This is a genomic window from Streptomyces odontomachicola, assembly GCF_039605595.1.
GTDB lineage: Bacteria > Actinomycetota > Actinomycetes > Streptomycetales > Streptomycetaceae > Streptomyces.
The window spans coordinates 108919-220490 of record NZ_JBCFOK010000014.1 but is presented as its reverse complement, the minus strand read 5'-3'; the positions used below and the strand labels follow the sequence as shown (position 1 = coordinate 220490).

Sequence of the window (111572 nt, the reverse complement as noted above, 5' to 3'; positions counted from 1 at the left end):
CGCAGTACATAGAGCATCCCGTGCCGGATCCCGCCGCGCCCAGCACCGCCGCCACCCGCCAGTGGGTGCTGGAGAATCTGCACCTCCCGCTGACCCTGACCGCCATGTCGGAGCACGCGCGGATGAGCCTGCGCACCTTCGCCCGCCGCTTCCAGGAGGAGGTCGGCGTGAGCCCGGGCCGCTGGCTGATACAGCAACGGCTCGTGCTGGCACGGCACCTGCTGGAGACCAGCGACCTGTCGGTCGACGAGGTGGCGGCCCGCTCCGGCTTCGCCACGGCCACGTCACTGCGCCAGCACTTGCAGGCTGCGCTGGGGACGTCGCCGCTGCGCTACCGGAGGACGTTCCGTGCGGAAGCGGGGGTGGAGGCGGGGGCGGAGGTGTGAGGGGTCCTCAGTCCTGCGCGTTCCCGGCGCCTCCGCCCAGGTCGCGGCGCATGCCCGCGATGAGGTCGGCGATGCCCATCTGGTGGAGCTGCTCGCCGGCGCCCTCGGCGCGGTAACCGGCCAGCAGGACGCTCGCCGCGCGCTCCGGCTGCTGCCAGCGCGCGTCGGTGGGCATCCGCGCGGCGGCCTCGGCCAGCGGCAGCCCGGCGGCGGCCGAGTCGGCGGCGTAGGAGTGGAGCTTCTCCAGGTAGGCCAGCAGGTCGGCGACCTCGGTGCGGCCGACGACCGGGCCGTGGCCCGGCACGAAGGTGTGCGCGCCGGTGTCCAGCAGCGTGCGCAGCGCCTGCAGCCAGCCGGTGAGCGGGTGCCCCCAACTGATCGGGTGGTCCTCGAAGAAGAGCACATCGCCGCCGAACACCACGCCCGCGTCCGGCACATGCAGCACCGTGTCGCCCGCGGTGTGCGCGGGGCCGACCTGGATCAGCTCGGTGTCGCGGCCGCCGACGGCCAGTTCGGTGCGCCCGGTGTAGGTCGTGTCGGGGCGCCGCGGCCCCTCGTCCGGCAGGCCCGTGGTGTCCACCCAGCCCATGTGCTCGCGGAAGTAGGCGGCACCGGAGCCGGCCGCCGAGCCCTCCTGCTCGGCCGCCTCGCCCGCGCCCATGACCGCGCGCAGACCCGCCGGGGTCACCTCGTGCGACAGCTCCTCGGCCGTCGCGGCCGAGGCCACGATGCGGGTGTCCTCACCGAGCGCCCAGGAGCCCCAGGTGTGGTCCGCGTTGCCGTGGCTGTAGACGGCAGCCTCCAGCCGCGGGGTGTGCGCGTGCGCCGCCTCCACCAGTTCCCGGCCCTGGGCCAGGGTCATCCGCGTGTCGAACAGCAGACCCGCGCCCCCGTCCCCGGCGACCAGCCCCGCGTTGCTCCAGCCCCAGCCCCCGCGGCCGGCCAGGTAGGCCCATACGCCCGGTGCGATCTGCCGTTCCTGCACGTGTCTTCCCCTGTTTTCGCTGTTGAGCCGAGTGGTCCGAAGCGCCACCGTACGAGGCCGAGGAGGCGCCCCGCGCGCCGGGGTCGGGGGAACCGCGCGCGTGTTCCTGCACGTCGCCCCCTGTGACCACAGTGATCGACGGCGTGTGCGGCATGCCGGAACGGGAGCACGGCGCGGCATGACGTACGAGGCGGAGACGGGCGACGGCGGCGCGGGCGGCCACGGGAGAGGTGGCCACGGGAGAGGTGGCCACGGCGGAGACCACGGGGGAGAGGGCGGCACGGCCCGCGGCGGCCGTGGGGACGGCGGCGCCGGGGCCCGACAGCGCGGCGTGTTGCGCACCTTCCGCACCGCCCTGGCCACCCTCGCCCGCAACCGCCGTCCGCTGTGCGGGCAGACCCTGCGCATCACCGGGCTCGGCGCGCTGGGCGGAGTGCTGCTGACCGGGGCGGCGTTCGCCATCGCCTGGCCGTACTTCACCGAGATGTGGGACGGCGCGCTGGAGGCTCAGGCCTACGACGGGGACTCGTACTACCCCGAGACCCAGGGCGCGCTGAACGTCATGGCGGCCACGCTGCCCTTCCTCCTCCTGCTCGGCGCGCTGTGCTGCGCCGCGCTCCAGACCGTCCACTCGCGCGCCCTCGACGGCGCGTCGCCGCTGGGCGGACGCGCGTTCTGGCGCCGCGAGCGGGCCCGGGTGGGGTCCGCGTTCGGGGTGTACGTGCTGCGCGGCATCCTCGTCTGGGCCGTGGTGGCGGCCGGCATCCTGACGCAGGAGATCCTCACCACCACCAAGTACCAGGCGCCCACGATCATCCCGCCCCACACGCTCGGCTCCACCGTCGTGAAGTTCGGGGCACCGCTGCTGGCCATGTGCGTGGCGCTGCTCCTGCGCCTCGGCTTCTCGCTCGCCCCGGCAGCGGCGGTGGCCGACGGCCTCAACCCCCTTGCGGCGCTGGGCCGTTCGTGGTCGCTGGTGTGGCGCGGCGGGGCGTGGCCGCGCACGGCCGCCGTCACGCTGCCGGCCGGCCTGCTGGTCGTGGGGGTGTACGTGGCGGTGCAGTACGCCGCAGGCCCGCTGCACAACGTGGTGGCCTCCGCGTTCCTCGCGCACATCACGGAGATCCAGTACGTCGCGTACGCCGCGGCCGTCCTCACCCCCGTCGCCGTGGCCACCCTGGCCTCCGGCGCCCTGACGCTGCCTTTCGCGCACACCGTGCTCGCCGCGCGATACGCGGCGCTCAGCGGCCGAGAGGTAGAAGGCCGCCGCGCCACCTGAGGCTCGCGGCCTCGCCGCCCCGCCCCCACTCCGTACGCCAACCCCCGGACGGGAGCCGGAAGATCACCTAGCCTGAGCCGGGACCGGGGTCGGGACCGGGACCGGGACCAGGGCTGGGTGTCCGGCGGACTCGTGGAGAGTGGAGAGGTGAGATGGGCAGCGAGGGCTGGTTCTTCGAGGACTACGAGGACGGGACGGCGTACGAGTACGAGGAGACCGTGACGCTCGGCGAGGCCGACATCATCGGCTTCGCCGAGCGGTTCGACCCGCAGTACTTCCACACCGACCCGGAGGCCGCGGAGGAGGGGCCGTTCGGCGGGCTGAGCGCGAGCGGCTGGCACACCGCGGGGCTGATGATGCGGCTGCTCGCCCGCAACTTCCTCTCCTCCGCATCCAGCCTCGGCAGCCCCGGCGTGGACGAACTGCGCTGGCACCGCCCCGTGCGCGCGGGCGACGTGCTCCACCTGCGCGTGACCGTCACGGACAAGCGCCTCTCCCGCTCCGACCCCACCCGCGGCATCATGCGCAGCAACGTCGAACTCCTCGGTCAGGACAACGCGCCGGTCCTGACCATGACCGCGATCAACTTCCTGCGCACGCGCCCGTGAGCGTCAGCCCGGCAGGAGCTCCGGCGGGTGCTCGCGCAGGAGCTGGGCGAGGACGTCGAACTCGTTGAACAGGGTCCAGTCCTCGGTGATCAGCCCCTGCGACACGTAGAGCTGGGACATCCCCCACAGGTGCACGCGCCGCCCGGTGGGCCTGCCGTACAGGGCGTGGCCGTGGTGCGTGCCCACCGCGCTCCAGCGCACCGAGACGCGGTAGCCGTCGGCCTCGTTGCCCATCCAGTAGACCTCGTCGACCTGGTGGCCGAGGTCGGGGAAGGTCGCCAGCAGGGCCCGCGCCATGCCCCGTACGTCGGCGCGGCCGTAGCCGGTGCGGTTGGTGGCGCCGTACCAGCGGACGTTGCGGGCGTAGGCGCGGTCGATCGCGCTGAGGTCGCGGCGGTTGTAGGTGTCGTGGAAGAGGGCGCGCACCATGTGCTCCACCGCGGGCCGCGAGCCGTCGGGCGCGGGGTAGGGAAGCGGCTTGCGGCCTCCCGAGAGCCGGTCGACGTCGCCGAGCTGACGGTCGCTCAGCGGGCTGGGGCCGCCCGCGTTGCCGTAGGCGCGGGCCGCCTCGCGTACGTCGATGCCGAGCTGTTCGAGCTTCGCCGCGGTGTTGTAGAGGACCCACTCCTCGGTGATCTCGTTCTCGATCACCTCGCAGTTGGCCATCACCCAGGTGCGCAGCGGCTTCCCGGTCGCCGGGCCCCACTGCCAGTCGCCGGTGTGGGTGCCGATGTTCTGGGCGCGGTGCGAGGTGACGAAGCCGTCCCGGTCGTCGCCGGCCCAGATGACCTCGTCCGCGTAGTGCCGGCAGTCGGGGAAGGCGTGGATGTTGGCGAGCGTGCCGGTGACCAGCGGCTCCACGCCGACCTTGAGGCCGCTGTCGTCGTGCAGGCGGCAGCCGGGCGCGTAGGTGTCGTAGACGTAGCCGACGTCCTGGTCCTCCCAGATGCGGTGGGTGATCCGCACGATGTAGTCGACGATGTCGCTGTACTCGTCCTCGAACCCGCGCATGGAGTGCCGCCGCTGCCCCACGGGGTAGCCCGGCGCGTCGGCGCCGTTGCCCGGCCGCAGGGAGATGCTGTAGTCGGGCGGCATGTGGCGCCGGGCTGCACGGTCCGTACGGTCGGCGGCCATGGGCACGGCGGCGGAGGAGGTGCCCGAACCGGCCGGTACGGCATCGGAGTTCGCCGCCGGCTGCGGCACGGCGGGTATGGAGGAGGGGGCGGCGCCGTTCTCGCCCGGCTCGGCGGGCTCGTTGCGGTCAGTGCCGATGCGGGGGCTCATACGGTCTTCCCTTCGTGCAGCGCTTCGCGGCGCAGGGTGGCGGTCGCGCCGTGCGCGGCCATGCCCTCGTAGGCGGAGATGCTCTCGACGGCCGGGGCCAGTTGCCCGGTGCCCTCGCGGGTCACCCGCTGGTAGGTCAGCGGCTTGAGGAAGCGGGAGACGGAGAGGCCCGCGCTGTGCCGGGCGCCGCCGGCGGTGGGCAGGACGTGGTTGGTGCCCGCCATGCCCTTGTCGGAGTAGGCGACGGTCGACCAGGGGCCGAGGAAGACCGAACCGTAGTTGTGCAGGCCGTCGAGGTACGCGTCGTCGTCCCCGGTCTGGATCTCCAGGTGCTCCGGCGCCAGGTCGTCCATCAGCTCGATGGCGGTCTCCCGGTCGGCGGCCCAGGTCACCGACCCGTAGTCGCGCCAGGCAGGGCCCGCGATGTCCCGGGTGGCGAGGGTCTCCAACTGCCGCTCCACCTCGGCGATCACGGCCTCGCCGAGCTCGGCCGAGGTGGTGACCAGGGCAGCGGGCGACTCGGTGCCGTGCTCGGCCTGCCCCAGCAGGTCGGCGGCGACCAGCCGCGGGTCGGCCGCCTCGTCCGCGAGCACCGCCACCTCCGAGGGCCCGGCGGGCAGGTCGATGGCCACCCTTCCGTAGAGCTGCCGCTTCGCCTCGGCCACGTACGCGTTCCCGGCGCCGACCAGCATGTCCACCGGGCGCTCGCCCAGCAGCCCGAAGGCCATGGCCGCGAGCGCCTGGACGCCGCCGAGCACATAGGCCCGGTCGGCGCCGGAGAGGTGGGCGGCGTAGAGCACCGCGGGGTCGGCCCGTCCCTCACGGCCCGGCGGGGTGCAGGCGAGGACGGTGGGGACGCCGGCCGCCTTGGCGACGCCGACCGTCATGAAGGCGCCGGCGAGCAGCGGGAACCGTCCGGCGGGGAGGTAGGCGCCGACCCGCTGGACCGGCACGTACCGCTGGCCCGCCACCAGCCCCGGCGCCAACTCGGCCTCGAAGTCGACCAGATGGGCGCGCTGGCGCCCGGCGAAGTCGGCGGTCCTGGCCTGCCCGAGCTCCAGCGCCGTGCGCACGTCGTGGGGCAGGTCGTCACCGCTGCGGGCGAGGGCGGCGGAACCGATCTCGACGGTGTCGTGCTGCCAGCCGTCCAGGTCCTTCGCATAGCGCAGCACGGCGTCCATGCCGTCGCGTTCGATCGTGGAGAGCATCTCGGAGACGCGGGTGGCGACGGCCGGGTCGCTCTGCGCCGCGGGGGAGACGGGCGGTTCCTTGAGGAAGCGGTACGAGCCGTCGAGCTCCGCGAGACGGGAGGGGGTGAATCGCATGCCGGTCACGCTAGAAGCGCCCCCAGTACAGGACAACCCTGACCTATCCCGCACGGTTCATAGGGTGACCCTTGAGCTCGGGGCGTACGCCACGGCATGCGGACGGCCACTACGTACGGGCGGCCGCCGCGTACGCACGGGCCGCCACCGCGTACGCAAGTGACGTGCTGCGGCGCGGAGTTGAGCCCGGGCCCGGGGAACAGGGGCTCGGGAAACGGGGCGGAAGGTGTCAGGCGGACGGCGGGGCGTGGGTGCCGCGCTCCGCGAGCCGCGGCACGGAGACCACGCGGCGCCCGCCCCGCTTGCCCACGCTCACCGCGGGCGCGCCCGGGGCCTCCTCCGGCTGCTCCCCGCCCTCGATGCGCCCGACGAGCAGCCGCGCCGCTCCCGCCGCCATCTCCGTGAGGTCGTGCGAGACGGTGGTCAGGCGGAACGCCTCCCAGGAGGCCATCGGGATGTCGTCGAAACCGATGACGGTCAGGTCCTCGGGGACCCGCACCCCGGCGCCGAGCGCGGCGTTCAGCGCGCCGATGGCGATGGCGTCGCTGCCGCAGAAGAGCGCCGTGGGGCGGGGGCGCGCGGCCAGCACCTCGGGCAGCAGGCCGTGCCCCGTGGCGAATTCGAAGGGGCCGTGCCGCACCGCCTCCGCGCGCAGCGCCAGCCCGTGGTCGGCGAGCGCGAACCGGAAGCCCGTCTCGCGCTCCCGGCCCGTCGTGGTGTCCTCGGGACCGAAGATCGCGCCGATGTGCCGGTGCCCCAGGCCCGCGACCAGCTCGGCGGCCAGTTTTCCGCCGAGCGCGTTGTCGACGACGGCCGCGTCGCCCCCGCCGTCGCCGCTGTCGCGGTTGAGGAAGACGTACGGGAGGCCGCGCCGGGTGAGTTCGGCGGGCAGCATGGAGTCGATGGTGCTGGTCATCAGCACCACGCCGTCGAGCGAGCCGTCCAGCAGGCGCTCGGTGGCGACCTTCGCGTCGGAGCGCTCGGTGAACAGCGTCATCTGGTAGCCGCGCCGGTCGAGTTCGTCGTGGAGCGGGCCGACGAGGTGCGGGTAGAACGGGTTGGCCAGATCCGTGACGACGGTCCCGATCCGGCGGGTGCGCCGGGTCACCAGGGAGCGCCCCGCCTCGCTGGGCACGTAGCCCAGCGCCTGCACGGCCCGGTCCACCCGCTCCCGGGTGGCGGCTGAGACCCGCGGATCGCCGCGCAGCGCACGCGAGACGGTGGGCTGCGAGACGCCGGCGAGCCGGGCGACGTCGCGGCTGGTGATGCTCATCGGTTCAGGCTTCTGTTCCTTGTCGGCGGGTCTTCCCCGGCTGCGGGTTCTTCCCTGCCGGACGGGAGGCCCCTGTCCACGGCCCCGCCGCTCCGGCCGGCGTGCGCACTTGCCGGCAGTGCGCACCTTGCTGGGGCGCCCTGCTGGGAGTGCGCACCCTGTTGGCATACGCATCTTACGGCGGCCGGCCCGCGCTCCTCATCGTGCGCTCCACCACGGAGGGTTGACACCGCGCGCACCGCCGTAGCTAGTGTGCATACGTATGCAAACAGCGTTGCGAAGGAGGGCCGCTGTGCCTTCGGACCTCGCCGACGGCGTGCGCGTGGACGCCGCGGAACTGGAGCGGCGCACCGTGCGCCGCAGTGACTTCGTCTCCTGCAACCAGGCGTTCATCGACTGCCGTACGCCCGGTTCCGACCGCAAGGAGAACTACTCGATGATCGGGCCCGGCGTCTCGCAGAGCGCCGACCAGGTCGTCAACCTCCAACTGCCGCACGGCTTCAACGTGGGCGCAGCCGCCATGCCGCACGGCGTGGTCAACAATCTGCACCTGCACTTCACCGCCGAGGTCTTCCTCTGCTTCGGGGGCGAGTACCTGCTGCGCTGGGGAGCCGACGGCCAGGAAGGTGAACTGGCGCTGCGCGAGGGCGACATCGCCTCCATCCCGCCGTGGGTCTTCCGCGGGTTCACCAACACAGGACCCGACGACGGCTGGCTCTACACGGTGCTCGGCATGGACGAGACCGGCGGCATCATCTGGGGCCCCTCGGTCCTCAAGGAGGCGGAGGGCCACGGCCTGCACCTCACCGCTGACGGGCGGCTGGTGGACACCGTGGCCGGCGACCCGATGCCGGACGAGGCCGAACTGGTCCAGCCCATGCCGCAGCACCACATCGACGCGCTGCGCTCCTACACCCCCGAGCAGATGCGCCGCCGGGTCGCCGCGTGGGACGACCTGGCCTGGTCCGACCGCGCCCTGCTCGACCACGGGCTGCCGGGCGGCGGCGCCGAGTTGGCGCTGGTCATCGGCTACGGCATGACCGAGGACCTGCACCAGGAGCCGGTGGTCCACAACCCGCACGGGCACACCGTCGCGTGGCTGCGCGCGGCGCCGGGCCGGGGCGTGCTGCGCCACCGCACAGCGAACAACCAGGTGCTGATGGCCAAGGACGGGGAGTGGGAGGTCACGCTCAACGACGAGGACCCGGTGTCGGTGCGGCTGGGCCACCGCGACCTGCTGTCCGTACCGCCCGGCGCCTGGCGCACGCTGCGCAACGTCTCCGGCGAGCAGGCCACCCTGGTGGTCGTGAACAGCGGCGACGGCCGGGTACGCCAGGAGTGGGCTCCGGAGGTCGTACGGGCGGCGGCGGACGCCGGTACCGGGCTCGACCACAACGGCTACCTCGCCCCGTACGACCTCATCCCGCACCGCTCATGACGGGCCGCCGGACCGCGCCGCCCCACCGCGCGCCAGGGGAAGTGCCGGGGGAGCTGTCCTCGGAAGTGCCGGGAGAGCTCCCCGAGGAACCGCCCGGGGAGCTGCCCGTGGTGCTGGTGCCCGGGATGCTGTGCGACGGGTGGCTGTGGGACGGCGTCCGGGGCGCGTTCACGGCCCGCACCGTGGAGGTGATCCCGGACGCGCCCACCCTCGGCGGCATGGCCGAGCAGGTGCTGGACGCCGTGGACGGGCCGTTCGTGCTGGTGGGGCTGAGCCTCGGCGCGATCGTCGGCTTCGAGGTGTGCCGCAGGGCTCCCGAGCGGGCCGTCGCGCTGGCCGCCCTGTCCACCAACGCGGGCGCGCCGCGCGCGGAACAGCTCGCCGGGTGGCGGGAGTTGGACCGAACGACGGCGGAGGGCGGCTTCGCGCACGCCGTGGAGACGGTGCTGCCCGGCATGTTCCGCACCCCGGATCCGGGGCCTGAACGGGCGGAGGGCTTCCGGGAGATGGCCCGGCGCATCGGGCCCGACCGGTTCAGGGCGCAGCTCGCCGCGCAGGCCACCCGCGCCGATGCGCTGCCCGCGCTGGCCGCGTACCACGGTCCCGTGCTGGTGCTGTGCGGCGGGCGGGACGCGCTGTGCCCGCCTGCCTTCCACACCGCCATCGCGCGGGCCGCGCCGCACGCGCGGCTGCGACGGCTGCCCGGCGCGGGCCACCTGCTGCCGGTGGAGGAGCCGGAGGCGACGGCCTCGGTGCTGCGCGGCTGGCTGGAGTCGGCCGCAACGGGCGTGCCCCTCAGCTCGCCGGCAAAGACCGCAGACGGGGCCGCGGAGGGTACGGCGTCGCGGGCGGACGGCGAGGTCCGCGCCGCCGCCGAGTACGCGGGCGCGCCGCTCGCGGGGAACGAGAGGTCGGAGGAGACGGCATGACGGACGCGAACGCCCCAGGTGAGGGGCGGCTGCGCGGGCGTACGGCCCTGGTGACGGGCGGGGGCAGCGGCCTGGGGGCCGCGCTGGTGCGGGCGCTGGCCGACACCGGGGCGCGGGTGATCGCGGTGGGCCGCAACCAGGAGCACCTGGAGCACACCGCCGCTTCCCGGGAAGGCGCCGTGCGGATTGCGCGGTGCGATGTCGCGGACCCCGCCTCGGTGGAAGCGCTCACCCAAGAGCTCTCCGGGGAACGCGTGGACATCCTGGTCAACAACGCGGGTGTGCCGGGGCCCGTCGCCCCGCTCACCGACATCGGCCCCGAGGAGTGGGACGAGGTGTTCGCCGTGAACGTGCGCGGCGTCTATCTGACGTGCCGCGCCTTCCTGCCGGCGATGACCGCGCGCGGCGACGGGGACGTCCTCAACATCGCCTCGGTGTCCGGGAAACGGCCGCTGGCCCGCCGCACCCCGTACTGCGCCTCCAAGGCCGCGCTGCTCGGGCTCACCTCCTCGCTGGCCGCCGAGGCGGGGCCGATGGGCGTGCGGGTCAACTCGCTCTCGCCCGGCCCGGTCGACTCCGAGCGGATGCGGCGCAACTTCCGCATGGAGGCCGAACGCACCGGCGTGGACTACGCGGAGGCCGAGCGCGCCTTCGTCTCCCGGGCCCTGCTGGAGCGCATGGTCACCGAGGAGGAGGTCGCGGACGCGGCCGTACGCATGATCGGCATGAGCGGGCTGTGCGCGGCCGACCTGGACCTCTCGGCTGGGATGGTGGCCAAGTGAGCGGCGCGGAGCGGCCGGGACGCCGCCCCTCCCTCAAGGCGCGGGCCGCCGCGGGTGAACGGCTCACCGGCGTGCTGGTGCGCATGCCCGCGGAGGAACTGACCGAGATGGCCTGCGTCGCCGGCGCCGACTACGTCCTGCTGGACTGCGAGCACGGCCCGGCCGACGTGCTGGAGCTGCGGCGGCACATCGCGGCGGCCGAAGCGCACGGGGTCCCGCTGCTGGTACGCGTGGGCGAGGGCGACCCGCGGCTGGTGCTGCGGGCCCTCGACCACGGGGCGGCCGGCGTGGTCGTGCCGCACGTGGACGACGCGGCGCAGGCCGCGGCCGCGGTCCGCGCCGCGCACTACCCGCCGCGCGGGGACCGGGGGTTCGCCACCTACGGGAGGGCCGGCGGGTACGGCACCGTGCCGGCCGCCGAGCATCTGGCGGCGGCCGAGGACACCCTGGTCATCGTCATGGCGGAGTCGGTACGGGGATGCGAGCAGGCCGCAGGGGTGCTGGCCGTGGACGGCGTCGACGGCGTCCTGGTCGGCCCCGCCGACCTGGCGGTCTCCCTCGGTACGGAGCCTGGCGCCCGTGAGGTGCGCGAGGCCGCGGCGCGGGTGCACGAGGCGGCGCGGGCCGCCGGGCGGTTCCGGATGGACATCGTGGGCAGCCGGGAGGCGGCCGACGCCGCGTTCGCCGACGGCGCGCGGTTCGTCGTGCACAACCTGACGGCGCATCTGATGCGCCTGCTCACCGGGCTGACCGCGCCACCGCCCGGGGACGCCTGAGCGGGCGCCCGGCCACGCGCCGACGCCCCCGTGATGACAGAGCTCCCGTGACGGCAGGACTCCCGTGAAGACAGGGCCGACCGGCACCCCTCGCCGGTCGGCCCTCTCGCGCGGGCTTCCCTATGCTCCGGCCGCACCCTCGTACGGCCCCCCGCCCTCCCCGTACAGATGCGGGCGCCGGTCGGCGAACAGGTCGTTGTGCGCGGAGACCCGCTTGTCGCGCCCCTCCGTGAGGTCCGCTTCGGCCCACACGCCCGCGCTCGTTCCCCGTACACCGTCGCCGTCGCCGTCCCCGGTGCCGTGCTCGGCGAGCACCCAGCCGTCGGCGCCAACGATCGCGGTGCCCTCGGTCCACTCCTGCCCGCGCTCCGTGCCGCGGCGGTCGCAGCAGGCGATGGCCAGACGGTTGACCCGGGCTGCGGCCTGCGCGATCAGCACCTCGGGCGGGCGCTCGCGCGAAGGGCGCGGCACCAGCGGCCAGTTGACGGGTACGGCGAGGAGGTCGGCCCCGTCCAGCGCCGCGGCACGGGTGTACTCGGGGAACTCCAGGTCGTAGCAGATCAGCACACCGATGCGGCCGAACGGCGTGGACACCACAGGGGGCGGCGCGTCGCCGGGGGTGAAGAACAGCTTCTCCCGGTCCCACAGGTGGGCCTTGCGGTGAACGGCGCGTACCCCCTCGGCCGTGAGCAGGGCCGCGCTGTTGTGGAGCCGCCCGTCGGCGCCGAGTTCGGGGAAGCCGGCCACGGCCATCGTGTCCCCGGTGAGGGCCGCGGCCCACGCGCGCAGCTCGGGCCCGTCGGCGGAGACGGCCGCCTCCCTCACCTCCTCGACCGTGTGGAACACATAGCCGGAGGAGGCGAGTTCGGGCAGCACGACGATGTCGGCCCCCTCGGCGCAGGCACCGGCCAGGGCCCGCATCACCGCCCGCCGGTTGGCTTCCGGCGCGCCCGGCCGGGGCGCGAGGGGCAGGCAGGCGATACGGGCCATGCGGATTACCTTCCTGTGCGTGCTCACAAGCCGTACGGGTCGAAGCTCACCGCCGTACGGACAACTCCCCGGCGCCCGGCGGCGTACCGTCGCTGTCTCCCACTCCGGCCTGGGCGCCGTCGGTCGTCCCGGTGTGCTCCGGTGTCTGCTGTCCCTCCGGCCCGCGGTCCTCGCCGTCTTCCCCGGTGAGGCTGTCGCGCGCCGTGTCGCGGAAGCCGAGCAGGACGGCGAAGAAGGAGATGACGGCCAGCGCGCCGAGGTAGGCGCAGACCGCGTAGAGCGTGCCGCTCCAGCCGACCAGGGCGGTGGCGACCATGGGTGCGGTGCCGGAGAAGAGGGAGAAGGGCACGTTGAAGCCCAGCGCCGTGGCGGTGACCCGCACCCGGGTGGGCACCATCTCGGGCAGGCTGGCCGTCGCGGGGACGGCGATGCAGAACTCCGGTATCAGGTAGATCAGTTGGGCGGTCACGGCGGACCCGAAGCTGCCGTGGTGTGCCACCCAGAAGGCCAGCGGCACCACCGTCACACAGGCGACGCAGCCCGCCAGCAGCATCGGTTTGCGGCCGATCCGGTCCGAGAGCCAGCCCGCCAGCACGAGCATCGGGAGGAAGGCGGCGAGCGAGACGAGGTTGCTGGCGAAGGCCGCTGAGTGGCCCAGGCCGCCCTCCTTGGACAGCCACTGGGGAAGGTAGGTGACCCAGGTGTAGGAGAGCACCGCGTTGGTCATCGCGTAGCCGGTGAAGGTCAGCAGCGGGCGCCAGTGCGCGCGCAGCGTCTCCAGTACGGGGGATTCGCGGGGCTTGGACTCGTTGCGCTGCGCCTCCAGGAAGGCCGGGGTCTCGCCGACCCTGCGGCGCAGCAGCAGGCCGCCGAGCGAGAGCGGCAGCGCGAGGAGGAAGGGCACACGCCAGCCCCAGGAGGCCATCTGCCCGTCGCTGAGCAGCGCGGAGATGAGCGAGGAGAGCCCGGCGCCGACGAGCAGCCCGCCGAAGACGCCGAGCGAGGCGTACCCCATGTACAGGCCGCGGCTGCGGCGGGGCGCGTACTCGATGATGAAGGTCAGCGCGCCGCCGTACTCGCCGCCGTGCACCGCGCCCTGGAGGATCCGGATGAACAGCAGCAGCGCGGGCGCCAGTACGCCCACCTGTGCATACGTGGGCAGCACGCCGATGCACGCGGTCAGCACGCCCATCAGCACGATGGTGAGCATCAGCAGGGTGCGGCGGCCGACCCGGTCGCCCATCCTGCCGAACACGACCCCGCCCAGCGGCTGGACGAGGAAGCCGACGGCGAAGGTGCCGTAGGTGCTGAGCAGCGCGACGGTGGGATTCCCGCCAGGGAAGAAGGACGCCGCCATCACCGGTGCCAGATAGCCGTAGAGGCCGACGTCTATCTGCTCGATGAAGTTGCCGATGCATCCGGCGAATACGGCGCGGGGCATGCCGACTCTGCTGGGCGGAGCCTCGGTGCGGCCCGCCGCTGTCGACGCTGTGGCCATCGTTGTGCCCCCTTCGGGGTGTGGTCGGACCGGCCGCCTCCGCCGTGGCAGGGCAGGGGGAAGCGGCCTCGTATCGACGTGGGGGTGACCACCGCGGGCCCGGCCGGGGGCCGGGCCCGGGAGGGTGTGGACGGCGCGCGGCCCGCGGGGCTCCGGCACCGTGATCATCAGTGTGCATGCGTATGCATGAGGCGGTCACGCTAACGGCGGGCCCCCACCGCGTCAAGATCCGGCCAACGCGGCGTGAGGCGGGGGATGTGAGTGCCCGTCAGCGAGCGCTGTGGGCTGCGCGCTCGCCGCCCGCAGTGGGCTCGGGTCGGGGCCGCCTCAGCCGTCGGCGCGTGACCCCTCCTTGTCGAGGCCGCTCAGCATCTCCTCGGCGAGCAGGGCGAATTCGCGGGTCGCGGGGGTGAGCGGGCGGTCCCGGCGCTGCACCAGCGCGATGGTGTCGTAGAGCGGTTCGGCGAACGGGACGCCGTACAGCCCCTCGGGGAAGTTGTCGCTCTCGACCACGGCGCGCGGCGCGATGGTCTCGCCGACGCCGTGCGCCGCCAGCTTGAGCGCCGACTCCACGTGCTCCAGCTCGATCAGCGGGGTGAGCTGGAGCCCGGCGAGCTGGGCGCGGTCGGCGAGCTGGCGCCGGGTGGGGTCGCGCCAGCCGTAGTGCGCGTCGTAGAGCACCAGGGAGGACGCGGCGAACTGGCCGATGGTCACCGGCTCCCTGGCGCGCTCGGGGTCGCCGCTGATGAAGAGCACCTCGTCGCGCAGCAGCGGGATGGCGGTGAGGTTGTCGTCGTCGACCGGCAATACCACCAGCCCGGCCTCCAGTTCGCCGGAGGCGACGGCCGCCGCGGTCTCGGCGGAGTTCTGCCCCACGAGCCGCACCCGCACGGCCGGGTGGCGTGCGTGGAAGCGCCGTACGAGGTCGGAGAGCAGGTAGTAGTCGGCGTTGCGCAGCACCCCGAAGGTGGCGGTGCCGCCGCCCAGCGCACTGAGCGAGCGCACCGCGCGGCTGCCGTGCTCGACGGCCGCCAGCGCCTGCTCGGCGTGCGGCAGCAGCTCCCGTCCCGGGTCGGTCAGCACCAGGCGGCGGCCGCCGCGCGAGAACAGCCCGGCGCCCAGTTCCTCCTCCAGGCGGCGCACGAGCTCGGACACCGAGGGCTGCGCCATCTGCAGCCGCTCGGCCGCGGCGGTGAAGGAGCCGAGCTCCTGGGCGAGGACGAACGCGCGGAGCTGGTTGAGAGTAGGCATAGGTTCATCCTGTGATGCGCACTGGATACGTCAAGGTTGTCCTTGACCGGGGGCGCTTCTAGTGTCCGTGCCATGCACACGAGCACGACGGACCACCCCTCCGCCGCACCGCCACAGGAGCACGGCTCCGGCACGGGCGGCGCCGGTGTCACGGGCGGTGCGGCGGAGCCCCAGCTCGCGCAGGGGCTCAAGCGCCGCCACGTGACGATGATTTCGATCGGCGGCGTGGTCGGTGCCGGGCTGTTCGTCGGGTCCTCCACCGCCATCGCCACGGCGGGTCCCGCGGTGCTCGTCTCCTTCGCCGTCGCCGCGCTGCTCGTGGTGCTGGTGATGCGCATGCTCGGCGAGATGGCCACCGCGCACCCGGACACCGGGTCCTTCTCCACGTACGCCGACCGCGCGCTGGGGCACTGGGCCGGCTTCGCCGTGGGCTGGCTGTACTGGTGGTTCTACGTCCTGGTCATCCCCATCGAGGCGACGGCGGCGGCGCGGATCCTGGCCGGCTGGTGCGGCGGACCGGCCTGGCTCTGGGCCCTCGCGGTCACCCTCGCCCTCACCTGCACCAACCTGCTGAGCGTGGGGAACTACGGGGAGTTCGAGTACTGGTTCGCGCTGATCAAGGTCGTCGCCATCTGCGGCTTCATCGCCCTGGGCGCGCTGGCGGTGCTCGGCGTGCTGCCCGGGGACGGCCCCAGCGGCGTCGCGCATCTGACCTCCGAGGGCGGCTTCGCGCCGAACGGCTGGCTGGCGGTCGTCGCGGCGCTGCTCACCGCGATGTTCAGCTTCCAGGGCAGCGAGGTCGTCACCATCGCGGCGGCCGAGTCGGCCACGCCGAAGGAGGGGGTGCGCAAGGCCGTCAACGCGGTGGTGTGGCGCCTGGGTCTGTTCTACCTCGGCTCCACCTTCGTCGTCGTGTGCCTCGTGCCGTGGAACGCGCCCGGACTCCAGGTGGGCAGCTACCAGTTCACCCTGGAGACCCTGCACGTGCCGGGCGCCGGGACCCTCATGGACATCGTGGTGCTGGTGGCCGTCGCGAGCTGCCTCAACTCCGCGCTCTACACGGCCTCCCGGATGGCCTTCTCCCTCTCCCGCCGCCGCGACGCCCCCGCCTCCTGGTCGCGGGTGACGGCGCGGGGCGTGCCGCGGCGTGCGGTCCTCGCCTCCACCGCGGTGGGGTTCCTGGCGGTGGCGGGCAACTACTTCCTGCCGGAGCGCCTGTTCGGCTACCTCATGGCCTCCAGCGGCGCGATCGCCCTGATGATGTACCTGACCATCGCGGTCACCCAGCTCGCCATGCGCCGCAGGACCGACGCGGCGGGCGAGACGCCGGAGGTGCGGATGTGGCTCCACCCCGGCCTCACCCTCGCCACCATCGCCGTGATCGTGGCGGTGCTGGTGCTGATGGCCGTCACCCCGGGACACCGCCTGGAGCTGTGGCTGTCCCTGGGCCTGGCCGCCGTGCTGGTCGCGCTCGGCTTCGGGGTGCAGCGGCGGCGCCTTCGCGCGTGAGGGGCCGCGCGGGGCGGCGAGTTGAGAGACCGGGCGAAGGCGCCGCGTGAAGGAAGCCCGCGAAGGAAGCGCGCGAAGAGCTGCGCGAAGGCGCCGCGGGCACGTCGCGGCTTCAGGCCGCCGGCCGCTCCCGGCTCCGCCGCCGCCCCTTCGGCAGGGGTACGGGGTCGGCTCCGGGAACCACCGTGTTCGCCACGGTGCCCAGGCCCTCGGCGGTCAGGGTCACGGTGTCGCCCGGCTTGAGCGGCGGCGGGGTCTGCGTGCCGCTCGTGCCCCAGAGTTCGGCGAGGCAGCCGCCGTTGCCGCAGGTGCCGGAGCCCAGGACGTCGCCGGGCAGCACACGGGTGCCGCGCGAGGCGTAGGCGGTCAGCTCCTCGAAGGTCCAGCTCATGTTGGAGAGCAGGTCGGTGCCGACGACCTCGCCGTTCACCTCGGCGGTGAGGGCGAGGCGCAGGAAGCCCTCGGCGTCGCGGTGCGGCTCCAGCTCGTCGGCGGTGACCAGATAGGGGCCGAGGGTGGTCGCGGTGTCCTTGCCCTTGCAGGGCCCGAGGCCCACCCGCATCTCGGCCGACTGGAGATCGCGGGCCGACCAGTCGTTGAAGAGGGTGTAGCCGAGGATGTGCTCGCGCGCCTGCTCGGGGGAGAGGTCGGCCCCCTCGGCGCCGATGACCGCGCCCACCTCCAGCTCGAAGTCCAGCACCGCCGAGCCGGGCGGCACCGGTACGTCGTCGTGCGGGCCGAACACCGCGTGCGGGTTGCTGAAGTAGAAGGTGGGTGCCTCGTACCACTGCTCGGGCACTCCGCCGGTGCCCTCCACGGTGCGGCGTACCCCCTCGACGTGTTCCTCGAAGGAGACGAAGTCCCGGATCGAGGCGGGCCGGAGCGGAGGCAGCAGCCGCACCTCGGAGACGTGCGGTCCCGCCGCCGCGTCGAGCGCGGCGGCACCGGCGTCGAGCACGGCCGACAAGCCGCCTCCTGAGGCATCCCCCGAGGCACCCCCTGACGCGAGGAGTTCGGTGAGCGAGGCGGCGCCGGGGACGGGGTGCAGGACGTCGTCGTCCCCGAGCACGGCGAACCGGTGCTGCTGCTGGTGTACGTAGGCGGCGAAGCGCAAGGCGGCTCCTGACGAGGTGGGGGAAACGGGGCTCAGACCGGCGGGGCGATGAAGCAGCCGCGGTCGGGGTCGTTGAAGGACTCCTTGGCGATCAACTCGTTCATCGGGTTGGCGGTTCCCCACTGGTCGGTGACCTCGGGCCGCGAGAAGTCGTAGACGTGCGGGTGCCAGGTGTCCTCGTCCAGTTCCTCCAGCTCGGTGCTGTACTCGATGGTGTTGCCGTGCGGGTCGAGGAAGTAGCTGAAGGTGTTGTCCCCGGCCATGTGCCGCCCGGGCCCCCAGATCTGGCGGTGACCGGCCCGCAGCACGCGCCCGGCCCCGCGCATGTACTCGTCCAGCCCGCGCATCTCGAACGACACGTGGTGCAGCGCCGTGTGCGGCCCCTGGGCGATCGCTATCGAATGGTGCTGACTGCTGATGCGCAGGAAGTGCATGACCTCGCCCATGTGCGGGGAGCTGAGCGTGTCCGACAGCCGGAAGCCGAGGTGGCGTTCGTACCAGCGCCGTGTGCGGTTCAGGTCGGGGGAGTTGAGGACCACGTGCGAGAGCTTGACCGGAATCGCCTCGCGCTCCTCGATCCTGCGGTGCTGCCGCGCCCCGACCTCGGCGGAGACCTCCACGGTCCGCCCGTCCACGTCGAAGAAGCGGAACCCGTAGCCGCCGCCCGGGGTGTCCAGCGGGCCGGGCCGTGAGATCAACTGCACGCCGCCGGCCAGCAGTCGTTCGGCGAGGGTGTCCACGTCCGCGGGGCGCGCCGCGCCGAAGGAGACGAGGTCGAGCCGCTTCTCCTCGGCCTGCCGCAGCCGTACGACGTACTGCTCGGGCGATCCCTCGGCGGCCAGGAAGGACAGCCCTGAATCCTCGGCGACCGTGGTCAGGCCCCAGACGCCGGAGTAGAAGTCGAGCTGCTTGGCGTAGTCGGGCACGGCGAGGTCGACGTGCCGGAGGTGGGTGAGCAGGCGAGCGCTCATGGTGGATTCCTCCTCGGGAGGGGGTGGGTCAGGGGATGAGTCCGAGCAGGGCGGCCGCGGTGCCGCCGCGTACGGAACGGAAGTCGGCGTCGGGCAGGTGGGCCGCCCGGAGCGCGCCGAGCGGGTCCTCCGTGCCCATGTCGAAGGGGAAGTCGGAGCCGAGCAGCACCCGGTCGGCGCCCGCCGCCCGCACCAGGGCGCGCAGCACCTGCGGGTCGTGCATGAGCGAGTCGAAGTAGAGCCGCCGCAGATAACTGCTGGGCGGATGCGCGCAGTCGGCCCGCGCGTCCTCGCGGGCGGCCCAGGCGTGGTCGGAGCGGCCGATGTGGGTGGGCAGGTACCCGCCGCCGTGCGCGGCGAGGAGGCGCAGTCCCGGGTGCCGGTCCAGGACGCCGGAGAAGATCAGATGGGAGAGCGCGACGGCGTTCTCGGCCGGCTGCCCGACGGTGTTGGACAGATACCAGCGGTCCAGCCGCTCATCCAGCGTGCAGCCGAAGGGATGCAGGAAGACGAGGGCACCGGTCTCCTCGGCACGGGACCACAGGGGTTCGTAGGCGGGGTCGGACAGTTCCCAGCCCGGCGCGTGGCTGGAGATCTCGACGCCCGCGAGCCCCACCCCGAGCGCGTGGTCGAGGGCCCGTACGGCGAGCTCGGGGTGCTGGAGCGGCGCGAGACCGAGCCCCTTAAGCCGGCCAGGCTCGGCCGAACAGTGCGCCGCCGTCCCCTCGTTGGCCATCTCGTACAGCCGCCGCGCCGTCTCCTCGCCGGTCCAGTAGTGGTAGTGCGAGGGCGACGGGCTGACGAGCTGCACGTCGACCCGCTGCGCGTCCATCGCGGCGAGCCGTACGCCGGGATCGGTCAGCCGGGGCAGGCGCTCGCGCACCATGGGACCGCTGACGGCGAGCGAGGCCGGCCCGTTGCGGCGCGCGTCCAGCGCCCGCGCCTCGGCGTGCCCCGGCAGACCGGCGACCACCTCCTCGATCTCGGGCAGGAGTACGTGGGCGTGCACGTCGACGGTCGGCGCACCCGTGCCCCATGCGGCGCCCGCGCTCACGGCGCCTCCCGCAGCATCGCCATCGTGCGCCCCATCAGCCCCGGCACGTCCGCGTCCCGTACGCCGTCGAGCTGCCACTGCCCGATCTGTACGGAGGCGTCCACGACCGCGCGCACGCGCGGGACGCGGCGCGCGTGGTACTCCCGCAGCAGCTCCTCGTCCCAGGCGCGCCCGCTGGTGAGCAGCTCGGCGAGGACGAGGGAGTCCTCCAGGGACATCGCCGCGCCCTGGGCCAGCGTGGGCGGGCAGCAGTGCGCCGCGTCCCCGGCCAGCACCACGCGGCCGCGGTGCCAGGAACCCTCCACCAGCATCCGGTCGAACCACGCGTAGTTGACCTGCGCGGGGTCGGTGATGTGGGCGGTGATCTCCGGCCAGTTGCCGCCGTACCCGGAGGTCAGGCGGCGCATCTCGGCGGCGTACGACTCCGGCGGTATGGACCCGCGGTCGCGGCTGTCCTCGACGACGTACGCGTACAGGCTGTCCTCGCCCGTGGGGCAGTAGCCCGCGATGTAGGCGGGGCCGCCGTACGCGAGGTCGGTGCGGGTCACGGAAGCGGGGCGCGGGGCCGCGGCGCGCCAGATGGCCATGCCGGTCGGCTCGGGGCGGTCGGCGATGCCGATCGCGGCGCGGGTGGCCGAGCCCACCCCGTCGGCGGCGACGACCAGGTCGTACCGTCCCTCGGTGCCGTCCGTGAAGCGGACCATGACCCCCTCGCCGTCCTGTTCCAGGGACTCGGCGCGGGTGCCCAGGCGCACGCGGGTGCCGCTCGCGCGCACCGCCTCGGACAGGACGCGCTGGAGCCGCGGGCGGCCCATGCCCAGGGTGGCGGGCAGGTCCTCGCCGCCGGTGCGCAGGTCGCGGCCCTCGTGCAGCACGCTGCCGTCGGGGGCGGTGATGCGTACGCCGTCGAAGGGGTAGCCGTGCGCGGCGAGCCGTTCCCACACGCCGAGTTCGCGCAGTACGCGCAGGGCGTTGCCCTGGAGCGTGATGCCGGAGCCCGCGGTGGCGTTGCCGTCCTCCTTGGCCTCGATGAGGTCGACGGCGATCCCGGCGCGCCGCAGCAGGACGGCCGCCGCGCTGCCCGCAGCGCCACCGCCGACGACGAGGACGGTGCGGGACGCGGAATCCGTACGGGGACTGGTCATGGGTGATTCCCTTGCTGTGCTGGTCACTTGACGGCGACGGGGTTGACCGGGGAGCCGACGGCGCCGGTGACCGGCAGCGGCGCGGCGGTGAGCCAGAAGGCGTACGCGCCGTCGGCCGCGCAGTCCTCCGCCAGCGCCTCCGGGTCCCACATCTCGCCCAGGAGCAGGCCGAGGTGGGGGATGGCGATCTGGTGCAGCGGCTGGAAGGCGTGCGCGAACTCGTTGGGCCGCACCTCGAACCCCCAGGTGTCCGTGGCGATCGCGGCGATCTCGCTCCCGTGCAGCCAGCCCGCGGTGGTGAAGGACAGGCCGGGCGCCGGACCGCCCGCGTAGGAGCCCCAGCCCTCCCGGCGCACCCGGGCGAGCTGCCCGGTGCGGACCAGGACCAGGTCACCGCGTCCGACGGCCACGCCCTGCGCGGCGGCGGTCGCGCTCAAGTGCGCCTCAGTGATGGCGAATCCGTCGGGCAGTTCCCCGTTGTCGCCGATCGCCCTCCCCACGTCCAGGAGTACGCCGCGGCCCGCCACGTACGGGGCCATGTGCTCGATGCCGGTGACCAGGTCGCCGTCGGAGGTCACGGTGTGCTCGGCCGCGCGGCCGTTCCACGCCTTGCCGTGGTCGAAGATGTGCCCGAGCCCGTCCCACTGCGTGGAGCACTGGAGCGGCATCGCGATCACGTCGTCGGCGCCGCCGAGCCCGTGGGGGAAGCCCTGGAGGCCGAGCGCCGCGTCGGTGCCGGTGTCGAGCATGGTGTGCACCGGGTTGGTGCGGCGGCGCCAGCCCCTCTGCGGCCCGTCCCTGTCGAAGCGCTGCGCCAGCGAGAAGCTGACGCCCCGCCGGATGAGGGCCGCGCCCTCGCGGCGCTTCGCCGCGTCCAGGAAGTTGAGGGTGCCCAGCACGTCGTCCTCGCCCCAGCGGCCCCAGTTGGAGTACGCGGCGGCCGCGCGGGCGATGGCGCCCTCGGGGTCGTCGGGGTCGAGCGCGTGCGACGCTTCCGGAGTGCCTGCCGCCGTCACCGGACCTCCTCCGCGACACAGCGCGTGCGCTGCGCGCCGAGCCCGGTGATCGACGCGTCCATCACGTCGCCGTTCCGCAGCAGCCGCCCCCAGTGCATGCCGTTGCCCGCCGGGCTGCCGGTCAACACGAGGTCGCCCGGCAGCAGTTGTGCGCTCTGCGAGGCATAGGACACCACCCGCGCCACGTCGAAGATCATGTCCTCGGTGCTCTCGTCCTGCATGACCTCGCCGTTCAGCCGCAGCTCGATGCGCAGGTCCGAGGGGTCTGGAACGGACTCGGCCGGCACGATCCACGGGCCCAGCGGCGTGAACCCCGGCGCGTTCTTGGAGCGCAGCCAGTCGCTCCCGATCTGCGGCATGTCCCGCCGGAAGACGCTCGCCCGGTCCGTCAGGTCGTTGGCGAGGGTGTACCCGGCGACGTACGAGAGCGCCTCCTCCGGCGCCACCCGGTGAGCGGGGCGCGCGATCACCGCGGCCAACTCCAGCTCCCAGTCCGGCTGCTGTGCCCACGCGGGCAGCACCACGTCCTCGTACGGGCCGGTCAGCGCGCTCGGCAGCCCGGTGAAGACGTACGGCAGCTCCTCGGCGGCCCGCCGGTCCATCATCGCCGCGGCCTCCGCGCGCGCCTCCTCCTCGGTGAGCCCGTCGGAGCCGTCGCGGTGCGCGAGGTGCAGGTCGATGACGTGGCGGCGGTAGTTGGCGCCGGACTGGAAGATCTGCCGGGGCTCGACGGGCGCGTGCACGCGGAGCCCGTCCACCGGCCGCCGGGCCGCTCCCTCCGCGGGGGCCTCGCCGGCGGCCAGCGCCCGCAGCCGCGGCAGCGCATCCGCCCAGCGTTCCAGCAGCCGACGGACCGTCAACTCCCGTTCCCCGAATGGCTCGCGCAGGTCCAGCGCCTGCCCGTCGGAGGTGACGAGGGCCGGGTACGGGTCCGAGCCCGGTATGGAGACGGTGCCCAGCGCGAAGGGCCCGGCGAAGGGGGTGAAGGCGGACGGTGGCACGGGAGCGGCCTCCTGGTCGGGGGAGCGGCGGCGGTGCCCCCACTCTCGCCCCGGCGCCCCTGATCAGGGAAATAGATTCCTTGGATCTCCGGTATCCACACCCCGGATACCGTCGCCTATGCTCGTTCCCATGAATCCGCTCGGTCCCACCAACCTCGCCAGCCTCGACCTCAACCTCGTCGTCGCCCTGCGCGCCCTGCTGGAGGAGCGCAACGTGACCCGCGCCGGGCAGCGGATCGGGCTCAGCCAGCCCGCGACGAGCGCGGCGCTGGCCCGGCTGCGCCGGCACTTCGACGACGACCTGCTGGCCAGGGTCGGCGGCCGTTACGAGCTGACCGCGCTGGGACGGGTGCTGCTGGACCGCACCTCGACGGCCTGCGACGTGCTGGAGCGGCTGTTCAGCAGCCAGCCGGGCTTCGATCCGGCCACCGAGGAACGGGAGTTCACGCTGCTCGCCTCGGATTACGCCGTCGCCGTCTTCGGCGCCGCGCTGGCCCGCACGGCGCACGCGGAGGCCCCGGGCGTACGGTTCCGCTTCACCCGCACGACCGCCGCCCTCAGCGAGGATCCCGCCACCCACCTGAGCAGCGCCGACGGGCTGCTCATGCCGCACGGGATCATCAACGACCTCCCGGCGACCGACCTCTATCAGGACGAGTGGGTCTTCCTGGCGGCCGACGACCACCCGGACATCGGCGACGAGCTCACCCGCGACGACCTGGCCCGGCTGCCGTGGGTGACCTATCAGCGCACCTACGACGCCCCCGCCGTACGGCAGTTGGGCATGCTGGGCGTCGAACCGCGCGTGGAGGTGTCGGCCGACAGCTTCCAGGTGCTGCCCTTCCTGGTCGCGGGCACCCGCAGGATCGCCCTGGTCCAGCGCCGCCTGGCACGCCTGCTGGAGGGCACGGCCCCCGTACGCGTGCTGGAACCGCCGTACGAGGCCGTCCCGCTCCAGGAGGCGCTGTGGTGGCACCCGGCGCACACCCACGACGCGGCGCACATCTGGCTGCGCGAGACGGCGGTACGGGTCGCCGGGAAACTCCCGGACGGGCAGGGGGAGTAGGGGCGCGCACGGGGCGGAGAGTCCTCGGCCGTACCGCTCTCAGCGGAACCTCACCGCGCTGACCATCACGGCCACGGTCAGCATCACCACGGTCGCCCCCACCAGGACGGAACGCGCCCAGACCACCCAGGAGGGCTCAGGCCCTTCGTACGACTCGTCTTCGTCCATGCCCTCGTCAACGAGCCCCGGGGGAACGGGTGTTGGGCGCGGAGCATTTTGCAACCTGATTGTCATCGTCGTGTGCGCCGAGCGGCCCGCACGGGACGCCGGGGCCGACCGACCGGTAGCGTCGCCCCGACACCGTGGGAAGGGAGTGCTCGATGGCCGAGGACAAGCACCGGGGCGAGCCGTCGGACAAGCCCTGGACGCCGCCGCCCGAGCCGCCGAGCCCCGACGGCCGGCCGCCGGGCGACGCGGGCGGCGGACGGTGAGCAGCCCGCCTCCCAGTCCGTCTCCGAGTCCGCACCCGGGGATTCCCGCGGAGTGGGCCGCGGCCTTCGGCGCGGTGCCGCGCTCCGCCTTCCTGCCCGATGAGATGTGGCCGTGGGACATGGCGACCGGCACCAGCGTGCGCGCGGACCGGCGCAGCGACCCCGAGGGCTGGGCGCGGTTCGCGCGCAGTGACGCGCCGATAGTGACCCAGTGGGACGACGGCGCGCACCGGGGGCCCGGGCCCGGCTCCGTGCCGACCTCGTCCTCCTCCATGCCGAGCGTGGTCGCCGGGATGCTGGGCGAACTCGCGCTCGCGCCCGGCATGCGCGTACTGGAACTCGGCACCGGAACGGGCTGGTCCACCGCCCTCCTCGCCCACCGCCTCGGCGAGGACGCCGTCGTCAGCGTCGAGATCGACGAGGCGGTCGCGGAGACCGCGCGGCACAACCTGCGCCGCGCCGGACTGCACCCCACGCTGCTGGTCGGCGACGGCACGCGGGGACACCCCGCGGGAGCCCCGTACGACCGGATCATCGCGACCGCGGGGCTGCGCCGCATCCCGCCCGCGCTGCTCGGCCAACTCAGGCCGGGCGGGCTGCTGTTGGCGCCGTGGGGCACCGACTACGCCAACCAGGACGCGCTGCTGCGGCTCACCGCCGACGGCGAAGGGGGCGGGTGCGGGAGGTTCCTGCGCCCGCTGGAGTTCATGAAGGCGCGCGCCCAGCGCAGTCCGCTGCCGCGTACCGAGGACTACGTGCCGGAGGACTGGAGCCTGGCGGGCCCGCCCCTCGGCACCGCGCTCGCTCCCGGTGACCTCGGCGACACGGCGTTCAGCCCGGCGCGCTGGGCGCTCGGCCTGGCCGTGCCGCGCGCGGTGCACCGGCTCGGGCGGCAGCGCACGGGGGTGTGCGCGGGCTGGTGGTATTCGCTGAGCGACCGCTCCTGGGCCGCGGCCTCCTGGGAGGAGGGGCGCGAGGCGCGGGTCTGGCAGGGCGGCGAGCGGCGGCTGTGGGACGCGGTCGAGGACGCCTGGCGCTGGTGGGACGCCAACGGCCGCCCCGGGCATGAGCGGTACGGCCTCACCGTGACCCCCGATGGCGAGCACCGCCCCTGGCTGGACTCGCCCGCCCACCGGGTGCCGACGGCGCCGGTCGGCCCGCCGCTGGGTACGCAGTAGGGCCGGGGCGACGGGGTCCCCGGCCCTCACACCAGCCAGATCTGGCGTACGACCATCAGCGCCGCGATCACCGCGATGATCGCCAACTCGCGCCACAGGAGCCGGTGGTCGGCCTTGACGTCGTGCTCGGTGCCGTCCACGCAGCGCTGCTCCAGGGCTTCGAGGGCCTCGGCGTGCTCGGGGTCCGTGCGGTGCTCTCGGCCCGTGCCGTGCTCGCGGTGCGCGCCGTCCATCACCGCACCTCCCGCTCTCCGTCGCCGTCCGCCGCGGTGACCTTCCCCGCCTTCCCCGTCTTCTCCGTCTTGTCCCAGCGCATCTCCGCGCCGCGCAGCTCCAGGAAGAAGGCGGCGACCGAACAGGCGGCGAGCAGCGACCCGTACCCGGTCAGGTGCACCAGTACGGGGGCCAGCCAGCGCAGGCGGCGCCGGCCCGCGACGACCTTGGCGAGCCACGCGAGCGGCAGGCAGAGCAGCAGCCAGATGTAGAAGAAGACCACGAGCGGGTGCGCCGACTCGGGGCCGAGGCCCAGGCCCCAGCGCGCGAGCAGCGGTTCGAAGACGCGGGGCACCGCGGCGATCACCATGATCAGTACGGCGACGATCCCGGGGAAGACCAGCGCCTCGCGCCAGCAGCGGCGCGCGGTCTCCGGGTCGATGGCGAGGCTGACCAGCACGATGAACAGGTAGCTCACCAGGTTGATGACCCAGAGCAGATGGAAGGCCGACCACGCGCGCTCGTAGTGGCCCACGAAGTAGAGGAACAGCAGCGAGAGCGAGCACAGCACCATCAGCAGCGGTGTGAGCAGCAGCGAGAACCAGGCGACCCCGAACGTCCACGACCCCAGCCTGTGGTGCCGCCCCGCGAGGCGGCCGCGGAACCACAGGCTGCGGTAGCGGTGCGTGATCTGGAGGTTGCCGCGGGCCCAGCGCAGCCGCTGCTTCCACAGCCCGGCGATGCCGCCCGGCTCCTCGGCGCGCACCGTGGCCGCGCCGTCGAAGATCACCCGGCGGCCGCCGAGCTGGGTCTCGAAGGTGGTGACGGTGTCCTCGGCGAGGGTGGTCGTGTCGATCTGTCCGCCGAGGGCCAGGAGGTTCTCGCGGGAGTGCAGTTGGGCGCCGCCCGCGAGGCAGGCGACCACGCCGAGGACGTTCTGGGTGCGGCGCGCGGCGGCCTGAGCCGCGATGTACTCGAAGGCGATGTAGCGGTTCAGGTAGGTGCCCTCGCGCCCGCTGCCCTCCTTGATGTACGCGGTCACCGCGCCCACCTCGGGCCGCGCCAGGTGCCGGGTCATCCGCCACAGCGCGTCGCGGTCGTAGATCACGTCGGCGTCCATGATGAGCACGGCCTCGGCCCAGTCGTCGGCCAGCACCTCGCGCAGCCCGTGGTTGAGGGTGTGCGCCTTGCCCTGGCCGCCGTTCTCCCGGCGCAGGTGCAGCACCCTGCCCGGATGCCGCTCCTGGAGGCGGGCCATGACCTGCGGTGTCTCGTCCGTGCTGGCGTCGTCCACGACCACCACGCGCAGCCGGTCGGGCGGATACTCCAGCGCGACGAGCCGCTCGACGGAGGCGGCCAGCACGGCGGCCTCGTTCCACGCCGGAATGAGGATGGCGGTGCGCGGCAGATACGGCCAGGCCCGTCCGCGCGGCGCGTTCTCCGGCAGCGCCTTCTCGTACAGCTTCCGGAAGCGGTGGAAGCCGACGAGCAGGAACTGCAGCAGCGCGGAGAGCAGCGGCGTCGCGCCGAGGAAGACGATCACGAACGCGACGATGTCCAGGATCGTTTCGAGCTCGCTCACGACGCCTGGCTCCCGGCCCCGGGGCCCGGCAGAGCGTCCAGCACCTCGGCCGCGTGACTCCAGCGCCCGACCGCCTCGGCGGCGTGCGCGTCGCTGCCCGCCACCAGCCGTACGCCGGCCCTGTGCAGGGCGAGCGCGGTGGCCGGGCCGGGGCAGCGCCACTTCTCGTTGAGCTCGACCGGGGTCCCGGAGGCGCGGCAGGCGTCGGCGAGCCGGGCGAGCAGCACGGGGTCCACGGCGCTCTCCTCAAGCCCGCACTTGGGCAGCACGCTGAACAGGTGCGCCACGTGTGCGCCCAGCCCCGGCGGCACGGCGGCCACGGCCCGGCAGGTCGCCTCGACCAGCATGGCGAGCGCGTCGTGGGCCGACAGGCGCCCGTCGGTGAGGAGTTCGCGCACCGTGTCGGGGTGCGCCGGGCCCGCGGGCAGCGGGAAGCGGTGGTCGGCGAGGGCGATGTGGCGCACCCCGGTCAGGTCGGGCGGCAGGTCGATGCGGCCCGAGGTGTCCATGATCTTGGCCTCCACGCCGTACACCAGCCGCACCGGCGTACCGGCGGCCGCCGCGTCCAGCGCCCGCACGTAGCGCGGCAGATAGTCGCTGTCCGCGCGGACGTGGTCGGTGACGAAGAGGGTGTGCAGCCCGGCCGATTCGGCGGCGGCCACCACCCGTTCCAGGCTGTCGCGCCCGTCGGTGAAGTCGGTGTGCGTGTGGTGGTCGGTGCGCAGCACGTCTCCGGCGCGGTCCGCGAGGGGCCCTCCGGGCGAGGTCGTCACGCCCGCTCACCCACCTCGCCGAGGCCGCCGGCCGGCAGCAGGACGTCCTCCCAGTGCCGTACGACGTCCAGTTCGCGGTGCGGGAGCGCGTCGGGAACGGGCAGGCCCAGCACGTCGGCCAGCGCCCAGGCCGGCATGTGCACCCCGGCCGCGATCGTCATGGACAGGCCGCCGGGCGGCCGCGGGTTGATCTCCAGCAGGGCCGGTGTGCCGGTGCGGTCCTCGCGTACCTGCACGTTGGCGATGCCGCGCACGCCCAGTGTGCGCACCACCCCGGCGGCCAGCTTGGAGAGCCCAGGGCCGTCCAGCACCCGCCCGGCCACCGCGATCCCGGAGTCGGTCTTCTCGCGGGAGCGGGGTACGGCGGCGACCACGTGGCCGTCGGCGCGGGCCAGCACGTCCACGGAGTACTCGGCGCCCGGCAGCTCCTCCTGGAGCAGATAGGAACCGTCCTGCGGCAGGGGCACCAGATCCTCGGGCCCGCGCGCGAGCACGATGCCGCGCGAACCGCTGCCCTGGCGCGGCTTGGCCACCACCGGGTACTCGCCCGTGAAGCCGGGGCCCGCCTCGTACAGAACGGTGTGCGGCACCCGCACGGCGCCCTCGCAGGCGCGCGCGAGGCGCCACTTGTCGAGGCAGTTCTCCAGCGCCTCGGCGGGGGAGAGCAGCAGCCGGACGCCGGCCTCCTCGAAGGCGGCCGACTCCCGCGCGAGCGGCACCATTTCGACGTCCACGGTGGGTACGGCCACGTCGATCTGGAGCCAGGTGCACAGGTCGAGCAGCGCCCCGGTGAAGTCGGGGTCGTCGCCGCGCGGGAGCAGCCACCTGTGCTCGCGGTCGACGAGGTAGAGGCCCACCGCGTTGGGGTCGATGTCGGCGGCGAACAGCTCGCAGCTCTCGCCCAGCCCGCGCAGGAAGCACACGGCCGCCGGCCCTCCCGCGCCGGTGACCAGCACCCTCGGCGGCCTGCCCAGGGCCTGCGCCAGATCGGGGAGCGGCAGGGAGTCGGGGGCGGGCGCGCGCTCAGGCATGGGCGTGGGGTGCGGGTCCGCTGGGTGTGGTGTCACGCAGGAGCTCCAGGGGTTCGGCGTACTCGTCGCTGGTGAAGCGGCTCCAGTAGCGGGCCGTCGAGCGCAGCAGGTCCTCGTCCAGATAGCGGCGGGTGGAGGACTGGGTGCCGTGCGCGCGGATCGCGGCCAGCTTGGCGTCCAGGTCGCCCCGGCTCAGCGAGATGAAGCGGGTGGGGTTGTAGTCCACCGTGGCGGAGGGCGACTGATAGCAGGCCACTCGCTGGATGCCGCGCGCCGCGACGAGCGTGGCGCGGTGCACGGCGCGGTGGTCCTGGTGGGTGTCGTGCCCGGAGTGCACCAGCACGACGTGCGGGTCGGTGGCGCGCACCGTCTCCTCGATGACCCGCACGGTGCTCACGCTGTCGTCGATCCGCCCGTCCGGCAGATCCCTGATGACCAGCTCGGCGCCGAGCACCGTCGCGGCCCGCCGCGCCTCGTGTGCGCGCTGCTCGGGATCGCCGCCGCCCGCGCCGTGCGAGAGCGTCAGCACGGTGATCTCCCAGCCCTCGCGCCAGCGCCGGTGGATGGTGCCGCCCGCGCCGATCTCCACATCGTCCGGGTGCGCCCCCACGACCAGCATCCGGGTCGGGCGCTCGGACGCCGCCACGGGGGAGGGGAGGCGGGTGTCGTACGCCCTGTGCAGCGTCCGCACCAGCTCGTCCGCCGGTGCCTCGCGCAGCACCAGGTCCGCCGCGTGGCCGCGCAGGGCCGACATGGCGCGCTCCATGGAGATGTCCTCGGAGGCGAGGACGACGGGGATGTGCGGGTGCTGCTGCGACCACTTCTCCAGCAGCTCCTCGCGGTCGGCGCCGTGCAGGTCGATCCCGTCGTCCCACAGCACCAGATCCCACTCCCGGCTCCTGCCGGGCCTGCTGCGCACCGCGGCGCGGAAGCTCTCCAGGTCGCAGACCTCTCCGACCTCGGCCGCGCCCTTCTCGCGCAGGAGCACCGCACGCTGGCGGGCGTACCCCGGGTCGCGGTCGGCGAGGAGGATGCGCATCCCCGCGAGCGGTCCCGTACGAGGCTCCGGATCCGGCGGGTGACCTGCGGGAACGGCGGAGAGGGCGGCGCCGGCGAGGTCGCCGGGAGGGGTGCTGAGGGCCGGTCCGACCGACGGGGTGAGCGGGGAGCGGTGCGGTTCGGATATCACGTGTCGATGGTACATAAGTTAACTATCGGGGTGAAATTCAGCTATGGAGCTTTTCGGGTATTCCGGACATGCGTGGTCGCCCCTCCCGGGGTCCACGCCGACCCTCGACGGGCGCATCGCCTTCTGGAACGCCGCCGCCACCCGCCTCTACGGCCACGGCGCCGACGAGGCCGGCCTGCTGCGGCGCATCGGACGCGGCGAGCGGATCGAGCACTACGAGCCCCGGCGCCTCACCCGCGACGGCCGGCTCCTCGATGTGGACGTCACCCTGTGGCCGATCCGGCCGCGGGAGCGGTCACGGTGTGCTCGGCCGGGCACCTTCCCGTGCAGAGCGTCGCGCCGGACGCGGGGGCCGGCGCGCTGCCGGTGCCCACCGGGGTGCCGCTGGGCGTGGGCGGAGTGCCGCACCAGCAGGTCCGCCTTCCCCGACGCGCCGCTGGACGTCGCCGGGAGCGAGCCGGCCGGCGAGCCCGCCTCCGTACCGGCCGGGCGGCGCCTGGTGCGCGGGGCCCTGCGGCGCTGGGGCCTGGAGGCCCTGGCGGACACCGCCTTGCTGGTGACCTCCGAATTACTGGCCAACGCGGTACGCCACGCCACGGGACCGGTCGGCCTGCGCGTGTGGCACAGCCGCAGCCTCGGCACGTGAGACGTCGGCCTCTTCTCGTACGCGTCGCGCAGGAGCTCAGCAGTCGCCACCGCAAGACGCTCGACCGGAAGACACCAGCCGAGCGCCTGCGTGGTGTGCTCACCACCTGGGCGGTCTATGCCGAGGAGTCCTCAGCAACCCATCGTGGAGAGCCCGTTCTTCGTGGAAGCGGTGCTGACCTTCGCCGGCGGCGGGCACTCCTTCCACTGGTCGACCTCGAGGTACCAGCTGCCGTTGTCCTGCTGGACGCAGTGGTACTTGACGATGTCACTCGCCGACTTGCCCGCCGACTGGCAGGACGAGAAGCTCCCGTACGTGCGGGGCGGGTCAGAGGCCTGGGCCGACTGGGCAGCGAAGCCGGAGAAGGCCAGGAGGCCGACGGCGGCGACTGCTGCGCGCTGGAATCTGCGCATGTTTCCCTCTTTTCGCGCATGGGTGTGGTCGTGTGCGCGCCCGGACGGCATGCGGGCCCGTTCGTCACGGGGCGCGGGTGGAGCGGCGGGCTTCGCGATCGGCCGGGTGGTCGTGTCCGGCCGCGGCGGAGCGCCGCGTCGCAGTCCAAGATCTTTTCGGACACCTGAACCACACCACGCGGGCGAAGAACGCATCAAGCACTCAAGATCCTTCGTTACGGGGCTATAACAAGCAGGGACGAGCAGGCCGGAGTCCTGCTGGCAGCCGGGGCAGGCGGGCGGGCAGAGTGGTCCGCATGACCACACCCGCAGAGTCGCTGCGCTCCCTGGCCCGTACCCGCGCCTCGCTCGACGGCGAGGACGTCACGTACTGGTGGACAGGCGACGTCTACTCCTGGGCCCCCGACGAGCCCTACCAGCGCGTCTTCGGCTTCGAAGGGATCAATGTCGCCCGGCTCGTCGAGGACGCCGACGCAGGCCCCGACGCGTACCAACTGCTCACCCGCGAGGCCGCGTTCTTCCTCGATCCCGTCAGCCGGGAGATCCTGGAGACCTGGCAGGACCTGCCGGTGGTGCACATCTGGAACGACCCGGCGAACCAGCGGTGGCGCCCCTTCCCCGTCCCCACGACCGACCTCGGCGGACAGGTCTGCTTCAGTCTGGAGATCCCGCTCTCCTACCCCTCGCCGCTGCCGGTGGCGGACTACCCCGTGCACTCGGCCGGCGACACGTACAAGGCCCTGGAGTGCTTCCAGTTCTTCGCCGACCGCGCCGACCTGGCCGGTACGGCGCCGAGCGTGCCGGCCACCATGTCCTGGACGCGGATGTCCCCGTGGCTCCCGTGGATGGCGCGCGGGCAGCGCCCCGGCGGCCTCACCTTCCACTGCAGGGGCCGCAAGCTCGGCGCGTACGAGGAGGTGCCCGAGCGCACCCGCGACTACATCGCCGCGCACCACCCGGAGTTCGCGCACGCCCCGGAGAAGTGGAGCGAGCCGAACGAGACGAGCTGGACCTACTTCCGCAAGCTCAACCCGCCGAAGTGACCGGTGGGCCCCGGCCCCCGGCGCCTTGTACATGACGACTGTTGTGCAAAAGTGGGCGCGTCCCTAGCGTCTCCTCCCATGGAGACGCGATCCGCCGGATACACGGCAGTGGAATACGGGGACGTCAGCGTGCTCGTCGGGGCCCACAAGGGCGCCTATCCGTACGGGAATTCGCTGCTCGTGCGCGGCGCGGACGCATCGCTGGTCGTCGACCCCTCGCTGTCGCTCGTCGACGCCGCGCCGCCCGCGGACGCGGTGCTCGTCAGCCACGCGCACGAGGACCACATCGCCGGTCTCGGCAGCTACGAGGTGCCCGTCCACGTGCACAAGGCCGACCTGGAGGCGCTGCGTTCACGCGAGGCGCTGGTCGCCGGGTTCGGGCTGCCGACGGCGGAGGCCGAGGCATTCGACGCCATGATGCGGGACCAATTCCACGTACACGGGCGCCCGGACGCCGAGGGCTTCGAGGACGGCGCCGTCTTCGACCTCGGCGGGCGTACCGTGACCGTCGTGCACCTCCCCGGCCACACGAGCGGCCACTGCGGTTTCCTGATCGAACCCGAGGGATTCCTGTTCGTGGCGGACATCGATCTGACCTCGTTCGGGCCGTACTACGGCGATGTGGGCAGCAGCCTCGCGGACTTCGAGGCGTCGATGCGCCGGTGCCGGGAGATCGACGCGCGCTGGTACGGAACGTCCCACCAGAAAGGCGTGATCGAGGGCGCCGCAGAGTTCGGGCGCCGGCTCGACGCCTTCGCCGGCGTGGTGGAGAAGCGCGACGCGGAACTCCTGACCTTCCTGCGCGAGCCCCGGACGCTCGCCGAGATCGCCGAACACCGGCTGGTCTACCGGCCGCACGTCGAGGGCGCCCACGTGGAGCCGGTCGAACGCAGGACGGCGGCCCAGCACCTGGAGCGGCTGCTGAGCGCCGGGCAGGTCGCGGAGGTGGAGGAGGGGCGTTACCGGGCGCAGTAGTCGCCCCGGTCAACTCCCGTGCGCAGAAGCCCCGTTGAGGCTCGCGAGGTGACGTACGCGATCCTGCGCAAGCGCCCGCAGCGGTGCCGCGCACGACGCTACGCTCGTGGCGGTTGACCGTACGAGCGTCGCGAGCGCCCCGCGTTCACGCCGCCGGGGCCGCGGCCGGCAAGGAGGGGCCTGTGTCGGGTGCCGGGGCCGGAGGGCTGCACCTCACCCAGTTCGGCAGGTGGTGGCGGGTGACGAGGCCCTGGCCGCCGGCGCTGCGTCCGTATCTGCACAGTTACGCCGGCTACTGGGAGACGGGGCGGCCGATGCCGTACCAGGCGCGGCTCGTTCCCACGGGCCGGGCCGTGCTGGTGCTCAACCTCAGGGAACCCTTCGCGCAGGTACGCCGTACGCGCGAGGAGGGAAGCGGCGGCGGCGTGGTCGGCTCGCTGATCGCCGGGCTGGAGGACGGGCCGCGGACGGTGGCGCACCCCGGCGGGCAGGAGGCGATCCGCCTGGAGCTGACGCCCGTCGGCGCGTACCGGCTCTTCGCCGTGCCCATGCGGGAGTTGACCAACCGTGTGGTCGACCTCGCCGACGTACTGGGCCCCGGAACCCGCGTACTGCTGGAGCGCATGGAGGCCACCGACGACTGGGCCACCCGCTTCGACCTGCTGGACGCCGCCCTGCTCGCCCGCCTCGAACGGGGGCCCGAGCCGGCGCCCGAGGTACGCCACGCGTGGCGGCTGCTCACCGGCGCGGCGGGCGCAATGCCGATCGCACGCATCGCCTCCGAGGTCGGCTGGAGCCAGGGGTATCTGGTGCGGCGCTTCACCCAGCAGGTCGGCCTCGCGCCCAAGTCCGCCGCACGGGTGCTGCGCTTCCACCGCGCGGTGGGGCTGCTCGCGCTCCAGGGCGCGGAGCCCAGCGCGGTGTCGGCCGCCTGCGGGTTCTACGACCAGGCGCATCTCAACCGCGAGTTCCGCGCACTGGCCGAGACCACGCCGGGACAGGTGGCGGACGCGCGCTGGATGGAGGGGGCGCTGGCGCGCTGAGGGGGCGTGGTGTGTGTGGGCGAGACTTCGGGTCCCTCGGGCGCCGGTCCGGCAGGTCAAATTCGTCCAAGACGGCTGTGCCGACCCGTCGTTAGGGTCTCCGACAGTGATCCTTCCGGAGGCCACTTCTCGTGGTACGGGGGCCGGGACCGTGATCACAGACGGGGGATGGGCCCGGGCGCCGGCACACAGGACGGCGCCCGGGACCCGGACCTCCTGTCACCGGGGGCGTGGTGCCCCCCCCCGTCCCGCTAGCGGAGGGCGGTCGCGTTGGCGGGTGATCCCACTCCGCCTGTCAGGGCGAGCGGCTTCACGGTGAGGAGGCTGTCCCAGCGGCCGGTGGCGCGGCAGTCGGCGGCGAGTGCGGTGAGGTTCCACAACTCGCCCAGCGGCAGGCCGAGTTTGGCGAGCAGCTCCTGGTGCATCATGCCGCCGTCCTCGGGGGCGCTGTCGGCGAAGTCGCCGCCATCGCGTACGGGGAGCACCTCGACCGCGAAGGTGTCGCCGGCCATGAGGGCGATGCGGTGGTCCCAGCACCACGCGGCGAAGTCGCGGCTCTGGGTGAAGCCCGTCGCCCGGCGCTGCGCGCGGGCCTCGGCGCGTTCGCCGGGAGTGGTGTTCACGTACCAGTGGGCCCACCCGGTGTGGACCATCACCAGGTCGCCGGGCTCGACGCGGCATCCCTGCGCGTCGAGGGCGTCGTCCAGGAGGCCGGTGGTGAGGGCGGGGCCTTCGGCGTGGGCCAGCGGGGTGCCCCGGTCGCGGAGCAGTCCCTCGATGTCGATGAGCACTCCGCGGCCCGCCAGGGGCCGTTCGGCCCAGAGCTGCACTCCCAGGCGGGGGCCGCGCGGGCGGATCTCCTCGTCGGGTACGCCGTTGTAGAAGCCGTGTCCGGAGGCGCGGCGGTGGCGCAGGCCGTCGATCTGGCTGGTGGCCTGGAGGTGGAAGTTGTCCAGGTGGTCGTCGCGCGCCTGGTCGTGCGCGGCCGTGATGTGGTGCCGGGGGATGTCGCGGGCCTTGGCCATGGGCGGGTCGAAGGCGTCCAGCGGGTAGTCCAGGTTGAAGGCGAGGCCCCGGGTGACGCTCCGGGCCGCGTCCCGTATCTGGTCGCTCCCGGCGAAGTTGGCCATGCCGCGCTCGGGTTCGGGGTGGTCGTCGAACAGGTGCCAGCTGGAGCCTGCCGGTGCGTCGGTACGCCGGGTGAGCTGGTGGTAGGTGGGCATCGTCATGGCTCGGGCGCTTTCTGTCAGGGGCGGCTTTCCGCGGGGCGGCGTGCGGTTTCTGTCAGGGGCGGCGTGCGGTTTCTTTGAGGGGCGGCGAGCGGCTTCCGTCAGGGGCAGCGTGCGGCGATCTCGTCCGCTGCCCTGCGGACCTCGCCGATGAGGCGGGCGTGGTCGTCCTGGGTGAGTTCGCTGCCCGTGCCGGTGATGCTGAGCGCGCCCAGTACCTCCTCCTCGCGGCGTACGGGTGCGCTGACGGCGGTGACGTCGAGGACGCGTTCGCTGACGGACAGGGCGTAGCCCTCGCGCCGGACTCGGCGGAGATCGGCCTCCAGATCCTCGGCGGTGACGTGTTCGCCGGAGATCCGGGTGAACGGGGTGTACTGCTCGATAAGGGCGTGCAGTTCGTCCTCGGGGAGCCAGGCGGCCAGGGCCTTGCCGGCGCCGAGGTGCAGCGGGAGCTTCTCCCCGATGGGGAGCTGGTAGCGCAGGGGGTTGCGGCTCTGGACGCGGGCGATGAGGACGCGGGAGAGCCCGACGCGCACGTACAGGCTGGCCGCCTGGCCCGCGGTGGCGGCGAGTTCCTGCAGGACGGGGAGGGCGATCTGGCTGAGGCGGTTGTTGACGAGGAAGGCGTGCGCGGTGGCGACGGCGGCCGGTCCTGCTACGTAGCCGATGTCCTCCTTCGCGGCGTATCCGCGCTCGATGAGCACGTTGAGGATGCGCTGGGTCGTGGCGACGTGCAGGTCGGCGCGGCGTGCGACCTCGCTCAGGCGCAGCGGCTGCCGGGTGTCCTCCAGGACGGCCAGGACGTCGAAGGCCCGGTCGAGGGAGCGCATGGCGGAGGCGGGCGCGGCGGAGGGTGGCATGGCGGCTCCTGGATGGTCTGCTCGTCACGGCTGGCCCGATAAGACTTATCACCATGTGAGCAGTGGGGTGTGGATCGCACGGGACCCATCCGGGAACGCGCGGGCTACTGGGCGCTGTTGGGGGCGTTGACGGGGTTGACGGGGTTGACGGGGCTGACGGAGTGGGCGGGATTGGCGTCGTCGGCGGAGCCGCCGGTGTTGGCGGCTGTCGCGTGCTCGCGGTGCTGGTCGTGGGCGTGCGGTCCGGGCGGCTCGGCCCGGCGGTAGGAGAGCGCGAACGCGAGGATGCCGCTGATGCCCGCGGCGATGCAGGTGGCGGGCTGAACGCTGCTCTGGGCCCGCGCCACCCAGCGGGCGTCGCCGAGCACGATGCCGGCGGACTGGCCGAGGACGATGGCGGCTCCGCCGAGCAGGAAGGCGAGGATGCTGAGGCGGAAGAGGGGGTGCAGCAGGCGGGGAACCATGGAGTGGCCTTTCGCTCAGAGCCCTTCGCTCAGACGGGCAGCAGGCCGGTGGCCACGGCGGCGCCGATGAGCAGGATCGGGAGGCAGTAGTACGTGACCAGGGGCAGGAAGGTGCGGGACGGGTCGACGCCGGCGATGCCGCTGGCGACGTAGATCGGCGCTCCGGACGGGGGCGAGGCGCCCTCGGTCGAGGCGAAGATGAGCACGGCGACGCACGCGGTGGCGGGCGGCACGCCGGCGCCGACCAGCGAGGAGACGGCGACCGGGCCGATGGCGGCCATGGTGGCGCTGGCGGTGAGCGGGACGGCCACACCGACGACGAGGAGGCCGACGATCAGGGCCATCGCCCACAGCGGGGCGTCGATCCCGGCGAGCAGGTCGGTGAGCTGCTGCGGCAGGCCGAGCTCGCCCAGCACGTTGGAGGCGGAGAAGGCGGCCACGATGGTCACCCCGATCACCCCGAACTGCGGGGCGGCGCCGCCGAGCACCGACCACCACTCGCGGCCCGAACGCGGCAGATGGCGGTGGCCGAGCAGGAGGACGGTGGCGATCAGGAGCACCGGGATCCAGGTGATCAGACTGATGGCGTCCGACATCTCCGTACCGACCCAGGCGCCGACCGACGCGCCGGGCGGCCCCTTGGTGAGCAGCAGCGGCACCGCGATCGCCGCGAACAGGAACAGGCTCGTCCACCCCGTGCTCAGGCTGGTGCGCAGCGGGAGCAGGTCGGCGCGGTCCATCGCCTGGACCTTGTGCCGGCGCACCATGACGAAGGCGGCGATCATGCGGTAGCCCAGGCACCACAGGCCGCCCAGGAAAAGGGGCAGCACGATGTCGTCGGTGCCGGCCATGGACGCCACACCGGCCGTGCCCATCAGGATGAACATGGTGGAGCTGAAGGGGAAGGTCACGCCCATGCCGGCGCCGCCCGCCGCCACCGTGGCGGCGAGTTCGCCGCTGACCTTCGAGCGCTTCATCCACGGGATGGTCACAGAGCCGACCGCCGCGGTCACCGCCGCGCCGACGTGCGCGATGGCGCCGAAGATCCCGGCGGCGAGCGTGGAGGTGTAGACGGGACCGCCGCGCAGCCGTCCGAGCAGGGAGTTGAGGATGCCCAGTAGCTGGTCGAGCACGGGGGTGCGGGCGAGCAGATAGCTCATGAACACGAACGCGAGGGCGGCGAAGGTGACTTCCTCGTGCATGGCCTCGGCGAACCCGGTCCACAGGACGTGCCCGATGTCCCCGCCCGCGAACAGCCCGGTGATCAGGAGGCCGACGATCAGGGCCTCGCCGATGTTCCGCTTGAGGACGGCGTTCCACACGATGATGGCCGCGATGTAGCAGGCCAGCGCCCAGACGGCGATCATGGTGTGCCTCCCGCGACGGGTGCTGGGGCCGCGGCGGTTGGGGCCCCGGTGGCTGGGTCTGCGGCGGCTGGGTCCGCGGTGGCTGGGTCCGCGGTGGTCGGGTCTGCGGCGGCCGGGGTCCCGGTGGTCGAGGTCTCGGCGGTCGAGGTCCCGGCGGTCGAGGTCTCGGCGGTCGGGTCCGCCGCGGCGCGGATGTCGGCACGCCGCCGTGCCTCCTCGGCCTCCACCTCGCGGGCGGCGGCCAGGACGGTGGCGGCGCGCTCGGCGGGAACGACCGCGACGCCGTCGCCGTCAGCGCAGACGAGATCGCCCGGCCGGCACACCACCCCGCCGACGGCCACGGGCACGCCGACCCTGCCGGGCCCCGACTTGTAGGGGCCGGCCGGTGTGACGGCGCGGGCCCACACCGGGAAGCCCATCTCGGTGAGCACCTCGACGTCGCGGGCCGCCCCGTCGAGCACCATGCCCACCACGCCGCGCGCACGGGCGCGTTCGGCGATGAGTTCGCCGACAAGCGCGCGGGAGACGTCGCCCTCGCCGTTGACCACGAGTACGTCGCCGGGCTCGGCGATGCGTACCGCCTCGTGCAGAGCCTGGTTGTCGCCTGCCCGGGTCCACACCGTGCGCGCGGTGCCCACTGCCCTGGCCCCCGGCCACAGGGTGCTGATGCCGGAGTCCAGCAGGCCCAGACGGTCCGTTGCGTCACCGATGTTCGCCGTGGGCAGGTCCTCGTACGCGGCCACGAGCTCCCGCGTGACGCGGGTGGTGTCGCGCAGGCCCTCGGCGCGTCCCGCCAGGAAGTGCAGGCGGCTGACCTCCCGCGCCAGGCCGTCGTCGAGACCCATCTCCGCGACGAGCTCCGCCGCGGCCGCGACCTCGCGCCCGCGGCGCTCCGCGTGCTTGGCCGTGCCCTGGTACAGCCGTTCCAACGTGGCCTCGCCGTCGGCGAGTTCCCGCGCGATCTGCTCGCGCACCCACGGCTCGTCGCCGGCCGCCCTGGCCGCTTCGACGGCCTGCACGATGACGGCGGCGAGGCCCTTCATGAACAGGCTGCGCAGCAGCTTGCGCGCCGAGGCCGCGCCCGGCTCGGCGCCCAGGTCCTCCAGTGGGGCACCGAGGGCGCCGAAGTGGTCCGCGAGTGCGGGGGCGCCCTCGCCGCTGGCCACCAGGGCGGTGCGGTGACGGTATTTGGGCACCGAGCCGATGACCGCGACGTCCGCGAACGCCGCGGGCGACGAGGCGCTGACGGCCTCGGCGATCCGGCGCTTCACCGCGGGAGCGGCGGCGTTCATGTCCGCGTAGACCGCGCCCTGCTCCAGATGCGGCGCGACCTCCCGTGCCACGGCGAGCGCGGCCTTGCCGCCGGTGAGGCTCAGCACCAACGCGCATCCGCTGACGGCCTCGGCGGCCGTGCCGACCCGCAGCACCCCCGCCGGGGTCGCCACCTGGCCCGGATCGAATCCGGACACCTCCCATCCCTGTTCCACGAACCCCACCGCATACAGCGCCCCCGCCTCGCCCAACCCGAGAATCCCGACCTTCACCTTCACGCCTTTCTCATGCAGTGATAATTTCTCTCATTGAGTGCGTGAGGATGGTGCTTGGGCGCCCTGCGGGCGTCAAGAGGTGCTGGTGGATCAATCGAAATTGGCCACGGGGCGGGGGTACTTCGGCGCTGCCACGCTCAACTCCCTACGGATGCGCGCCAGTAGCGAGTCCGTAGCGCGTCAGTAGAGATAGGTGTCGACCACGAGCGCGGCCTACCCCGCCAGCAGCGCGTACGTGGTGGTGCGGTGGGCCGGGGCGTTGCGCAGGGGCCCCAGGCCCAGCGCGAGGGTCGCGGCGGCGAGGGCGAAGACACCCGAGCCGGCGTCCTGCCAGCTCACCGGGAAGACCGCCACGGGCGCGTCAGTGAAGAACCGTTCCCCGTTGCTGCGGGCGGCCGCGCCAGGCCCAGCGCGTGCGGCATCCCGTGTACGACCGGGCCGGTGCTCGTACAGCGCGGCATGGCTGGACGGCCAGCCCCAACGTCCCCGGTGGCAGTGCTGGAGCGTTGTACGTGACGGTCCTCCGCCCGTGTCTGGGGCGTTGGCGTCGCGGGCGGCCGCGTCAGGCCCTGCGCGCATGGCTTCGGGTGTGCGGCCGAGCTCGGCGCTTGCGCAACGCGGCGTGATCGGACGGCCGCCCCAACATCCCCAGCGCGGCGGTGCCGAAGTGGCGCGCGGCAGTCACTCGACCGCGCCGAGGACGTTGCCTCCGCGGACGGCCAACCGCAAGGGCGTCCGCGCCCTTCGGCAACCTCGCGAAGCGGAAACCCTCAGACCCTCACGCCCCCTTCCGGAACACCAGCACCTCCGTGGACGCGAACCCCAGTGGCGCCAGGAAGGCGGACTCCAAGCGGCAGCCGAGCGTCGCGAAGAGGTCCACGCACACCCGGCGCGGCATCGCGGCCGGGTAGGAGTCGTGGCCCGCGCCGCCCTTGGTCGCCCACGCGTGCATCGTGGCCGGATCCAGGCAGTTCTCCGTCATCACGTCGAAGACGATGCGGCCGCCGGGCCGCGCGACGCGCGCCATCTCGAAGAAGTAGCGCGAAGAGCCGAGGAAGGTCAGGGTGTTGAAGACCTTGTGGGCCTGTACGAGGTCGACGCTCCCGTCGGCCGTCGGGGCGAGGCTGCACTCCGCTGTCGGCCGGGCGACCACGCCGAAGGTGGCCACCAGGTAGTCGGCCCAGGGCGCCGCCGTCTCGTAGATCTCGTAACGCGCGGGCGAGCACTCCTTGAGGGTCTTCTCCAGGTAGCGTCCGGACCCGGGCCCGATCTCCAGCACCGTGTCGGGCCCGCCGGCGAAGACGCCGCGATTCCGCAGTTCATCGATGGTGGACTGGGTGGCGCCCGGCGTCCCGTTCATGACCTCGTCGATGTAGTCGCCGACCGGGAGACCGGCCTTGCGCGCCGCCTGCACCGTCGCCTCGAACGGGATGAAGTCGTCCACCCCGCCGCGGTTGTTGGTGCTGCGTACGATGTCGAACCCCGCCCGCCCCAAGAGCCGCTTGACTCCCGACTTCACCACTGACGTCCCCTTCCCTGCCGTAACCATCAGGTATGTGCCTCCAGACCGACTCCGCCCGACTCCGCCCGACTTCGCGCGGAGAGGCCAACTCGCGTACGCCCAGCGGCCGTTCATGACCGCTCGGACCCGATCAACCGGTCACGTTCGGACAGCGGTGCCCTCCTCAGGTGTTCCTCCACCGCGGCGGCCACCCGCGGCGAGGCGAAGGCCGTGCCGCACACGAAGCGCATCAGCGGGCCGTAGGCGGCCGCGGCCGGCAGGCCGGTGAAGTACAGGCCCGGCACGGTGGAGGCGAACTCCGCGTCCAGGCGCGGGAATCCGCCCGTGCGCCCGAGCGCGCCCAGCAGCGCGGGCGAGAGGAAGCCGAGCGCCTCCAGCCGCGGCCGGTAACCGGTGGCGGCCAGCACATGATCGGCCCCCAGACGCTCGACCCGCCCGGAGGCGTGCCGCGTGGTCAGCGCCATGCCGTCCCCCGCGGCCTCGGCGCCGACGATGCGCCGCCTGGCCAGCACCGGTATCCGCTCCTGCACACGCTCCTTGAGCCACCACGCGCCGAGGGGGCCGAGCACCTCGCGTACGAGCCGCAGCCGGAGCCCGGCGGGCAGCCGGTGTACGGCCGGGGCGTGGTTGACCACCCCGTACAGCCCCCAGGAGCGGCCCAGCGGGGTGTCGGGCCGCCAGTGCGGCGGCGGGGTGGGCGGCGCGCCGAAGCCGATGCCGCGTCCACGCACCAACAGCCGTACGCGCGCGCCGTGTTCGTGCAGCAGCGCCGCGCTCTCCAGCGCGGACTGCCCGGCGCCGACGACGATCACCTGCCGGCCGGCGAAGGCGGACAGGTCGCTGCGCCGGCTGCTGTGGGTGATGCGGGCGTGCGAGGCGTCGGGTGCGCCGGGTGCGGCTTGTGCCAGTACCGGCGGCAGATGCGCGAAGCCGGTCAGCCCGCTGGCGACCACGACGGCCCCGGCCCGCAGCCTCTCGCCGGAGGAGAGCGTGATCGGGAAGCCCCCGTACCGACGGTCCACGGCCAGGACCCGTTCGTCCTCCACCTCGGGCACCAACTGCTCGGCGTACCAGCGGCCGTAGCGTACGAACACTTCGATCGGCACCTGCTCGTCCTCGCCCCGCTGCGGTTCCCCCGCCTCCCGGCAGAAGTCGGCCAGCGTGTGGCCGGGGCGCGGAGCGGAGAGGGTGGAGGCGGCGGGCGGGGACTTCAGCAGCATGCCCGCGGGCATGTGCCGCTCCCAGCTCTCCATGGTCGAGCCGAAGATCCGTACGCGCAGGCCGCGCGCATTGAGATGCGCGGCGGTGGACAGGCCGTACGGGCCCGCCCCGATCACGACGACAGTCGCAGACATGAGTCCCCCCGGGCAGCCGTCGTCGTCGGACGGGACGGTCTGCCGGTGATGGTGGATGGCGGTCGGATGTGCGGGGTGCGTCGCTCGCCGCGGCGGCCCGGCGGGCCGGGCCTCACAGCGGATTCACGCGGCGAGCGTGACGCCGGGCGGGGGACCCCGGCGTACGACGCAGCCCGCGAGCGCCAGTTCTCTGGGAGAGGCGGGGGCGGGTGGCGGTTCGGTGCGGGCGCGCGCCACCGTGGGCACGACCAGGCGCGAGCAGACCAACAGCAGCGCATGCCGCAAGCGCGCGCACCACGCGCGGAGTTCGTCGGCGGTCTTCGCGAGCAGGGAGAGCAGTACGCGGCGGCCGCTGCGCTCGCTGTGCAGCAGGCAGGCGAGGAGCACTGTCAGTACCAGGTGCGCGGCCAACAGGGGCCACGCTTCACTGGCCTTGCCGTGTGCGGGCCCGGCGTACGCCGCGAAGCAGCATGCGCTCAGCGCCTGCACCCTGAGGTACACCGTCAACTGCCGCCGCAGCACGGCGAACCGCCCGCTCCACACCAGCGCCAGAGCGAACAGCAGCCCCGCCACCGCGGTGCGGCCGACCTCGGAGACCGGGGTGTCGAAGACGGCATGATGGCCGGCCGTGACCAGCGCGGTGCCCAGCGCCGCGAGCATCCCCGCGTGGGCAGCCGCCTTGAACACCGCGTACGGCATCCGGCCGTAACGGTGCACACGCGACACAGAAGTCGAAGCCACCATGACCGGGTCATTGTGGTCGGGGGCGTGGGCCGGTGTCACCGGCGAGATGTCGCCGGGGCGGGGCGCGTGGCCGGAACGCGGCGCAGCCGGGGTGGCACTCGTGTGCCTCCGGGGCTCCGCCGGGCCTTCTGCTCCGCTTGGCCGACCCGGCATGCGTCTCTTGCGTGGCCTGCCCGTACGCCGGCTGCGGCGAGGCCGGAGGCGCCCGGGCCACGGCGGGCCTTCCGAGCGCAGCACCCTGCCCGCCCTGCCGTATCTGGCGGGCGCAGATCGTCCGGAACGTGACGCGGGGGCCGGCGCGCGCCGGGTGCGGGACGGGAGGGTCCCCTTTCGGAGCGGCGTGGGTTCGGGGCGCGGGCGCTGGGCACGGGTGGGGCGGCGTGGTCCGCCGGCTGCCTTCCGGGAGCGGGGAGAGCGAGGCGGGTGTGGCCAACTCCCGGGCCCCTGCGCGACGTTGAGGCAGTGCGGCCGGCGGCTCTGGCGTGCTCGATCGAGGGGTGTCCGACAGCGGGGTTCGTCCGGCATCGGGGGTCGTCCGGCACAGCGGCGTACGCCGTCCCCGCCCGGCAGTCGTGTGCAAGTGCGGGCGTGAGCCCTTGAGTTCGGGGCGAGGAATGGTAGGGATGGAGGCGCATGATCGCGTGAGGCGTTCGGCTCCCCGGTCGCGGCGGGGTGCCACTAGTCGTGTCTGGAGGTCCCTGTCATGCGTGTGCTCGTCACCGGCGCGTCCGGCTGGGTGGGCTCCGCCGTCGTACCGGAGATGGTCGCGGCCGGGCACCAGGTCAGCGGGCTGGCCCGCTCGGAGGCTTCAGCGGCCGTCGTCGAGGCGGCGGGTGCGGTGAGCGTACGCGGCTCCGTCGAGGACCATGACGTGCTGCGGGAGGCCGCGGCTCGCGCCGACGCGGTAATCCACCTCGCGTTTCCGGTGGAGCGCGCGCTGTCGGGAGGGATGGCCGAGGCGGTCGCCTCCGACGTCGCCACGATCCGGGCGCTGGGGGAGGGGCTGGCGCCAGGCGGGCCGATCGCCGTCGCGTCCGGCACCGTGGGGCTGGCGCGGGACGGGGTGCCCGCCACCGAGCGCGATCGGCCCGCGCCCGACGCGCTCCTCGCCGCGCGGCAGCCCTCGGACGAGGCCGCGCTCGCGCTCGCCGAGCGCGGTCTGCGGCCCACCGTCGTACGGCTGGCTCCGACCAATCACGGCGAGGGCGACAACGGCTTCGTACCGCACCTGATCGACACCGCGCGCCGGACCGGCTTCTCGGGCTACCCCGGGGATGGTTCCTCGCGCTGGCCAGCGGTGCATGTGCGGGACACCGCCCGCCTCTTCCGGCTGGCGATCGAGGGCGCGCCGGCGGGGTACCTGCACGCCGTGGCCGAGGAGGGCGTCGCGCTCCGCGAGATCGCCGAGACCATCGGGCGCCATCTCGGCCTGCCGGCGCGGTCGGTGCCGATGTCCCAGGTCGATGACCATTTCGGGTTCCTGGGAGCGTTCCTCACATCGGACAGCCCCGTCTCCAACACCCTCACCCGGAAGTGCACCGGCTGGACCCCGACCGAGGCCGGCCTGCTGGAAGACCTCGACCAGGGGTACTACTTCGAGCCGCGCGGGGGCACCGCCTAGCACGCCAGGCGCAGTCCGCCGCCACTCCAGCGGGGAACGACCGATCCGCCCCAGGTGAAGAAGCCGCCGGCTGGGGCCGTCGTCCGGGAGCGAGGCCAGGTGGACGGCGCCCCGCGCGGCCGAACTGCACACCGGCAGCGAGGAGTTCCGGCAGGCCTGGCGGGCGCGTTCGGCCCGCACTCCGGAGCGCCGAACTCTCGGCGGTCCGGGCGGAGTTGACCACTGCGCCGCCGGGTGGTGAGCGGGCGTGAGCGAGGAGCGAGTGCTCCGGTCGGACCGGTGTGAACCTTCGGTTACGCCGCGACCACCGAAACCTCGCATCCGACCGCTTGACGCGCCGGATACCGCCGCCGAGTTCGCCCGTGCGGTCCGCGCGGGATCGAAACTCTCCACCGCCTTCATCAGCCCCACAGCGGCCACCTGCTCCAGATCCTCCACGTCCTCCCCGCGACGCGGGAACGCCTTCGTCTCCTATGCGGTTCCCACCATCACCGGAGAGCTCAAGCGGCACTTCCGCGACAACCTGCGGGAGGTGCATGTGCCGCGCCGCGTCCAGGTGTTGCGCAACCAGGTCCGCGCGGCCGCGCAGGAGGTCTCCGGGGACGGCCGGGCGCCGACGGCGGAGCGGCCGGCCGCGCACACCGGGCTGAGCGAGGAGGATGTACGGCTGGGCCTGGAGGCGCTGCACAGCTTCCGCACCCTGTCGCTGGACGCGCAGATGACGGGCGCGGACGACGACTTCACCCTGCTCGACGCCCTCCCCGGGGCGGGGTCAGGACCGGTGCGCGGCGTCGTCGGGCCGTCGCTCAGCGGCGAGTCGGCGCCGGGCGGTCTCGAGCGCGCCGGCCACCTCGCGCGTACCGGTGCTCACGCACAGCGTGTACTCCACGTCCTCCACCTGCTGCCTCAGCTCGGGGCCGTCCCCCTGCTCGCGCAGCAGGGTCAGGGCCTCGCGCTGGCCCAGGAGGCTTTGCAGCACCTCGGGGCGGGCTTGCAGCATGATCTTGGCGTCCTTCCACGCGGTGGGATCCGGTTCTCGACGGTTCGACGGGGCCGTGCGGCGTGTCCGCGGGCCTCCCGGAGGCGCGCCGGGACCTCCGGGAGCGGTCCCGCCTCACACGGAGAACCAGGGAACGGGATACCCCTCACAAGCCCGGCCACACTCGCATTTCGGACAAGGTGAACGGGGGTTCAGGGAGCGCTTCCGGGCGGGCGGGGTCAACGATCGGGGTCGGCGGGTGGGGGCCCTCGAAGGCCCCTCGCGCCTTCGAGGGCGCCCCCCGGATCACGCCCCGGTCGAGGACGCCGCACCGAATACCCGCCCGCGGGCAGGTGACGCTCCGTGCGGGTACGTCCCTCGAAGTTCCCCGGGTGGTGTCCGACCGGGACCGGCGCTTCACCGCATCGGCCTCCCCTGGCCGGGGTGCCCGTGGCCCCCTCCCGGCAGGGGCTGGGTAGTTTTCCCGTATGACTGCGGAGCAGGAGGACGACCCGTTTTCGGACATCTGCGATGTGTGCGGCCGGCGGGTGTCGCGGGAGGTGCACTTCGACCTCGTACGGGATTCCTCGGCCATCCATCCCGAGGAGCCGTCGCAGGACGGCAAGCGCCTGCTGACGGTCTGTTGCGCCGAGCACCTGGAGGCGCTGCGGGAGGAGTACCGCCGACGCCCCTTCGTGGAAGAGGAGTTGTGGACCGGGAAGATCGAGCGGGCCCTGCGCGAACATCCGGAGGGGCTCACCCGCGGGCGGCTGAGCGAGGTCACCGGCCTGCACCCCGACGACGTCGAGCGGGCGATGGCGTGGAACAACGACAGGCTCCAGCGCTTGCGGGAGGGATTCGACGAGGGCCGTGGCGGGGGCGCGGGGGCCTGAGGGAGAGTGAGGCGGGGCCTGTGCGCCGGTCCGGGGCGGGCCGTCTGGCCTCAGTCGGCCTCAGCGCGCGAGGGACGCGCGGGCCTCGGGGTGCTGGGCGCCGTGGTCGTGGGCGGTGGCGAACTCCTCCAGCAGCCTCTCGGTGTCGGTGAGCAGGACCCCGTAGGTGGGCCAGGCCGGGTCGGAGGCGCAGTTCGTCCGCAGGTCACGCTGCCGGGCCCGGCCCTCTACCAGCGCCCCGTCGGCGGGGGAACCGCCGCCGTCCTCCCCGGCGGGGGTGCCGATGACGCCGGGGACGTTCTCCACCACCCGCAGGAGTTCCGCGTACGAGGAGAGGAAGCCGTCGCCCGGGGCGGGGGTGTCGGGGTCGTCGATGATGCGCAGCAGCGCGTAGCAGATGCTGCGCATCTGTTCTCCGGCGCGGGCCAGGGCCTCCAGCAGGGTGCGGTAGCCGCGGAAGCTGGTGGGGGTGGGGCGGGAGCGTATGAGGCGGCGCGGGTTCCATACGACGCTCTCGGAACCGGACTCCACCGCCTGCCGCGCGCTGTTGACGCTCATGTCCAGCGGGCGGGAGCGGTGCAGCCAGTCGGCCACCGTGTCGCGTTCCGGCATGCCCTGTTCCAGCCCTTCGCTCATGTCGTGCAGCAGCGCGCACAGTGCGTCGGAAGCGTGGGCGATGCCCTGGGAGGCGGTGCGGTAGCGAAGCGGCGGCATGACCAGCAGGGCCACCGCCAGTCCCACGCCGGCGCCGAGCAGCGCCATGGCGATGATCTGCCACACGGTGGTGGTGGAGGTGCCCAGCAGGGCGTTGAAGGCGAAGACCGCGGCGACCGACACCTGCAGGCCCTGGCTGCCGAGGCGCTGCCAGCGGCCCACCACCAGGGCGACGGCCAGCATCGCCGCGAAGGCCCACGCGTTCTGCCCCAGCAGCGGCCCCGCCGCCCCGGCCGCGAGCACGCCGACGACCACGGCCAGTACGTAGCGCAGCGTCTGCATCAGGGAGCGGTAGGCGGTGGACTGCACGACCAGCAGCGCGGTGAAGGGGGCGTACGTCGGCTGAGGCGAGGCGATCACGTCCTGGGCCAGCACCCAGGCGGTCACTCCGGCAAGACCGCTTTTGAACAGCAGATACAGCGTCTCGCGCTCCGGGCCTCCGTAGGCCCGCATCCGGTGCGCGGCCTCTTTGAGGCGGTGGACGGCGCGGCGGCGCCGCTCCACCCACCCGATGTCGTGCACGCGCGCGGCCGCCTGGGTGGGGGACGTGCCCGTCGAGTCAGGGGACAACCAGAGCCTCCGTCGTGCAGCGCGCTTGTGAGGGGCGGGCGGATCCGCCCCGGCGCGGGGTACCCCCGGCCGCGCCCTCCTACCTTCGTGGTGTCGGCGCGAGAGCGGTGATTGTGTCCCGCCGGGATGGCAACCCGGCGGAGATGACCGAGAAGAACCCCGACCCCGACCCGCGCAGCACCACGGGACTGGAACGCGGGGGCCAGGTGCCTCCCGGTGAGACGCCGCCCGCCGAGGGCGGGACGCCGGACGCGGGGCCCGAGGAGACGCACAACCCCTCCCACGGCTGGGCCGCGACGCCGCTGGTCCTGCTGGGGATCGTGGTGCTCTGCTTCGTGATCTTCTTCGCGGCGTGGATCTTCATGCTGTGAGGGAGCGGGCCCCTCCGTGCCGGTGAACGGTGCTCCGTACGAGGCGACCGTCGTCCCGTACGGGAGAACGGGGGACCGTCACCTCGTACGGACGGGTGGCCGGCGTCCCGTACCGGCGACCGGTGACCGGCGCGAGCCCGCCCGCCGGCGGTCGGCCCGGGGCCCGTTGTGGACGCTAGTCCAGCGCGCTGTCTCCCGAGCGCGGCGGAACGGCGTCCAGGGCGCCGAGCGTGGCCGGGCTGAGCGTGACGTCCGCGGCCGCGACGTTCGCCTCCAGGTGCGCGGGGTCCGCCGTGCCGGGGATCAGCAGCACGTTCGGCGCGTGGTGGAGCAGCCAGGCGAGGCCGATCTGAGCCGGGGTCGCGCCCGACTCCCGTGCTGCGGCGGTCACGGCGGGCTCGTCCGTGACTTTCGGCATCCCCTCGAAGGCGCCGCCGAGCGGGAAGTACGGAACCCAGGCGATCCCCTCCTCCCGGCACAGGCCCAGCATGTCCTCGTCGTCGCGGCTCAGCAGGCTGTACGCGTTCTGCACACAGGCGATGCCCGCGGGCAGGGCGCGGCGCAGCACGTCCATGGAGACGCTGCTGAGGCCGATCGCGCCGATCTTGCCCGCGTCCCGCAGCGCGATCAGCTCGGCGAGCTGGTCGTCGAGGGGCACGAGCTGGTCCCCCTCGGCGCGCAGGCCGGGACCCGTGTCCGTACGGCGGAGGTTGACCAGAGGGATCTGCTCGGCCTCCAGGGTGGCCAGGTTGTCCTCGACCGCGGCGCGCAGTTGCTCGGGACGCTGGGCGAGGCGGAGCGGAATCGGGCCCTCGCGGTCGGGCTCGGCGCCGACCTTGCTGGCCACCAGGACGTCGTCCTCGGGCCGGACGGCCTCACGGATCACCTCGTTCACGAAGCCGTGCCCGTAGAACTGGGCCGTGTCGATGTGATCGACGCCCAGCTCGATGCAGCGGCGCAGCAGTGCGACGGCGGCCGGGCGGTCGCCCTGAAGGCGCTCCAGCTGCATCGCGCCGAAGCCGACCCGGGAAACGGTCCGGTGCGCGAGCCGCCCGGCTCCACCGGGGCGCGGTGCTCCGGACGCCGTGACGTGATCGGACCTGTCGGGGGAGGTCATGGACTGTCTCCTTCGCGGCGGGGCATGGGAGGATGGACGAAGCGGAGTCACTCCGTTTCATCGAACATAGCACTAACCGGAGGTTCTCCGTTTTGCCTGGGACCGAGTCCGAGTCCGAGCCCCCGGCCGACGGCCGCGCCGCGGGGACGCCCGCCCGTCCGGCCCGCTCCGACGCGCGGCGCAACCGCGACCGGCTCCTCGCCGCCGCCCGGGACGCCTTCGCGACGACGCCGGACAACGTCCGCCTCGACGCGGTCGCCCGCGCCGCCGGCGTCGGGATCGGCACGCTCTACCGGCACTTCCCGACCCGGGAGGCGCTGGTGGAGGCGCTCTACGCCGCGGAGCTCGACGAAGTCGTCGCCGACGCGCCGAAGTTGCTCGACGAAATGGAGCCCGCGGCGGCCCTGCGCGCGTGGGTGGCCCGGTACGCGGCCTTCTTTGAGATCAAGCGCGGCATGTCGCAGACGCTGCGCGCCGGCTGGGCGTCGGGCACCATCGCCACGCCCACTACGCGGGAACGCATCACGGAGACCCTCGCCCTGATCCTGCGGAGCGGCGCCGAGACGGGCTCGCTGCGCGCCGACGTCGATCCCGAGGACGTCACGATGATGCTGCTGGGCGTGTTCCTCTCGACGACGGCGACCGACACCACGCAGCGGATCGACCGACTCCTCGACCTGCTCGTCGACGCGCTGCGTCCTCCGGCCCCGCCGGAACCCCGCACTCGCCCACGGCGCTGAACTCCCGTGCCGGGCCCGTCCGCAGACCGGCGCCCGCGCCCCGGCCGAAAAGCACAGGAACTAGAGCTGCGGGCGCGCCGGTGAGGCCTGCTCGGGGTCCGCGCCGGAGGCCACGTGGCGCTGGGTCTCCTGGGGGCCGTGCCAGTCCAGGACCAGCACCGTGGCGTCGTCCTGGAGCCGCCCGCCGGCGGCCTCCTGGACGGCGTCGGTCAGCGTCCCCGCGGTCTCGCGCGGGTGGAGATCGCGGGTCCTCGCCACCAGGGCCGGCAGATCGACCTTCTCCGCGTGCCGTTCGAGCATGCCGTCGGTGAGGAGTACGAGGCGGTCGCCGGGGCGCAGGTCGAGGTCCTGTACGCGGTAGCGGCAGGGCACGGGCAGAGGCAGCCCGAAGGGGCGGTCCACCGCGCAGGCGACCTCCTCCACCGCGCCGTCCCGCAGGCGCAGGGGCCACGGGTGGCCGGCGTTGACCAGCCGCGCCCGGCCCGAGGCGAGGCCGACGCGGAGCAGCTGTCCTGTGGCGTGACCCGCGCCGTGTTCGGCCAGCGCCCGGTCGGCCCGCGCCGCCTGGCCGGTGAGGTCGGCGCCCGAGCGGCGCGCCCCGCGCAGGGCGCCGAGCAGCACGGTGGCCGTCAGCGCCGAGGTCAGATCGTGGCCCATGGGGTCGGTGACCGACAGGTGCAGGGCGTCGCGGTCGAGGGTGTAGTCGAAGGTGTCGCCGCTGATGGATTCCGAGGGCGCGAGGTCCCCGCACAGCGCGAACTGTGCCGCCTCGCACGTCAGCGACGGCGGCAGCAGCCGGTGCTGGATCTCGGCGGCGAGCGTGAGGGGGCGGGGGCGCTTGCCCCAGGTGTAGAGGTCGGTGAAGCGCTGGTTGGCGAGGACGATGTAGGCCAGCGCGTGGGCGGCCTGCCGTACGTCCTCGAAGGTGTCGGCGTCGGCACCTGCGGGCAGCAGGAGTTCCAGCAGTCCGATCGCGTCGCCGCGGTTGGTGACCGGGGCGATCACCCGGCATCCCTGTTGCGTGTCCTCGCGGTGCGCCTGCTGGGTGCGGATGACCTGCTCGTACGTGCTGTCGGGCAGCTCGACCCGTTCGTCCTGTCCGGCGGACGTGGTCAGGCGTACCGCGGCCCTCCCCGACATGTCCACGAGGAGAAAGCTCACCCGCGTCGCGCCGAAGCGCTGCCGCAGGTCGTCCGCGACCACCTCGACCGTCTCCGCCGGCGCGGCCTCCTCCGCGGCCGTCAGCAGCCGGGGAAGCTCACCGAGCCTGTCACCCACGAGCGCGCTCCCTTCCTCGCCCTCCACCATCGCCCGGCGGCCTCGCCGGCGCGCGGCAAACCGTCGGCATGTGCACCAGGCCCTGCCCTGAGGGGCCCGGCCTCGCGGAGCGTTCCCCAGCAGCGTGTGCCGTGCCCGTACGTGCGGCATGGCGGGCGGCGCGTTTGCCGTCCCGAGTGGCCCCTGGCGGGGAACGGCATGCTTGCGGTCCGCCCGGCGGGCCGGCCGACGCGTGCCGTGCCCGCGGCATCGAGGCCCTCCCGTCGCCCCGAGCGGGACGTCGGCGGGCTGACCGCCGCCAACAGGCAACTCCTCCGCAAGGAGGGCCTGCACTGGGTGGCCGACGGCGTGGGCGTGGCCCGCCCCCCCCCCGTGAGGAGCGCCCGCGCCCCGGGCCCTCGCCGGCGCTCAGCTTGGAGGACAACCGGGGCGACGGCTCCCTGCACCCGCCGGATCGCCGTACCGGCCACCGACGGCGTGGGCGGCGACCAACTGGACGCGCTCACCGAGGCGTTGGCCGACCGGGGTGCGAACGTCGAGGTGCTGACCCCGCAGAACGGGAGTGTGAGCGCGGCGAGCAGCCAGAACGTCCCGGTCACCCGCGCGCTGCCACCGTCGCGGCCGTGCTCTACGACGCGGTCGTCCTGCCCGACGGGCTGGACCTGCCGGGGGGCTTCGCCGGGGATGCCGCGCCTCGCTTCGTACGCAACGCCTACCGGCACGGAAAGCCGGTCGGCGGCTACGGACTGGCGCTCGCCTGGCCGCCGAGCTCCTTCCAGGGGCACGGGGACCCCGGGGCTTGGAGGCCGGAGCGGACCAGGCGACACCGACCACCGACCATGGCGCGGTCACCGTCTCCGCCCACCTCCCGGCCCTCGCCGAGGCAGCGACCGCACACCGCCACTGGGCCCGCCCGGTCCGACGGAGCGACGCGCGGCCGGGTCAGACGTTGGCGGGCGCCCCGACGCTGTCCGCGTCCCGCCGTGATTCCTGCTGTGCGGGCTGTGGTGGTGGTTGTGGCTGCGGCGTGCCCGTGCGCAGGACCTCGTTGACGCGGGCCGTGTCGAGGGCCCTCTCCCAGCGGGCGACGACGAGCGTGGCGACGCTGTTTCCCGCGAGGTTGGTCAGCGCGCGGCATTCGGACATGAACTTGTCGATGCCGAAGATCAGCATGATGCCGGCCGCGGGAACGGTGCCGACGGTGGAGAGCGTGGCGGCCAGCGCGATGAAGCCGGCGCCGGTGACGCCTCCCGACCCCTTGGAGGTGAGGAGCATGACGGCGAGCAGGCCGAGCTGCCGGCCGATGCTCAGCGGGGTGTCGGTGGCCTGGGCGATGTAGACGGCGGCGAGGGAGAGGTAGAGGGAGCTGCCGTCGAGGTTGAAGGAGTAGCCGGTCGGAACGGTGAGGCCGACGATGTCGCGGCGTATCCCGAGCCCTTCGAGCTTCGTCATCAGGCGCGGCAGCGCGCTCTCCGAGGACGAGGTGCCCAGGACCAGGACGAACTCCTCGCGCAGATAGCGCAGCAGCCGGAGGATGTTGATGCGGAGCGCCGCGGTGACGGCTCCGAGGACGAAGAGCACGAAGAACGCCGAGGTGCCGTAGAAGAGTCCGATGAGGTGGCCGAGGCTGGACAGCGTCGAGATGCCGTACTGCCCGACGGTGTAGGCCATCGCCCCGAACGCGCCCACCGGCGCGGCCAGCATGACGTACTGCAGGATCTTGAAGACGACCGCGCTGAGCCGCTGGACGCCCTCCACGAGCGGCTCGCCCACGGGGCCTACGGCCTTGAGGGCGATGCCGAACAGCACGGAGAAGAAGATGACCTGGAGGATGTCGCCCTCGGCGAAGGCGCCGACCGCGCTGGTGGGTACGAGGTCGGTCAGGAAGTGCCACCAGGACTGGCCCTTGCCCTCCTTGACGTACTGTCCCGCCTCGCCCGCCAGGTGGAGGTCGCCGGGGTGGGCGTGGACGCCGGCGCCGGGCTGGAAGACGTTCACGGCGACGAGGCCGACGAGGAGGGCGGCCAGGGTGCCGGCCTGGAAGTAGAGCAGCGACTTGAGGCCGACCCTGCCGACCCGGCCGAGGCTGTCCACGGAGCCGATGCCGGCGACGATGGTCAGGAAGACGATCGGCGTGATCAGCATCTTGATCGCGGCGACGAAGGTGGTGCCGACCGGCTCCATGGCGGTGCCCGCCGAGGGCCACAGCCAGCCGGTGAGCACGCCGGTGACGATGGCGGTGAGGACCCAGAAGTAGAGCTGCCGGTGCCAGGGCTTCTTGGCCTGCTCGGCCCCGTCGGCCTGCGGCGTCGCGGGTGGTACGGGCTGTACGGGTGCTGCCATGGCGTTTCTCCTCGTCGAGGAACGGGGCGCAGCCGGGACGCGCGGCAGCCGAGACGCGGCATCCGGGGCGCGGCTGTGCGCGGGAGGGCCATGCCGCTCCGGGAGACGTGAGCGCCCCGGGGAAGCCCGTCGGCTGGAGCTGGGCGCAGCCGGTTGCGGCTGGTTACAGCAGTTCGAGCAGCTTGTCGGTGAACTCCGCCGTGCCGGCCGTGCCGCCCAGGTCGCGGGTGCGCAGATCGGTCTTGGCCAGGACGGCGGCGATGGCCTCGGTGATCTCGTGGGCGGCCCGGGGGTGGCCGAGGTGGTCGAGCATCATGGCCGCCGACCAGATCGCGCCCAGCGGGTTGGCGACGCCCCGGCCCGCGATGTCCGGCGCCGAGCCGTGCACCGGCTCGAACATGGACGGGAACTCGCCCGCCGGATTGAGGTTGGCGGACGGGGCGATGCCGATGGACCCGGCGACGGCGGCGGCCAGGTCGCTGAGGATGTCGCCGAAGAGGTTGGAGCCGACGACGACGTCGAAGCGCGCGGGTTCCAGGACGAACTTGGCCGCCAGGGCGTCGATGTGCTCCTGGTCCCAGGCCACCCCGGGGTGGTGCGCGGCGCGTTCGGCCACGAGCTGGTCCCAGAACGGCATGGTGTGCACGATCCCGTTCGACTTGGTCGCCGAGGTGAGCCGGCCGCCGCGACGGTCCGCCAGCTCGAAGGCGTACTCCAGGACCCGCGTGACGCCGGCGCGGGTGAACACGGCCTCCTGGACGGCCATTTCGTCCTCGAACCCCCGGTTGAGGCGGCCGCCGGCCTCGCTGTACTCGCCCTCCACGTTCTCGCGGACCACGACGAAGTCGACCTCGCCCGCCACCGCGCCGTGCACCGGGCTCTCGATGCCCTCGAAGACGCGGACCGGGCGCAGGTTGACGTACTGTCGGAAGCTGCGGCGGATCGGGATCAGCAGGCCCCACAGCGAGACGTGGTCGGGCACGCCCGGGTAGCCCACCGCGCCGAGCAGGACGGCGTCCTTGTCGCGGAGTTGGTCGATGCCGTCCTCCGGCATCATCGCGCCCTCGCGCAGATAGCGCGCGCAGGACCAGTCGTAGGCGGTGTAGCCCAGCGTGAAGCCGTGGCGGCGGCCCATGGCGTCGAGCACCTGCTGCGCGGGCGGCAGGACTTCGGCGCCGATGCCGTCGCCGGGGATGAGGGCGATGCGGTGGTCGGTCATGCCGCCGATTCCAGCAACGCGCCTGACACGGCGTCCAAGACGCAGTTCGCATCTGCCTTATAAGCAGGGGTTATCAGCAAGCGGGGGTTGGCGGCGAGCGGGGTGGTCAGCCTGTCCCGGCGTGGGCGCGTGCGGTGTCGAGGAACGCGGCGGCAGCGGGGGAGAGGGGGCCGCGGCGGCTGACGAGGCCGATCCGCAGGGCGGTCGCGGGCTCGATGTCCAGGACGCCCGCCCCCGCCTGCCGGGCCAGGTCCCGCCAGGACTCGGTGACCACCGCGTGGCCGACCCCGGCCAGCACCAGCGGCAGCAGCGCCACCCGGTGCTCGATCTCGGCCGCGACGGAGAAGTCGACGCCCTGCTCCCGCAGCGAGTCGACGTACGCCCGCATGCCCGTGCCCGGCTGGCCGACGATCAGCCGGAGCCCTGCCAGCTCCCCGCTCGCCACGCTGCGGCGCGCGGCGAGCGCGTCGCCCGGCGGTACGAGGAGGACGAAGCGCTGCTCTCCGAGGGCGAGCGAGGTGACCTCCTTGTCCGGCAGCGGTCCCGCCGAGGCGAGCAGTCCCAGTTCCACGGCCCCTGTGCGCACGGCCTCGACGACGTCGCGCGTGGTGAACACGGCCTTCACCGCCACCACCACCTCCGGGTAGCGGCCGCTGAAGGAGCGGATCAGCGTGGTGAGCGGTTCGACGGCCTGCGAGGGCATCGACGCCAAGTCCAGCCGCCCCGAGCGCAGTTCGTGTACGGAGGCGACGCTCGCCCGCGCGGTCTCCAGGCTGCGCACCGCCGCGCGGGCCGGTTCGATCAGCGCGCGTCCCGCCTCGGTCAGCACGGCGCGCCTGCCGATGCGGTGGAAGAGCTCGGAGCCCAGATCGCGTTCCAGGGCGCGAACGGTCTGCGAGAGCGAGGGCTGCGAGACGTACAGGGCGGTGGCCGCGCGGTTGAAGCTGCCGGCGTCGACGATCGCCAGGAAGTACGCGAGCTGGCGAATGTCCATCAGTGCTCTCCGCGGGTGGTCCTGGACGGCGTACGGCCCAGAGCCTAAACGCGGAACGGCGTGCCCTGCCGTGGCGTGGAGGCTTAAGAGCAGGCTACGGAATGTGAAGTTCCGTTACTTGCGCGGCGTTGATTTCCGCGGCGCTCCCGGCGGTTCCTCCCTGTGTAATCGTGGCGGATGACCTGCGGAAACCGAGGATGAAAGAATTTCAGCGCGCTCTCATTCATTCGCCCGTACATCTCGGTGCGGTGAACAGGATGCTGCGCGCACATGGAGTCGGGACGTGAATCCCGAAGTTTTCCGTGGAGATGACTTTGTTATTACTCGCCATGCGTCGGAAGTACCCGGATCGCCGCATGTGAATCCCCAGGCGGGGGCCCAGGGGTGACCCGATGGAGAAATCGGGCATAAGCTCCATTAAGCTCGTCCGAGGAAAATTAGGCCGCCCCGTCTGCTGGGCGTTCTCTGCCGAATGGGGGCCTTGACAGGTGATCCAGAGGCTGTGCAGGCTTTGTGGTACGTACCTGTTCGGGCATGGCGGAGCAATTCTCACTATCCGAGGAGATGCGCTGGTTGGTCGGCTTTCGTGTGTGCGTGTGTCTGACGCGTCTCTGCGCCAGGCAGTGGTTTCCCTGACGCGCTTCGGCCCTGAGGTGCGCTGAATCGGAATCGACCCCTGAGTGAAGTGCCGGCCATTTCCGGTGCGCGCATTTCGCTCAGCCGGGATGTTGGTTCCGCGCTCAAGGTTGTGTTCTGCCGGGCTCCCGGCTGCGTTATCTCTATTTGGTTGCGCGCCGCCGAGAATTTCCCTCGATATTGCCCTGCATTGCTGTGCGATGCGCGGGGTCGGCGCGACAGTGGATTTCCTGCGGCATCCTACGGAGAGGAGTGGCGACATGTCCTTGCCGGACGGCCACCTCATGGGAACGTCGAAGACCGGAACGTCGAAGATCGAACTGCTCGACTGCACCCTGCGCGACGGCTCGTACGCCGTCGACTTCCAGCTCGACGAAGGGTTCGTGACGAGTCTGTTAACCCGGCTGAACGAGACCCCGGTCAGCAAGGTCGAGATCGGTCACGGGCTCGGGCTCGAGGCGGAACGGACCGGGATCAGGGCCTGCAACATCGACGAGGACCGCTGGAGCGAGATCGCCGGCGTCACGCTGACGGACAAGCCGTGGGGCATGTTCGCGCAGCCGGGCTTCAGCAGGCTGGAGACGATCGAGAACCTGAGCAAGAACGGCATGTCCTTCGTCCGCCTCGGGATGGAACCCGAGAAGGTCCCCGGCAACCTCGAGTACGTGCGCCGGTGCACCGAGGTCTGCGACCAGGTCTATCTGAACCTGATGAAGTCGAGCGCGACCCCGGTCGAGAGGCTCCTCGGCTTTCTGGAGGACGTCCCCGACACCGTCGAGGGCATCTACGTCGTCGACTCCTACGGCGCGATGCTCCCCGACGCCGTGCACAGCTATGTCAGCGCGGTACGGCGGCACTTCCCCGTGGTCGGCTTCCACGGCCACGACAACCTCGGCATGGCGAACATCAACAGCATGACCGCCTTCGAGGCCGGCGCGACCATCGTCGACGCCACGCTCAACGGCATCGGGCGGGGCTCGGGCAACGCCGCGATCGAGTCGCTGGCCGGGGTGGTCAAGCTGGAGCGGGGCGACCTGTTCGACTACCAGGAGCTCGCCCAGCTCGCCGAATACTCCCGGGTCAACATGGACGCCATACGCGAGGACCGCACCATGCAGGTCCTCGGCGCCGTCATCGGCATCCACTCCGGCTTCTTCCCGCTGGTGGAGCAGCTCGCGGCCGAGTACCGCACGGACCCCGCGCGGCTGATGGAGACCGCGGTCGTGATCGCCGACCACAGCCCCGGCAAGGACGACTTCCGCGAGGCGGCCCTCCGCATCGACGCCTAGAGCCGATCCGCGAGACACGCCCCCGTCAGCTCCACACCCGGAAGCGACATCCGGACGCGGCATGCGGAAACGGCACCCGGATGCGATCCCCGGCAGCGCTCCGACCGACCGGCGAACAGGAGAAGCAGTGAAACTGGCCAGGACCGCCCCCGCCACGCGCCCGAGCGAGATCGTGGTGAGCCACCGCGACAGGTGGCTGCCGTTGAAGAACATGCACGGCTACGCGGGGATCACCCGCATCGCCGACCTCGTGGGCGAGCAGGAGCTGCGCGAACTGGGTGAGGCCCTGCGACGGCAGGGCGACGCCACCGAACCCGTGGAGGTGGAGGAGGCGTTGGCCGCCTCGGTCGCCGACCGCGGCACCGACATCTGGGGCGCGGGCCTCAACTACCTGCGCCACTCCGAGGATTTGGAGACCCAGCAGCCGTCCTCGGGCCCCGGCTCGTACCTGCGGCCGTCCGGCTGCCTCATCGGCAACGGCGACTACATCGAGCTGCCCGTGCAGTCCAAGAGGGTGACCGCGGAGGCCGAGTTGGGGCTGGTCATCGGCACGGAGTGCAAGGACGTCCCGCGCGACGCCTGGCAGTCGGTGGTGGCGGGGGTCACCGGCGTCCTGGACATGACCGCCGAGGACGCGATCAGGGAGAACCCGCGGTACATCCCGTGGTCCAAGGGCTTCGACACGTTCTGCAGCATCGGCCCGGTCCTGGTGACCCTGGACGAGTTCGGGCACACCCTGGACGACGTACGGATCGCCACGGTCCTAAACGGCGAGACGGTCGCCTCGGCCGCCCCCACCTCGATGAAGTACGACGTGGGGTATCTGGTCGAGTACTTCACCGCGGGCCGCACCCTCGCCCCCGGCACCGTGATCTGCACCGGCACTCCGGGCGCCACGGTGATCAACGCGGGCGACAGGGTCCAGGCCGTCGTCGAGGGCGTGGGCACGCTCGCCCACCCCGTCCGTTGAGCGCGGCACGGAACGCCGCGGCCGAACCGGGCGCGGTGCCGCAGGAGCTCGTGGGCAAGCGCGCGTTGGTGCTGTGCGGCACGCGGGGTATCGGCCTCGGCGTCGCGCGGTGCCTGGCACGCGAGGGCGCCGCGGTCACGGTCACCGGCACCGACGAGGACCGGGCGGCGAAGGCGGCCGACGGGTTGCCGGGGGCCGGGCACGCCTCGCTGGCCTGCGACTTCCGGGATCCGGCCGGTGTCGGTGAACGGGTCGCAGGCGCCGGCCCCTTCGACATCGTCCTCCTCAACTCGCCGGGGGCCGCGCCCCGTCCGGTGGACGAGCTGTCCGTAGGGGATCTCCAGCAGGCGATCGACGTGATGCTGCTGTCGCTGCACAGCGTGGTCGCCGCGGTGCTGCCGGGGATGAAGCAGCGGGGCTGGGGGCGGCTCGTCGCGGTCACCTCCAGTTCCCTGTTCACCCCCATCAGCAGCCTGGCGGCCTCGTCCGTGGCGCGGTCGGCGGTGGAGTCGTACCTGAAGCTGCTCGCGGAGAGCGCAGGACCCTTCGGCGTCACCGTCAACCACGTGGTCCCCGGCAAGGTCGACACCGACCGGCTGCGGGCGGTCGAGGCGGCCACCGCCGAACGGCTGGGCACCGACGCCGATGCGGTGCGCGCGAGAACGCTGGAGTCCATACCGCTCGACCGCTACGGCACCCCCGACGACCTCGGCGAACTGGTCGCCTTCCTCGCGAGCGACCGGGCCGCCTACATCACCGGGACCGGCATCCGCTGCGACGGCGGATTCGCGAAGTCGCTCTGAACGACAGGCCGGTCCGCACGACAGGCCGCTGTGAACGACAGGCCGGTCCACACGACAGGCCGACCCGTACGACGGGCCGATCCGAACGACAAGCCGGCCGTACGAAGGGTGCGCCGCACGCGTGCGCACCCGCACCCCCGGACCGGCAACGGCACATCACACAGGAGGAGGGCCAGGTGCACACTCGCTACACGTCGGTCGCCGGCGCGGTCGACCGTGCCGTGCGGGAGTTCCCGGACCACGACGCGCTGGAGACGGCGGACAGGACCTTCAGCTACCGGGAGTTCGGCGCGCTCACGGACGACTTAGCGCGGCGGCTCGCCGAACACACTGCGCCGGGGGAGTTCGTCGGCATCGAGAGCCGTCGCGACGCGGGCGCCGTCGTCGCCGTGGTCGGCGCGCTCAAGGCCCGCCGGCCGTTCGTCATCATCGACGGCCGGGACAGCGAGTCCTCCAACGCCGACAAGGTACGGCTGCTCGGACTCCGTACCCTCGCCGCCACCTCCTCGCCCGACGGGCACGTGGACCTCACCGAGGTGCCGCGGCGGTGGCTCCCCGACGGGCGCGCGCCCGGCATCCCCTGGCAGCCGCCGCGCGCACTCCCCTCCGACGGCGGTGAGGTGGGGTACGCGATCTCCACCTCGGGCTCCACGGGAAAGCCCAAGTGCGTCCTGGTCCGCGCGGCGCCGCTCGCTCCGGTGATCCGCGACCACGTCGAGCGCCTGGAGGTCGGCCCGGGATCCCGTACGCTCCAGTTCGCGCGGCTGACCTTCGACGGCTGCCTCACCGAGATCCTGTGGACCCTCACCGCAGGGGCCTGCCTGGTCGTGCTGGACGAGTCACGCCTGGCGCCGGGGGCGATCCTCGCGGAGACCCTGGAGCGGTCCCGGATCAGCCACCTCAAGACCACGCCCTTCGCCCTGACCGTGACCGCGCCGACCCCGGCGATGCGCCTGGAGCACGTGGTCAACGGAGGCGGCCCGTGCCGTCTTTCGGTGCTGCGGAAGTGGTCGGCGGCCACGCGCTTCCACAACGCCTACGGACTGACCGAGACCACGGTCTGCAACCTCCTCACCGATCCGCTCGACCCCGACGAGTGCCGCGAGTCGGTGCCGCTGGGCACCGTGGTGGGGGACTGCGCCTACCACCTCCGCGAAACGGAGCCGGAACTGGAGACGGAGGCGGAGGGCGCCCGGCCCCGCCGCGGCGAACTGGTCATCACCGGCGAGAGCGTCGCCCTCGGCTACCTCACCGAGCACGGCCTCCGGCCATTCCGGGAGGACGGGACCGAGGCGTACGGAGCCGAGCCGTACGGGGCCGAGCAGGACGGAGCCGGGGCCGTCTACCGCACCGGCGACATCGTCGAGGAGCGCGACGGCAGCCTGCACTTCGTGGAGCGCGCCGACCGGCAGGTCAAGGTGCGCGGCTACCGGCTCGACCCCGGCGAGATCGAGAACGCCGTGTGCCGGCTGGAGACCGTCGCGGACGCCGTGGTCGTGGCCGAGGCGCACGACAGCGCGGACGCCGACGACCTGGACGTGCTGGTCTGCTACTACCAGGGCGGCACCGACGCGCGCACCGTGCGGCGGCATCTGGAGCGGGTCCTCGACTCGTACAAGATCCCCTCGGTGCTCGACCGCGTCGAGTCCTTCCCCTACACCCCGAACGGGAAGGTCGACCGCGAGGCCCTGCGCGCCGGGCGGCGACGGGTCTCCGCGCAGCGGGAGCCGCATTCCGCGGGCGGGCCCGACCAGCGCGTACTGCACCTCGTACGGACCCTCACCGGTGTCGAGGACGTGCAGTTGGACGACAACTTCTTCGACGTCGGGGGCGATTCGGCCTCGGCGGTCGTGCTCGTGACCAAGATGAAGGAGCTGGGCTGGCGGGACGTGGGCATCCGCGACGTGCTGCGCGCCGAGAACCTGCGCGGGCTGACCGAGCAGCTTCCGGAACGGAGCGTCTAGCGCGATGTGCGGCCTGTGCGGAACCTTCGCGCCGGACGGCACCCTGGACAGGGCCGTCGCGGCGACCATGCACGCCAAGCTCACGCACCGGGGACCGGACGAGAGCTATTCGCTGAGCACGCCCTCGTTGTCGGTGAAGCTGGGCCGCCTGGGCATGACCGCGCTCAGGGACGGCTGGCAGCCCGTCGAGGACTCCAGCGGCCGCTTCGCCGCCATGACCAACGGGGAGATCTACAACGCCGCCGAGCTGAACGCTCGCCTCGGGCGGCACCAGTCCGCGAACCGGGTCGACGTGGCCGTGGTCCCGGAGCTGTTCGCGCGCTACGGCGTGGCCGGGCTCGAACTCATCGACGGTCAGTTCGCCACCGCGATCCACGACCGCAGCCGGGACCTGCTGTACCTCGGGCGCGACCGGTTCGGGATCTGCCCGCTGTTCTACACGGTCGCCGGTACGCACGTGCACTTCTCCTCGGAGCTGAAACCGCTGGTCACGTCCGTGCCCAAGGCATGGGGCCTGGACATCGGCGCGGTCGACCAGTACCTGTCGCTGGGCAACATCCTCGCTCCGCGCACCCTGGTGCGGGACGTCCATGCCGTGGAGCCCGGATGCGTGGTGCGGTTCGGCGACGGGGCTCCCGAGACCCTGCGCTACTGGCGGTACGGGCATTTCGAGACGGCTGACGCCCCGTCAGGCGGCGAGGTGTCCGGCACCCTGCGCGGCGCCGTACGCGACCGGCTGCGCGCCGACGTCGAGATCGGCGCCTATCTCAGCGGCGGCTTCGACTCCTCGGCGCTGGTCATGGAGGCCGCGGGCCTCCTCGAGAAGCCGCCCAGGACGTTCTCGGTTGTCTTCGAGGACGCGGCGCTGGACGAGGGGCGCTTCCAGCGCGAGGTGGCGGAGGCCGTGGGCAGCGAGCACCGGCAGATCCGGTGCAGCCCCCGGGACATCGCCGCCGGGTTCGAGGCGATGGTGCGGCACTGCTGCTACCCCCAGCGCGAGACGTACAACGTGGCCGCGCTCATGCTCGCCGAGGAGGTGCGGCAGACCGGGCTCAAGGGGGTGATCTCCGGCGAGGGCGCCGACGAGCTCTTCTTCGGCTACGACTCCTATGTCTTCGACAGCGCGCGCAGGAAGCCGCGCGAGAACCGCCACGAGAACGAACGGGCCTGGGGCAGGGCCGACTTCGGCTGGGAGGTCGACTGGGGTCGGCTGGAGCAGCGTCGCAGCCTGTGCGTGGCGCCCGCGGCCGAAGAGGCCCTGGCCGGCAACGAGTTCTGGCGGGAGCGGCTGATCCCCTTCACCGACGAGGAGGCCGCAGCGCTCACGCCGATGCAGCTGCGGTCCATCGCCGACGTGTACGTACAACTGGGCGGCCACCTGCTCGGGGACCACGGCGACTCCATGCTCATGGCCAACTCGGTGGAGGGGCGCTACCCCTTCCTCGGCAACGAGGTGGTGTCGCTGGCGCTGCGCACCGGCGACGAGGAGAAGGTGGCCGACTTCGAGGGCAAGGCGTGCCTGAAGGCGGCGTACGAGGAGACCGTGCCGCGGCAGGTGCTGCGGCGCGCGAAGCAGGGGTTCACGGCGTACAGCCTGGACGCGGTGGCCGGCGGGCCGCGGATGGCGCAGTGGCGGGAGCTCGTCGCGTCCAGCGGGGTCTTCCACCCGGACGCCCTCGACCGGGTGGCCGCCGCCTCCGCGCCGGACAAGTGGGATGTGCGCCTGAGCCTGATCAGCATCAGTGCGGTGATCGACGAGTTGGGGCTGCGGCTGTGACGGAAGTGACCGATGCGTGGAAGGACCTGATCGGCCCGGAGCAGTGGCGCTCCCGGGAGACCGTGTGGGTCGAGAACGAGACCGAGTACAGCCGACGCCAGGTGGGCGAGCTGGCGGCGGCGGTCGAGGACGCGCTCGCCCTCCACGGCGACGTGCGGGTGGCGGCCCTCCGGGCGGAGACCAGACTGGGCTTCTTCGCCGGGCAGTTGGGCGCCTGGCGGGCCGGCTGCGTCGCCGTTGCCGACGACGGCACCCTGGGGCCCGACGCGCTGGGCCACGTCAGGCCGGATGTGACCCTGGCCGTACGGCCAGGCGCCGATCCGGTGGTCGAGGAGGTCCGCCGGGTCGACCGGCGGCTGCGCGCCGACCGCATCCCCGAGGACGTGGTCGCGGTCAACTTCACCTCGGGCAGCACAGGAAGCCGCAAGGCCGTGGCGGTCACGCGCGGCAACCTGATCGCGACCTTCGCGGACCGCGGCCTGGACGTGAAGGTGGAGGAGGGGGAGCTCACCGCGGGGAGCTTCGCCACTCCCGCGTACGACGGCTGGTGGTTCGACACCTGGCGCACGGTCGCTGCGGGCGGCCGCGTGGTGTGCCTGCCCCATATCAACGAGGACGTGTTCGCCTGGCCGGAGCTCGCCGAGGAGTACGGGATCGACCGCGTGCTGCTGCCCGCCGCCGTGGTGGCCACGGTGGTCGGCTCGGTGCCCGAGTGCATCGCCGGCATTCCGTGGGTGTTCAGCGGCGGTGAGCAGTTCCAGGCCGCCACCTACCGGCAGGCCCGCGAGGCCGGTCTGACGAACCGCTTCGTCAACCTCTACGGCCCCACCGAGGCGACCTTCGCCACCCACCGCTACGACCCGCCCGAGGCGTTCGCGCAGGCGACGATGCCCATCGGCACCCCGCTGGACGGCTGCCGGCAGAGCCTGCAGGACCTGGACGGGTACCCGGACGACGTACGCCACCTGGTGGTTTCCGGACCCCTCGTGTGCGCCGGCTACCTGGAGGACGGCGAACTCACCCGGCCCTTCCCGGTGCTGGACGGTCACGCCTCCTACCGGACCGGCGACATGGTGCGCGAGGACGGCGACGGCAACCTGGTCTTCGCGGGCCGGCTCGACAGCGAGATCAAGGTGAACGGGAAGCGGGTGGACGCCGCGGCCCTCGAACGCGAGGTGGCGAGCCTCCCCGACGTCCTGGAGTGCCGGGTGGCCCAGGACGGCCGCGGCACGGTCGCCTTCGTACGGCACGGCGGCGGGGCCTCGGCGGGCGAGGCCGTCCGCGCGGATCTCGCGAGCGCCGTCCGGGCCTTCTCGCCCGCGATCCGGCTCCAGTTGGTCGACGCGTTCCCGACGAAACCCGGCGGAAAGATCGATTTCCCCTCCCTGATGAACAGTTTTCACTTAAGCGAAAGGGTCGGAGAGAAATGAAAGAACTCACGCCAGCCACGATCGTCGAGTGCCTGCAGCACGTCCTGGGCCGGGAACTGGGGGAGGACGAGGACATCTTCGCCGCCGGAGTCGACTCGCTCGCCGTCCTGCGCTGCCGTGCCCGGCTGAAGGAGCAGACGGGCGTGAAGATGCCGGGCCACGTCTTCTTCGAGGGGCGCACACCGGCCCGTATCGCCGACCTGATGGGAGCGCACAGTGCTGGTGATTGAGGACAGCCCGCTGTATTCGGCCGAGTTCTTCGCCGTCGACGACCCCTGGAAGTACCTGGCCGACCTGCGCGAGAACAACCCGGTCTCGATCCACCGCAGGGCCGACGGCTACGAGTTCTACGCGCTGACCCGCTACGCCGACGTGTACGCGGCCTATGTCGACCACCGGCGGCTCAGCTCCGCCTACGGGACCATGATCGACGGCTCCTACCTCCCGCAGAAGGACTCCGCCTCGGGGCGCATGCTCATCGTCGCCGACCAGCCCGAGCACACGGCCATCCGCAAGCCGATCAAGAGCAGCGGGTTCAACCGCAAGATGCTGGCCAGGATCGGCGAGACGGTACGCCGCAACATCCGCGACGAGCTGGAGAAGCTGTCGGCCGGCGACCGCATCGACTTCAGCAAGTCCGTGGCCCCCGCGCTGCCCAAGGGCGTCCTAGAAGTGCTCTTCGGCATCGCGCCGCAGGACGCCGACGACCTCCTGGAGGCCACCCGCACGATGATCGGCTACCGCGACGCGGCGTACACCGGCACCTCGCCCCTGGACGCGCTCGTGGACGCGCAGCTCGACGTCCTGGAGTTCATCGGCGAACTCCTCACCGAGCGCATGGAGTCGGGCTCGGACGAGGACATGATCGGCTTCCTCGCGCGGCTCGTCGCCTCCGGCGACATCCCCTTCGACGTGGCGGTGCTCAACGGGCTGAACGTCGCGGTCGGCGGCAACGAGACCACCCCGCACACCGCGAGCCTGACCATCGACACCCTCCACGCCGAACGCGCCCAGTGGCAGAAGGTGGTGGACGGCGAGGTGTCCTGCGAGGTGGCCACGCAGGAGTTCCTGCGCTGGACCTCCACCAACAGCTACGTGCAGCGGCTGACCGTCGAGGACTTTCCCGTCGGCGACCACGTCATACCCGCCAACAGCTTCGTCGCCCTGTGGAACATGTCGGCCAACCGCGACGCGGCCGTCTTCGACCGGCCCGACACCTTCGTGATCGACCGTCCCGACAACAAGCAGCTCGCCTTCGGCGCGGGCGTGCACCGCTGCATCGGCGCCCCGGTGGCCTCACTCGAGATCCAGACCTTCATCGAGGAACTGGCCGCCTGGGACAAGGAGTTCGTGGTGGTCGAGCCACCCCAGCGGCTGCATTCCAACTTCATGCTCGGACTGACCGAGCTGCAGGTCGAAGTGGTAGACGCCAAGGACGTACGCCGGTGAGCGGGCCGGGCGGGGCGAGTGGCCTGATCGTCTCCTTCCCGGCCGCAGGCCACACCAGACTGGCGCAGATGGAGAAGATCGCCGCGCGACGCGGCGCGGCTCATCTGAGCCTGCGGAACCCGGCATCGGTGGCGGCCCTGCAATCGGGGGAGTGGAGCGAGCACTGCCTCGCGGAGGCGGGACGCGCCCGCGCCGGGGCTCCCGGAGGACACGTCCTCCTGGCCGGACACTCCATGGGAGGACTCTCCGCGGTCACCCTGCGCGCCGCCCTCGCGGCGCGGCTCGGCCGGCCGCCCGAGCTGCTCCTCGTCAACACCCCTTGCCCGGACTCTTCAGGAAGAATACCGACGATGTCGCACATGAAAGACACCGAGATCGCCGAGATCTTGGCACGCGACGGGTTCCCGCAGGACCTCCTCGACGACGAGGGCACACTCGCGGAGATCGCCGACGGCCTGCGCGAGGACGCCGTCGTCGCCGACCACCTCGCCGAACGGACCGCCTCGCACGCCCCGCTCGACACGCTGCACGTGCTCTCGGCGCGCGGCGACGCCTTCATCCCCGCCGAGCGCTGCGCGGCCTGGGACGAGCATGTATCGGGGGACTTCCACCTGACGTTCGCGAACGGGGGCCACTCCCTCGACGCCCCGCTGACCGACGCCCTCGCCCGCGCCGTGGACGCCGTCCTGGTACGCGCCGAAGCGGGGGTGGCATGAGCGGTCTGCAGAAATCACTGGGCGGCGCCGTGGGCACCTTCCTGGCGCTGTCCACGATCCTGGGCAGCGGCATGATGATCCTGCCCGGCACCAGCTACCACCAACTGGGCCGCGCCGCATGGATGCCCTGGGCCATCGCCGCACTGGCCGTGGTGCCCCTGCTCTACTGCTACGCGTGGCTGGGCCGCCGCTACCCCTCGGCCTCGGGGGTGGCGCACTACTCGGAAGTCGCCTTCAACCCGACCGTCGCGCGCTCCTCCGGGCTGCTGGCGATCCTCGCGCTGGTCACCGGCATCCCGGCGACCGCCCTCACCGGCGGGCGCTACGTCGCCGACTTCTCCGGGGTGCACAGCTTCACCTGGCTCTTCCCCGTGCTCGTGCTCGCGGCCGGCGCCGCCGTCGCGTGCGCGGGCGCCAACGTCTCGGGCCGGCTCCAGGTGACCTTGGTGCTGGCCCTGTTCGTGCTGGTCCTGTGCACCGCGCTGGTCGGGCTCGGCGCGCACGGCGTCGAGGCGCCGAGCGTCGGGCTGCCGAAGTTCAGCACGCTCGGAGCGGTGCTCACGGCCGTGTTCGTCGCGTTCACCGGCTGGGAGACGGTGGCCTTCACCTTCGAGGAGCACAAGCGCCCCGACGCCATCCCGCGCATCTTCGCCGCCTCCTACCTCATCGTGGTGGCGCTGTACGGGCTGCTGCTGCTCAGCCTCTTCGCGACCGTCGACGCCGGGAACGACGGACTCGACTCCGCGCCGCTCCTGCTGCTGGCGGAGCGCTCGCTCGGCGAACTGGCACGCCCGGCCACGCTGATCCTGGTCGCCTCCGCCATCACCGCGAACGTCTTCGCCTCGGTCCTGGCGCTCTCCCGCCTGGTCTTCGGCATGGCGCGCAGCGGGTACCTCCCCGCGCCGCTCACCCGGACGCGCGTACGGGACGGCAACCCGGTCACCTCGGTGCTGACCGTCGGCGCGCTGCTGACGCTCATCGCCGTCCTGGTGGCGAGCGGACTCGTGCCGCTGGAGGCCCTGTTCATCGTGTCGGGCGGGATCTACTTCGTGCTGTACGGAGTGGGCGCGGCCGCGTTCGCGCGGCTGGCCCGGGGCGGCAGGGCGCGGATCGTGAGCGTGCTGTGCGGCGTCACCGTGGTGTGCGTGACGCTCCTGGCGGGGCCGTCCATGTGGTCGTCCTGGGTGCTGTTCGCCCTCGTCGCGCTGGTCTTCGCGCTGCTGCGCCGCAAGACGCCGGCGGAGGCCGAGCCCGAACGCGTGAAAGCCCCGCAATAGGGGTCAGGACGGCGGCTGTTGGAGGAGTGTGCGATGAACGACGGAGACCGTTCCACGGTGTTCTTCCCCGGAGCAGGGTCCTTCGGCAGCGAGTTCCGGCCGTTGACGGAGGCGCTCGGCCCGGCGTCCTGGGCCGTGCGCTACCCGGGGCGCTTCGGGCGCGACTTCGGCGAACCGGCCGCCTCCTTCGACGCGGTCGTCGGCGCGTGCGTCGAGCAGGTCACCGGGCGCGCCGACCCGCGCCCGGTGCTGTTCGGGCACAGTTACGGGGCCTATGTGGCGTACGCGTCGGTGCTCGCGCTCGCCGAGGCGGGCATCGAGGTCGCGGCGCTGGTGGTGGCCGGCGCCGCGGCTCCCGCGCTGGTGCGGGTGCCGCCGGAGGCAGCCGGCTCACCCGAGGGCGCGGCGTCGTACCTCGATGCCGTCGACCCCCGCCTGCTGGCCGAGGCGCCCTCGGAGGACTGGCGGAGCGTCCTGGCCGAGACGGCGGCCCAAGACCTGCGCCTGCTCGGCGAGTTCGCATCCGCCGACTCCGCCCTCGCCCGCGTCCGCTGCCCCGTCCTGGCCGTACGCGGCGAACACGACCCGCTGGCCCCGGACGACGCGGTCACCGAGTGGAAAGGCTCCACGGAAGGGGCCTTCACCCACCACACGGTCCCCGGCGGGCACTCCGACTTCCTGCGCTCGCCGGAATTCGCCACGTGGCTGCGGGAGATGGTGGAGGGCATCGGCGGGTGAGCGGGGCGGGGCCGAGGGCGGTCGGGGACACCGCGGCGCGGTTCCACGGTGTCCGCTGAACGAGGGCCCCACCAGCGCTTTCGGCCGGATGCAGCCTCCGCGGTGCAGCGCCAGCACCCGGTTGGCCATTGCGCAGGTCTCCTCCAGAGTGCGTGGCGAACAGGGTCGTGCAGCCCGCGCCGCTCTGCTCCCGCATGGCCGCCCAGAAGGGGACAAGAGCCAACCCCACGGGCGCGGGGAGCGCAGCCCTCACCGCACCTACTGACTCGTCCCTTCCGCGAGCAGGATGCGGCCCATGGACGCATCTGCCGGCACGTCCCCGTTCCTGCTGCGCAAGCTCGCCCGCCGATTCGCCACCTTCGACACCGACGGCGACGGCTACATCGACCGGGCCGACTTCCAGTCCGCCTGCGACCGCCTGGGCGCCGCCTTCGCCCTCGGCGCCGACGCCCCGGAGCTCAAGCACCTGCGGGAGCTGAGCGACGGTGTGTGGCAGCGCCTGGCCCAGGCGGCGGACGCCGACGCCGACGGCCGCATCGACCTGGCCGAGTACCAGGCGGCGTTCGCCGCGGGACTGCTGGTCACCCCCGCCTCCTTCGACGCGGGCTACGCTCCCTTCCTCGACGCCATCATGGACATCGCCGACACCGACCAGGACGGCAAGCTCACCCGGGACGAACAGGTGCGCTGGACCGGCGCGCTGATGGGCTTGGCTGAGGCGGACGCCCGGGAGGTCTTCGGCCGGCTCGACCGCGACGCTGACGGTCTGATCAGCCGCGACGAGATGCTGGCGGCGATCAGGGAGTACTACTTCGCGGAGGAGCCGACTTCGGCCGGCGCATGGCTGCTGGGGCCCCTCGATCCGTACTGAGGCGACGTCGATGCGGCCGCGGTCCGAGGCCGGTCGGCCACGCTGGTCGGTGCGGTGGGCCGGCACCGCTTCGAGGCCGTCCTGGAGCGTGGCCGCCCGGCCCGGTGTACGAGGTGAAGCGCCTCGGTCGCTACGCCGCCGAACTCATCGCACTCGCCGTCCACTCGCCGCCCCAGCCGCCTCGCCGCCCACGGCCCGTCCCGGCCCGGCCCGACCCGTTCCGGCCCTGGAACGCTCCCGGCGTGACGGCGGACGCGCGTGCCCGGCCCGCTGATCCCGGGAGCCACGGATGCTGGAGAAGTTCAGGGCGCAGGCACGGGGACGGAGAGCGGAACGCCGGACGTACGCCGACTACACCGGTGGCGTCTACGGTTCGCTGCTCGCCGCCTCCGTCGTGGTGGGAGCCGGCACGCTCGGAGCCTTCCCGAGGCTGGAGCTGGCGTTGCTGCTGCTGGCCACCGGGGTCGTCTTCTGGCTCGCGCACGTCCACGCCCAACTCTTCGGCGCACGCATGGCGCAGCGCTCCTGGAACAGGGGAGCGGTGCTGCACGTGTGCCGTGAGGAGTGGCCCATCGTGGAGGCCGCCGTGCCTCCCACGGCCGCCGTGCTCGTCAGCCCCCTGCTGGGCCTGGACGTCCAGGGGGCGACCTGGCTCGCCCTCGCCGTCGCCCTGCTCGGACAGATGGGCTGGGCGACCGCTGCCGCGCGGCGCGCGGGGGCCGTCTGGCGCGAGGTGGTCCTCACCGACGTGGTCAACCTCGTGATCGCTCTGCTGATCGTGGCCCTCAAGTTCGCGCTGAAGCACTGACCGGGGGCCGCACTCGTACGGTGGATGATGCTGAGCGAGCCGCGCGCACCCTGCCCGACGCGTCAGTGGCGGGGCGTCAGCGGCGCGGTGTCAGGGGCAGGGGCGGGGCGCCTCCGGGGAAGAGGTACTTGGCAGTCAGCAGGGGGCGGCCGTACGCCGAGACGGTCTGGGTCAGCAGCATCGCGGGCGTCTCGGCCGGACGGGAGACGGCGCGGCCGCGCTCCTCGCCCAGCACGGTCGCGCCGAGCGTGCCGCGGGCGGTGAAGGCGAGGCCGGGGGCGAGGTCCAGGAAAAGGGCGAGCATGGTGCCGGGGGCCGCCTCCTCGCCGGACGCCTCGAGCGCGTCGGGCAGCGCGTGCCCCGCGACGGCGCGCAGCGCGGACGCGTCGGCGGCCCACTCGTGCGCGAAGCAGGCGGGAGTTGCGTCCACCTCCACGACGGTCTCCCAGAAGCGGGAGCGTTCCGTGGGGGCCATGCGCAGGTGGTGGCCCGAGAAGTCGGTCGGCTCCTCCAGCTCGACGGCGCGACGGCGGCACCGTACGGTCCCTGGCCCGAGCAGCGCCTCGACGGGCAGCAGGCGCTCCAGGCCGGGGGAGGGCGGAAGCTGGCTGACGGTGCTCCCCGCGCCCTGGCGGCGGGTGATGACGCCGTCCTCCTGGAGCAGGATCAGCACCTCGCGCAGGGCCGAGCGGCTCACGCCCAGGTCGGCGGCGAGTTCGGGTTCGGGCGGGAGCCTGGCGCCCGGCGGGAAGGTGCCGTCGTCGATGGAGGCCACGACCCGCTGGTAGAGGCGGACGCGGGGGGAGTGCCGGCGGTCTCCCTTGGGGGGCATGGCGGCTCCGGATCCGTGGGGATTTCTGTAGGACATTTCCTGGCGCACGTGCACCTGTGACCTGTGCCGGATGAGCGCCGGCCGAGTGCGCACCCCAGCGTAACCTCGCCCGCTGCCTCGTACGTTCGTGCCCGAGACCTCTTGTCCTGACCGGGGGCCGGGGCTACTGTCGCCAGCCATTGATTGTCCGACAATCTTGGCCGACCTCGCTCCCTCCCCCTCACCCGGAAGTCATCCCATGCCCGTCTCCCCTTCCCGCCCGCTGCTCATGGACTGCGACACCGGCATCGACGACGCCGTCGCGCTCCTCTACCTGTGCCAGACCCCGGGCGTCGACCTGCGCGCCGTCACGACCGTCGCGGGAAACACCAGCGCCGCGCAGGCCGCGCGCAACACGCTCCAGGTGCTGGAGGCCGCAGGCCGCACCCGCATACCCGTCGCCGCCGGTGCGGGCAGCACCCTGCGCGGGGTCACGCGCGCCGAGGCCCACCATGTGCACGGGGAAGGCGGGCTCGGCGGCGTCGTGCGGCCCGCGCCCGCCGCCGACCCCGACCCCCGGTCCGCCGCCGAACTCATCGTCGCGACGGCGCGTGAGGCGGGCGGCGAGCTGGAGATCCTCGCCACGGCGCCGCTCACGAACCTGGCGCTCGCCCTGCGCGCCGAACCCCGCCTGCCCGAACTCGTCCGCCACGTCACGGTGATGGGCGGGGCCGTGCACCATCCGGGCAACATCAGCCCCGTCGCCGAGGCCAACATCGGCAACGACCCCGAGGCGGCGGAGCTGGTGCTCTCGGCCGGCTGGGACCTCACGCTCGTCCCGCTCGACGTGACGATGCGGGAGAACCTGACCGAGGCGCACCGGCAACGGCTGCTCGCCGCCGGAACTCCCGTGGGGACGCTGGCGGGAGAGATCCTCGACTTCTACTTCGCCTTCCACGAGGAGACGGCCCTGCCCTTCCGCGGCTCGGCCCTGCACGATCCCCTCGCGGCCGGCATCGCCGTCGGGGAGGTCGAGCCCCTCTCGGCGCCCCGGGTGCCGGTCACCGTGGACACGGCGGACGGCGCGGCGCGGGGCGCCGTCGTGGCCGACACGCGCGGCATCCACCAGGGCTATCCCCCGCTCCCCGGCGCCAACGCGCGCGTGGTGCTGGAGACGGACGGGACCTTCCCCGAACTGCTCGTCGAGCGGCTGTGCGGAACGGGCCGGCGGGACGGACACGACGGGCGGGAGACGCCATGACATCCGGTCCCCTCACCGAGCCGCCCGTGCCGCCCGTGCCGCCCGTGAAGAGGGCGACGGGCACCTTCGCGCTGATGGCGGCCCTGCTCGCCGCCTGCGTCGCCTTCCAGCTCAACGCCAGCATGCTCAGCCCGGCGCTCGTCACCATGGCCCGCGAACTGCGTACCGACGAGGCGGGCACGGGACTCTCGCAGACGGCCTACTTCACCGCCTGCGCGGTCTTCTCCCTCTTCCTGCCCCGCTTCAGCGACATCGCGGGGCGCCGCCGCGTCCTGCTGTGGATGCTCGCCGTGCTCACGGCCGGCTCGGCGGGGGCCGCGCTCGCGCCGAACATCGCCGTGCTCGACATCGCCAGGGTCGTCCAGGGCGTGTCGGGGCCCGTCGTGCAGATCTCGCTGCTGACGCTGCGCTCCGAGATCTCCGAGCCCCGGCGCTTCGGCACGCTCATGGGCGTGATCACCGCCGTGAACGGCGGCATCGCGGGGGTCGACGCGCTCGCCGGCGGCTGGCTGGCCTCGAACTTCGGCTTCCGCAGCGTCTTCTGGACGATCGCGGCCTTCGCCGCGCTGGCCGTGGCGGCCGTCGCGCTGGGCTGCCCCGAATCGCGCCCGTCCGCCGGGACGCCGATGGACTGGCCCGGTGTGCCCCCGCTCGTGGTGACGGCCGCCGCGCTGCTCCTGGCCGTCGACGAGGCCAAGAAGCTCGGCGCGGCGAACTGGCCGCTGGCTGCAGGACTTCTGGCCGTCGCGGCGCTCGCGTTCGCCGCGTTCTGGCGGATCGAGAAACGCAGCCGCCACCCTCTCGTACGCATCGGCGACCTCAAGCAGCGCGCGAGCTGGGCGCCGCTGCTGACGACGCTGCTCACGCTCATCGGCGTGTTCGCCCTCGTCAACGGCGTACTGATCTCGTTCGCGCAGAACAGGCACGCGGGATTCGGCATGGACCCCGGTACCGCCTCCCTCCTCTTCCTCACGCCGCTCGCCCTGGTGGGCTGGCTCGTCGGCCCGTTCACCGGGCGGCTGGCGCCGGTCCTCGGATACGGGCGGATGCTGCGCTGGGGCCTGGCAGGGAGCGTGGCGGTGGTCGTGGTGATGGCGCTGGTGGGGGTGCACGCGCGCCCCGTCATGATCGGCTGCGCCCTGCTGCTGGGCGTCACCTACGCGGGCATGGCCAACATCATCCTGAACCTGCTCGGCGTCGTGCTCGCGCCCCGCGACCATCCTGGCTTCCTGCCGGGGCTCATCTCGGCCGCCTTCGGGCTCGGCGCGGGCCTGAGCTTCGCGCTGCTGTCGGCCGTGCAGGTCACCGGCAGCCCGGCCGGCAGCTCCTCCGACGGCGGGTACGTGGCGGCCATGCTCACCGGCGCCGCCGTACTCGCGGCCGCCTACGCCGCCTCCTTCCTCATCCCCCGGCCGCGCGCCGCCGAGGTCCCACCCGCCGACGAGCCCGGTTCCGCCCCCGCACCAGCGGCGAGGACCGCGCCGTGATCGCAGCCGCCGGGAGCCTCGCCGTCGCCGTCGCCCTCGGTGGACTGAGTACGCCGGGCAGCCGGGCTCCGCACGCGCGCGGAACCTGACCCGCCGGGGACCGGACGCGACACCGCCGCGGACCCCGGGGCGGCTATCGCTGAGCGTTCAGCGCCCTGCACAGGGCGGCGAGTGCTCCGGGGAAGAGGTGCTCCGGAGGTGTCGCGTAGCCGACGACGAGCGCGCCGCGCGGCACCGCGGCCGGTGCGTGGGTGAGGTGCTCCAGGCCGCCGACCGCCAGCCCCTCCCGCGCCGCCGCCCGCACGACCCGCTGCTCCTCCGCTCCCTCCGGCAGCTCCACCAGCGCGTGCAGCCCGGCCGAGATGCCGGAGACCCGCACCTGTGGGCACTTGCGGGCCAGTTCGGCCACCAGGCGGTCCCGGCGGCGCCGGTAGCGTCCCCGCATCGCCCGTACGTGGCGGTCGTACGCCCCCGAGCGCAGGAACTCCGCCAGCGTGAGCTGCTCCACCGACCCCACGACGCCGCCCTGGCCCGGTCCTGACAGGGCCTCCTGCATCTCGCCGACGAGCCGGTGCGGCAGCACCATCCAGCCCAGCCGCAGCGCCGGTGCCAGCGACTTGCTCGCGGTGCCGCAATACACCACGCGCTCCGGATCGAGGCCCTGGAGCGCGCCCACCGGCTGGCGGTCGTAGCGGAACTCGCCGTCGTAGTCGTCCTCGACGAGCAGGCCGTCCGCCGCGCGTGCCCAGTCCACGGCCGTCGCCCGCCGCCGCGCCGGCAGCGCCACCCCCGTGGGGAACTGGTGCGCCGGGGTGAGCAGCGCCGCCTGCACGTCCAGCTCCGGCAGCGCGGCGGTGGCCGTGCCGTCCTCGTCGTACGGGAGGGCCGCGAGCCGTACGCCGGCGCCGGCCAGCAGCGCACGGTGGTGCGGCGCGCCGTAGGACTCCACCGCCGCCCGCCGTACCCCGGCCGCGCGCAGCACCCGCGCCAGCGCCGCCAGCCCGTGGGTGAACCCCGCGCACACCACGGTCCGTTCGGGGTCGGCGTCCACGCCGCGTACGCGGGCGAGGTAATCCGCGAGGGCGTGGCGCAGCTCCGTTCGTCCCGCCGGCCCCTGGTAGCCGAAGGCCTCGCTCGGGGCAGCGGCCAGCGCGCGGCGGGTGGCGGCGGACCAGGCCGTACGGGGGAAGGCGGAGGCGTCCGGCTGGCCGGGCAGGAGGTTGTACGTGGCGGCCGGGTTGAGCGGGTGGCGGGGCGGGGGCGCGGGCCGCCCGGCGCGCGCCCGCTGGGGCTCGGCCCGCTGGGCCACCCGCGTGCCCGAGCCCTGCCGGGCGGTCAGCCAGCCGGCAGCGACCAGCTCGGCGTAGGCGTCGGCGACGGTGTTGCGCGCCATGCCCAGGTCAGCGGCGAGCGCCCGGGAGGAGGGCAGCTTGGTGCCGGGGGAGAGCCGGCCGCTGCGCACCGCCTCGCGCAGCGCCCGGACCAGCGCGACGCCGGATCCGCGGCCTCCGCCCCGTACGTCGTCCAGGTGGAGGTCGAGCGAAGTGGCCCAGTTGGAAGGCATGGAATTGCACCATACACCTGGGCCGCCGGGAGCCTAGGGTCGCTCACATGACACAGCGACTGAACTTCTTCCAGGCGGCCCCCGACATCTACAAGGCCGTCTTCGCCCTGAGCAGGACGGTCGGCGAGGGCATCGACCCGGGGCTGGTGCACCTGATGGAGCTGCGCGCCTCCCAGATCAACCACTGCGCGTACTGCCTCGACATGCACACCAAGGACGCCCGCCACGCCGGCGTGTCCGAGGAGAAGATCTCGATGGTGGCGGCCTTCGAGGAGGCCGAGGAGTTCTTCACCGCCAAGGAGCGCGCCGCGCTCGCGCTGACCGAGTCGGTGACCGTGCTGACCGACGGGCACGTGCCCGACGCGGTGTACGAGCGGGCCGCCGCGCACTGGAACGAGCAGGAGATCGCCCAACTCATCGGCGTCATCGCGACGATCAACACCTGGAACCGCCTCAACGTCGCAGCCCGCACCCCGGGCGGCCACTACAAGCCGGGCATGCACGGATGACCGGTCCGGCCACCGGGGTGGCGGCCTTCCGCGCCCTGCACCACGGCCGCGGCCCCCAGGACCCGCTGATCCTGCCCGGGCCCTGGGACGCGGCCAGCGCACGCGTCTTCGCCGCCGCCGGCTTCCCGGCGCTCGCCACTCCCAGCCACGGGGTCGCGGAGTCGCTGGGCTATGGCGACGGCGAACTCACGCCGCCGGACGAGATGTTCGCGGCGATCCGCCGCATCGCCCGGGCCGTGTACGTGCCCGTCTCCGCTGACGTCGAGGCCGGGTACGGACTGCCGCCCGGCGAGCTCGTGGAGCGGCTCGCCGAGGCGGGCGCCGTCGGCTGCAACCTGGAGGACACCGTCCTCCCCGGCAAGCGGCTGCGCGATCCCGCCGAGCAGGCCGACTACCTGGCGGCGGTGTGCGAGGCGGCCGACGGCCACCTGTTCGTCAACGCCCGCATCGACACCTTCCTCCGCGGCGTCACCGACCCGCAGGCGGCCGTCGACCGCGGGCGGCGCTATGCGGCGGCGGGCGCGGACTGCGTCTACCCGATCGGCGCGCCGCCGGAGCATCTGCGCCTGCTGGCGACGGAGATCGGACTGCCCCTCAACGCCCTCGCCCTCCCCGACGGCCCCTCACCGGCGAAGCTGGCCGCCCTGGGCGCCACCCGGATCACCTTCGGCGGCGGGCTCCAGCAGCGGGCGATGGAGGCGGTGACGGAGATCGCGGCGGGGCTGGGGGAGCGGTAAGGGGTGCCGCCTCGCCGGCCAGCGGCAACCGCACGCCCTCCCGCGCGGACCGGGCCGGGCACTTCCTCCGCGCCCGGCCCGGACAATGCGCGCCGCCGGAACTGCGATGCGCTTACTGGGTGACCCAGTCGTCGGCGTCGTCGCAGTACGCGTCGGCATTCTCCTTGGGGAGGCAGACACGGAATTCGTACTGGGCCGACGAACCGGAGTTCTCACACCGGGAATGCGCAGTTCCAAATGGAGGCGGTCAATTCGCTCCGGGCCGGCCTCATGGCGCCACCGCATGCAGACGAGGGACCTGAAGTGTGAAGCGGCAGAGACGGGCACCCGTGGTCCATGGCTCACACAACAGTGCAAGAAGTGCTCAAGGCCGTCACCGACGCCTCCTTCCCCGCGGGGAAGGAAGAACTCATGAAGGCCGCCCAAGAAGCCCACGCGCCTCCGCAAGTCATGGACGCACTCCGCGAAATGCCCCCGGAGCAGTACGAGAACAAGAACGAGGTGGCGCGCTCCGTACGTGTCGATCCCGACTCCGACGCCCCGCACAGCGACGCCCAGCGGGCCAAGCAGGCGGCACAGCACGGCAAGACCGGTATGGCAGAGCAGCTCCGCGACGCCTCCAAGCCGCCGGTGCAAGAAGAGCTCGACGAGTAACCGCTTCCCCGGGGCGAGGCGCGACCAGGGGGGCGGGGCGGAGCTGTGCCTCAAGGAAGGCGCGTATCGCCCGGCACCGCGACCGCGCCCCGCATGAGCGGTCGCGCGGTCCGGTAAAGGGAAGCGGTCCTCGCCTGCGCCACTCCGTCCCCCGCCACGACGTCGGCCTCGACCGGGAGCACTCCGGAGGGAGTTCCGAGCCGGGTGGGGGCGCCGGGGCGCGCGCTCGTGAGGCGGTGCGGGACCGTGCCGGGGATCTGCGTGGCGACCGCGAGGCACAGGGCGCCCGTGCCCGGCACGGCTCCGTGCACCTGCTCCATCGACAGCATCCGCACCGCCAGGTCGAACGCGTCGGGCGCGATGCGGGAGCCGCTGAGCGTCTCGTACGCGGAAGGCGCCGCCACCACCGCGACCTTCGGGTTGGCCAGGGGAGCCGCCGCGGCGCTCGCCGCGAGGCCCGTGGCCACCGCGCCCTCCCGTCGGATGTGATCGAGCGTGTCCATCAACTGCCCGTCGGACGCGAGGTGTTCGCGGGTCTCCGCTCCCGTGAGGCCGAGCTCGCCGGCGGCGACGAACACGACGGGGTTCGAGGCGTCGACGCACGACACGGTGACCGGCCCGCGCGGGGTGTCGAGCCGCGTGCTCGCGCTCCCCGCGGGCAGGAGCGAGCCCGTACGCGCTCCACCGGGCGAGAGGTATTCGAGCCGTACGGGCGCTCCCGTACCCGCGACTCCGGGGACCTCCAGGTCGCCGGAGACCACGGCCGTCCCGCCGCGCACCTCGAAGGCCGAGCGGAAGAGCTTCCCCGTGTTGGTGTTGAGCACGCGCAAGGTCACGAAGCCGTCGTCGGGCGGGGGCACCACGCCTTCGTCGACGGCGAAGGGGCCCACGGCCGAGGAGAGGTTGCCGCAGTTTCCGGAGTAGTCGACCACGGGACGGTCGATCGCGACCTGCCCGAAGGTGTACTCGACGTCCGCGTCGGCGCGCTCGGAGCCGCGCACCGAGACCACCTTCGAGAGCGACGACGCCCCGCCGCCCATGCCGTCGAGCTGGCGACCGTAGGGGTCGGGGCTGCCGGTCACCGACAGGAAGAGCGCGTCGCGCTCCTCGCCCGCCGGCGGCAGCACCTCCTCACGGAAGAAGACGCCCTTGCTCGTGCCGCCGCGCATGAAGACGGCCGGTACCCACTGCTGCGCCACTTCTGCTCCTCTGCGGCCGTACGGGGTGAAGTGCACCGCCGAGCAGCGTACTTGCCGCTCGGATACCCAATCCTGCTCGAAGACGCGATCCCGCTCGGCGAAGCCGCCCCGCTCACTCGGCGGCCACGGCGATCTCCTCGCCGTCCACGTCGCGGCACGGCCTGCTGCGGTCGGCGAGCAGCGCGTAGAGCGCCGCGCCGGCGAAGGCGCCGATGAACCACGAGAAGCCGGCCACCGCGTGGAAGGCGGGCACCAGCGCGAGGACGACCGCGGCCGCGGCGGCGGGGACGAACGCGGCGACGGCGCGCGGGTTGTAGCCGCGGCGGTAGTGGTAGTCGCCGCGCGCGTCCTCGGTGTAGAGGTCGGGGACGTTCACCCGGGACCGGCGCAGCAGCCAGTAGTCGGCCATGATCACGCCGAACAGCGGGCCGAGCAGGGCACCGAGCCCGCCGAGGAAGTAGTTGACCACCAGCGGGTTGTCGTAGAGGTTCCAGGGCAGGATGGCGAGCCCGATGAGGGCGCTGACCAGGCCCGCGCGGCGGAAGTTGAGCCTGCGGGGGAAGAGGTCGATCAGCGTGTAGATGGGCGCGACGAAGTTGGCCAGCAGGTTCACCGCGACGGTCAGCACGACCAGGGCGAGCGAGGCGAGCGCGAGCAGGAAGGTGTTCGGGATCGTCTGCACGATGTCGGCCGGGCTGGTGATCACGCGCCCGTTCAGCTTGAACTGCGCCCCGCTGAGCACCACGGCGATGAGGGCGAAGAAGAGCATGTTCATCGGGATGCCCACGACGTTGCCGCGCACGATGGCGGCGCGGCTCCGCGCGGAGCGGGTGAAGTCGCAGAAGTTGAGCACGAACGTCCCGTAGATGACCACCCACAGCGCGGCGCCCTGGAGGATCTGGAGCCACATCGCGCCGCCGGTCAGCGGGTGGGAGTTCGACAGCGCGATGGAGCCGTCGGCGCGTACGAACATCCACACCGCCAGCGCGCACATGGTGATCAGGGTGGTGGGGGCGGCGAAGGCCATGTACTTCCTGATCACCTGCATCCCGTAGCTCACGATGAGCACTTGGAGCGCCCACAGCGCCAGGAAGCAGATCCAGCCGAGGGTGGACAGGCCCAGGACGGAGTCGCGGGCGAGCGGCTCGAGGCCCGGGGCCATGGCGAGGACCAGGGACTTGAGCACGGTCGCCGCGAGGTACGTCTGGATGCCGAACCACGCGATGGCCACGCCGCCGCGCACCATCGCGGGGATCCTGGCCCCTTTGACGCCGAAGGCGATGCGGCTCATCACGGGGAAGGGCACGCCCGTCTTGTGGCCCATGTAGCCGGAGAGCGTCAGCAGCAGGAAGAGCAGGACGGAGGCGAGCGCGAAGGCCAGCAGGATGCCCCACACGCTCAGCCCGAGCGCGAACAGGCCGATGGCGAAGGCGTAGTTGCCCAGGCTGTGGGCGTCGTTGGCCCAGAGGGTGAAGACGTTGTAGGCGCCCCAGCGGCGCCCGTCCTTCTTGGTCGGGGCGAGGTCGTACGCGTAGAGCACGGGGCTGGCGCCTCCGGTGTCCTTCGCGGTCGCGGGGGAGTGGTCGTCCATGGCAGTCACAGGCTGCCCCCTATTTTCCGTCAGATCTCGCGGTGGCGCCCGGCGGCGCGATGGCCTGTGCGTTTCCACAAGACGGAAGGGTCGTTCCGATGGCGGGAGCGTAGTTTCGGCCATCGGGAACCGTCAAGGGTCCGCCCCCGCGTACCGAGGCGGCCTCGGAGGCCCCCGGGAGAAGCTGGTCACGGCACGAAACGCGCCGCGCGGGCCGGTGGGCGGTCACGCTCCGCGAGCGTCGATAATTGGCCCATGGATGATCTGCACCGGCACCCGCCCGGCCGGAAGCCACGTCTGCGGTCGGCGCTGCGCGTGAGGAGCATCGCCGGGCGTGTGCTGGTCCTGCAGCTCCTGGTCGTGGTCCTCTTCGTCGCCGTCGGGCTCACCGCGCTGGTCATCCAGGCGCACCGGCAGAGCGAGAGCAAGGCGCGCGAGCACGCGCTGGGCGTGGCCCAGTCCTTCGCCAGCGCGCCGGGCACCGTGGACGCGATGACCTCGGCCGACCCGACCGCCGAACTCCAGCCGCGCTCCGAGCAGGCGCGCCGGCTCGCCGACGTCGGCATCATCACCACCTACGACACCCGCGGCATCCGCTGGAGCAGCAGCCCCCACCCCGAGCTCATCGGGCAGCACGTCGTCGGCCCGTACAAGAAGGCCGCGCACGGCAAGCCCTTCGTGCAGGACTTCACCGGCAATCTCGGCCGCCAGGTCAACGCCGTCGTCCCCGTCTCCGACACCCGCGGCAAGGTCGTGGGCATCGTCTCCGTCGGCATAACGGTGAACGAGGTCAACGACGTGGTGCAGGGCCAACTGCCGATGCTCTTCGTCGCCGCGGGCGCCGCACTCCTGCTGGGCGCGGGCGGCGCCGTGCTCCTGGGGCGGCGGCTGCGCAAGGAGACCCACGGGCTGGGGCCGACGGCGCTGTCGCGGATGTACGAGCACCATGACGCGGTGCTGCACGCCGTGCGCGAGGGCGTGGTCGTGGTCGGCGCCGACGGCCGGCTGCCGCTCGTCAACGACGAGGCGCGCCGCCTGCTCGGCCTGCCCCTGGACGCCGGATACCGGCGGCTGTCCGAACTGCCCCTGCCCGAGGCCATTTCCGAGCTGCTCACCTCGGGCCGCGTGGCCACCGACGAGCTGCATCTTGTCGGGGGCCGGCTGCTGACCGTCAACGTCCGCCACACCGAGCCGTACGGGGCCTCGGGCGTGGTGGCGACGCTGCGCGACACCACGGAACTGCGCACGCTCTCCGACCGCGCCGAAGGGGCCAGGGAACGCCTGACCCTGCTCAACGACGTGGGCCTGCGCATCGGGACCAGCCTCGAAGTGCCGCGCACCGCCGAGGAGTTGGCGGAGGCCACCGCGCCGCGGTTCGCCGACGTCGTCACGGTCGACGTGGCCGACGCGCTCCTGCACGGCAACGAGCCGGAGGCCGACGCCCTGGCGCTGCGGCGAACGGCCGTACGCGGCGCGGCCGTCGGCGACCTCCCGGAGAGGACGGGGGAGCCGGTCGCGTACGCCGCGTCCTCGCCGCAGGGGCGGGCGCTGGACACGGCCGAGGCCGTCGTCGACCCCGCCGTCGATTCGGCGGCGCGGGAGGGTGCGGGTGGTGCCGTCGCGGCTGCCGCGCCGGCGGGGCGGCTCGACGCTCCGGGGGCGCCTCCCGGGGCCCACTCCCTCCTCGCCGTACCGCTGCGCGCCCGCGGCATCGTGATCGGGCTGGTCACCTTCTGGCGCACGGACAGGGCCGACCCCTTCGAGCCCGACGACGTGGCGCTCAGCGTCGAACTCGTCGGCCACACCGCCGTGTGCATGGACAACGCCCGGCGCTACACCCGCGAGCACGCCACAGCCGTCACCCTCCAACGCAGCCTGCTGCCCCGTACGCTGCCCGGGCAGAACGCCTTCGACGTCGCCCACCGCTACCTCCCGGCACCGTCCGGCGTCGGCGGCGACTTCTTCGACGTACTCCCGCTGTCCGGCGGCAGGGCCGCGCTCGTCGTCGGCGACGTCGTCGGCCACGGGCTGCACGCGGCGGCCACGATGGGCCGCCTGCGCACGGCGGTGCACAACTTCTCCACCCTCGACCTCTCCCCGGACGAACTCCTCGCCCACCTAGACGAGTTGGTGGCCCGCATCGACGAGGAGGACCAGGCGGACAAGGAAGCCGAGGGGGAGAACGACGGCGCGGACCTCGGGGACGGCGGGCGCGAGGAGCGCGAGGACGCCCCGCCGGTGACGGGCGCGACCTGCCTGTACGCCGTCTACGACCCGGTGACCGGGGTGGCCACCCTGGCCAGCGCCGGGCATCCGGGCCCCGCGCTGGTCCACCCCGACGGCACGGTCGAGCTGCCCCGGGTGCCCACCTCACCGCCGCTGGGCGTGGGCGGGCAGCCCTTCGAGACCACGGAGATGCACCTGCCCGAGGGCACGCGCCTGGCGCTCTACACCGACGGCCTCGTGGAGGACCGCCACCGCGCGCACGGCACGGGCAGCGAGCTGCTCCAACGCGCGCTGGCCGACGCGGCGGACTGCGAGCCCGAGGCCATGTGCCGGGCGGTGTTCGACGCGGTGCGGCCCCGCGACAGCCAGGACGACATCGCGCTGCTCATCGCGCGTACCCGCACGCTGGGTTCCGAGGAGGTCGCCGAATGGGACCTGCCCAGCGACCCCACGGCCGTACCGCAGATCCGCGCCGCCTGCCGCGACCGGCTGGAGACCTGGGGCCTGGACCACCTCACCTTCACGACCGAGCTGATCCTGAGCGAACTCGCCACGAACGCGATCCGGTACGGGGCCGAGCCCATCCGCGTCCGCATGATCCGCGACAACCACCTCACCGTCGAGGTCGCCGACGGCAGCAGCACATCACCCCACCTGCGACGGGCGGCGGTCACGGAGGAGGGAGGACGCGGCCTGTTCCTGATCGCCCAGTACGCCCAACGCTGGGGAACGCGCTACACCCCCCGGGGAAAGGCCATCTGGGCCGAACAGTCCCTCCACGCACCTTTGCCGTCTCCTGCGGCCGACGCCTCGGACGAGGACCTGCTGGAGCAGTGGGCAGATGAGGGGTGGTGAGCGGTGTGGGCTTGAGGCGGTGAGGGGGGAGGGGCGTTGAGTGCCGTGCATCGGCCAAGCCGTGACGGCCCCGTCGCATCGACCGCCTCCGGAGTTCTTATGAATGCAGTGAATAATGCAGTGAATGCCGTGCGGAAGACCGTTCATTCCATCGACGGCGAGCTGCTCAGTGCCTATGCGGTGAACCCCGGGACCGCCGGTGCCGGCCGGCACGGGGTGGTCATCATGCACGGGGCGGGGACGGGCGACAAGCAGCGCAATCTGCCGCTGGCGGAAGACTTCGCCGCGCGCGGGCACACGGCGGTCGCGCTCGACTTCTCGGGCCATGGTGAGAGTTCGGGCACGCTGCCCGAACTCAGCCTCAGGCGCCGTCGCGACCAGGCGTCGGGGGTGATCGAGCAGGTGCTCCCTCCCGGACTCCCCCTGATCCTGGTCGGCTTCAGCATGAGCGGCCAGACGGTCGCGGACCTGATGGACCCCCTCGGGGACCGGGTGGCCGCGGTCGTGCTGTGCGCCCCTGGCGTATACGGGCAGCGGACAGCGGATGTCCCTTTCGGCGCGGGTTTCACCGAGCTCATCCGCGAGCCGGAAAGCTGGCGGGACAGCGCGGCGTTCGACGTCTTCGCGCGGTTCACCGGCCGCGCCGTACTGGTGCTTCCGGAGGCGGACGAGGTCATCCCCGCAGGGGTCACCGCCGGCCTCGAATCCGCCCTGGGCACCTCGTCCGACCTCTCCGTGGTACGCCTCACCGGGGCACCCCACCAACTCGGCACCTGGCTGTCCGCCCAGCCGCAGCACCGGCAGATGGTCGTCGGCTCCGCGTTGTCGGCGAGCGTGGGGGAGTCGGACCGCGCCGGTAGGTGAGCAGGGCTGTGCTCACGGCCCACAGCTCAGGCTCACAGCTCACGGTGAGGCGCGCGTCATGCCGCGCTTTGCCGCTGGGAAGAGCGCGCCGCGCTGCGGTGCCTCCTCCTCAGCGCGATATGTGCCACCGCGGAAACAGCGGCAGTGATGATGCCGGCGGCCAGAAGCACGGCGCAGATGACGATGACGGGGTTCACCCAGCCGGGCACCAGGTCGAAGTCGGCGTTGCACTTGTTGTGCAGCGGGAACAGGTGGCCCATTTCCCCGGCGTGCTGCTGTCGGTAGCTGTCGTCGTAGTGCTCCTGCTGGGCTACGCACGCCTTGCGCACGTCCAGGGCGCCGGAGAAGAAGCCGACGGCGTAGGAGACGAGCAGGCCGAGCAGCGCCACGGGCGCTGTTGCCGCGCCGAGCGCCAGCCATGTTCCGGGACGTCGGCCGCTCCCCGCACGCAGCGCCGCGGTGCCCCGCCGGGCGGCCCGCACGACGAGGAGGCCGGCCGAGCCCAACGCCAGGGCGCCTGCCGCGATCACCACGGCGGGCCAGCCGATGGCGAAGAGCATCAGAAGGCCCATGACGGCGACGCCGCTGAGGTAAAGCCACTTCTCTGTGCCGCGGTCCGCCATGGGGCCCCCTCGATTTCCGGTAGGTCGCGGTCTTACGGCGTGAGGGAGGGCCGACTGCATGAGGCCGGCGCCCCGTTGGGAGCGCCGGCCTCACCGTCGGGCCTGTGTGTCCCTCAGTTGCGGCGGCCCTTGAAGGCCTTGCGTACGAAGTGGACGATCAGCGCGATCACCACCACGACGAAGACGATCAGGAGGATCACGAGGACGATCAGGAAGATGCCGAGTTTCTTGAAGAAGCCGCCCTTCTTCTTTTTCTTGCCCGACTTCTTCTCGATCACCGAGACCTTGGCGGCGTGCCCCTTGTGCCGCGCCGTGGTGACGGTCGTACCACCCGTGTCGGTGGTCGCCGAATGCGGGGCCGCGGCCGCCCGTTGGTGGGCGACCGGCGCCGCGGAGGCGGTGGGCGCCGCCAGGAGCAGGGCCCCGAGCACCGCCAACATCACCGCCGCCGGCCGGCTTCTCCGGCGCATCCGCCCGCGGTTCGGCGACGAGGCCCCCACGGCCGCCCGCTCCACGTCATCTCGCTGTACGGCGTTCACCGCACCTCCCGGTGCCATCTCTCGAATGCTGTGTGCTGTGTGCTGTGTGCTGAGGGCGCATCGGCGCGCCCGTACCGCCAACATCATCCCCGTACCGCCGACACCCGTGTGCGCAGGCCCGGTTTCACGTCCGCGCGACGGCCTCCAGCGGGCTCGGCGCGACCGCCCGGCGCGCGGGCAAGGCTGCGGCCGGCGCCCCGATCGCCAGGGAGGCCAGGCAGATGAGGAGCAGCGTCCCCCACGGCGGCGCCAAGGCGTACTGCCGCACCGCCCCGTCCGCCAACGCGCCGACCGACCAGGCGCCGAACACCCCGCCCGCCAGCCCCAGCAGGGTGCCGAACGCGGCGACGGTCACCGCCTCCAGAATCCTGGCGTGGACGGACTCCGCGCTCGCCGAGGCCGCTGGTGAGGATCGCCCGCGCGTGAGCTTCGGCGCGGGCCTGTTGGTCTTGCTCATGGGGGCGAAGGCCCCGTACCGGCCGGTGGCGGAGATGAGCCGGAGGACTACGAGTCCGCGTTCCGTGGCAAGGTGCGCAGCCAGATCGAGCTGGTGCGGCAGGGAGTGCGGTACGTCGCCGAGCGCGGCTCGTTCACGCTGATCACCGGGGTGCTGGCGCGCGATCCGATCCCCACGAGCAGCGCGGCTTCGAGGGCGAACGGGGCGGTGGAGGCCTTCGTGCGGGCGGCGCGATCGAGATCGCGCCGCGGCGGATCAACGCCGTCAGCCCGGCGGGTGAGCGCGTACGGCAACCGACGCGTACCGCGGCTGAGGAGTCCCGCAGGAGCCCCGCACCCGAGAAGGGGCCCAAGTCCCGTGTGGGGCACGGCGGTCGCCGTGCCCCACACGTTCCCTCATGAAGTCATGAAGTGGTGTGGGACCTACGCCGGCGGGAGATCCCGCGGCGGACCATGGCGACAAGGCTGCCGATGATCGCAGCGCCCATCAGGCCGTAGACCGCGCCTCCGAGCGGATCGCCGTCGTTCACCCAGGAAACGCCCACGGCGCACGCCCACCAGAGGAGCCCCACCACGACGGCAGGCCCGTCGCCGTTGACCGAGCGCACGACGGAGCGACGGGGATTGCGGAAGTAGACGAAGGTCTCCAGGGCGATCGCCAGGACGGCGATCGCCACGAGCCAGAACCCTGTCATGCCTGCGACCTCCCTTCCGTCAGCGGCAGTAGCCACCCTTGTACTCATCGGGCTTCAGCCAGGTGTTGATCTTAAGGCACTTGTTGTGCGACTTGGCGATGTTCGCCATGGTGGTCCAGCCGGCGAGCGTGATGGAACTGGGGGCGCCGATCCCGGGGATCATGCCCGCGGCCGCGGCGAGGAAGCCGCCGCCCAGCGCGGCCTTGTTGGTCTCGCTCTTGTTGAAGTACAGCGTGCCGGTGATGATTCCCCACTTGAACTGGGGGTCGGCGACCACGGGGAACGCCGTGTCCTTCGTCGTGTCGACCTGCTGGACGAGGGTGTCGCCCTCGAGCCGGTAACTCGTGTGCACCTTCTTGCCGTTGGCGTCCTTGGCCCACGGCGCCTCGATGGTGCCGACGGTCACGGCGGGCTGGTCGTCACCGGCCTTGCCGTGACCCGTCTTGCCGTCACCGGTCTTGTCGCCATCGGCCTTGCGCACCAGGTCGTAGCCGCCGTCCTCGTTGGCGACGGCCTCGGTGCCTGCCGGGAGGTTCAGTTCGTAGCGCTGCTGGGTGGGTGCCGCGCTGTCCTTGAGCGTGGTCAGGGCGCGGGCGCCGCCGTCCCCGGTCAACTGGACCGCGATGTCGGTGGACTGGGCGGCATCCGGGTAGACGACGGTTCCCGTGTCGGATCTGGAGCCGTCGACCGTGCGGCTCTCGGGCAGTCCCAGGCCCGCCGTACTGCCGTCGTGCGCGACGATCCGGACCTCGCCCGCGGCGTTCCGCGGAGCCTTGGCGACGCCCGTACGGCCGTCCCGCTCGGTCCGCGCGACCGCCGCCGCGTCCTGGGCTGAGGTGGTGGCGGCCAAGTCGTGGGTGCCGGTCGCGCTTTCGACGGTACGGGCGGCCCGCTCCGTCCGTGACGGGCCGTCACTGGCCTGGGCGGCAGGCGCGATCGTCAGCAACATGGCGCCTGCGGTCGTGGCCGCGACGACGCCGCCGGCTATGTGCGTGCTCCGCTTCATGAACGGACCCTCCTATGACTGATACATGGCGATTACGTGGCGATAAAACCGGTGCGTGCGCGCAGGTGAGCCCGCACGCACCGGGCAATCCGTGTGCGCCAAGATCATATACGTAAACGATCTTGAAAACGGACATAGGCCCAGGTAGACGCAGATCAGGCGCGAGGAGAGGTTTACTTCTCAACTAGGGCTGGGGTGCGCATGTTCGGGCAGTGGCATGGGCGAGCTCGAGCTGTACGTCGGCGAAGGGCGTCGCACAGAGGGGGAACGGAGGGGGGAGCGGCGGGCCCTCGAATGCTCACCGCGCAACGCGGCAGGCCGCGCGTTCGACGAGGCCCTCGGCATGCGCCCCGTGTCGATCTGCGGGGTCTGTACTTGGTGGGCTTCACCGCTGCCAGGAGTGGGACGCGTCGTGAACGGTTGCGCCGAGCCTGTGCCCCACCCAATGCGCCGGTGGCGCGGCACGCCCGCCATGCGTCGGTGGCTTCGCGGTTTCCCGGACGGGTGGCCTTGGGGCACGTCGCCGCATGGCGAGTGACCCTGTACGCCCCCCGGCGGCGCATGTCGGGTCCGTTTCTGCGGGGCACGGATCGCTGTTGCGGGCATTGTTCAGCCTTGTACGTCTGCTGCTTCCCGGCCGTGCCGGGGCGGCGTCGGGACCGGCCCGCCCATGCGATGCCGAAGAACGGAGACACAACCATGCCGCTGACGGCCGCGAACGTCGAAGGTGAGATGGAGGCCGCGAACCAGGCAGGTGATCCGCCGGCCGACGCGCTGGTGTCGGATCTGATCGACAGGAACGAGGTCGACGGGGTCAACGGCCTGTTCCGCACGATCGGGACCCTGAAGCCGGGCCAGGACCACTCGCAACTGCCCCCGAGGCTGGCGGAGTTCCTCAAGGACGCGTCCGACGACCCGCCCGGCTGGAGCGATGCGGACGCTGCGGCAGCGGAGGGCTTCTTCCGCAACCACCACGGCGAAGCGTCCATGCTGCAGGGCACGGTCGGCCTCATCGGCACGTATCTCTCTCCCACCGGCGCCTTCACGCTGCGTTCCACCGGGCGGCTCGGCGGTGTGGAGGGCCCGGGGCGGCGGCTGTCGCAGTCCTCGCGGCTGTTCATCGGCATGGGCGACGACAATGCCCTGCGCGACGGCAGCCTCAAGGCGACCGTGACCAAGGTGCGGCTGGTGCACTCCTCGGTCCGGCAACTGCACAAGAAGAGCGGTGAGTGGGACTACGAGAAATGGGGCGAACCGGTCTCACAGAAGTACACCGCCGGTGCCATCTGCGTCTTCAGCGTCCAGATCCTCGAGGCGCTCGAGAACCTCGGCGTGCACGTCTCCGACGAGGACCGCCAGGGCTTCATGTGTGCCTGGCACTACATCAACCACTACCTCGGCACGCCGGAGAAGTGGCTGATGCCCAAGGACGCGGACGAGGTGGACCGGCTGTGGCGGATCCAGCGGGAGACGGAGTGGAAGGAGACCGAGGACGGCAAGTTCATGACCGAGCAGGCCCTGAAGTTCTACAGGGAGGAGATGGTGCCGCCGCCGCTCTACGATCCCTTCGTCGCGATGGTCCGCAAGGCGCTCGGGGACGAGTACGCCGACAAGGCCGGCATCCCGAGCAACGCGGTCCTCGACACCGGCGCCGAGTTCGCCTCGGCCGGCCATGACCTCGCCAGCAGCACCTTCGGTGGCGTCCTCGGCGGCGCGGCCGAAGAGGCCACCGGGACCAATCCGTACGACGCGATCCTGGGCAAGGCGTCGAAGGCGTTCAACAAGATCCAGGAGTACGCCCTCACCCACGACAAGGACAAGCAGCCCCAGATGCACCAGGAGCTCCACGACAACCGCTGAGCGTTGACGGAACGCCCGGGCAGGCGGCGGTCCGCTGCCCCTCAGGAGGGCATCCGGTGGACCGCCGGGGCCCGTGCGCGGGCTCAGCTCCTGCGCGCGAGAGTGCCGTCGTGGACCTGGTCCCCGAGGTGGAGCGGCTCAGGGCTGTAGGCCAACGTGCTGCAACCCATTTCCGTCCACCCCGACCTGAGCACCGGTATCGAGAGACCATGACCGGGGTGTCGCCGTGGGCGGTCATCGGCTGCCCCCCCCGCCGTCCCCACGGCCCGCCTGGTCAGCATCGTCGTGACCGGTGAGTACGGTGTGCCGATGGAGATCTTCCATCTGCGCTACTTCGTCGCGGTTGCCGAGAACCTCAGCTTTTCGCGGGCCGCCCGCCAACTGCACATGGCCACTTCGCCGTTGAGTCAGCGGGTACGGGATCTCGAGCGCGAGCTGGACGTGCGGCTCCTGGACCGCGACTCGCACCGGGTGGAGCTCACGCGCGCGGGCGCGGCGCTGCTGCCCATCGCGCGGGACGCGCTGGGCAGGTTCGACGACATCCCGTGGAAGCTGCGCGAGGCGGTCACGGGGCCCGAGCGCAACACCGTCTTCATCGGCGTACCGCCAGCCCTGCACACCAGCCTGCGCGACCGCCTCGACGAGGTGCAGCAGGACTGCGCGCAGGCGTACGACCTCAAGCGCTGGCCCGGCAGCAGCCAGGGACTGCTGCGCGCCGTGCAGCGCGGTGACCTGGGGCTCGCCCTCGTACGGCTGCCGGCGGAGGCCGAGGGCGTGACCGTGCGGCAGGTGCTGCGCGAGCCGCTGGGCGCGCTGCTGCCCGCGGCGGAGTTCGGCGACCGCACCGAGGTCTCGCTCTCCGAGCTGACGGGGCACACCTACGTGGGGCCGCCGAGCTGGATACAGCCCGCCTATTTCGACGAGCTGAGTTCCCGCATGGAGGCTTCCGGAATTCATCGCCGGGTCATTCCGCGTACCGGGGATTTCGACAACATCCGGGATATCGTGGCGAACGGCGAGGTGTTCTCGATCACCATCATGGATCCGGGTGATGGAATGCGCGGCAGGAGCAGTGACGCCACCGTCGTACTCCCGTTCCGGGACTTCTCGCCCGAGCTGGTGACCGGCGCCTGCTGGCGCGCCGACCGCGCGGAAGAGGGTGGCGACCTGCACGGACTCATCGAGGCGACCTGCCGCGTCATGCAGGTCGACCCTCCGGAGAACGGCCCGGAAATCCCTTTGTAAGGGAAGGGTAAGGAGGCGGATAAAGGGCGTGACCGCTGTGGTCACGCCCTTGTTCGGGGAATGGTGACGCCCTCGTATTGAGGTCGGGACCTTGGTCCTGTTTCCATTGCATGTATCGAGAAATTACCTCGTCAGGAGAACGCAATGGACCGCTCAGGGCCGCTCGCAGGCGTACGCGTCATCGACATGGCGACCGTGGTGATGGGGCCGTACGCGGCACGCATCCTCGGCGACCTCGGCGCCGACGTCATCAAGATCGAGTCGCCGAACGACACCGTGCGCCAGGGCACCGTGCACCGCACCCCGGGCATGACCCCGCTCAACCTCAACGTCAACCGCAACAAGCGCAGCGTCGCCCTCAACCTCAAGGACGACGCCGAGCGCGCCCGCGCCCTGGAGCTGATCGGCACCGCCGACATCCTCATCACCAACATGCGCATCGGCGCGCTGCGCCGCCTCGGCATGGACTACGAGAGCCTGGCCGCCGCCAACCCGCGGCTGGTCTACGCGCACGCCCAGGGCTTCCGCTCGGACTCCGAGCGCGCGAACCTCGCCGCGTACGACGAGACCGTGCAGGCCGCCTCCGGGCTGGTCGACATCGCCAACCGGGCCGGTGACCTGCAGTCTCCCGTGGTGCTGCCGAGCATCTTCGCCGACAAGGTCGCCGCGCTGACCCTCGCGCACACCACCCTGGCGGCGCTCGTGCACCAGCGGGCCACGGGCGAGGGCCAGCACATCGAGGTGCCCATGGCCGACACGCTGCTCGCCTTCAACCTGGTCGAGCACCTGCAGGGGCACACCTTCGAACCGCCGCTGGGGCCCACCGGGTTCACGCTGTCCATGAACAAGGGGCACAGGGCCCGCCCCACCCGGGACGGCCTCGCGATGATCATCCCGTACACGCCGCAGAACTTCCGCGACCTGTTCACCGCGGCCGGCCGCCCCGAACTGGCCGAGGACCCGCGCGTGAACGGCGACTTCATCGACGCGCAGCACGACGGCGAGGCGCTGGCCGCGCTCGTGGACGAGGTCACACCCGTCCTCACCACCGAGGAGTGGATCGAGGTGTGCACCAAGAACAGCATCCCGGTCGGCCCCGTGCTGGAGCTGGAGAGCGCAGCCGAGGACCCGTACGTGCGGGAGGGCCGGCTGCTGGAGGTCGCCGAGCACCCCAGCGAGGGCAGCTACCGCGTGATCGGCGACCCGACCCGCTTCTCCGCCACCCCGCCCTCGGTACGCCGCCACGCCCCGCTGCCGGGCCAGCACACCGACGAGGTCCTGGCCGAACTGGCCGAGCTGACCGGACTGCCTGAACCCGCGGACGCCGCCGCAGACCAGGGCGCCCAGAAGGAGAACCACTGATGACCGCCACACCCGGGAACGCCACCCCCGAAGGTGGTGCGGCTCCCACCCCCGTACGTACAGAGGACCCCGTACGCACCGAAACCGTCGGCAGCACCCTCGTCATCACCCTCGACCGGCCCCGCGCCCGCAACGCCGTCGACGCCGCCGTGGCCGAGGGGATCGCGGCGGCACTGGACCGGCTGGAGTCGGAACCGGCCCTCCGCGCGGCCGTGCTGACCGGCGCCGACGGCACCTTCAGCGCCGGCATGGACCTCAAGGCCGCCGCGCGCGGCGAGCAGGTCGACGTCCCCGGCAAGGGCTTCGCCGGACTGACCGAGGCCCGCGTGAGCAAGCCGCTGATCGCCGCCGTCGAGGGCCCCGCCATGGGCGGCGGCTTCGAACTCGCCCTCGCCTGCGACCTCGTGGTCGCCTCCGACACCGCGCGCTTCGCCCTCCCGGAGGTCAAGCGCGGGCTGATCGCGGGCGGTGGGGGAGCGGTACGGCTGCCGCGCCGCATCCCGTACCACCTGGCCATGGAGCTGCTGCTCACCGGCCGCACCCTCGACGCGGCGCGCGCCCGCGACCTGGGCATCGTCAACCAGGTCACGGCGGAGGGCGGCGCCCTGGACACGGCGCTGGAGCTGGCCGATGAACTGGCCGCCAACGCTCCGCTCGCCCTGGCCGCCGTCAAGGAGGTCGTACGGGCGGCGGACGGGGCGGACGAGCCGAGCGCCTTCTCCGCACAGCGCGAGACCGTTCAACGCCTCGTCGCCTCCGAGGACTTCGCCGAAGGGGTGCGCGCCTTCTCCGAGAAGCGCGCCCCGGTCTGGAGCGGACGATGAACCGCGAAGAGATCCTGCAGCACAACAACACCCCGCTGACGGCGCCCGCCTACCCGCCCGTCGCCGCCCGCTTCACCGACCGCGAATACCTCAACATCGTCTACCGCACCGACTACGACGCGCTGCGCGCCGCGGTCCCCGAACCGCTGGAGGTCGACGCGGACGCGCCGCTGGTGCGGTTCGAGGTGATGAAGATGAACGAGGTCAGCGCGTACGGACCGTACGTCGAGGCGGGACAGGCCATCCCGGTGCGCCACGAAGGCGAGCAGGGCGAATACCTGCACGCGATGTACCTGGACAACTTCCCCGCCACCGCGGCAGGACGCGAGATGAGCGCCTACCCCAAGGTCCAGGGCAGCCCCGCGCTCTACGCCGACCACGCGGCGCTGGTGGGCACGCTGGACTACGGCAGCCTGCGCGTGGCCACGGCCACCATGGGCTACAAGCACCACCCCCTCGACCTCGACCGGGCCCGCGCCGAGATCACCGTCCCCACGTACATGCTCAAGCTCGTGCCCGGCTACGACGGCCGGCCCCGGGTGTGCGAGCTGGTCCGCACCCGCATCAGCGACGTGCGGGTCAAGGAGGCGTGGACGGGCCCCGCGCGGCTGGAGCTGTACGCGCACGCCCTCGCCCCCCTGGCCGACCTCCCCGTGCGCGAGGTGGTCTCGGCCAGCCACCTGGTCACCGATCTCACCCTGGACGCGGTCACCCCCGTCCACGACTACCTGGCCTGATCACCCCTGATCACAGGGCCGGATGGAGCATCAGCCATGCAATACCAACAGATCGCCGTCGTCGGCGCGGGCACCATCGGACTGTCCTGGGCGGGCCTCTTCGCCGCCCACGGACTGGCGGTGACCGTCACCGACCCGCGCGCCGACCTGGACGAAGTGGTGGCCGCGGCACTGCCTGCCGACCTCGCCTCCCGCGTCCGTACGACGCCGAGCCTGGCCGAAGCGGTGCGCGGCGCCGATCTCGTGCAGGAGAACGGGCCCGAGCGGCTGGAGTTCAAGCAGCAGCTCTTCGCCGACATCGCCGAGGCCGCACCGAACGAGGCCGTCCTCGCCACCTCCAGCTCCGGGATCATCGCCTCCGACATCGCCCGCGAGCTGCCGGACTCCGTGGCCCGGCGCCTGCTGGTGGCCCACCCCTTCAACCCGCCGCACATCGTGCCGCTGGTCGAACTCGTACCGGGGGAGCGGACCGAGGAGTCCGTGGTCGCCGAAGCCGACGCCTTCTACCGGGAGCTGGGCAAGCAGCCCGTACGCCTGCACAGGGAGCTGCCCGGCTTTGCCGCGAACCGCCTCCAGAGCGCGGTCCTGCAAGAGGCCATCCACCTCGTGCTCAGCGGCGTGGTGGACGCCGCCGAGCTGGACACCGTCATGAAGGCGTCGCTGGGCGGGCGTTATGCGGCCGTCGGCCCCTTCGAGAGCTTCCACCTGGGCGGCGGTCCCGGCGGCATCCGCCACATGCTGGAGCACCTGGGCCCCGGCCTCGAAGCCGGCTGGCAGCGGCTGGGCCACCCGGAGCTGACCGAGGACGCCGTGGCCACCCTCGTCGAGCAGACCGAGGCCGCGTACGGCTCGGGCCCCGAGGCGTACGAGGAGCGCGCGGCGCTGCGCGACCGGCACCAGCGCGCGATCGAGCGGGCCCTGGAGGGCTCGGACGCCGGCGCCTGAAGGGGCCGTCCCCCGGTGCTCGTACACACATCCCGTACGGCAGCTCGCACAGGCATCCCGCAGTGGCCGTACGCAAGAAAGAAGGTCCATCATGCCCAAGCCCCCTGTCACCACCCCCGACTTCCTCGACTACGCGTCCCTGCTGGACGAGGGTGAGCGCGAGGAACTCGCCTCGATCCGCGGCTACCTCGAATCCGAGGTCAAGCCGCTGGCCAACTCCGCGTGGGAGAAGGCGGAGTTCCCCTCCGAGGTCATCGGGAAGATCGCCAAGCTGAACCTGGCCGGGTACTCCTACCCCGAGTACGGCGACGGGCGCCGCCGCGGCGCGCTCTTCCCCGGCTTCCTCAACCTGGAGCTCAACCGGATCGACCCCTCCTTCGCCGTCTTCTCCGGCGTGCACACCGGCCTGGCCATGGGCAGCATCCACGGCGGCGGCGACGCCGAGCAGCGCGAGCGCTGGCTGCCCGCCATGGCCCGCATGGAGAAGATCGGCGCCTTCGCGCTGACCGAGCCCGAGGGCGGCTCCGACGTCGCCGGGGGCATGCGCACGACGGCGCGCCGCGAGGGCGACACCTGGGTGCTCGACGGCGCCAAGCGGTGGATCGGCAACGGCACCTTCGCCGACCTGATCGTGGTGTGGGCCCGGGACACCGAGGACGGCAATGTGAAGGGCTTCGTCGTCGAGAAGGGCACGCCGGGATTCACCGCCACCAAGATCGAGGGCAAGATCGCCCTGCGGACGGTGCAGAACGCCGACATCACCCTCGACGGCGTACGCGTTCCCGAGGCCAACCGCCTCCAGAACATCAACACCTTCCGCGACACCGCCCGCGTCCTGGAGCGCACCCGCGGCGGCGTCGCCTGGCAGGCGCTCGGCGTTTCCGTACGCGCCTACGAGCTGGCCCGCGAATACGCCGTCACGCGCGAGCAGTTCGGCAGGCCCATCGGGGGCTTCCAGATGATGCAGGACCTGCTGGTGAAGATGCTCGGCAACATCACCGCCATGTACGGGGTCGTCGTACGGCTCAACCAGCTCGTGGCCGAGGGCCGCGGCCGCGCGGACCAGGCGGCGCTGGCGAAGGCGTTCGCCACCACGCGCATGCGCGAGGTGGTCGCCTGGGCGCGCGAACTGTTCGGCGGCAACGGCATCGTCCTCGACTACGAGGTCGCCCGCTTCTTCGCCGACGCCGAGGCCCTCTACTCCTTCGAGGGCACCCGCGAGATGAACACCCTGATCGTGGGGAAGTCGATCACGGGGCACAGCGCGTTCGCGTGAGCGGCGCGGGTGCTGCCCGCGTCGCGTAGCCGCCGTCCCGGTCCCGTGCGGGGCCGGGACAGCGCTGTGCGCTCGGGCTTCACTTCTCCCGGGCGGCGCCTAGGCTGGCCGGGTGGGTTTCTGGGTGACGCTGTCGCGGCACGACGCGGCGCGGGTCGACGCGTTGCTGGACCACCCCGATGGGCCGTCGGCGGGACGGGAGCGGCTGCGCTCGGCCTGGAGCGCGGGACTGTCCCCGCGCAGTCCGGGGGAGGGCGAGCCGGCGCTGGAGTGCCTGGAGGAGAACGACGACATCCGGCGCAACTGGGACGGCCTGCATGTGCTGTTGACCGGCTGCCGCGACCACCGGCACGACGATGACGAGCCACCCTGCGGGGAGGCGCCCGCGCGCGACGCCGTACGGGGCGGCCAGGCTCTCACCGGTGCGGACAGCAGTGCGCAGCTCCAGACTCCCGTACTGCTGATGCCGGACGCGGTGCGCGCCGTACGCGACTTCCTGCGGGGCCTGGACGCCCACCGCCTGCTCCGCGAGCGCGCCGACCTGGTCGAACGGGCCGGTGTCTACTCCTTCCACATGACCGTCGGCCTGCCCGACGGGAGCAGCAGGCGCATGAGCATGATCGAGGACGGCTCCCTGGCCGCGAGCCTCGAAGGCGTACGCGGCTTCTACGCGCGTGCCGCGGCGGCCGGAAACGCCGTGATCAAGGAGATCTCCTGACTCGCTTGAGGTCGGCCTGCCGGTGACCGCGGGCGGCACGGACCGTGCCCATTACGGTGAGGACCATGGACGCGATCGAACCGGACCACGCGGAACTGGACGCCGACGCGGAGTACGAGGGTGATCTCGCGCAGGAACTGTGCCGGATGGCCGAGGAGGACCACGCGGCGGCGCACCTCGCCAACAGCGCGGACTTCACCGACCAGTTGGCGTGGCGCCGTATCGCGGCGCAGCACGGTGACCGCCTGCTGCAGATACTCCAGGAGCACGGCTGGCCCACCGCCTCGCGGGTCGGCCCGGACGCGTCCCGCGCCGCATGGCTCCTGGCCCAGCACGCCGACCGACAACTGGAGGTGCAACGGCTGGCCCTGCGCCTGCTCGACGAGGCGGTCGGCCAGGGCGAGGCCCCGCTCGACCAACTGGCCTTCCTCTACGACCGCACCCGCGTGAACGAGGGCCGCGAACAGCTCTACGGCACACAGATCGCGGGCGTGGACGCCTCCGGGGCTCCCATTCCCTGGCCCTGTGAGGATCCGGAACGCATGGACGAGCGCCGCGTCGAGGTGGGGATCGAGCCCTTCGGCGTTTACACGGCGCGGTTCGGTACGTCCGGGTAGACCCAGCATGTGGGGCGGTCGGGGATGGCGCTCACCGCGTGGTGAACGCCATCGCCCTTCATGGCGTGGGCCGGGCGGCCGTCGGCGTGGTCGCCGCCGTGCTGACCGTGTCGCGCCATCGTTGGTGCAGCGCATCCATGCCGGGCAGGGCGGAGTCGGTGACGAACACGGCGCTCGAGCGGTCCCGGTGGGTGAAGAGAAGGGCGGAAGCGGGGGAGCCGAGCGGGAGGCAGGTCAGGGGCTGGACGGCGTCGACGGGATCGCCGCGGAAGGACAGCGGATTGCGGAAGACCAGGTGGGAGCAGAAGACGGAGCCGCGCTCCGGCCGCAGCAGGGTCTTGAAGGAGGCTTGTACGAGCCACGGCGGGGGCCCGTAGGTCAGCCGCCGTACGGCTTCCCGGTGGGCCGGGGATTTCAGCGGGGCGGCAGCGCGCACGGTGTCACATAAGGCCCGCGGCAAGGGCGTTCCCGGGCCGGGCAGGGAGAGCCTGCCGGCGGCGGTGTGGTTTCCCGGGAGCGCGAGCGTGGTCGTAGTACGGGCGTTGACAGCCACCGTGACCGGGGTACGCGGGGTCGGGCGAGGGTGGTACCGCGTGACCCACCCCTGCACGGCGTGCGCGAGCGTGGCCATGTAGGCGTCGTTCACCGTCCCGGCGAAGGGAGCGGCGAGGGCGCGCAGCGTGGGAGTGGGGACGGCGGTCCACTGGAAGATGCGTTCAGCGGAGTGCCCGTGTTGTGGGTGCGGCCACAGCCCCGTCTTGGCGGTGGCCCGCGCCAAGAGGCGGGCGGCGGCGGTCGTTTCGCGGAGAGTCGGCCGCGGCGGTTCGGCCAGGTGACGGACCGCCGCTGAGCTGCGGTGGTACGGGATCGCCGTCGGGGTGAAGAGGGTTTCCAGAGCGTGGACGAACCCGCCGCCGTCCTGCAGCCCGTGGTTCACGCGGTAGAGGACGGCATAGCGGTACCGCGCATACCCGTACAGGAGCGTCAAATCCCAGGGAGGCGCGCCGGGGACGAAGGGAGCCCGGGCCAGCTCCCGTACGGCGTCGTCGGTGGTGTCGCCTGCGGCGAGGGGGTGGGCGCGGATGTGATGTTCGAGGGTGGGGTGGGTTTGGTGCCAGCGGGCTTGTAAGCCGCGCCCCTGCATGACCGACGACAGGGCCGGTATGGAGGAGAGGCGCCGGCGGACGTGATCGGTGAGCGCTTGGAGGGGCGGGCGCGTGCCGTGGAAGTGGAGGAGCGCTCCTATGGTCATCGAGGGATCGTGGTAGAGCAGCGCGTCCAGGGGAGACGGCCGTTGGGACTTCGGGGACATGAATTCCTCGGGTGGGAGGGACATCCCGGCTGGGTTGTCACGGGAGGGTTGCCGGGTGCGGGGGACATGGGGCTCCCGGCGACGTTGCCAAGACGATTTGCGTGATCGAACTGTGTGGCGTGAGAGGTGAGTAGATCCGGTATTCGGTTGACGTGGGAGGGTGCGGGCGCGGGGAAGAGGCGCATTTGGCGCGTGGTGGGGTGAGGGGTGCGCCGCTTGCTTTCCGTTGTGCGCCGTTGAAGGCGTGTGAGTGTGCGGGGCTCGTGGGGGAGCGCGCCGCACGTACTTCGGCTGTGGGTGCGTGGGTGGCGCCGCTTCGTGTGCGGGTTGCGGCCCCGCGACTATGCGGCTTCGTCCGGTGGGCTGCATGGTCGTGAGCGTCGGGCAGGCCGCGGACGCGAATGCTGGGCAGCGATCGGCCCCCTCCTCGCCGAGAGGACCACCCACGCGGAGGCGGCGGAGAAGAGGAGCAGGACCCCGTAGGCGAGGGCGTTCAGACCGGGGCGGGAACCCGGAGGCGGATCGATCACCATCGCCGCGAAGGCCGCCGCGGACGCCAGGGCGAACAGGACGGCCGCAACGGGGTGTTGCCCCGGCCGCAGCGCGCCCGTGCGGCGCAGGACGATCAGCGCGGGGAACGGCACGGCGACCAACGCCTGGCTGACGACCCCTTGGGGATCGCCGAGCGCGCGCCCGAGAGCGGCGATGCCCGCGCAGGACACGACGATCACTACGAGCGCGTACGCGGCCAGCCCGGCCACCGGTACGCCGGGACAGTGGCGCGCGCGATGGGCGAAGCACAGATACAGCAGCAGGCCCTCGACCAGGACGAAGCCGGGCTCGAAGTAGTACAGCGCGTCGTAAGGCCGCATGAAGCCGAAGACCTGCATGCCGTCCCACGCGGCCCAGGCGGCCAGCGCGGTCAGCGGGATCGGCGCGCGGCGCTGCGTGAACCCCACGCGCAGGTAGATCACCACGGCCGCGGAGAAGAGGAGGAGGGTGGTGGTGAAGAGAACCGCGAACACCGACATGCCGACTCCGATGTGCCGCAGGGAGCGAACGGGTGGCCGGCGCAGGGTGGCCGACCGCGAGTCGTCGCCTGTACCAGCGCCAAGTCCCGCCGCTGCCACGGCAGCGCGACCTCCCGCCTCGCCGGACACGGAGCATCTGCCCACCGCCCTCCGGCGCCAGCGGCGTGCGACGGGGTGCGGGGAAGCACGGCAGCGCGCGGAGCAGCGGCGCTGTCGCCGTACAGCGTCGGCCGGTGAAGTGAACCGTTCCTGAGCGAGGCGGAGGACGGAAACGGACGCCGCCCTGGGAGATGCACTGGGAGCAAGGGCGGTGTTTTCAACCCTCCTGCCTGGACCTTCAGTTGGTGATCCGGCCGCCCGCGACGTCCACGGTGAGGCCGGTCAGCCAGGACGCGGCGTCCGAGGCGAGGAAGAGCGCTGTCCGGGCGACGTCGTCGGTCGTGCCCATGCGGCCGAGCGGATGCATGGCCGCGACCTTGCGCTGGATGTCGGACGGCATGTCGCGCTCGACCCGCTCGGTGCGGATGGTCGACGGCGCGATGGAGTTGACCCGCACTCCGCGAGGCCCGACCTCGGTGGCCAGGTGGCGGGTCAGCATGACCATCCCGGCGTTGGCGACGCCGTAGGCGAGGTTGGCCCGGCTGGGCTGGCGCCCCGCGGACGAGGACATGGTGATGATGGAGCCGTGGCCGCGTTCGAGCATGCCGGGCAGGAACGCCCGGATGGTCAGGAACCCGGAGGTCAGGTCGGAGTCGATGACCTCGCGCCAGCGCTGCTCGGTCAGTTGCTCGGAGGGAACGGGATGCCCCTGCCCTCCGGCGAAGGCGGCGAGGACGTCAACGGGGCCGAGGTGGGACTCGGCCTGCCGGCGCACGCGCTCCAGCGCCGCGGACTCGGTGACGTCGGCGACGACGGCGAGGGCCTTTCCGCCCCGGTGGGTGATGCCGGCGACCACCGCGTCCAGGGCCTCCCGGTCCCGGCCCACCGCGCAGACCGCGGCGCCCTGGTCGGCGAAGGCACGCGCCGTACGCGCGCCGATGCCGCGTGAACCGCCGGTGACGATGACGGTCTTGCCTCGCAGGTCGGGGTATTCGCTGAGCATGGGGGACTCCTCGGGGGAGGCCGGCTGATGAGTGAGGGGCCGGGCGGCGTGCCCTTTACAGGCGTTGCCTACCGGCGTTGCCGTTGCCGGCGCTGCCGTCAGCGGCGCGGCGTGCGGTGGCGGGTGTGCGGGAGCAGCACCGCGACGAGCAGGAGCCACAGGGTGCCGCCGAAGCGCACGACGGGAAGCAGATAGCCGAAGCCGAACGCCACCAGGGTGAGCGTGGAGACCATCCCGACGGCGGCGAGTACGAGTCCGCTCCAGGCCACGGCGCGCGGCAGCAGCCCGGCGAGCAGGCCCGGTACGGAGACTCCGGCGATGAAAAGGGCGAGCATCACCGCGTACGCGGGGCCGCCGGAGACGAAGGAGAGGTCGGCCAGGGCGCGCGCGAGCGCGGAACCCGCGTCAGCGGGCAGACGGCCCCCGGCCCAGGCGAACATCGCGCTGATCGTCAGCGCGGCAGCGGCCAGCACCCCTCCGACCAGGGCGATCGCCGAACCCGGCGCGGTGATGCCCAGCGCGCGCAGCCGGCGGTAGAGCACCGCAGCCGAGAGCGCCAGGGGCACAGCGGAGGAGAACAGCAGGAAGGCGCCGACCTTGATCGTGGTGCCGTGCGCCCGTGTGTAGTCCAGAACCGCGAGGCCCGAGGCGTCGGGATGCGGGGTGGAGCGGTTGACGAGGACGTACGCGAGGGTCAGCACGGCGAAGGCGCCGACGGGAGCCACCAGGGGCGGGCCCGACCGCGGACGGCGTGATGCGGCTACGGGAGGTTGCGCGAGGGACATGGGCTGCTCCTCCGTCGTTTCTCTACCGCGCTATACCCGCGATAATGATTACAAGTCGGAACGATTGTCAAGGGGGTATGGTGTTCGCATGAGTACGAATCGTGAGGACGGCGAGGCCGGGCCCCGGGGCGAGGGCCGACCTCAGGGGGCCAGATCTCAAGGCGGGGCCGCGTTCCTGCTGGCCCAGCTCGGCGCGCACGCGGCCGCCCGGTTCGGGGAGCGGGTCGCCGAGCTCGATCTGACCCCCGCGCAGGCGGGCGTCCTGCGCCTGTTGGCCAGCACTCCTGGACGCAGCCAGCGCGAGCTGGCCGACGAACTCGGTATGCCGCCCAGCCGCTTCGTCCCCTTCGCCGACAGGCTCGAGGAGCGCGGGTTGCTCGAGCGCCGGAAAAACCCCAGCGACCGGCGCCTGTACGCACTGCACCTGACCGAGGAGGGCGCCGCGCTGCTCTCCGAGCTGCGCGAGGTCGCCGCGGCGCACGAGCAGCAGATCTGCCGGGCGCTGACCCCCGACGAGCAGCAACACCTGCGCGCGCTCCTCGAGCGCATGGCCGCGCAGCAGGGCCTCAGCCCCGGGGTCCACCCGGGCTACCGGTGGATGAGACCCGACCGCACGCAGCGTCCCCGCGAAGCACCCGCCTCCGAGGAGCCGCCGGCCCCGCGCGAGAGCGGAGCGGACTGAAACACCAGACGAGGAAACCGAACAGACGAGGAAGCCCGGCATGGTGGACATCGCCCAGCACACAGTCACGGTCAATGGCATAGGCATGCACGTGGCGGAGGCAGGCGAGGGGCCTGCGGTCGTCCTGCTGCACGGCTTCCCGGAGCTCGCGTACTCCTGGCGGCACCAACTGACCGCCCTGGCCGCGGCCGGGTATCGCGCGATCGCTCCCGACATCCGCGGTCATGGACGCACCGACGCTCCCGCGGAGGTGGAGGCGTACGGCATGCGCACGATGATGGCCGACGTCACCGGCCTGATGGACGCGCTGGAGGTGACCGAGGCAGCGGTCGTCGGGCACGATCAAGGCGCCCTGCTGGCATGGGCGTTGGCCGAGACGCATCCGGAGCGGGTGCGGGCCGTCGCCGCGCTCGGTGTGCCCTACCACCCGCGGCCGCCGATGCCGCTCACGCGGGCACTGGCCACCTACCGCCCGGGCAAGTTCAACGTCGTGACCTACTTCCAGCAGGCGCGCCTCCCGGAAGAGGAGTTGGAGGCGGATGTGCGCGACACGCTGCTGCGCGTGTTCGCCGCGCAATCCGGCGATGCCGACCCGGACTTGGTGCCGGCCTGGCTCACGGACACCCCCGAGGGCTCCGGGTTCCTCGAACCCCTGCCGAAGCCGGGGCGGCTGCCGTCCTGGCTGAGCGAGGAGGAACTGGGCCGTTACGTGGCGGAGTACGAGCGCACCGGCTTCACCGGCGCCCTCAACCGCTACCGCAGCATGGACGCCGACTGGTCGGACCTGCCCGAGCTCGGCACCCTCCCGGTCACCCGGCCCGCCCTCTACATCACCGGCGACATGGACTCCGCCTACAGGCTGGGCACGTTGGAGCCGATGAAAACCCAGGTCACAGACCTGCGCGCGATCGTCATCCTGCCCGGCTGCGGCCACTGGACCCAACAGGAGCGGCCGCGGGAGGTGAACGACCAGTTGATCGCCTTCCTCAACGGCCTGGAGTGGACGCGGTAGCCCCGGTGGCCGCGCACCTCACGGCATCGCGGACCGCGCAGCCAACCTCACGGCATCGGACCGCGCAGCCAAGGACAGGCGCCCGGCCGAGCAGTGCGGCCGGGCGCCCGTCGTCGCGCTAATCCATGATCATGGAGCCGAAGGCGGAGACGCCGGCGGAACGGCCCGTCCGGCTGCGGGCCGTCCCACCTCGTCGCGCCCCTCAGCAAGCGATTCAGTAATCGATGCGGTCGGCCTTGGCCACCCACGCGTCGAACGGTGCCGTGCGGTTGGGCAGGTGCAGTTGCTCGACCTTCACGGGCCACAGCGAAGCCGGCTGCTTCTCGAACAGGTCGTAGAACTTGCGGTCGTCGAAGCCCGCCACCGCGGCGTCGTGCCGGTCCGCGGCGAAGACGATCCGGTCGACGCGCGCCCACAGGGACGTGGCCAGGCACATCGGGCACGGCTCGCAGGAGGTGATCAGGGTGCAGCCGTCGAGGGCGAAGGCGTTCAGCTCCTTGCAGGCCGCGCGGATCGCGTTGACCTCGGCGTGTGCGCTGGGGTCCAGGGTCGCGGTGACCTGGTTGTGCGCGGTGGCGACGACCTGGCCGTCCTTGGCGATCAGCGCGCCGAAGGGGCCGCCCCCCGAGGTCGCGCTGGTGGTGGCCAGCGTGAGGACCTGCTCCATCCAGGCGCGCTCGGACTCGTGGATGCTGGCTTCCTGGGTGCTGGCGGTCATGCGTGGCCTGCCTTTCAAGTGGTGGCTCTCGGTGGCTCTCGGTGGTTCTGAGCTGGTCGTTCGTGAGGTTCGGTGGGCCCGGGACGGGAGCTCGGGACGACGGCCCGCTCGATCACGTACAGACCGTCGAGGAGGCGCCCCCACCCCTCAGGCCCGCTCCCGTTCAAAGGCCCGCAACAGATCCGCCGCCACACTCACCGCGATCGTCGCCGGCTCCTTGCCGGTGATCTCGGGCGTGCCGATCGGGGTCTTGATGCGGTCGAGGGCGGCGTCGTCATGGCCGCCCTCCGCGGTCAGGCGTTTGCGGAAGCGCGCCCATTTGGCAGCGGAACCGATCAGGCCGATCGAGCCGAGATGGGCGGTACGCAGGGCCGCGTCGGCCAGCGCGTAGTCCTCGGCGTGATCGGGCGTCATGATCAGCATGTGGGTGCCGGGCGCGAGCTCCGCAAGCACCTCCTCCGGAAGCAGCGGTACGTGGTGTACGTGGATCTGCGCCGCCGCATCCGCCAGCACCTCCAGCCGTTCGTCGGCCAGCACCTCGGGGCGGGTGTCGATCAGGTGCAGGTCGAGGTTGTGGCGGGCCAGGATGCGGGCCAGTTCGAGACCGACGTGCCCGACGCCGAAGATCGCCACGGAGGGGACCACCGGCAGCGGCTCCAGCAGTACGGTGACCTCGCCGCCGCAGCACTGCACCCCGTGCTGGTTGGTGACCTTGTCGTTCAGGGCGAACTCCATCAACTCCGGCTCGGGCTCCGGCGTTTGGAGCATCTCGCGCGCCCGTTCGACGGCGGCGGCCTCGATGTTGCCGCCGCCGATGGAACCCCAGGTCCCGGTCGCTCCCACGACGAGCTTGGCCCCGGCCCGGCGAGGGGCGTGACCGCGCACGGTCGCCACGGTCACGAGCACGCCGGCTTCACGGCGGGCTCGCAACCGTGCGACCGCGGGCACCCAGGTCATGTCAGGCATTACTCAATGCGCTCGTGCCGGTGGGGACTTCGCCGCCGTCCCCGGAGTGGCTGTCGCCGGCGTGGCCCTCGCGCTGGGCGCCCTGGCCCCGTACGGATTCGATCGCCCAGTACACGGCCTCGGGCGTCGCGGGGGAGGCGAGGTGCGTGCTGACCCCGGCGGGGCCGAAGGCCGCGGCGGCCTGGCGCAAGGCCTCACGCACCGAGAAGGCCAGCATCAGCGGGGGCTCGCCGACCGCCTTGGAGCCGTAGACGGCGCCCTCCTCGGTGGCGTTCTCCAGCAGCGTGACGTTGAACTCCTCGGGCATCTCCGAGAAGCTCGGCAGCTTGTAGGTGCTCGCCGCCTGGGTCAGCAGCCGGCCGCGGCCCGGCCCGTCGCCGGTGTCCCAGCGCAGGTCCTCCAGCGTCAGCCAGCCCGCGCCCTGCACGAAACCGCCCTCGACCTGACCGATGTCGAGCATCGGTGACAGGCTGTCGCCGACGTCGTGCACGATGTCGACGCGGCGGATGCGGTAGGCGCCGGTGAAGCCGTCCACCTCCACCTCGGTCGCGGCCGCCCCGTACGCGAAGTACTTGAACGGCGAGCCGCGGAAGGTCTTGGCGTCCCAGTGCAGCCCCTCGGTGCGGTAGTAGCCGGCCGCCGAGAGCTGGACCCGCTGGAAGTACGCGGTGTGGACGAGGTCGTCCCAGGCCAGCTCCTTGTCGTTGCCCAGCGCGCGCGCCACGCCCTCGACGATGCGTACGTCGGAGGCGTTCGCGCCCAACTGCGAGGCGGCCACCTGCAGCAGCCGCTCGCGAAGCTGCTCGCAGGCGTTCTTGATCGCCCCGCCGTTGAGGTCGGCACCGGAACTGGCGGCCGTGGCCGAGGTGTTGGGCACCTTGTCCGTACGGGTCGGAGCCAGCCGCACCTTGTGCAGCGGGATGCCCAGCGTGGTCGCGGCCACCTGCAGCATCTTGGTGTGCAGGCCCTGGCCCATCTCGGTGCCGCCGTGGTTGATCAGGACCGAGCCGTCCTTGTAGATCAGTACCAGCGCGCCGCCCTGGTTGAAGGCGGTGAGGTTGAAGGAGATGCCGAACTTCACGCCGGTGATCGCCAGCGCCCGCTTGGTGTGCGGGTGCGCGGCGTTGAAGGCGGCGATCTCGCGCTTGCGGTCCGCGATGCCGCCGTCCTCCTTGACCTGCTCCCAGGTGGTGGAGATCCGCTCGGGGTGGGCGACGGGCTGCCCGTAGGGCGTGCACTGGCCCTGACCAGGCCGGTAGAAGTTGCGCTCGCGCAGCTCCATCGGGTCCAGGCCGAGCAGCGGCGCGCACCGCCCCAGGATGTCCTCGATCACCAGCATGCCCTGCGGCCCGCCGAAGCCGCGGAAGGCGGTGTTGGAGACGGTGTTGGTCTTGGCGATGCGGCCGAAGACGCGCGCGTTGGGGATCCAGTACGTGTTGTCGATGTGGCACAGGGCGCGGGCCAGCACCGGCTCGGACAGGTCCAGGCTCCAGCCGCCGTCGGCGGTCAGGGTGGATTCGAGGGCCTGGATGCGGCCCTCGGCGTCGAAGCCGATCTTCCAGGAGGCGTGGAAGCCGTGGCGCTTGCCCGACATAGTCAGGTCCTGGGTCCTGTTGAGCCGGAACCGTACGGGCCGCCCCGTCAGCTTGGCGCCCAGCGCGGCGATGGCCGCGAAGCCGTGCGGCTGCATCTCCTTGCCGCCGAAGCCGCCGCCCATGCGCAGGCACTGCACCGTGACCTCGTGGCTGGACACGCCCAGCACGTGCGCGACGATCTCCTGGGTCTCCGAGGGGTGCTGGGTGCTGCTCTGGATGAACACCTGGCCGTTCTCGTCGATCTGGGCGAGCGCGGCGTGCGTCTCCAGGTAGAAGTGCTCCTGGCCTGCGAAGGTGAATTCGCCGGTGAAGACGTGCGCGGAGTCGGCGAAGCCGGCGTCGGCGTCGCCGGTCACCATCTCGGGCCGGGCGCCGTGGAAGCTCTCGGCCTCGATGGCGTCCTGCACGGTGATCAGGGAGGGCAGCTCGTCGAGTTCGACCTCGACCGCCGCCGCGCCGATCCTGGCCGCCTCCAGGGTCTCGCCGAGCACCCAGGCGACCGCGTGGCCGTGGAACATGACCTCGTCGGGGAAGAGCGGCTCGTCGTGCTTCATGCCGGCGTCGTTGACCCCGGGCACGTCGGCGCCGGTCAGTACGCGGACCACGCCGGGCACCGCGAGCGCGGCCTCCGTGTTGATCCCGGCGACCCGGCCGTGCGCCTTCATGACCTGGACCGGGTGGGCGTGCAGTACGTCCTTGGTGCGCTGGACCAGGTCGTCGGTGTAGAGCGCGTGTCCTGTCACGTGCTGGCTGGCGGCCTCGTGCGGCAGCGGTACGCCGACGACGGGCTTCTCGGGGCGCTCGGACAGATGGCTCATGACGACACCGCCTCGGTGGTCTGTGCGTTCTCTGCGTACAGCTTGAGCAGGCTCTGGCCGAGCATCGCTGAGCGGTAGCCGGCGCTGGCCCTGTGGTCGTTCATCGGCGTGCCCTGGGCCTGGAGCACCTGGGCCGCGGCCTGGGCGGTCTCCTCCGCCCACGGCTCGCCCTCCAGGGCGGCCTCGGCTGCGAGGGCGCGGATGGGGGTGGCGGCCACGCCGCCCAGGCCGATGCGCGCCTTGCGCACGATTCCGTCCTCGATGTCGAGGGCGAAGGCGACCGCCACGCTGGAGATGTCGTCGAAGCGCCGCTTGGCGATCTTGTGGAAGGCCGTGACCTGCGACAACGGCAGCGGGATGCGGACCGAGCGAATCAGCTCGCCGGGCCGCCGCACGCTCTGCCGGTAGCCGGTGAAGTAGTCGGCCAGCGGAACCTCGCGCTCGCCGTCGGCGTCGGCGAGCACCAGCGACGCCTCCAGCGCGAGCAGCACGGGCGGGCTGTCGCCGATGGGGGAGCCGGTGCCCAGGTTGCCGCCGAGGGTCGCGCTGTTGCGGATGAGGCGCGAGGCGAACTGCGGGAAGAGCTGCGCCAGCAGCGGCACTCGGCCGTCGAGGCGGCGCTCGATCTCGGTGAGCGTCTGCGCGGCGCCGATCTCGATGTGGTCGGAATCGACCCGGAGTTCCCGCAGTTCGGGCAGCCGGTCGATGGCGACCGCGCAATTCTCGCGCCGGGAACGGATGTTGACCTCGACGCCGTAGTCGGTGCTGCCGGCGACCACGACCGCCTCGGGGCGTTCGCGCAGCAGTTGGGCCGCTTCGGCGAGGGTGGTTGGGCGCACGAAGGTGCTCTCGCCCTGTACGTACGAGGTGGCCACCGGCTCGGGCGGGGCCTGCTCGCGGCGGTGCGCCAGCGGGTCGTCCTCGGCGGGCGCGCCGACGGCGAACGCGGCGTCGCGGATGGGGCGGTAGCCGGTGCAGCGGCACAGGTTGCCGCTGAGGGAGTGGAGGTCGAACCCGTTGGGGCCGTGCTCGGAGTCGTTGGGCTCGGCCGATTCCGCTTCTGTGTGCGTGTGCGCGCAGCGCTCGGGCCGGTAGAACTCGGCGGCCATGCTGCAGATGAACCCCGGCGTGCAGTAACCGCACTGGGAGCCGCCGCGGACCGCCATCTCCTCCTGCACCGGGTGCAGCGCGGGAGGCGTGCCGTCCTCGCCGGCGGTGGCCAGCCCCTCCGAGGTGACGATCTCCTGGCCGTCGAGGGCCGCGACCGGGGCCAGGCAGGCGTTGATCGCCACCCAGTCGGTCGGCTTGCTCACCCCGGGACGGGCCACCAGGACCGAACACGCCCCGCATTCGCCCTCGGCGCAGCCCTCCTTGCTCCCCGTGAGGCCACGCTCGCGCAGGAAGTCCAGCACCGTGGTGTGGGGAGAGGCCGGCGAAATCGGCGTCTCTTCCCCATTGACTGTGATCCGCGCCGCTGCCGGTGACCCATCCTCATCTGGGTGCGCGGGCGTAGTGGTCATCCGTGTCGCCATTTCAGGGGCTTTCTCTTTCGGTGGCGTGCGTGCGTAGCGTGAGAATACGGAGCGCGAATCGGCACGCTCATGCATGCCGCAGGCGGGAAAGAATTCAGGAGGAATCGGCGCCGCGACCGGTTACGTCGGAAAGCGGCCGCTCGGCCGCTCAGCAGCCGTGGGCGACGCGGCCGGGAATCCAGGCGGCCTGCCGGGCGAGGCCGTGCAGGTCGGAGATGGTCGACATCCGACTTCGCCTCCCTTCGACAGATCCCGAGCCGGTGCGTTGTGAAGCTAGGTCGCCGCAGATCCCCCGGTCAACCCTGTGCAGGGCAGATCGGCGATGGTCTAGGGGAAGCTATGAAGACAGCCTGACCGCCTCTCCGCGCGTTGGTGCATCCTACGAACGGAGGGGGCGGCGCGAGGGCGGCCTGGCCGGCCACGTACGGAGGCGCGGCGGTCGGTGCGCGGCCGTACACGGGCAACTGGCGAGGGAGCGCGGGGCTTTGGTGGTACGTCCAGTGCCGGCCGGGGCGGCGAGGGGCGGGGCGAAGGGTGTCACTCCGGGTGAGAAGGCCAGAACGCTGACACGGCGTATGCCGGACAGCGTCTCGCCGCACGGCCGAAGCGTGACGTGAAGGCGGCGGGAATTCCCCACGGGTGCGGCATGGAATTCGGTTGTCGTTCCTGTTCGCTGAAAGCTACGGATTGGCGACGGGTGAGACCGTCAGCCGCCGGTCGATGGCCGGTCGATGCGGTAGAGGTAGTGGGCCGGGTCGTCGACCGGGTTGTCGGGCTCCAGGTTTCCGACCCCGACCCGGCGCAGTCCCGCTCGCTCGAGTGCCCGCCATGAAGGGCGATTGGCCGCCACGACCGGGACGAGGACGCACGGCGCGGCCGGGTGTTCGGCCCAGGTGCGTACGAGGACGGACCGGATCATCGCCGTTCCGATGCCCCGGCCGGTGCGGCGGGGATCGCCGATGAGGTAGTCGATGGTCACCGCGCCGTCAGGTACGGGGACGACGGCCGCGAGCTCGTCCAGATACTCGGGGTAGTCGCACAGACGTGAACGCTGTACGAGACCGACCGGCCGGCCATCGAGGAGGGCGAGAAGGTCCTCCGAGGGCTCCTCACCCCGGGCGGCGGGACCGAAGTCGCGTTCCACCGCTTCCTGCGTGGTCTCGTGATTCCACCAGCGCTTCACATGGGGTTGCCGAAGCCACATGCGCAGCAGGGGAAAGTCCTGCTCCTCGATCCGACGCCATGTGAACTCCATGAGACCGCCCCGGGAACGCGCGCGATTCCTCGCAGAGTACGTGCTGCGCGGCCGCTGCCCCAGGGCTTTGTGGGACGCAGGCCTTGGTCGTGGTGGGTGTGAGCCATTTCGGCGTGCACGCCCGAGGCCGGGCCGGTGAGCCCGGCCTCGGATGGGGGTCAGCGGGATGCGTCGGGATACGCGGCGGTCGCGCGGATTTCCACGAGGAGGCCCGGGCTGGCGAGGCCGTCGACCCCGATGATCGTCCAGGTCGGATAGGGCGGCTGGACGAGGCGCTGCTTTGCCTCACTGAAACCGGGGAGGTGCTGGCGGATGTCGACGTGGTAGCTGGTGACGTCGACGAGGGCCGACATGTCGAGGTTCTCCAGGCGGAGAATCTCCTCGATCTTCCGGATGGCGATCTCGGTCTGTTCTTGGATGGTGTCCGGGATGGTGCCGTCGGCGCGGCGGCCGATCGTTCCGGCGATGAACAGGAGGCCGTGCGCGCGGACCGCGGCGGAATAGCCGAAGCTGGCGAAGGCGCTGGTGGTCTGTCCGAAGACCGCGTTTTCCTCGGGTACTTCGACGGTGTGGACGGTCATTGCGGTGTTTCCTCTTCTTTGTTGAGGGGGTGAGTCAGTTGCCCCAGCGGGACGAAAGGCAGGCGTGCTCCATGCGGGTCCGGCCGAACGTCTCGCGTTCGCGGAGGAGTTCGCCGGGGATCGAGTACCGGGGCGCGTTCTTCGGGTCTTTCGCCGCCTGCGCGACGATCGCGTCGGTGAGGGAGCGGACCATGTCCAGCCGCGGATAGGCCGCGTGTACGGCGTCGGCCTGCTCGTCGGTGACGGCGTCGAGGTGGCCGGCGCCCAGCGGGCCGCCGAAGTCGAGGGCGAGGCCCTCGCGGAGGAGTACGCACAGCGTGCCGCGGCGTTCCGCGATGCCCGGGGAGGTGTGCAGGGCGATGGCCTGCCAGACCTGGTCCGCGTCGGTCGCGGACACTCCCCGCTCGGTCAGGAACGCGGCGGCCCTGTCGGCGCCTTCGACCTCGAACCGCTGGCTGTGCGGGCCGTCCCAGGCCAGGCCGATGTCGTGCATCGCGCACGCGGCGAACAACAGGTCGTCGTCGTAGTCGTGACCGGCGGCCAGGCCGAGGTGGCCGGCGGCCAGCCGGGCGAAGAGGTAGCTGCGGACGCTGTGGTGGAAGACCGACGGCGTTACCGACGGCCGGACGGCGTTCATGACGGCCTCGGCAAGCGGTGTGCCGGGCAGCGT

General features: G+C 72.5%; 106 protein-coding genes and 1 pseudogene (2 of these 107 only partly in view). 50 read left to right on the top strand and 57 right to left on the bottom strand.

Annotated elements, in window-relative coordinates; genetic code table 11:
- Positions 1-386, top strand: the 3' portion of a protein-coding gene (locus ABEE00_RS25195; protein WP_345747941.1) for a GlxA family transcriptional regulator. It extends 577 nt beyond the left edge of the window; only the last 386 of its 963 coding nucleotides appear in the window; its start codon lies off the left edge, out of view; its stop codon occupies positions 384-386.
- Positions 387-393: 7 nt separating this feature from the next.
- On the opposite strand, the gene ABEE00_RS25190 is transcribed toward ABEE00_RS25195, so the two are convergent.
- Positions 394-1371, bottom strand: a complete 978-nt coding sequence (locus ABEE00_RS25190; protein WP_345747940.1) for an MBL fold metallo-hydrolase — start codon at positions 1369-1371, stop codon at positions 394-396.
- A gap of 178 nt (positions 1372-1549) precedes the next feature.
- Here ABEE00_RS25190 and ABEE00_RS25185 point away from each other — a divergent pair, with 178 nt between their 5' ends.
- Positions 1550-2650 carry a hypothetical protein gene (locus ABEE00_RS25185; RefSeq protein WP_345747939.1) on the top strand — a complete coding sequence of 367 codons (1101 nt, stop codon included), beginning with the start codon at positions 1550-1552 and terminating at the stop codon, positions 2648-2650.
- Positions 2651-2802: 152 nt separating this feature from the next.
- Positions 2803-3258, top strand: a complete 456-nt coding sequence (locus ABEE00_RS25180; protein ID WP_345747938.1) for a MaoC family dehydratase — start codon at positions 2803-2805, stop codon at positions 3256-3258.
- 3 nt (positions 3259-3261) lie between these two features.
- On the opposite strand, the gene ABEE00_RS25175 is transcribed toward ABEE00_RS25180, so the two are convergent.
- The 3 genes from ABEE00_RS25175 to ABEE00_RS25165 all read right to left on the bottom strand — a co-directional run bounded on the left by ABEE00_RS25175 (position 3262) and on the right by ABEE00_RS25165 (position 7140).
- Positions 3262-4542, bottom strand: a complete 1281-nt coding sequence (locus ABEE00_RS25175) for an ester cyclase (RefSeq protein ID WP_345747937.1) — start codon at positions 4540-4542, stop codon at positions 3262-3264.
- Complete coding sequence (gene hisD / locus ABEE00_RS25170) at positions 4539-5867, bottom strand: histidinol dehydrogenase (RefSeq protein ID WP_345747936.1); 1329 nt, start codon at positions 5865-5867, stop codon at positions 4539-4541. Before hisD ends, ABEE00_RS25175 begins: the two co-directional genes overlap by 4 nt.
- A gap of 229 nt (positions 5868-6096) precedes the next feature.
- On the bottom strand, positions 6097-7140 hold the full coding sequence (locus ABEE00_RS25165) for a LacI family DNA-binding transcriptional regulator (protein WP_345747935.1): 1044 nt from the start codon (positions 7138-7140) through the stop codon (positions 6097-6099).
- A 292-nt stretch (positions 7141-7432) separates the two neighbouring features.
- On the opposite strand from ABEE00_RS25165, the gene ABEE00_RS25160 reads away from it, so the two are divergent.
- The 4 genes from ABEE00_RS25160 (at position 7433) to ABEE00_RS25145 (ending at position 11065) form a co-directional block, all read left to right on the top strand.
- A complete protein-coding gene (locus tag ABEE00_RS25160) occupies positions 7433-8578 on the top strand; it encodes a cupin domain-containing protein (RefSeq protein ID WP_345747934.1) in 1146 nt (381 codons plus the stop codon).
- 65 nt (positions 8579-8643) lie between these two features.
- Positions 8644-9507, top strand: coding sequence for an alpha/beta fold hydrolase (locus ABEE00_RS25155; RefSeq protein ID WP_345747933.1), 864 nt, complete (start codon positions 8644-8646; stop codon positions 9505-9507).
- Complete coding sequence (locus ABEE00_RS25150; RefSeq protein WP_345747932.1) at positions 9504-10289, top strand: SDR family NAD(P)-dependent oxidoreductase; 786 nt, start codon at positions 9504-9506, stop codon at positions 10287-10289. Before ABEE00_RS25155 ends, ABEE00_RS25150 begins: the two co-directional genes overlap by 4 nt.
- Positions 10286-11065, top strand: a complete 780-nt coding sequence (locus ABEE00_RS25145) for an HpcH/HpaI aldolase family protein (RefSeq protein WP_345747931.1) — start codon at positions 10286-10288, stop codon at positions 11063-11065. The genes ABEE00_RS25150 and ABEE00_RS25145 overlap by 4 nt, the downstream gene beginning before the upstream one ends.
- A gap of 120 nt (positions 11066-11185) precedes the next feature.
- Here ABEE00_RS25145 and ABEE00_RS25140 read toward each other — a convergent pair whose 3' ends face one another.
- The 3 genes from ABEE00_RS25140 to ABEE00_RS25130 form a co-directional block, all read right to left on the bottom strand.
- The gene (locus ABEE00_RS25140; RefSeq protein WP_345747930.1) at positions 11186-12055 is read right to left on the bottom strand and encodes a nitrilase-related carbon-nitrogen hydrolase; all 870 of its coding nucleotides are present in this window, start codon (positions 12053-12055) and stop codon (positions 11186-11188) included.
- Between the two features lie 46 nt (positions 12056-12101).
- On the bottom strand, positions 12102-13553 hold the full coding sequence (locus ABEE00_RS25135; RefSeq protein ID WP_345747929.1) for an MFS transporter: 1452 nt from the start codon (positions 13551-13553) through the stop codon (positions 12102-12104).
- 327 nt (positions 13554-13880) lie between these two features.
- Positions 13881-14804 carry a LysR family transcriptional regulator gene (locus tag ABEE00_RS25130; RefSeq protein WP_345747928.1) on the bottom strand — a complete coding sequence of 308 codons (924 nt, stop codon included), beginning with the start codon at positions 14802-14804 and terminating at the stop codon, positions 13881-13883.
- Positions 14805-14876: 72 nt separating this feature from the next.
- Here ABEE00_RS25130 and ABEE00_RS25125 point away from each other — a divergent pair, with 72 nt between their 5' ends.
- Complete coding sequence (locus tag ABEE00_RS25125) at positions 14877-16313, top strand: amino acid permease (protein ID WP_345747927.1); 1437 nt, start codon at positions 14877-14879, stop codon at positions 16311-16313.
- Between the two features lie 112 nt (positions 16314-16425).
- Here the strand turns inward: ABEE00_RS25125 and ABEE00_RS25120 are convergent, their stop codons facing one another.
- Genes ABEE00_RS25120 through ABEE00_RS25095 form a run of 6 tightly spaced genes read right to left on the bottom strand, consistent with a single transcriptional unit; the run spans position 16426 to position 22614 of the window.
- Positions 16426-17427, bottom strand: coding sequence for a fumarylacetoacetate hydrolase family protein (locus ABEE00_RS25120; protein WP_345747926.1), 1002 nt, complete (start codon positions 17425-17427; stop codon positions 16426-16428).
- Positions 17428-17459: 32 nt separating this feature from the next.
- Complete coding sequence (locus ABEE00_RS25115; protein ID WP_345747925.1) at positions 17460-18398, bottom strand: VOC family protein; 939 nt, start codon at positions 18396-18398, stop codon at positions 17460-17462.
- 28 nt (positions 18399-18426) lie between these two features.
- Positions 18427-19452, bottom strand: coding sequence for an amidohydrolase family protein (locus tag ABEE00_RS25110; RefSeq protein WP_345747924.1), 1026 nt, complete (start codon positions 19450-19452; stop codon positions 18427-18429).
- A complete protein-coding gene (locus ABEE00_RS25105) occupies positions 19449-20597 on the bottom strand; it encodes an FAD-dependent monooxygenase (protein ID WP_345747923.1) in 1149 nt (382 codons plus the stop codon). Before ABEE00_RS25105 ends, ABEE00_RS25110 begins: the two co-directional genes overlap by 4 nt.
- A gap of 23 nt (positions 20598-20620) precedes the next feature.
- Positions 20621-21613 carry a cyclase family protein gene (locus ABEE00_RS25100; RefSeq protein ID WP_345747922.1) on the bottom strand — a complete coding sequence of 331 codons (993 nt, stop codon included), beginning with the start codon at positions 21611-21613 and terminating at the stop codon, positions 20621-20623.
- Positions 21610-22614, bottom strand: coding sequence for a fumarylacetoacetate hydrolase family protein (locus tag ABEE00_RS25095; protein WP_345747921.1), 1005 nt, complete (start codon positions 22612-22614; stop codon positions 21610-21612). Before ABEE00_RS25095 ends, ABEE00_RS25100 begins: the two co-directional genes overlap by 4 nt.
- Positions 22615-22744: 130 nt before the next feature.
- Between ABEE00_RS25095 and ABEE00_RS25090 the strand changes: the two genes are divergently transcribed.
- On the top strand, positions 22745-23680 hold the full coding sequence (locus ABEE00_RS25090) for a LysR family transcriptional regulator (RefSeq protein ID WP_345747920.1): 936 nt from the start codon (positions 22745-22747) through the stop codon (positions 23678-23680).
- A 39-nt stretch (positions 23681-23719) separates the two neighbouring features.
- Here ABEE00_RS25090 and ABEE00_RS25085 read toward each other — a convergent pair whose 3' ends face one another.
- A complete protein-coding gene (locus ABEE00_RS25085) occupies positions 23720-23848 on the bottom strand; it encodes a hypothetical protein (RefSeq protein WP_345747919.1) in 129 nt (42 codons plus the stop codon).
- A gap of 337 nt (positions 23849-24185) precedes the next feature.
- On the opposite strand from ABEE00_RS25085, the gene ABEE00_RS25080 reads away from it, so the two are divergent.
- Complete coding sequence (locus tag ABEE00_RS25080; RefSeq protein WP_345747918.1) at positions 24186-25289, top strand: methyltransferase domain-containing protein; 1104 nt, start codon at positions 24186-24188, stop codon at positions 25287-25289.
- A gap of 26 nt (positions 25290-25315) precedes the next feature.
- Here the strand turns inward: ABEE00_RS25080 and ABEE00_RS25075 are convergent, their stop codons facing one another.
- Genes ABEE00_RS25075 through ABEE00_RS25055 form a run of 5 tightly spaced genes read right to left on the bottom strand, consistent with a single transcriptional unit; the run spans position 25316 to position 30077 of the window.
- Entirely contained in the window at positions 25316-25522 is a 207-nt protein-coding gene (locus ABEE00_RS25075) for a hypothetical protein (RefSeq protein ID WP_345747917.1), read from the bottom strand.
- Positions 25522-27084, bottom strand: coding sequence for a glycosyltransferase family 2 protein (locus ABEE00_RS25070; protein WP_345747916.1), 1563 nt, complete (start codon positions 27082-27084; stop codon positions 25522-25524). The genes ABEE00_RS25075 and ABEE00_RS25070 overlap by 1 nt, the downstream gene beginning before the upstream one ends.
- Positions 27081-27857: a PHP domain-containing protein gene (locus tag ABEE00_RS25065; protein WP_345747915.1), complete on the bottom strand. Its 777-nt coding sequence runs from the start codon at positions 27855-27857 to the stop codon at positions 27081-27083. Before ABEE00_RS25065 ends, ABEE00_RS25070 begins: the two co-directional genes overlap by 4 nt.
- Positions 27854-28888 (bottom strand): ATP-grasp domain-containing protein, encoded by a 1035-nt coding sequence (locus ABEE00_RS25060; protein ID WP_345747914.1) that lies wholly within the window; start codon positions 28886-28888, stop codon positions 27854-27856. Before ABEE00_RS25060 ends, ABEE00_RS25065 begins: the two co-directional genes overlap by 4 nt.
- Positions 28881-30077 (bottom strand): PIG-L family deacetylase, encoded by a 1197-nt coding sequence (locus tag ABEE00_RS25055; protein ID WP_345747913.1) that lies wholly within the window; start codon positions 30075-30077, stop codon positions 28881-28883. Before ABEE00_RS25055 ends, ABEE00_RS25060 begins: the two co-directional genes overlap by 8 nt.
- A 43-nt stretch (positions 30078-30120) precedes the next feature.
- Between ABEE00_RS25055 and ABEE00_RS25050 the strand changes: the two genes are divergently transcribed.
- Positions 30121-30723, top strand: coding sequence for a hypothetical protein (locus tag ABEE00_RS25050; RefSeq protein WP_345747912.1), 603 nt, complete (start codon positions 30121-30123; stop codon positions 30721-30723).
- A gap of 131 nt (positions 30724-30854) precedes the next feature.
- Here ABEE00_RS25050 and ABEE00_RS25045 read toward each other — a convergent pair whose 3' ends face one another.
- Positions 30855-31136: a hypothetical protein gene (locus ABEE00_RS25045; RefSeq protein WP_345747911.1), complete on the bottom strand. Its 282-nt coding sequence runs from the start codon at positions 31134-31136 to the stop codon at positions 30855-30857.
- A gap of 296 nt (positions 31137-31432) precedes the next feature.
- Between ABEE00_RS25045 and ABEE00_RS25040 the strand changes: the two genes are divergently transcribed.
- The 3 genes from ABEE00_RS25040 to ABEE00_RS25030 all read left to right on the top strand — a co-directional run bounded on the left by ABEE00_RS25040 (position 31433) and on the right by ABEE00_RS25030 (position 34197).
- Entirely contained in the window at positions 31433-32179 is a 747-nt protein-coding gene (locus tag ABEE00_RS25040) for a DUF1838 family protein (protein WP_345747910.1), read from the top strand.
- 78 nt (positions 32180-32257) lie between these two features.
- A complete protein-coding gene (locus ABEE00_RS25035; RefSeq protein ID WP_345747909.1) occupies positions 32258-33154 on the top strand; it encodes an MBL fold metallo-hydrolase in 897 nt (298 codons plus the stop codon).
- A 182-nt stretch (positions 33155-33336) separates the two neighbouring features.
- A complete protein-coding gene (locus ABEE00_RS25030; protein ID WP_345747908.1) occupies positions 33337-34197 on the top strand; it encodes a helix-turn-helix domain-containing protein in 861 nt (286 codons plus the stop codon).
- 251 nt (positions 34198-34448) lie between these two features.
- Here ABEE00_RS25030 and ABEE00_RS25025 read toward each other — a convergent pair whose 3' ends face one another.
- The 9 genes from ABEE00_RS25025 to ABEE00_RS24985 all read right to left on the bottom strand — a co-directional run bounded on the left by ABEE00_RS25025 (position 34449) and on the right by ABEE00_RS24985 (position 43258).
- Positions 34449-35426 carry a cyclase family protein gene (locus ABEE00_RS25025; protein ID WP_345747907.1) on the bottom strand — a complete coding sequence of 326 codons (978 nt, stop codon included), beginning with the start codon at positions 35424-35426 and terminating at the stop codon, positions 34449-34451.
- A gap of 101 nt (positions 35427-35527) precedes the next feature.
- Entirely contained in the window at positions 35528-36286 is a 759-nt protein-coding gene (locus tag ABEE00_RS25020; protein ID WP_345747906.1) for an IclR family transcriptional regulator, read from the bottom strand.
- A gap of 104 nt (positions 36287-36390) precedes the next feature.
- Entirely contained in the window at positions 36391-36750 is a 360-nt protein-coding gene (locus ABEE00_RS25015) for a hypothetical protein (RefSeq protein ID WP_345747905.1), read from the bottom strand.
- Between the two features lie 29 nt (positions 36751-36779).
- Entirely contained in the window at positions 36780-38117 is a 1338-nt protein-coding gene (locus ABEE00_RS25010) for a TRAP transporter large permease subunit (protein ID WP_345747904.1), read from the bottom strand.
- On the bottom strand, positions 38114-39667 hold the full coding sequence (locus ABEE00_RS25005; protein WP_345747903.1) for an RraA family protein: 1554 nt from the start codon (positions 39665-39667) through the stop codon (positions 38114-38116). The genes ABEE00_RS25010 and ABEE00_RS25005 overlap by 4 nt, the downstream gene beginning before the upstream one ends.
- 210 nt (positions 39668-39877) lie before the next feature.
- The gene (locus tag ABEE00_RS25000) at positions 39878-40018 is read right to left on the bottom strand and encodes a hypothetical protein (RefSeq protein WP_345747902.1); all 141 of its coding nucleotides are present in this window, start codon (positions 40016-40018) and stop codon (positions 39878-39880) included.
- 424 nt (positions 40019-40442) lie between these two features.
- A complete protein-coding gene (locus ABEE00_RS24995; RefSeq protein ID WP_345747901.1) occupies positions 40443-41213 on the bottom strand; it encodes a methyltransferase domain-containing protein in 771 nt (256 codons plus the stop codon).
- An 83-nt stretch (positions 41214-41296) separates the two neighbouring features.
- Complete coding sequence (locus ABEE00_RS24990) at positions 41297-42541, bottom strand: NAD(P)-binding domain-containing protein (RefSeq protein WP_345747900.1); 1245 nt, start codon at positions 42539-42541, stop codon at positions 41297-41299.
- Between the two features lie 123 nt (positions 42542-42664).
- Complete coding sequence (locus ABEE00_RS24985; protein WP_345747899.1) at positions 42665-43258, bottom strand: hypothetical protein; 594 nt, start codon at positions 43256-43258, stop codon at positions 42665-42667.
- A gap of 730 nt (positions 43259-43988) precedes the next feature.
- On the opposite strand from ABEE00_RS24985, the gene ABEE00_RS24980 reads away from it, so the two are divergent.
- Both ABEE00_RS24980 and ABEE00_RS24975 read left to right on the top strand, forming a co-directional pair.
- Positions 43989-44906, top strand: a complete 918-nt coding sequence (locus tag ABEE00_RS24980) for an SDR family oxidoreductase (protein ID WP_345747898.1) — start codon at positions 43989-43991, stop codon at positions 44904-44906.
- Between the two features lie 445 nt (positions 44907-45351).
- A pseudogene (locus ABEE00_RS24975) lies at positions 45352-45666 on the top strand (sigma-70 domain-containing protein); the annotation flags it as partial.
- Positions 45667-45678: 12 nt separating this feature from the next.
- On the opposite strand, the gene ABEE00_RS24970 reads toward ABEE00_RS24975, so the two are convergent.
- A complete protein-coding gene (locus tag ABEE00_RS24970; RefSeq protein ID WP_345747897.1) occupies positions 45679-45906 on the bottom strand; it encodes a DUF5133 domain-containing protein in 228 nt (75 codons plus the stop codon).
- A gap of 467 nt (positions 45907-46373) precedes the next feature.
- Between ABEE00_RS24970 and ABEE00_RS24965 the strand changes: the two genes are divergently transcribed.
- Positions 46374-46778, top strand: a complete 405-nt coding sequence (locus ABEE00_RS24965) for a hypothetical protein (protein WP_345747896.1) — start codon at positions 46374-46376, stop codon at positions 46776-46778.
- A 60-nt stretch (positions 46779-46838) separates the two neighbouring features.
- Here ABEE00_RS24965 and ABEE00_RS24960 read toward each other — a convergent pair whose 3' ends face one another.
- The gene (locus tag ABEE00_RS24960; RefSeq protein ID WP_345747895.1) at positions 46839-48062 is read right to left on the bottom strand and encodes an FUSC family protein; all 1224 of its coding nucleotides are present in this window, start codon (positions 48060-48062) and stop codon (positions 46839-46841) included.
- Positions 48063-48205: 143 nt separating this feature from the next.
- On the opposite strand from ABEE00_RS24960, the gene ABEE00_RS24955 reads away from it, so the two are divergent.
- Positions 48206-48433, top strand: coding sequence for a DUF6480 family protein (locus ABEE00_RS24955; protein ID WP_345747894.1), 228 nt, complete (start codon positions 48206-48208; stop codon positions 48431-48433).
- Between the two features lie 175 nt (positions 48434-48608).
- Here the strand turns inward: ABEE00_RS24955 and ABEE00_RS24950 are convergent, their stop codons facing one another.
- Positions 48609-49550: an aldo/keto reductase gene (locus ABEE00_RS24950; protein WP_345747893.1), complete on the bottom strand. Its 942-nt coding sequence runs from the start codon at positions 49548-49550 to the stop codon at positions 48609-48611.
- A 92-nt stretch (positions 49551-49642) separates the two neighbouring features.
- On the opposite strand from ABEE00_RS24950, the gene ABEE00_RS24945 reads away from it, so the two are divergent.
- Positions 49643-50290 carry a TetR/AcrR family transcriptional regulator gene (locus tag ABEE00_RS24945; RefSeq protein ID WP_345747892.1) on the top strand — a complete coding sequence of 216 codons (648 nt, stop codon included), beginning with the start codon at positions 49643-49645 and terminating at the stop codon, positions 50288-50290.
- A gap of 60 nt (positions 50291-50350) precedes the next feature.
- Here the strand turns inward: ABEE00_RS24945 and ABEE00_RS24940 are convergent, their stop codons facing one another.
- From ABEE00_RS24940 to ABEE00_RS24925, 4 genes are all read right to left on the bottom strand, one after another.
- Complete coding sequence (locus ABEE00_RS24940) at positions 50351-51598, bottom strand: PP2C family protein-serine/threonine phosphatase (protein ID WP_345747891.1); 1248 nt, start codon at positions 51596-51598, stop codon at positions 50351-50353.
- 912 nt (positions 51599-52510) lie between these two features.
- Positions 52511-53911, bottom strand: a complete 1401-nt coding sequence (gene dctA, locus ABEE00_RS24935; RefSeq protein WP_345747890.1) for a C4-dicarboxylate transporter DctA — start codon at positions 53909-53911, stop codon at positions 52511-52513.
- Between the two features lie 163 nt (positions 53912-54074).
- The gene (locus tag ABEE00_RS24930) at positions 54075-55130 is read right to left on the bottom strand and encodes a tartrate dehydrogenase (protein ID WP_345747889.1); all 1056 of its coding nucleotides are present in this window, start codon (positions 55128-55130) and stop codon (positions 54075-54077) included.
- A 106-nt stretch (positions 55131-55236) separates the two neighbouring features.
- On the bottom strand, positions 55237-56124 hold the full coding sequence (locus ABEE00_RS24925; protein ID WP_345747888.1) for a LysR family transcriptional regulator: 888 nt from the start codon (positions 56122-56124) through the stop codon (positions 55237-55239).
- An 896-nt stretch (positions 56125-57020) separates the two neighbouring features.
- Here ABEE00_RS24925 and ABEE00_RS24920 point away from each other — a divergent pair.
- The 13 genes from ABEE00_RS24920 (at position 57021) to ABEE00_RS24860 (ending at position 70852) form a co-directional block, all read left to right on the top strand.
- Entirely contained in the window at positions 57021-58049 is a 1029-nt protein-coding gene (locus ABEE00_RS24920; protein ID WP_345747887.1) for a beta/alpha barrel domain-containing protein, read from the top strand.
- A gap of 127 nt (positions 58050-58176) precedes the next feature.
- Complete coding sequence (locus ABEE00_RS24915; RefSeq protein ID WP_345747886.1) at positions 58177-59019, top strand: fumarylacetoacetate hydrolase family protein; 843 nt, start codon at positions 58177-58179, stop codon at positions 59017-59019.
- Positions 59016-59822 (top strand): SDR family oxidoreductase, encoded by an 807-nt coding sequence (locus tag ABEE00_RS24910; protein WP_345747885.1) that lies wholly within the window; start codon positions 59016-59018, stop codon positions 59820-59822. The genes ABEE00_RS24915 and ABEE00_RS24910 overlap by 4 nt, the downstream gene beginning before the upstream one ends.
- Before the next feature lie 176 nt (positions 59823-59998).
- Positions 59999-61786, top strand: coding sequence for a non-ribosomal peptide synthetase (locus ABEE00_RS24905; protein ID WP_345747884.1), 1788 nt, complete (start codon positions 59999-60001; stop codon positions 61784-61786).
- A gap of 4 nt (positions 61787-61790) precedes the next feature.
- Positions 61791-63563, top strand: coding sequence for an asparagine synthase (glutamine-hydrolyzing) (gene asnB / locus ABEE00_RS24900; RefSeq protein WP_345747883.1), 1773 nt, complete (start codon positions 61791-61793; stop codon positions 63561-63563).
- 5 nt (positions 63564-63568) lie between these two features.
- Positions 63569-64993 carry an AMP-binding protein gene (locus ABEE00_RS24895; RefSeq protein WP_345747882.1) on the top strand — a complete coding sequence of 475 codons (1425 nt, stop codon included), beginning with the start codon at positions 63569-63571 and terminating at the stop codon, positions 64991-64993.
- A complete protein-coding gene (locus ABEE00_RS24890) occupies positions 64990-65223 on the top strand; it encodes an acyl carrier protein (RefSeq protein WP_345747881.1) in 234 nt (77 codons plus the stop codon). The genes ABEE00_RS24895 and ABEE00_RS24890 overlap by 4 nt, the downstream gene beginning before the upstream one ends.
- Positions 65210-66442: a cytochrome P450 gene (locus tag ABEE00_RS24885; protein WP_345747880.1), complete on the top strand. Its 1233-nt coding sequence runs from the start codon at positions 65210-65212 to the stop codon at positions 66440-66442. The genes ABEE00_RS24890 and ABEE00_RS24885 overlap by 14 nt, the downstream gene beginning before the upstream one ends.
- The gene (locus ABEE00_RS24880) at positions 66439-67158 is read left to right on the top strand and encodes a thioesterase II family protein (RefSeq protein WP_345747879.1); all 720 of its coding nucleotides are present in this window, start codon (positions 66439-66441) and stop codon (positions 67156-67158) included. The genes ABEE00_RS24885 and ABEE00_RS24880 overlap by 4 nt, the downstream gene beginning before the upstream one ends.
- A complete protein-coding gene (locus ABEE00_RS24875) occupies positions 67155-68435 on the top strand; it encodes an APC family permease (protein WP_345747878.1) in 1281 nt (426 codons plus the stop codon). The genes ABEE00_RS24880 and ABEE00_RS24875 overlap by 4 nt, the downstream gene beginning before the upstream one ends.
- Positions 68436-68468: 33 nt before the next feature.
- Positions 68469-69173: a thioesterase II family protein gene (locus tag ABEE00_RS24870; RefSeq protein WP_345747877.1), complete on the top strand. Its 705-nt coding sequence runs from the start codon at positions 68469-68471 to the stop codon at positions 69171-69173.
- A gap of 295 nt (positions 69174-69468) precedes the next feature.
- On the top strand, positions 69469-70044 hold the full coding sequence (locus tag ABEE00_RS24865; RefSeq protein ID WP_345747876.1) for an EF-hand domain-containing protein: 576 nt from the start codon (positions 69469-69471) through the stop codon (positions 70042-70044).
- A 289-nt stretch (positions 70045-70333) separates the two neighbouring features.
- On the top strand, positions 70334-70852 hold the full coding sequence (locus ABEE00_RS24860) for a hypothetical protein (protein ID WP_345747875.1): 519 nt from the start codon (positions 70334-70336) through the stop codon (positions 70850-70852).
- Positions 70853-70928: 76 nt separating this feature from the next.
- Here the strand turns inward: ABEE00_RS24860 and ABEE00_RS24855 are convergent, their stop codons facing one another.
- Positions 70929-71684, bottom strand: a complete 756-nt coding sequence (locus ABEE00_RS24855) for a GntR family transcriptional regulator (RefSeq protein ID WP_345747874.1) — start codon at positions 71682-71684, stop codon at positions 70929-70931.
- A gap of 238 nt (positions 71685-71922) precedes the next feature.
- Between ABEE00_RS24855 and ABEE00_RS24850 the strand changes: the two genes are divergently transcribed.
- On the top strand, positions 71923-72924 hold the full coding sequence (locus tag ABEE00_RS24850) for a nucleoside hydrolase (protein ID WP_345747873.1): 1002 nt from the start codon (positions 71923-71925) through the stop codon (positions 72922-72924).
- The gene (uriT, locus tag ABEE00_RS24845) at positions 72921-74411 is read left to right on the top strand and encodes a uridine transporter UriT (RefSeq protein ID WP_451918662.1); all 1491 of its coding nucleotides are present in this window, start codon (positions 72921-72923) and stop codon (positions 74409-74411) included. The genes ABEE00_RS24850 and uriT overlap by 4 nt, the downstream gene beginning before the upstream one ends.
- A 133-nt stretch (positions 74412-74544) precedes the next feature.
- Here uriT and pdxR read toward each other — a convergent pair whose 3' ends face one another.
- Entirely contained in the window at positions 74545-75975 is a 1431-nt protein-coding gene (pdxR, locus tag ABEE00_RS24840) for a MocR-like pyridoxine biosynthesis transcription factor PdxR (RefSeq protein WP_345747872.1), read from the bottom strand.
- Between the two features lie 47 nt (positions 75976-76022).
- Between pdxR and ABEE00_RS24835 the strand changes: the two genes are divergently transcribed.
- The 3 genes from ABEE00_RS24835 (at position 76023) to ABEE00_RS24825 (ending at position 77875) form a co-directional block, all read left to right on the top strand.
- Positions 76023-76484 carry a carboxymuconolactone decarboxylase family protein gene (locus ABEE00_RS24835; RefSeq protein WP_345747871.1) on the top strand — a complete coding sequence of 154 codons (462 nt, stop codon included), beginning with the start codon at positions 76023-76025 and terminating at the stop codon, positions 76482-76484.
- On the top strand, positions 76481-77221 hold the full coding sequence (locus tag ABEE00_RS24830; RefSeq protein WP_345747870.1) for an isocitrate lyase/PEP mutase family protein: 741 nt from the start codon (positions 76481-76483) through the stop codon (positions 77219-77221). The genes ABEE00_RS24835 and ABEE00_RS24830 overlap by 4 nt, the downstream gene beginning before the upstream one ends.
- A 336-nt stretch (positions 77222-77557) precedes the next feature.
- The gene (locus ABEE00_RS24825; protein ID WP_345747869.1) at positions 77558-77875 is read left to right on the top strand and encodes a DUF2795 domain-containing protein; all 318 of its coding nucleotides are present in this window, start codon (positions 77558-77560) and stop codon (positions 77873-77875) included.
- A 50-nt stretch (positions 77876-77925) separates the two neighbouring features.
- On the opposite strand, the gene ABEE00_RS24820 is transcribed toward ABEE00_RS24825, so the two are convergent.
- Positions 77926-79074: a 2-methylaconitate cis-trans isomerase PrpF family protein gene (locus ABEE00_RS24820; protein WP_345747868.1), complete on the bottom strand. Its 1149-nt coding sequence runs from the start codon at positions 79072-79074 to the stop codon at positions 77926-77928.
- Positions 79075-79186: 112 nt separating this feature from the next.
- Complete coding sequence (locus tag ABEE00_RS24815; RefSeq protein ID WP_345747966.1) at positions 79187-80665, bottom strand: NCS1 family nucleobase:cation symporter-1; 1479 nt, start codon at positions 80663-80665, stop codon at positions 79187-79189.
- A gap of 255 nt (positions 80666-80920) precedes the next feature.
- On the opposite strand from ABEE00_RS24815, the gene ABEE00_RS24810 reads away from it, so the two are divergent.
- Together ABEE00_RS24810 and ABEE00_RS24805 are read left to right on the top strand one after the other, a co-directional pair.
- Positions 80921-83746 (top strand): SpoIIE family protein phosphatase, encoded by a 2826-nt coding sequence (locus tag ABEE00_RS24810; RefSeq protein ID WP_345747867.1) that lies wholly within the window; start codon positions 80921-80923, stop codon positions 83744-83746.
- Positions 83747-83875: 129 nt separating this feature from the next.
- Positions 83876-84610, top strand: coding sequence for an alpha/beta hydrolase (locus ABEE00_RS24805; protein WP_345747866.1), 735 nt, complete (start codon positions 83876-83878; stop codon positions 84608-84610).
- A gap of 56 nt (positions 84611-84666) precedes the next feature.
- Here ABEE00_RS24805 and ABEE00_RS24800 read toward each other — a convergent pair whose 3' ends face one another.
- The 6 genes from ABEE00_RS24800 to ABEE00_RS24775 form a co-directional block, all read right to left on the bottom strand.
- Positions 84667-85233, bottom strand: coding sequence for a hypothetical protein (locus tag ABEE00_RS24800; RefSeq protein ID WP_345747865.1), 567 nt, complete (start codon positions 85231-85233; stop codon positions 84667-84669).
- 113 nt (positions 85234-85346) lie between these two features.
- Positions 85347-85790, bottom strand: a complete 444-nt coding sequence (locus ABEE00_RS24795; protein ID WP_345747864.1) for a hypothetical protein — start codon at positions 85788-85790, stop codon at positions 85347-85349.
- A gap of 106 nt (positions 85791-85896) precedes the next feature.
- Positions 85897-86229 carry a hypothetical protein gene (locus tag ABEE00_RS24790; RefSeq protein WP_345747863.1) on the bottom strand — a complete coding sequence of 111 codons (333 nt, stop codon included), beginning with the start codon at positions 86227-86229 and terminating at the stop codon, positions 85897-85899.
- A 47-nt stretch (positions 86230-86276) separates the two neighbouring features.
- Positions 86277-86522 carry a hypothetical protein gene (locus ABEE00_RS35875; protein WP_451918661.1) on the bottom strand — a complete coding sequence of 82 codons (246 nt, stop codon included), beginning with the start codon at positions 86520-86522 and terminating at the stop codon, positions 86277-86279.
- A 110-nt stretch (positions 86523-86632) separates the two neighbouring features.
- Entirely contained in the window at positions 86633-86923 is a 291-nt protein-coding gene (locus ABEE00_RS24780; RefSeq protein ID WP_345747862.1) for a hypothetical protein, read from the bottom strand.
- A 19-nt stretch (positions 86924-86942) separates the two neighbouring features.
- Entirely contained in the window at positions 86943-87929 is a 987-nt protein-coding gene (locus ABEE00_RS24775; RefSeq protein ID WP_345747861.1) for a hypothetical protein, read from the bottom strand.
- 699 nt (positions 87930-88628) lie between these two features.
- Here ABEE00_RS24775 and ABEE00_RS24770 point away from each other — a divergent pair.
- From ABEE00_RS24770 to ABEE00_RS24730, 9 genes are all read left to right on the top strand, one after another.
- A complete protein-coding gene (locus ABEE00_RS24770; protein ID WP_345747860.1) occupies positions 88629-89789 on the top strand; it encodes an oxygenase MpaB family protein in 1161 nt (386 codons plus the stop codon).
- A 309-nt stretch (positions 89790-90098) separates the two neighbouring features.
- A complete protein-coding gene (locus tag ABEE00_RS24765) occupies positions 90099-91034 on the top strand; it encodes a LysR family transcriptional regulator (RefSeq protein ID WP_345747859.1) in 936 nt (311 codons plus the stop codon).
- Between the two features lie 144 nt (positions 91035-91178).
- Positions 91179-92396, top strand: a complete 1218-nt coding sequence (locus ABEE00_RS24760) for a CaiB/BaiF CoA transferase family protein (protein WP_345747858.1) — start codon at positions 91179-91181, stop codon at positions 92394-92396.
- Entirely contained in the window at positions 92396-93220 is an 825-nt protein-coding gene (locus ABEE00_RS24755; RefSeq protein ID WP_345747857.1) for a crotonase/enoyl-CoA hydratase family protein, read from the top strand. Before ABEE00_RS24760 ends, ABEE00_RS24755 begins: the two co-directional genes overlap by 1 nt.
- Positions 93217-93957 (top strand): acetoacetate decarboxylase, encoded by a 741-nt coding sequence (locus ABEE00_RS24750; protein ID WP_345747856.1) that lies wholly within the window; start codon positions 93217-93219, stop codon positions 93955-93957. Before ABEE00_RS24755 ends, ABEE00_RS24750 begins: the two co-directional genes overlap by 4 nt.
- A gap of 36 nt (positions 93958-93993) precedes the next feature.
- Positions 93994-94902, top strand: a complete 909-nt coding sequence (locus ABEE00_RS24745) for a 3-hydroxyacyl-CoA dehydrogenase NAD-binding domain-containing protein (RefSeq protein ID WP_345747855.1) — start codon at positions 93994-93996, stop codon at positions 94900-94902.
- 91 nt (positions 94903-94993) lie between these two features.
- Entirely contained in the window at positions 94994-96178 is a 1185-nt protein-coding gene (locus tag ABEE00_RS24740) for an acyl-CoA dehydrogenase family protein (RefSeq protein ID WP_345747854.1), read from the top strand.
- Positions 96179-96290: 112 nt separating this feature from the next.
- Positions 96291-96896, top strand: a complete 606-nt coding sequence (locus ABEE00_RS24735) for a DUF1877 family protein (protein WP_345747853.1) — start codon at positions 96291-96293, stop codon at positions 96894-96896.
- Between the two features lie 65 nt (positions 96897-96961).
- Positions 96962-97513 (top strand): DUF6624 domain-containing protein, encoded by a 552-nt coding sequence (locus ABEE00_RS24730; protein WP_345747852.1) that lies wholly within the window; start codon positions 96962-96964, stop codon positions 97511-97513.
- Between the two features lie 58 nt (positions 97514-97571).
- Here the strand turns inward: ABEE00_RS24730 and ABEE00_RS24725 are convergent, their stop codons facing one another.
- The 4 genes from ABEE00_RS24725 to ABEE00_RS24710 all read right to left on the bottom strand — a co-directional run bounded on the left by ABEE00_RS24725 (position 97572) and on the right by ABEE00_RS24710 (position 101743).
- Entirely contained in the window at positions 97572-98825 is a 1254-nt protein-coding gene (locus ABEE00_RS24725; RefSeq protein ID WP_345747851.1) for a wax ester/triacylglycerol synthase domain-containing protein, read from the bottom strand.
- Between the two features lie 341 nt (positions 98826-99166).
- Positions 99167-99856, bottom strand: coding sequence for a hypothetical protein (locus ABEE00_RS24720; protein WP_345747850.1), 690 nt, complete (start codon positions 99854-99856; stop codon positions 99167-99169).
- Between the two features lie 337 nt (positions 99857-100193).
- Positions 100194-100958: an SDR family NAD(P)-dependent oxidoreductase gene (locus ABEE00_RS24715; RefSeq protein WP_345747849.1), complete on the bottom strand. Its 765-nt coding sequence runs from the start codon at positions 100956-100958 to the stop codon at positions 100194-100196.
- 98 nt (positions 100959-101056) lie between these two features.
- The gene (locus ABEE00_RS24710; RefSeq protein WP_345747848.1) at positions 101057-101743 is read right to left on the bottom strand and encodes a DUF4386 domain-containing protein; all 687 of its coding nucleotides are present in this window, start codon (positions 101741-101743) and stop codon (positions 101057-101059) included.
- An 88-nt stretch (positions 101744-101831) separates the two neighbouring features.
- Here ABEE00_RS24710 and ABEE00_RS24705 point away from each other — a divergent pair, with 88 nt between their 5' ends.
- Both ABEE00_RS24705 and ABEE00_RS24700 read left to right on the top strand, forming a co-directional pair.
- Positions 101832-102425 carry a MarR family winged helix-turn-helix transcriptional regulator gene (locus tag ABEE00_RS24705; RefSeq protein ID WP_345747847.1) on the top strand — a complete coding sequence of 198 codons (594 nt, stop codon included), beginning with the start codon at positions 101832-101834 and terminating at the stop codon, positions 102423-102425.
- Between the two features lie 40 nt (positions 102426-102465).
- Entirely contained in the window at positions 102466-103437 is a 972-nt protein-coding gene (locus ABEE00_RS24700) for an alpha/beta fold hydrolase (protein ID WP_345747846.1), read from the top strand.
- A 214-nt stretch (positions 103438-103651) separates the two neighbouring features.
- Here the strand turns inward: ABEE00_RS24700 and ABEE00_RS24695 are convergent, their stop codons facing one another.
- From ABEE00_RS24695 to ABEE00_RS24665, 7 genes are all read right to left on the bottom strand, one after another.
- Positions 103652-104155: a nucleoside deaminase gene (locus ABEE00_RS24695; RefSeq protein ID WP_345747845.1), complete on the bottom strand. Its 504-nt coding sequence runs from the start codon at positions 104153-104155 to the stop codon at positions 103652-103654.
- Positions 104156-104302: 147 nt separating this feature from the next.
- Positions 104303-105112 carry a xanthine dehydrogenase accessory protein XdhC gene (xdhC, locus tag ABEE00_RS24690; RefSeq protein ID WP_345747844.1) on the bottom strand — a complete coding sequence of 270 codons (810 nt, stop codon included), beginning with the start codon at positions 105110-105112 and terminating at the stop codon, positions 104303-104305.
- 1 nt (position 105113) lies between these two features.
- Positions 105114-107534 (bottom strand): xanthine dehydrogenase molybdopterin binding subunit, encoded by a 2421-nt coding sequence (xdhB, locus tag ABEE00_RS24685; protein ID WP_345747843.1) that lies wholly within the window; start codon positions 107532-107534, stop codon positions 105114-105116.
- On the bottom strand, positions 107531-109054 hold the full coding sequence (locus ABEE00_RS24680; protein ID WP_345747842.1) for a xanthine dehydrogenase small subunit: 1524 nt from the start codon (positions 109052-109054) through the stop codon (positions 107531-107533). Before ABEE00_RS24680 ends, xdhB begins: the two co-directional genes overlap by 4 nt.
- A 718-nt stretch (positions 109055-109772) precedes the next feature.
- Entirely contained in the window at positions 109773-110321 is a 549-nt protein-coding gene (locus ABEE00_RS24675) for a GNAT family N-acetyltransferase (protein WP_345747841.1), read from the bottom strand.
- A gap of 158 nt (positions 110322-110479) precedes the next feature.
- Positions 110480-110902: a Rid family hydrolase gene (locus ABEE00_RS24670; RefSeq protein WP_345747840.1), complete on the bottom strand. Its 423-nt coding sequence runs from the start codon at positions 110900-110902 to the stop codon at positions 110480-110482.
- 34 nt (positions 110903-110936) lie between these two features.
- Positions 110937-111572: the 3' portion of an HD domain-containing protein gene (locus ABEE00_RS24665; protein ID WP_345747839.1), read on the bottom strand. Its footprint extends 39 nt past the window's final position; the window shows 636 of its 675 coding nt (coding positions 40-675); its start codon lies beyond the right edge, outside the window — the gene reads right to left on this strand; the stop codon is at positions 110937-110939.

Bases quoted from the DNA above. Each gene is read 5' to 3' on its own strand.
- ABEE00_RS25185 (WP_345747939.1), top strand. From the start codon at position 1,550: ATGACGTACGAGGCGGAGACGGGCGACGGCGGCGCGGGCGGCCACGGG.
- ABEE00_RS25180 (WP_345747938.1), top strand. From the start codon at position 2,803: ATGGGCAGCGAGGGCTGGTTCTTCGAGGACTACGAGGACGGGACGGCG.
- ABEE00_RS25175 (WP_345747937.1), bottom strand. From the start codon at position 4,542: ATGAGCCCCCGCATCGGCACTGACCGCAACGAGCCCGCCGAGCCGGGC.
- hisD (WP_345747936.1), bottom strand. From the start codon at position 5,867: ATGCGATTCACCCCCTCCCGTCTCGCGGAGCTCGACGGCTCGTACCGC.
- ABEE00_RS25165 (WP_345747935.1), bottom strand. From the start codon at position 7,140: ATGAGCATCACCAGCCGCGACGTCGCCCGGCTCGCCGGCGTCTCGCAG.
- ABEE00_RS25150 (WP_345747932.1), top strand. From the start codon at position 9,504: ATGACGGACGCGAACGCCCCAGGTGAGGGGCGGCTGCGCGGGCGTACG.
- ABEE00_RS25140 (WP_345747930.1), bottom strand. From the start codon at position 12,055: ATGGCCCGTATCGCCTGCCTGCCCCTCGCGCCCCGGCCGGGCGCGCCG.
- ABEE00_RS25135 (WP_345747929.1), bottom strand. From the start codon at position 13,553: ATGGCCACAGCGTCGACAGCGGCGGGCCGCACCGAGGCTCCGCCCAGC.
- ABEE00_RS25130 (WP_345747928.1), bottom strand. From the start codon at position 14,804: ATGCCTACTCTCAACCAGCTCCGCGCGTTCGTCCTCGCCCAGGAGCTC.
- ABEE00_RS25125 (WP_345747927.1), top strand. From the start codon at position 14,877: ATGCACACGAGCACGACGGACCACCCCTCCGCCGCACCGCCACAGGAG.
- ABEE00_RS25115 (WP_345747925.1), bottom strand. From the start codon at position 18,398: ATGAGCGCTCGCCTGCTCACCCACCTCCGGCACGTCGACCTCGCCGTG.
- ABEE00_RS25105 (WP_345747923.1), bottom strand. From the start codon at position 20,597: ATGACCAGTCCCCGTACGGATTCCGCGTCCCGCACCGTCCTCGTCGTC.
- ABEE00_RS25090 (WP_345747920.1), top strand. From the start codon at position 22,745: ATGAATCCGCTCGGTCCCACCAACCTCGCCAGCCTCGACCTCAACCTC.
- ABEE00_RS25085 (WP_345747919.1), bottom strand. From the start codon at position 23,848: ATGGACGAAGACGAGTCGTACGAAGGGCCTGAGCCCTCCTGGGTGGTC.
- ABEE00_RS25075 (WP_345747917.1), bottom strand. From the start codon at position 25,522: ATGGACGGCGCGCACCGCGAGCACGGCACGGGCCGAGAGCACCGCACG.
- ABEE00_RS25060 (WP_345747914.1), bottom strand. From the start codon at position 28,888: ATGCCTGAGCGCGCGCCCGCCCCCGACTCCCTGCCGCTCCCCGATCTG.
- ABEE00_RS25050 (WP_345747912.1), top strand. From the start codon at position 30,121: ATGGAGCTTTTCGGGTATTCCGGACATGCGTGGTCGCCCCTCCCGGGG.
- ABEE00_RS25045 (WP_345747911.1), bottom strand. From the start codon at position 31,136: ATGCGCAGATTCCAGCGCGCAGCAGTCGCCGCCGTCGGCCTCCTGGCC.
- ABEE00_RS25040 (WP_345747910.1), top strand. From the start codon at position 31,433: ATGACCACACCCGCAGAGTCGCTGCGCTCCCTGGCCCGTACCCGCGCC.
- ABEE00_RS25035 (WP_345747909.1), top strand. From the start codon at position 32,258: ATGGAGACGCGATCCGCCGGATACACGGCAGTGGAATACGGGGACGTC.
- ABEE00_RS25025 (WP_345747907.1), bottom strand. From the start codon at position 35,426: ATGACGATGCCCACCTACCACCAGCTCACCCGGCGTACCGACGCACCG.
- ABEE00_RS25020 (WP_345747906.1), bottom strand. From the start codon at position 36,286: ATGCCACCCTCCGCCGCGCCCGCCTCCGCCATGCGCTCCCTCGACCGG.
- ABEE00_RS25015 (WP_345747905.1), bottom strand. From the start codon at position 36,750: ATGGTTCCCCGCCTGCTGCACCCCCTCTTCCGCCTCAGCATCCTCGCC.
- ABEE00_RS25010 (WP_345747904.1), bottom strand. From the start codon at position 38,117: ATGATCGCCGTCTGGGCGCTGGCCTGCTACATCGCGGCCATCATCGTG.
- ABEE00_RS24995 (WP_345747901.1), bottom strand. From the start codon at position 41,213: ATGGTTACGGCAGGGAAGGGGACGTCAGTGGTGAAGTCGGGAGTCAAG.
- ABEE00_RS24990 (WP_345747900.1), bottom strand. From the start codon at position 42,541: ATGTCTGCGACTGTCGTCGTGATCGGGGCGGGCCCGTACGGCCTGTCC.
- ABEE00_RS24980 (WP_345747898.1), top strand. From the start codon at position 43,989: ATGCGTGTGCTCGTCACCGGCGCGTCCGGCTGGGTGGGCTCCGCCGTC.
- ABEE00_RS24970 (WP_345747897.1), bottom strand. From the start codon at position 45,906: ATGCTGCAAGCCCGCCCCGAGGTGCTGCAAAGCCTCCTGGGCCAGCGC.
- ABEE00_RS24965 (WP_345747896.1), top strand. From the start codon at position 46,374: ATGACTGCGGAGCAGGAGGACGACCCGTTTTCGGACATCTGCGATGTG.
- ABEE00_RS24955 (WP_345747894.1), top strand. From the start codon at position 48,206: ATGACCGAGAAGAACCCCGACCCCGACCCGCGCAGCACCACGGGACTG.
- ABEE00_RS24950 (WP_345747893.1), bottom strand. From the start codon at position 49,550: ATGACCTCCCCCGACAGGTCCGATCACGTCACGGCGTCCGGAGCACCG.
- ABEE00_RS24940 (WP_345747891.1), bottom strand. From the start codon at position 51,598: ATGGTGGAGGGCGAGGAAGGGAGCGCGCTCGTGGGTGACAGGCTCGGT.
- dctA (WP_345747890.1), bottom strand. From the start codon at position 53,911: ATGGCAGCACCCGTACAGCCCGTACCACCCGCGACGCCGCAGGCCGAC.
- ABEE00_RS24930 (WP_345747889.1), bottom strand. From the start codon at position 55,130: ATGACCGACCACCGCATCGCCCTCATCCCCGGCGACGGCATCGGCGCC.
- ABEE00_RS24925 (WP_345747888.1), bottom strand. From the start codon at position 56,124: ATGGACATTCGCCAGCTCGCGTACTTCCTGGCGATCGTCGACGCCGGC.
- ABEE00_RS24920 (WP_345747887.1), top strand. From the start codon at position 57,021: ATGTCCTTGCCGGACGGCCACCTCATGGGAACGTCGAAGACCGGAACG.
- asnB (WP_345747883.1), top strand. From the start codon at position 61,791: ATGTGCGGCCTGTGCGGAACCTTCGCGCCGGACGGCACCCTGGACAGG.
- ABEE00_RS24890 (WP_345747881.1), top strand. From the start codon at position 64,990: ATGAAAGAACTCACGCCAGCCACGATCGTCGAGTGCCTGCAGCACGTC.
- ABEE00_RS24875 (WP_345747878.1), top strand. From the start codon at position 67,155: ATGAGCGGTCTGCAGAAATCACTGGGCGGCGCCGTGGGCACCTTCCTG.
- ABEE00_RS24870 (WP_345747877.1), top strand. From the start codon at position 68,469: ATGAACGACGGAGACCGTTCCACGGTGTTCTTCCCCGGAGCAGGGTCC.
- ABEE00_RS24865 (WP_345747876.1), top strand. From the start codon at position 69,469: ATGGACGCATCTGCCGGCACGTCCCCGTTCCTGCTGCGCAAGCTCGCC.
- ABEE00_RS24860 (WP_345747875.1), top strand. From the start codon at position 70,334: ATGCTGGAGAAGTTCAGGGCGCAGGCACGGGGACGGAGAGCGGAACGC.
- ABEE00_RS24855 (WP_345747874.1), bottom strand. From the start codon at position 71,684: ATGCCCCCCAAGGGAGACCGCCGGCACTCCCCCCGCGTCCGCCTCTAC.
- ABEE00_RS24850 (WP_345747873.1), top strand. From the start codon at position 71,923: ATGCCCGTCTCCCCTTCCCGCCCGCTGCTCATGGACTGCGACACCGGC.
- uriT (WP_451918662.1), top strand. From the start codon at position 72,921: ATGACATCCGGTCCCCTCACCGAGCCGCCCGTGCCGCCCGTGCCGCCC.
- pdxR (WP_345747872.1), bottom strand. From the start codon at position 75,975: ATGCCTTCCAACTGGGCCACTTCGCTCGACCTCCACCTGGACGACGTA.
- ABEE00_RS24835 (WP_345747871.1), top strand. From the start codon at position 76,023: ATGACACAGCGACTGAACTTCTTCCAGGCGGCCCCCGACATCTACAAG.
- ABEE00_RS24830 (WP_345747870.1), top strand. From the start codon at position 76,481: ATGACCGGTCCGGCCACCGGGGTGGCGGCCTTCCGCGCCCTGCACCAC.
- ABEE00_RS24825 (WP_345747869.1), top strand. From the start codon at position 77,558: ATGGCTCACACAACAGTGCAAGAAGTGCTCAAGGCCGTCACCGACGCC.
- ABEE00_RS24815 (WP_345747966.1), bottom strand. From the start codon at position 80,665: ATGGACGACCACTCCCCCGCGACCGCGAAGGACACCGGAGGCGCCAGC.
- ABEE00_RS24810 (WP_345747867.1), top strand. From the start codon at position 80,921: ATGGATGATCTGCACCGGCACCCGCCCGGCCGGAAGCCACGTCTGCGG.
- ABEE00_RS24800 (WP_345747865.1), bottom strand. From the start codon at position 85,233: ATGGCGGACCGCGGCACAGAGAAGTGGCTTTACCTCAGCGGCGTCGCC.
- ABEE00_RS24795 (WP_345747864.1), bottom strand. From the start codon at position 85,790: ATGGCACCGGGAGGTGCGGTGAACGCCGTACAGCGAGATGACGTGGAG.
- ABEE00_RS24790 (WP_345747863.1), bottom strand. From the start codon at position 86,229: ATGAGCAAGACCAACAGGCCCGCGCCGAAGCTCACGCGCGGGCGATCC.
- ABEE00_RS24780 (WP_345747862.1), bottom strand. From the start codon at position 86,923: ATGACAGGGTTCTGGCTCGTGGCGATCGCCGTCCTGGCGATCGCCCTG.
- ABEE00_RS24775 (WP_345747861.1), bottom strand. From the start codon at position 87,929: ATGAAGCGGAGCACGCACATAGCCGGCGGCGTCGTCGCGGCCACGACC.
- ABEE00_RS24770 (WP_345747860.1), top strand. From the start codon at position 88,629: ATGCCGCTGACGGCCGCGAACGTCGAAGGTGAGATGGAGGCCGCGAAC.
- ABEE00_RS24765 (WP_345747859.1), top strand. From the start codon at position 90,099: ATGGAGATCTTCCATCTGCGCTACTTCGTCGCGGTTGCCGAGAACCTC.
- ABEE00_RS24760 (WP_345747858.1), top strand. From the start codon at position 91,179: ATGGACCGCTCAGGGCCGCTCGCAGGCGTACGCGTCATCGACATGGCG.
- ABEE00_RS24755 (WP_345747857.1), top strand. From the start codon at position 92,396: ATGACCGCCACACCCGGGAACGCCACCCCCGAAGGTGGTGCGGCTCCC.
- ABEE00_RS24750 (WP_345747856.1), top strand. From the start codon at position 93,217: ATGAACCGCGAAGAGATCCTGCAGCACAACAACACCCCGCTGACGGCG.
- ABEE00_RS24745 (WP_345747855.1), top strand. From the start codon at position 93,994: ATGCAATACCAACAGATCGCCGTCGTCGGCGCGGGCACCATCGGACTG.
- ABEE00_RS24740 (WP_345747854.1), top strand. From the start codon at position 94,994: ATGCCCAAGCCCCCTGTCACCACCCCCGACTTCCTCGACTACGCGTCC.
- ABEE00_RS24730 (WP_345747852.1), top strand. From the start codon at position 96,962: ATGGACGCGATCGAACCGGACCACGCGGAACTGGACGCCGACGCGGAG.
- ABEE00_RS24725 (WP_345747851.1), bottom strand. From the start codon at position 98,825: ATGTCCCCGAAGTCCCAACGGCCGTCTCCCCTGGACGCGCTGCTCTAC.
- ABEE00_RS24720 (WP_345747850.1), bottom strand. From the start codon at position 99,856: ATGTCGGTGTTCGCGGTTCTCTTCACCACCACCCTCCTCCTCTTCTCC.
- ABEE00_RS24715 (WP_345747849.1), bottom strand. From the start codon at position 100,958: ATGCTCAGCGAATACCCCGACCTGCGAGGCAAGACCGTCATCGTCACC.
- ABEE00_RS24710 (WP_345747848.1), bottom strand. From the start codon at position 101,743: ATGTCCCTCGCGCAACCTCCCGTAGCCGCATCACGCCGTCCGCGGTCG.
- ABEE00_RS24705 (WP_345747847.1), top strand. From the start codon at position 101,832: ATGAGTACGAATCGTGAGGACGGCGAGGCCGGGCCCCGGGGCGAGGGC.
- ABEE00_RS24700 (WP_345747846.1), top strand. From the start codon at position 102,466: ATGGTGGACATCGCCCAGCACACAGTCACGGTCAATGGCATAGGCATG.
- ABEE00_RS24695 (WP_345747845.1), bottom strand. From the start codon at position 104,155: ATGACCGCCAGCACCCAGGAAGCCAGCATCCACGAGTCCGAGCGCGCC.
- xdhC (WP_345747844.1), bottom strand. From the start codon at position 105,112: ATGACCTGGGTGCCCGCGGTCGCACGGTTGCGAGCCCGCCGTGAAGCC.
- xdhB (WP_345747843.1), bottom strand. From the start codon at position 107,534: ATGAGCCATCTGTCCGAGCGCCCCGAGAAGCCCGTCGTCGGCGTACCG.
- ABEE00_RS24680 (WP_345747842.1), bottom strand. From the start codon at position 109,054: ATGACCACTACGCCCGCGCACCCAGATGAGGATGGGTCACCGGCAGCG.
- ABEE00_RS24675 (WP_345747841.1), bottom strand. From the start codon at position 110,321: ATGGAGTTCACATGGCGTCGGATCGAGGAGCAGGACTTTCCCCTGCTG.
- ABEE00_RS24670 (WP_345747840.1), bottom strand. From the start codon at position 110,902: ATGACCGTCCACACCGTCGAAGTACCCGAGGAAAACGCGGTCTTCGGA.